This window comes from Robiginitalea sp., assembly GCF_982776155.1.
In genome coordinates this window covers 1-115343 of sequence record NZ_CEXZKX010000003.1, presented here as the reverse complement: position 1 = coordinate 115343, position 115343 = coordinate 1, and the positions used below count along the sequence as shown (strand labels likewise).

At 56.5% G+C, this 115343-nt stretch carries 83 protein-coding genes and 4 tRNA genes (1 of these 87 running past the window's edge); 34 read left to right on the top strand and 53 right to left on the bottom strand.

Translation table 11 applies throughout. From position 1 onward, the window contains the following. The 9 genes from sov to ruvB form a co-directional block, all read right to left on the bottom strand. A protein-coding gene (gene sov / locus AC3DKS_RS06255; protein WP_474731627.1) for a T9SS outer membrane translocon Sov/SprA crosses the window boundary here: on the bottom strand, nucleotides 1–7181 show its 5' portion. It extends 4 nt beyond the left edge of the window; the window shows 7181 of its 7185 coding nt (coding positions 1–7181); it begins with the start codon at nucleotides 7179–7181; its stop codon lies off the left edge, out of view. A 5-nt stretch (nucleotides 7182–7186) separates the two neighbouring features. Continuing rightward, on the bottom strand, nucleotides 7187–7768 hold the full coding sequence (ruvA, locus tag AC3DKS_RS06250; RefSeq protein ID WP_272607592.1) for a Holliday junction branch migration protein RuvA: 582 nt from the start codon (nucleotides 7766–7768) through the stop codon (nucleotides 7187–7189). 45 nt (nucleotides 7769–7813) lie between these two features. After that, nucleotides 7814–10108 (bottom strand): NADP-dependent malic enzyme, encoded by a 2295-nt coding sequence (locus AC3DKS_RS06245; protein ID WP_272607593.1) that lies wholly within the window; start codon nucleotides 10106–10108, stop codon nucleotides 7814–7816. Nucleotides 10109–10326: 218 nt separating this feature from the next. Next, nucleotides 10327–11655: an MFS transporter gene (locus AC3DKS_RS06240; RefSeq protein WP_272607594.1), complete on the bottom strand. Its 1329-nt coding sequence runs from the start codon at nucleotides 11653–11655 to the stop codon at nucleotides 10327–10329. Nucleotides 11656–11769: 114 nt separating this feature from the next. Then, on the bottom strand, nucleotides 11770–12726 hold the full coding sequence (queG, locus tag AC3DKS_RS06235; RefSeq protein ID WP_272607595.1) for a tRNA epoxyqueuosine(34) reductase QueG: 957 nt from the start codon (nucleotides 12724–12726) through the stop codon (nucleotides 11770–11772). A 48-nt stretch (nucleotides 12727–12774) separates the two neighbouring features. Continuing rightward, a complete protein-coding gene (locus AC3DKS_RS06230; protein ID WP_272607596.1) occupies nucleotides 12775–13374 on the bottom strand; it encodes a diheme cytochrome c-553 in 600 nt (199 codons plus the stop codon). Between the two features lie 40 nt (nucleotides 13375–13414). Continuing rightward, nucleotides 13415–13978, bottom strand: coding sequence for a hypothetical protein (locus AC3DKS_RS06225; protein WP_272607597.1), 564 nt, complete (start codon nucleotides 13976–13978; stop codon nucleotides 13415–13417). Between the two features lie 216 nt (nucleotides 13979–14194). After that, a complete protein-coding gene (locus tag AC3DKS_RS06220; RefSeq protein ID WP_420592519.1) occupies nucleotides 14195–17104 on the bottom strand; it encodes a hybrid sensor histidine kinase/response regulator transcription factor in 2910 nt (969 codons plus the stop codon). A gap of 86 nt (nucleotides 17105–17190) precedes the next feature. Then, nucleotides 17191–18213 (bottom strand): Holliday junction branch migration DNA helicase RuvB, encoded by a 1023-nt coding sequence (ruvB, locus tag AC3DKS_RS06215; RefSeq protein WP_272607600.1) that lies wholly within the window; start codon nucleotides 18211–18213, stop codon nucleotides 17191–17193. Nucleotides 18214–18435: 222 nt separating this feature from the next. Here ruvB and pckA point away from each other — a divergent pair, with 222 nt between their 5' ends. Together pckA and AC3DKS_RS06205 are read left to right on the top strand one after the other, a co-directional pair. Next, complete coding sequence (gene pckA, locus AC3DKS_RS06210) at nucleotides 18436–20016, top strand: phosphoenolpyruvate carboxykinase (ATP) (RefSeq protein ID WP_272607601.1); 1581 nt, start codon at nucleotides 18436–18438, stop codon at nucleotides 20014–20016. Between the two features lie 124 nt (nucleotides 20017–20140). Then, nucleotides 20141–22423, top strand: a complete 2283-nt coding sequence (locus AC3DKS_RS06205; protein ID WP_272607602.1) for an acyl-CoA dehydrogenase family protein — start codon at nucleotides 20141–20143, stop codon at nucleotides 22421–22423. Here AC3DKS_RS06205 and AC3DKS_RS06200 read toward each other — a convergent pair. The 9 genes from AC3DKS_RS06200 to AC3DKS_RS06160 form a co-directional block, all read right to left on the bottom strand. Further along, nucleotides 22405–23247: a GIN domain-containing protein gene (locus tag AC3DKS_RS06200; protein WP_272607603.1), complete on the bottom strand. Its 843-nt coding sequence runs from the start codon at nucleotides 23245–23247 to the stop codon at nucleotides 22405–22407. The two genes, AC3DKS_RS06205 and AC3DKS_RS06200, sit on opposite strands and share 19 nt — an antisense overlap. A gap of 172 nt (nucleotides 23248–23419) precedes the next feature. Next, nucleotides 23420–25246, bottom strand: coding sequence for a cytochrome c oxidase subunit I (locus tag AC3DKS_RS06195; RefSeq protein ID WP_041326864.1), 1827 nt, complete (start codon nucleotides 25244–25246; stop codon nucleotides 23420–23422). Nucleotides 25247–25283: 37 nt separating this feature from the next. Further along, entirely contained in the window at nucleotides 25284–26348 is a 1065-nt protein-coding gene (locus AC3DKS_RS06190; protein ID WP_041326865.1) for a cytochrome c oxidase subunit II, read from the bottom strand. A 30-nt stretch (nucleotides 26349–26378) separates the two neighbouring features. Continuing rightward, a complete protein-coding gene (locus AC3DKS_RS06185) occupies nucleotides 26379–27728 on the bottom strand; it encodes a quinol:cytochrome C oxidoreductase (protein WP_272607604.1) in 1350 nt (449 codons plus the stop codon). A 13-nt stretch (nucleotides 27729–27741) separates the two neighbouring features. After that, a complete protein-coding gene (locus tag AC3DKS_RS06180) occupies nucleotides 27742–28302 on the bottom strand; it encodes a c-type cytochrome (protein ID WP_012813663.1) in 561 nt (186 codons plus the stop codon). A gap of 9 nt (nucleotides 28303–28311) precedes the next feature. After that, the gene (locus AC3DKS_RS06175) at nucleotides 28312–28833 is read right to left on the bottom strand and encodes a DUF3341 domain-containing protein (RefSeq protein WP_012813664.1); all 522 of its coding nucleotides are present in this window, start codon (nucleotides 28831–28833) and stop codon (nucleotides 28312–28314) included. Between the two features lie 5 nt (nucleotides 28834–28838). Then, nucleotides 28839–30581, bottom strand: a complete 1743-nt coding sequence (gene nrfD, locus AC3DKS_RS06170; protein ID WP_012813665.1) for an NrfD/PsrC family molybdoenzyme membrane anchor subunit — start codon at nucleotides 30579–30581, stop codon at nucleotides 28839–28841. A 26-nt stretch (nucleotides 30582–30607) separates the two neighbouring features. Continuing rightward, complete coding sequence (locus AC3DKS_RS06165; RefSeq protein ID WP_272607605.1) at nucleotides 30608–33739, bottom strand: TAT-variant-translocated molybdopterin oxidoreductase; 3132 nt, start codon at nucleotides 33737–33739, stop codon at nucleotides 30608–30610. 33 nt (nucleotides 33740–33772) lie between these two features. Next, nucleotides 33773–35170: a cytochrome c3 family protein gene (locus AC3DKS_RS06160; protein WP_272607606.1), complete on the bottom strand. Its 1398-nt coding sequence runs from the start codon at nucleotides 35168–35170 to the stop codon at nucleotides 33773–33775. Nucleotides 35171–35492: 322 nt separating this feature from the next. Here AC3DKS_RS06160 and AC3DKS_RS06155 point away from each other — a divergent pair, with 322 nt between their 5' ends. Continuing rightward, nucleotides 35493–35861, top strand: a complete 369-nt coding sequence (locus tag AC3DKS_RS06155) for an SPOR domain-containing protein (RefSeq protein WP_012813668.1) — start codon at nucleotides 35493–35495, stop codon at nucleotides 35859–35861. A 371-nt stretch (nucleotides 35862–36232) separates the two neighbouring features. Here AC3DKS_RS06155 and infB read toward each other — a convergent pair whose 3' ends face one another. The 3 genes from infB to rimP are packed head-to-tail and all read right to left on the bottom strand — an operon-like array spanning nucleotide 36233 to nucleotide 40644. Continuing rightward, a complete protein-coding gene (infB, locus tag AC3DKS_RS06150; RefSeq protein WP_474731634.1) occupies nucleotides 36233–38881 on the bottom strand; it encodes a translation initiation factor IF-2 in 2649 nt (882 codons plus the stop codon). Between the two features lie 41 nt (nucleotides 38882–38922). Continuing rightward, a complete protein-coding gene (gene nusA / locus AC3DKS_RS06145) occupies nucleotides 38923–40155 on the bottom strand; it encodes a transcription termination factor NusA (RefSeq protein WP_012813670.1) in 1233 nt (410 codons plus the stop codon). A 15-nt stretch (nucleotides 40156–40170) separates the two neighbouring features. After that, a complete protein-coding gene (rimP, locus tag AC3DKS_RS06140; protein ID WP_272607608.1) occupies nucleotides 40171–40644 on the bottom strand; it encodes a ribosome assembly cofactor RimP in 474 nt (157 codons plus the stop codon). A 193-nt stretch (nucleotides 40645–40837) separates the two neighbouring features. Between rimP and AC3DKS_RS06135 the strand changes: the two genes are divergently transcribed. From AC3DKS_RS06135 to AC3DKS_RS06125, 3 genes are all read left to right on the top strand, one after another. Next, nucleotides 40838–42145: a cation:proton antiporter domain-containing protein gene (locus AC3DKS_RS06135; RefSeq protein ID WP_272607609.1), complete on the top strand. Its 1308-nt coding sequence runs from the start codon at nucleotides 40838–40840 to the stop codon at nucleotides 42143–42145. Nucleotides 42146–42230: 85 nt separating this feature from the next. After that, on the top strand, nucleotides 42231–42794 hold the full coding sequence (locus tag AC3DKS_RS06130) for a hypothetical protein (RefSeq protein WP_272607610.1): 564 nt from the start codon (nucleotides 42231–42233) through the stop codon (nucleotides 42792–42794). Nucleotides 42795–42811: 17 nt separating this feature from the next. After that, nucleotides 42812–43393, top strand: coding sequence for a VIT1/CCC1 transporter family protein (locus AC3DKS_RS06125; protein WP_272607611.1), 582 nt, complete (start codon nucleotides 42812–42814; stop codon nucleotides 43391–43393). Nucleotides 43394–43431: 38 nt separating this feature from the next. Here the strand turns inward: AC3DKS_RS06125 and AC3DKS_RS06120 are convergent. Then, nucleotides 43432–43503 (bottom strand) — tRNA-Gln (locus AC3DKS_RS06120). A gap of 172 nt (nucleotides 43504–43675) precedes the next feature. Here AC3DKS_RS06120 and AC3DKS_RS06115 point away from each other — a divergent pair. Next, a complete protein-coding gene (locus tag AC3DKS_RS06115) occupies nucleotides 43676–47026 on the top strand; it encodes a glycosyltransferase family 117 protein (protein WP_474731636.1) in 3351 nt (1116 codons plus the stop codon). Between the two features lie 254 nt (nucleotides 47027–47280). On the opposite strand, the gene AC3DKS_RS06110 is transcribed toward AC3DKS_RS06115, so the two are convergent. The 3 genes from AC3DKS_RS06110 to AC3DKS_RS06100 all read right to left on the bottom strand — a co-directional run bounded on the left by AC3DKS_RS06110 (nucleotide 47281) and on the right by AC3DKS_RS06100 (nucleotide 49678). Beyond that, the gene (locus AC3DKS_RS06110) at nucleotides 47281–47577 is read right to left on the bottom strand and encodes a thioredoxin family protein (RefSeq protein ID WP_012813676.1); all 297 of its coding nucleotides are present in this window, start codon (nucleotides 47575–47577) and stop codon (nucleotides 47281–47283) included. A gap of 91 nt (nucleotides 47578–47668) precedes the next feature. Then, nucleotides 47669–48898 carry a metallophosphoesterase gene (locus AC3DKS_RS06105; RefSeq protein WP_012813677.1) on the bottom strand — a complete coding sequence of 410 codons (1230 nt, stop codon included), beginning with the start codon at nucleotides 48896–48898 and terminating at the stop codon, nucleotides 47669–47671. Between the two features lie 39 nt (nucleotides 48899–48937). Further along, entirely contained in the window at nucleotides 48938–49678 is a 741-nt protein-coding gene (locus tag AC3DKS_RS06100) for a copper homeostasis protein CutC (RefSeq protein ID WP_420592521.1), read from the bottom strand. Between the two features lie 41 nt (nucleotides 49679–49719). Here AC3DKS_RS06100 and AC3DKS_RS06095 point away from each other — a divergent pair, with 41 nt between their 5' ends. Then, nucleotides 49720–50721 carry an isoaspartyl peptidase/L-asparaginase family protein gene (locus AC3DKS_RS06095; protein ID WP_012813679.1) on the top strand — a complete coding sequence of 334 codons (1002 nt, stop codon included), beginning with the start codon at nucleotides 49720–49722 and terminating at the stop codon, nucleotides 50719–50721. Between the two features lie 39 nt (nucleotides 50722–50760). Beyond that, a complete protein-coding gene (polA, locus tag AC3DKS_RS06090) occupies nucleotides 50761–53589 on the top strand; it encodes a DNA polymerase I (protein ID WP_272607613.1) in 2829 nt (942 codons plus the stop codon). Nucleotides 53590–53606: 17 nt separating this feature from the next. On the opposite strand, the gene AC3DKS_RS06085 is transcribed toward polA, so the two are convergent. From AC3DKS_RS06085 to AC3DKS_RS06075, 3 genes are all read right to left on the bottom strand, one after another. After that, on the bottom strand, nucleotides 53607–56051 hold the full coding sequence (locus AC3DKS_RS06085; protein ID WP_474732055.1) for a TonB-dependent receptor: 2445 nt from the start codon (nucleotides 56049–56051) through the stop codon (nucleotides 53607–53609). Beyond that, a complete protein-coding gene (locus AC3DKS_RS06080) occupies nucleotides 56048–57199 on the bottom strand; it encodes a DUF4249 domain-containing protein (protein ID WP_012813682.1) in 1152 nt (383 codons plus the stop codon). The genes AC3DKS_RS06085 and AC3DKS_RS06080 overlap by 4 nt, the downstream gene beginning before the upstream one ends. Before the next feature lie 101 nt (nucleotides 57200–57300). After that, the gene (locus AC3DKS_RS06075; RefSeq protein WP_474732052.1) at nucleotides 57301–59994 is read right to left on the bottom strand and encodes a DUF5916 domain-containing protein; all 2694 of its coding nucleotides are present in this window, start codon (nucleotides 59992–59994) and stop codon (nucleotides 57301–57303) included. Nucleotides 59995–60222: 228 nt separating this feature from the next. On the opposite strand from AC3DKS_RS06075, the gene rplM reads away from it, so the two are divergent. The 4 genes from rplM to tsf all read left to right on the top strand — a co-directional run bounded on the left by rplM (nucleotide 60223) and on the right by tsf (nucleotide 63442). Beyond that, the gene (rplM, locus tag AC3DKS_RS06070; RefSeq protein WP_012813684.1) at nucleotides 60223–60678 is read left to right on the top strand and encodes a 50S ribosomal protein L13; all 456 of its coding nucleotides are present in this window, start codon (nucleotides 60223–60225) and stop codon (nucleotides 60676–60678) included. After that, on the top strand, nucleotides 60678–61064 hold the full coding sequence (gene rpsI / locus AC3DKS_RS06065; protein WP_012813685.1) for a 30S ribosomal protein S9: 387 nt from the start codon (nucleotides 60678–60680) through the stop codon (nucleotides 61062–61064). The genes rplM and rpsI overlap by 1 nt, the downstream gene beginning before the upstream one ends. A gap of 230 nt (nucleotides 61065–61294) precedes the next feature. Continuing rightward, a complete protein-coding gene (gene rpsB, locus AC3DKS_RS06060; RefSeq protein WP_474732048.1) occupies nucleotides 61295–62545 on the top strand; it encodes a 30S ribosomal protein S2 in 1251 nt (416 codons plus the stop codon). Nucleotides 62546–62617: 72 nt separating this feature from the next. Continuing rightward, nucleotides 62618–63442, top strand: coding sequence for a translation elongation factor Ts (gene tsf / locus AC3DKS_RS06055; protein ID WP_012813687.1), 825 nt, complete (start codon nucleotides 62618–62620; stop codon nucleotides 63440–63442). A 114-nt stretch (nucleotides 63443–63556) separates the two neighbouring features. Here the strand turns inward: tsf and AC3DKS_RS06050 are convergent, their stop codons facing one another. Beyond that, a complete protein-coding gene (locus AC3DKS_RS06050) occupies nucleotides 63557–65425 on the bottom strand; it encodes a M61 family metallopeptidase (RefSeq protein WP_474732045.1) in 1869 nt (622 codons plus the stop codon). Nucleotides 65426–65571: 146 nt separating this feature from the next. Here AC3DKS_RS06050 and pyrH point away from each other — a divergent pair, with 146 nt between their 5' ends. Both pyrH and frr read left to right on the top strand, forming a co-directional pair. After that, complete coding sequence (gene pyrH, locus AC3DKS_RS06045) at nucleotides 65572–66279, top strand: UMP kinase (RefSeq protein WP_012813689.1); 708 nt, start codon at nucleotides 65572–65574, stop codon at nucleotides 66277–66279. A gap of 21 nt (nucleotides 66280–66300) precedes the next feature. Further along, nucleotides 66301–66855 (top strand): ribosome recycling factor, encoded by a 555-nt coding sequence (frr, locus tag AC3DKS_RS06040; protein ID WP_012813690.1) that lies wholly within the window; start codon nucleotides 66301–66303, stop codon nucleotides 66853–66855. A gap of 77 nt (nucleotides 66856–66932) precedes the next feature. Here the strand turns inward: frr and AC3DKS_RS06035 are convergent, their stop codons facing one another. Further along, nucleotides 66933–67055: a hypothetical protein gene (locus AC3DKS_RS06035; protein ID WP_262500401.1), complete on the bottom strand. Its 123-nt coding sequence runs from the start codon at nucleotides 67053–67055 to the stop codon at nucleotides 66933–66935. 100 nt (nucleotides 67056–67155) lie between these two features. Here AC3DKS_RS06035 and AC3DKS_RS06030 point away from each other — a divergent pair, with 100 nt between their 5' ends. The 4 genes from AC3DKS_RS06030 to AC3DKS_RS06015 all read left to right on the top strand — a co-directional run bounded on the left by AC3DKS_RS06030 (nucleotide 67156) and on the right by AC3DKS_RS06015 (nucleotide 73198). Then, nucleotides 67156–69555: an efflux RND transporter permease subunit gene (locus tag AC3DKS_RS06030; RefSeq protein WP_012813691.1), complete on the top strand. Its 2400-nt coding sequence runs from the start codon at nucleotides 67156–67158 to the stop codon at nucleotides 69553–69555. A gap of 96 nt (nucleotides 69556–69651) precedes the next feature. Then, the gene (gene asnS, locus AC3DKS_RS06025) at nucleotides 69652–71079 is read left to right on the top strand and encodes an asparagine--tRNA ligase (RefSeq protein ID WP_272607616.1); all 1428 of its coding nucleotides are present in this window, start codon (nucleotides 69652–69654) and stop codon (nucleotides 71077–71079) included. 56 nt (nucleotides 71080–71135) lie between these two features. Next, on the top strand, nucleotides 71136–72593 hold the full coding sequence (gene rpoN, locus AC3DKS_RS06020; RefSeq protein WP_012813693.1) for an RNA polymerase factor sigma-54: 1458 nt from the start codon (nucleotides 71136–71138) through the stop codon (nucleotides 72591–72593). Then, nucleotides 72593–73198: a hypothetical protein gene (locus tag AC3DKS_RS06015; RefSeq protein ID WP_272607617.1), complete on the top strand. Its 606-nt coding sequence runs from the start codon at nucleotides 72593–72595 to the stop codon at nucleotides 73196–73198. Before rpoN ends, AC3DKS_RS06015 begins: the two co-directional genes overlap by 1 nt. Here AC3DKS_RS06015 and AC3DKS_RS06010 read toward each other — a convergent pair. From AC3DKS_RS06010 to AC3DKS_RS05975, 8 genes are all read right to left on the bottom strand, one after another. Next, nucleotides 73195–73929, bottom strand: a complete 735-nt coding sequence (locus AC3DKS_RS06010) for a porin family protein (protein ID WP_148214253.1) — start codon at nucleotides 73927–73929, stop codon at nucleotides 73195–73197. The two genes, AC3DKS_RS06015 and AC3DKS_RS06010, sit on opposite strands and share 4 nt — an antisense overlap. Before the next feature lie 74 nt (nucleotides 73930–74003). Next, nucleotides 74004–74486 carry an ExbD/TolR family protein gene (locus tag AC3DKS_RS06005; protein ID WP_012813696.1) on the bottom strand — a complete coding sequence of 161 codons (483 nt, stop codon included), beginning with the start codon at nucleotides 74484–74486 and terminating at the stop codon, nucleotides 74004–74006. A 12-nt stretch (nucleotides 74487–74498) separates the two neighbouring features. Next, nucleotides 74499–75104, bottom strand: coding sequence for an ExbD/TolR family protein (locus AC3DKS_RS06000; RefSeq protein WP_041326868.1), 606 nt, complete (start codon nucleotides 75102–75104; stop codon nucleotides 74499–74501). Between the two features lie 11 nt (nucleotides 75105–75115). Continuing rightward, the gene (locus AC3DKS_RS05995) at nucleotides 75116–75559 is read right to left on the bottom strand and encodes a hypothetical protein (RefSeq protein WP_041326869.1); all 444 of its coding nucleotides are present in this window, start codon (nucleotides 75557–75559) and stop codon (nucleotides 75116–75118) included. A gap of 24 nt (nucleotides 75560–75583) precedes the next feature. Then, nucleotides 75584–76369, bottom strand: a complete 786-nt coding sequence (locus AC3DKS_RS05990) for a MotA/TolQ/ExbB proton channel family protein (RefSeq protein ID WP_041326870.1) — start codon at nucleotides 76367–76369, stop codon at nucleotides 75584–75586. 458 nt (nucleotides 76370–76827) lie between these two features. After that, nucleotides 76828–76915 (bottom strand) — tRNA-Ser (locus AC3DKS_RS05985). Nucleotides 76916–76980: 65 nt separating this feature from the next. Further along, the gene (locus tag AC3DKS_RS05980) at nucleotides 76981–78018 is read right to left on the bottom strand and encodes an asparaginase (protein ID WP_012813700.1); all 1038 of its coding nucleotides are present in this window, start codon (nucleotides 78016–78018) and stop codon (nucleotides 76981–76983) included. A gap of 12 nt (nucleotides 78019–78030) precedes the next feature. After that, nucleotides 78031–78798 (bottom strand): TatD family hydrolase, encoded by a 768-nt coding sequence (locus AC3DKS_RS05975; RefSeq protein ID WP_012813701.1) that lies wholly within the window; start codon nucleotides 78796–78798, stop codon nucleotides 78031–78033. Nucleotides 78799–78834: 36 nt separating this feature from the next. Here AC3DKS_RS05975 and AC3DKS_RS05970 point away from each other — a divergent pair, with 36 nt between their 5' ends. Continuing rightward, nucleotides 78835–79272 carry a retropepsin-like aspartic protease gene (locus AC3DKS_RS05970; protein WP_012813702.1) on the top strand — a complete coding sequence of 146 codons (438 nt, stop codon included), beginning with the start codon at nucleotides 78835–78837 and terminating at the stop codon, nucleotides 79270–79272. 83 nt (nucleotides 79273–79355) lie between these two features. On the opposite strand, the gene odhB is transcribed toward AC3DKS_RS05970, so the two are convergent. The 4 genes from odhB to AC3DKS_RS05950 all read right to left on the bottom strand — a co-directional run bounded on the left by odhB (nucleotide 79356) and on the right by AC3DKS_RS05950 (nucleotide 85905). Further along, nucleotides 79356–80648 (bottom strand): 2-oxoglutarate dehydrogenase complex dihydrolipoyllysine-residue succinyltransferase, encoded by a 1293-nt coding sequence (gene odhB, locus AC3DKS_RS05965; RefSeq protein WP_012813703.1) that lies wholly within the window; start codon nucleotides 80646–80648, stop codon nucleotides 79356–79358. A gap of 93 nt (nucleotides 80649–80741) precedes the next feature. Further along, nucleotides 80742–83564 (bottom strand): 2-oxoglutarate dehydrogenase E1 component, encoded by a 2823-nt coding sequence (locus AC3DKS_RS05960; RefSeq protein ID WP_012813704.1) that lies wholly within the window; start codon nucleotides 83562–83564, stop codon nucleotides 80742–80744. Nucleotides 83565–83672: 108 nt separating this feature from the next. Continuing rightward, entirely contained in the window at nucleotides 83673–84692 is a 1020-nt protein-coding gene (galE, locus tag AC3DKS_RS05955) for a UDP-glucose 4-epimerase GalE (RefSeq protein WP_474732032.1), read from the bottom strand. Between the two features lie 34 nt (nucleotides 84693–84726). Further along, on the bottom strand, nucleotides 84727–85905 hold the full coding sequence (locus AC3DKS_RS05950) for a DegT/DnrJ/EryC1/StrS family aminotransferase (protein ID WP_272607623.1): 1179 nt from the start codon (nucleotides 85903–85905) through the stop codon (nucleotides 84727–84729). A gap of 93 nt (nucleotides 85906–85998) precedes the next feature. Here AC3DKS_RS05950 and AC3DKS_RS05945 point away from each other — a divergent pair, with 93 nt between their 5' ends. The 6 genes from AC3DKS_RS05945 (at nucleotide 85999) to AC3DKS_RS05920 (ending at nucleotide 92583) form a co-directional block, all read left to right on the top strand. Then, nucleotides 85999–87300, top strand: coding sequence for a 3-deoxy-D-manno-octulosonic acid transferase (locus tag AC3DKS_RS05945; protein WP_272607624.1), 1302 nt, complete (start codon nucleotides 85999–86001; stop codon nucleotides 87298–87300). A gap of 12 nt (nucleotides 87301–87312) precedes the next feature. Further along, nucleotides 87313–87543: a hypothetical protein gene (locus tag AC3DKS_RS05940; RefSeq protein WP_272607625.1), complete on the top strand. Its 231-nt coding sequence runs from the start codon at nucleotides 87313–87315 to the stop codon at nucleotides 87541–87543. Nucleotides 87544–87687: 144 nt separating this feature from the next. Then, nucleotides 87688–89001 carry a sugar porter family MFS transporter gene (locus AC3DKS_RS05935; protein ID WP_012813709.1) on the top strand — a complete coding sequence of 438 codons (1314 nt, stop codon included), beginning with the start codon at nucleotides 87688–87690 and terminating at the stop codon, nucleotides 88999–89001. 443 nt (nucleotides 89002–89444) lie between these two features. Beyond that, the gene (locus AC3DKS_RS05930) at nucleotides 89445–91856 is read left to right on the top strand and encodes an Ig-like domain-containing protein (protein WP_272607626.1); all 2412 of its coding nucleotides are present in this window, start codon (nucleotides 89445–89447) and stop codon (nucleotides 91854–91856) included. 207 nt (nucleotides 91857–92063) lie between these two features. Then, nucleotides 92064–92192, top strand: a complete 129-nt coding sequence (locus AC3DKS_RS05925) for a hypothetical protein (RefSeq protein WP_262500402.1) — start codon at nucleotides 92064–92066, stop codon at nucleotides 92190–92192. A 223-nt stretch (nucleotides 92193–92415) separates the two neighbouring features. Further along, complete coding sequence (locus tag AC3DKS_RS05920; protein ID WP_012813712.1) at nucleotides 92416–92583, top strand: lmo0937 family membrane protein; 168 nt, start codon at nucleotides 92416–92418, stop codon at nucleotides 92581–92583. A 76-nt stretch (nucleotides 92584–92659) separates the two neighbouring features. On the opposite strand, the gene AC3DKS_RS05915 is transcribed toward AC3DKS_RS05920, so the two are convergent. Then, a tRNA-Leu gene (locus tag AC3DKS_RS05915) sits at nucleotides 92660–92741 on the bottom strand. A gap of 179 nt (nucleotides 92742–92920) precedes the next feature. On the opposite strand from AC3DKS_RS05915, the gene AC3DKS_RS05910 reads away from it, so the two are divergent. After that, nucleotides 92921–93757 carry a fumarylacetoacetate hydrolase family protein gene (locus AC3DKS_RS05910; protein ID WP_272607627.1) on the top strand — a complete coding sequence of 279 codons (837 nt, stop codon included), beginning with the start codon at nucleotides 92921–92923 and terminating at the stop codon, nucleotides 93755–93757. Between the two features lie 94 nt (nucleotides 93758–93851). On the opposite strand, the gene AC3DKS_RS05905 is transcribed toward AC3DKS_RS05910, so the two are convergent. From AC3DKS_RS05905 to uxaC, 6 genes are all read right to left on the bottom strand, one after another. Further along, nucleotides 93852–95180, bottom strand: coding sequence for a Gfo/Idh/MocA family protein (locus tag AC3DKS_RS05905; RefSeq protein ID WP_272607628.1), 1329 nt, complete (start codon nucleotides 95178–95180; stop codon nucleotides 93852–93854). A 6-nt stretch (nucleotides 95181–95186) separates the two neighbouring features. Beyond that, nucleotides 95187–96566, bottom strand: coding sequence for a 3-keto-disaccharide hydrolase (locus tag AC3DKS_RS05900; RefSeq protein WP_272607629.1), 1380 nt, complete (start codon nucleotides 96564–96566; stop codon nucleotides 95187–95189). Nucleotides 96567–96659: 93 nt separating this feature from the next. Further along, nucleotides 96660–97955: a TRAP transporter large permease gene (locus tag AC3DKS_RS05895; RefSeq protein ID WP_012813717.1), complete on the bottom strand. Its 1296-nt coding sequence runs from the start codon at nucleotides 97953–97955 to the stop codon at nucleotides 96660–96662. 3 nt (nucleotides 97956–97958) lie between these two features. After that, entirely contained in the window at nucleotides 97959–98420 is a 462-nt protein-coding gene (locus tag AC3DKS_RS05890; RefSeq protein WP_272607630.1) for a TRAP transporter small permease, read from the bottom strand. Next, nucleotides 98417–99421 carry a TRAP transporter substrate-binding protein gene (locus tag AC3DKS_RS05885; protein ID WP_012813719.1) on the bottom strand — a complete coding sequence of 335 codons (1005 nt, stop codon included), beginning with the start codon at nucleotides 99419–99421 and terminating at the stop codon, nucleotides 98417–98419. Before AC3DKS_RS05885 ends, AC3DKS_RS05890 begins: the two co-directional genes overlap by 4 nt. A gap of 19 nt (nucleotides 99422–99440) precedes the next feature. Further along, nucleotides 99441–100838: a glucuronate isomerase gene (gene uxaC / locus AC3DKS_RS05880; protein ID WP_272607631.1), complete on the bottom strand. Its 1398-nt coding sequence runs from the start codon at nucleotides 100836–100838 to the stop codon at nucleotides 99441–99443. Between the two features lie 233 nt (nucleotides 100839–101071). Between uxaC and AC3DKS_RS05875 the strand changes: the two genes are divergently transcribed. From AC3DKS_RS05875 to AC3DKS_RS05860, 4 genes are all read left to right on the top strand, one after another. Beyond that, nucleotides 101072–102280, top strand: a complete 1209-nt coding sequence (locus AC3DKS_RS05875; protein ID WP_272607632.1) for a Gfo/Idh/MocA family protein — start codon at nucleotides 101072–101074, stop codon at nucleotides 102278–102280. 25 nt (nucleotides 102281–102305) lie between these two features. Next, nucleotides 102306–103385 (top strand): bestrophin family protein, encoded by a 1080-nt coding sequence (locus AC3DKS_RS05870; RefSeq protein ID WP_272607633.1) that lies wholly within the window; start codon nucleotides 102306–102308, stop codon nucleotides 103383–103385. A gap of 136 nt (nucleotides 103386–103521) precedes the next feature. After that, nucleotides 103522–104247, top strand: coding sequence for an MBL fold metallo-hydrolase (locus tag AC3DKS_RS05865; RefSeq protein WP_012813723.1), 726 nt, complete (start codon nucleotides 103522–103524; stop codon nucleotides 104245–104247). A gap of 71 nt (nucleotides 104248–104318) precedes the next feature. Next, nucleotides 104319–105143 (top strand): helix-turn-helix domain-containing protein, encoded by an 825-nt coding sequence (locus AC3DKS_RS05860; RefSeq protein WP_012813724.1) that lies wholly within the window; start codon nucleotides 104319–104321, stop codon nucleotides 105141–105143. Nucleotides 105144–105293: 150 nt separating this feature from the next. Here the strand turns inward: AC3DKS_RS05860 and AC3DKS_RS05855 are convergent. The 4 genes from AC3DKS_RS05855 to AC3DKS_RS05840 all read right to left on the bottom strand — a co-directional run bounded on the left by AC3DKS_RS05855 (nucleotide 105294) and on the right by AC3DKS_RS05840 (nucleotide 111944). Then, nucleotides 105294–105375 (bottom strand) — tRNA-Leu (locus tag AC3DKS_RS05855). A 97-nt stretch (nucleotides 105376–105472) separates the two neighbouring features. Further along, nucleotides 105473–107158 (bottom strand): adenylate/guanylate cyclase domain-containing protein, encoded by a 1686-nt coding sequence (locus tag AC3DKS_RS05850; RefSeq protein WP_012813725.1) that lies wholly within the window; start codon nucleotides 107156–107158, stop codon nucleotides 105473–105475. 13 nt (nucleotides 107159–107171) lie between these two features. Then, nucleotides 107172–107549 carry a response regulator transcription factor gene (locus AC3DKS_RS05845; RefSeq protein WP_012813726.1) on the bottom strand — a complete coding sequence of 126 codons (378 nt, stop codon included), beginning with the start codon at nucleotides 107547–107549 and terminating at the stop codon, nucleotides 107172–107174. Between the two features lie 27 nt (nucleotides 107550–107576). Beyond that, nucleotides 107577–111944: an ATP-binding protein gene (locus tag AC3DKS_RS05840; RefSeq protein WP_012813727.1), complete on the bottom strand. Its 4368-nt coding sequence runs from the start codon at nucleotides 111942–111944 to the stop codon at nucleotides 107577–107579. A 137-nt stretch (nucleotides 111945–112081) separates the two neighbouring features. Between AC3DKS_RS05840 and AC3DKS_RS05835 the strand changes: the two genes are divergently transcribed. The 3 genes from AC3DKS_RS05835 to AC3DKS_RS05825 all read left to right on the top strand — a co-directional run. Continuing rightward, nucleotides 112082–113473 carry a dipeptidase gene (locus AC3DKS_RS05835; RefSeq protein WP_012813728.1) on the top strand — a complete coding sequence of 464 codons (1392 nt, stop codon included), beginning with the start codon at nucleotides 112082–112084 and terminating at the stop codon, nucleotides 113471–113473. Nucleotides 113474–113651: 178 nt separating this feature from the next. After that, nucleotides 113652–114017, top strand: coding sequence for a BlaI/MecI/CopY family transcriptional regulator (locus AC3DKS_RS05830; protein ID WP_012813729.1), 366 nt, complete (start codon nucleotides 113652–113654; stop codon nucleotides 114015–114017). A gap of 2 nt (nucleotides 114018–114019) precedes the next feature. Continuing rightward, nucleotides 114020–115343, top strand: a 1324-nt coding sequence (locus tag AC3DKS_RS05825; protein WP_474732023.1) for a M56 family metallopeptidase, incomplete at its 3' end; no start/stop codon positions are given.

Below are 115343 nucleotides of genomic sequence, written 5' to 3'. Positions count from 1 at the left end.
TTCCCGAAGTTGTAACGGAGGGTGAAGCCGGTGTTGATGGTGGTTTGGGGAAAGGCGGTGGACACGGCGAATTCGGAGAAGGAATAGTCGTAGAAAAACAGGGCGTTCAGGTTTTTGCTCAGCGCGTAGTCGGCGGTGAACTTGATGGAAACCAGGTTTTGCCCCGATGTGATCTGGTTGCTGTCCAGGTCCAGGTTCCGGATAATGGTGATGTTGTCCCGGAGGCTCAGGTCGGCTTTCAGGTTTAGATCGCCCTTGAGTCGCTGGCGTTCCCCCCCGATGCGGGTGACGAACTGCACGTCCTTGAACCGGTAGCCAAGGCCCAGGGTGTATTCCTTCCCGTTGATCTCGGTTAGCAGGTTGTTGTCGAAACTCAGGGACAGGGCACGGTCCATGCGCACCTCGGCCAGGACGCTGACGGAATTCTGCATTTCAAAATCCACCCGGACCAGCGGGTTAAACGCGTCGTTCAGCACCACATTGTTGATCAGGATCTCGGGCATCAAATCGCCGGTCTCCACCTCAAACGGGTTGGTCCCCGGGTCGTTGTCGTTTACCAGCTGGTAACGCTCCAGGTTGGTCTGGAACGAGTTGATCGTATAGGCCGAACGATAGCCGTGGCTCAGGGAGAACCGTTTGAATTGTTTCTGGAACCACTTGTTCTTCATCAGGCCCGTATATTTGATATTCCAGTTGGGGATTGGGATATCCCGGAACGTATCCAGGTTGACGCGTTCGGCGTCCTGGCCCGTATAGGCGGCAAAAAAGGCCGGCAGCAACACCTCCTGCTGGGTCTTTCCGTAGCGGATGGGGAAGCCGTCGTCATCCACCCCGATTTCTGCACCGTTCCGGTCCGACAGGAGGCGGTTGGCGATGGTCAGCCGGTTGTCCTTGAAGGCCTCGAAGGTCTCCGAGCTTTGTTCGTCGCTCCGGTTAAAGGCGGTGGCCAGCATCATGGTGGAAATGCTGAAACTGCCGTAGGTATTGGGCGCCTGGGGGATGTACTCCCCGTCGGTGACGTTGAAATTCTCCTGGAGCGTCTCGGAGTATTGGCGGTCGGCAATCAGGTCGATGGTGAGTTCGGGTACGGGCTGGGCCGTGGCCGTGATGTTCAATTGCTTGCTGGTCCGCTGGACGAACTGCTCGTTGAACTCATTGAAATTCGTCAACCACCCGTTTTGCGCGGCCAGTTGGCGCACATCTGCCTGGCTCCCGAAGACAAAGCCGACAGTGGGGCGCGTAGTGCCGATAAAGCCGACGCTCTGCGTATAGCCGGGCAGGACAGTCCCGTTGTTTTCGCTGTAGTTCACGTTGATCCGCTTGACCATCGTCAGCAGGTCGATGGCCGTGTTAAAGGCCTTCCCCGTCCGTTTGGGGGCAGCCGACTCCCCATCTTCGCGGGCATTACCGGCCTTGTCCGTACGCGGGGCGGCAATCCCGGTAGTGGGTTTCCCCGTGGATTTCTTCAGGCCGAGCTTGTCGTAGAGGCGCTGCATGCTGAGGGCGGCCGTAAGCGTATGGGTGTTCGCATTCTGTATCGTATTGATGGACGACAGGCTGAGCTGGTCTTCCGGGATGCCCGGATTCTGCGCCTTCGCCACGGCGAGGTTCAGGGCGTCCCCGCCCCGTTGCCAGTCGAAGTTGCTCGTATAGGTGTACTGGGCATTCACAAAGTCGAAAATCGGGATCTTGCTCAGCGGAATCTCGTAGTTCAGGGTCATCTGCTGGGCGTGGCGGTTCGGCTCGCCGATATCGAAGAAGCCGTCCCAGAGCGTGCGGTCTGCCAGGATGTTCGAAAAGGGGTTCCCCTCCTCCTCGTAATAGTTCCGCACAATGCTGTTGTTGGACCCGGTAAGCTGCACCCGCAGGGACTTGGTGAGCGCATAGTTCAGGTTGTACTGCCAGTTAAACCGGTAGTTCCGCTGTTGCAGCAGGGGCAGTTCCAGGGTTTCCACCCCGGGCTCCAGCACATCCCGGAAGCGCTGCTGGTTGAATTGGCGGTTGATGTCGGATTGCAGGGAGATGCTCGTGGGGAGCAGGTTGAAGTTGAGCTCCTTGAGCCATTGCCAGTAGCTGCCCCGGAAAAGCGAATCGTTTTTGGCGAAGGGCGCCACCGGGACCGGCTTAAAATTGTGGTTGTATACCACCCCGGCCTGGACGTTCTGGTCCCGGAGTTCGGCCACTTCAAAATCCCGGTGGTCGGTTTCGTTGTAGGAGTAGTTGAAGGTGAAGTTTTCGATGTCGAAGAAATTCGCCTCGGCCTCTTCCCCCCGGTTTTTACGGACACCGATAAAATTGATGCTCGTCCGCTTGGTATAATCTTCCGCCTGTTCCCGGATCTGTTCGGCATCCGCCGGGCTATCGGCCGCGGCAATCCGGTCCTCGAGTTTTAAGTCGTCGTACACCGGGTCGAATTCCGGGGTGATGAGCTGTTCGGATATCCCGTAATTAAACGGGATCTGCAGGTTCCATTTGGCCGGGAAGAGCTTCCCGATTTCCACGTTGGTCACCACGTCGTAGGAGATGGCGTCCTCCCGGGCCCGCTCGTTCGGCATCTGGTCGATGGCGCCAAAGCCGGAGGTGGAGGTATTCCCCGTAGCCGACACGTTGGCAAAATCGGCCATGTTCGCATCGACGGCTGCCACGGCCGCCCAGCCCCCGTTGTTGTCCAGGCCAGCCAGCCGGAGCTCGTTAAACCAGACCTCAGCGCGGAGCGGGATGTTGTCGATGTTCTTGACCCCTACCATCATGCTCCGGATGCTCCCCAGGGAGGGATTCCCCCGGATCCCGATCCGGGCCCGTCCGGGCTGGCGGGGGGCAAATTCGTCCACCTCCACGGCCACCCCGTCGATCACCTCGTAAAAGGTGATCTCCCCAAGTGTCTGGCTGGCAATACCTTCTGATTTTACCTTGTTCAGGTCGTCCAGGGCCACGTCGAGTTCATTGATGGCGGGCCAGACCTGCTCGGCCGTGGAAGCGCTGAAGTCCGTAAACTCCAGGGGCACCTCAATCTGGTAGAAGTTCTCCGAGAAGTCCGTCCCGATCCGCAGGAAACCCACCAGGGACTCCGTGTTGAGAAACGGGTCGGATTGGGCGATTTTTTCGGCGTGCAGGAACATCTTGATCCGCTGGTACTGCCGCATGTCCATGCTGACATTTTTAAAGACCCCGCGCGAATCTTCCGGCTCCAGGTTTTCCACCACCATGGACAGGGATTGCTCGTTCTGCCGGACAATCGTGTTGTTGTTGTTGAGTTGCTCCCGGACTACGCCTGGCGGCAATACGTAAGGAATCGGGATACGGGCCTCATTCTCCTCCACGTTAACGGTATTCACGTCCACGCTCGTCCCGTCGTCGGCCGGGTTGTCGTTATTGGTCTGCAGGGTTTTGGTGTAGTTCCGCCAGTCCCCGCGCACCAGGTCGAGGGTTGCGAAACGCAGTACCACCGGGTCGGTAAAACCGGTGACATACATCCGCATAAAACTGATGGAGCGGAAGTCCGTAATCCCCCCTACGGCATCCGTAAAGTCGCTCAGCGGGATCTTGTACTGGATCCAGCGGCGGTTCAGCTGGGTACCGTTGGGCAGGTTGGGGGTCACCCCTTCCTTAATATCCGTCACATACGGATCGTCCACCGTCACCCCGGGGCGGATCGGGATCCGGTATTCGTAGTAGCTGTTGACCGTGTTCATGGTCAGGTCCCGGTCCACATCCTCCACGTCGGGAAGCGTGGTATTCCCCCGGTTTGTATTGGTGACGGCCACCGGGGAATTCCCTTCCGTGTTGTTGAAGTCCAGGTAGCGTTCCAGCAGGCTGCCCTCCCGGTTGAGGTAGTACGTATAGTTGTCCAGGGCAGGATCCTCGGCAGGCCCGTTGTAGCCTTCCGCCGCCTCATCCGCATCTGCAAGGCCGTCGTACCCGATATCCTGCAGGCTCCGGTTTGTCTCATCGGCGTCAAAGGCGTAGACCAGCGCCTGGGTAGCCGGCACCCGGCCCCAGATTGTCTGGGTGGTGAGGTCGTTGGAGTTTACGCCCGGCAAGCCGTTTTCGTATTGCTTCCGTCCGTCCTCCAGGATGTCCTCGCTGATATTCCCCAGGTTGATCACGAGTTCCCCCGGGCCCGTTGCCTGTCCGTCCACATAGGGGTCCAGGACCCAGAATTGCACGAATTCCACGTTGGACTGCTCAAAATTTGTACTGGAGAGGGACCGCATGATGCCGCCCCATTTCTCCTGGGGGGATTCCGCTTCAAAATTGGGGTTTGCGTTGTACGGCCCTTTCAGGTTCGGGTAATACGCCAGGTCCAGCGTGTTCTGGACGGTTGTCTGCCCCTGGGCGATATCGATGCGCGGGAAGACCTCGTCGATAAAGATGCGCCGGGTGGCATTCAGGGAAATATCGTTGTCGCTGATCCCGGGCGGGCGCTGGTTTGTATAAAATATCGGGTCGATCGTATACCAGGCCAGTTTGGCGCGTTCATAGCCGGTTTCCAGGTCCTCTTCCCCTTCGTCCAAAAACTCCAGCGGAGTACTCGCCAGGCTCCAGCCCAGGGAGGCACGGATATCGATCAGCGCCTGGGCCCCTTCAAAATCATCCAGGTAACTCGTGGTTTCCCCCCGGAAATTCGCGTTGTCCGGTGCATTCGGCTTTAAAAATGCCACCTCTCCCCTCAGGGACAGGTTTGAGGCCACATCCGTATCGACATTGGGCAGCATGTTGGCCAGGCGCGTCAGGAAGGGGACTTCCGTCGAGAAATTCCCGTTCAGGCCAAAAATCGTATTGTTCACCGGCTCCACCCCAAAGTTTGCCTTCTGGGTGAGCGGGCGTTCGTTCAGGTTCAGCAACGTGGCCCCGAGCACAAAGTTTTCATTGAACTGGTGCTCTACGTTTACCCCGGTAAACCGCCGGGTCTGTTGCCCGAAAACCGCATTGTTCTCCACGGAGATGTTGATGGGCGTATTGGACGCCTGCAGGCTGGGGTCGAGGATCTGAACGGTCCCCGCCTGGTAGTTTACCGTATAATCGATGCCCTCCTGCAACTGCCGCCCCCCGGCCGTAACCCGAACAGACCCCCTGGGTACGTTGAATGCGCCGATGGGGATACCGTTCCCGGTCTCGGACTTGTAGCGCCCCTTGATCCGGAACCGGTTCTTCTCCGCATCCTGCAGGGAGGCCGCCTTGGTCTGGTTATACATATTGCGGAAGACATACTTCTGCTGATTCTGGTTGTACCCCTGGTCGTCATCCACATCGTAGGTGCCCCCTCCAAGCAGTTCAAACAGGTACTCCCCAAAGGGCTCTACCTTGGTAAAGATGATCTGCCCGTTCTGGGTATTTACGGTGATGCCGGGCACAAAGTCGAAAAACCCGTCGCCCCCGGGCTGCACGTCGTTGTACACATTGAGCCGGTCCAGGTTAAACACATCCAGCAATATCCGCTCCTCCAACGGCCTCGGCGTATCCGGCCACCCCACATCCGGGTTGACCGGGGTAATGTAGTTCCTGGGCGTCGGGTCGTTGTAGAGGATGTTCAGCTTAAAATCTTCCTCGCTCAACTGGAAGGCGCCCGTGGCGTAGATGTTCTTCATCATCAGGTCCCAGATGGGGTCGCTGACGTTGGTGATGTTGCTCTTGAGCAACTTCAGTACCAACGTGTTGTTGTTGATCTCCACCTGGGCCCCCGGGCTCACCGAGGTGGCATCCAGCCCGCCGTTGGCAAATTCCCCCACCTGGTAAATCTGGCCGTTGTAGGTATACTGGAAGGCCACAGCCAGCACCTCGTCGTTGCTGAGCCGCTGGTTCAGGGAGATATAGCCAAGTTGGGAATTAAACGCGTAATCCCGACCCTGGTCGAGTTTGCGGGCGTTCTCCAGGATGGCGTAATCGAATCCCTGGTTGACGGTATACCCGCCGGGGATTTGGAAGCCGTCGTCCACGGTTGCGATGTCGCGGATATCCGGGGTCAGCACGCCCCCGCTCCCAATCAGGGCCGGGTCGTAGTCGTTGGCGCCGTTGCGCGGCAGGTTCACCGGGGCCCCGCCCGAGTTGAAAAATCCACCAGGCGCCCCGCCGGCCTGGCCGATCCGGGTTTTTTCCGGCAGGCTTTCTCCCAGGTCCTGGATGGCCACCACATTCCGGACGTTGAGCGTCTGCTGGCTCCGGTTGGTTACCCAAACCTCCAGCCGGGTAATCTGTACCTGGCTATTGATATAGGGGTAATCGGCCAGGGCCTGGTCGTACTGGTCGCGGAAATACTGGGAGAGGAAGAAGTGGCGGTCTTCGTCGTAGTCCAGGGCCGTCAGTTCAAATTCGTTGATCGTCCCGCCCCCCTGGGCCACCACCGTATTGCTCTGGGAACGCTGTTCGGAGAATACGGCCGTCACGGTGGTTTTGCCGAACTGCAGCTGGGTCTTTACCCCAAAGAGGCTCTGGGCTCCTGAGATCAGCGAGCTGTTGAGCGGCATGTTAACGTTTCCGATCTCGATTTTTTGGATGATATCGTCTTCGGTGGGGGTATAATCGAGCTTGATGAGGTTCTGGAAGTCGAAGGTTGCCTCCGTGTCGTACTGGGCGGTAATCTGCAGGCGCTCCCCGATCTGCCCGAGCATACTCAGGGAGATTCGCTGGTCGAAGTCAAAGGCGAGGTTGGTCCGGTTGCGGGGCGAAAGGGCCGGGTTGTCGTTTTTCTGCCAGATGACGCCCAGGTCCATCGCCACGGAACCCTGCGGAATCACTTCGATGGTATTCCCCCCGAAAATGGTTTCGAAAAAGCTGTTGTTTACATAAAAATTCGGGAGCAGGTTTTTCCGGGCCTCTTCGCTCCCTTCCTTCCGTCCGCTGAAGGCGTCGATTTTATCTTTGAAATAGGATTTCATGCCCTCCCTGCGGACCAGTTCAAAATAGTCCTCCGGGGTCAGGATGATCGGGTAGGAAATGTCGTAATCCCCAACCGACTCCGTATAGATATAGCGGTCGAGTTTCGCATCATAGGTGTATTTGGAGACGATGCTGGGCGGGTTCTCCATGCGGAGCGACCCCAGTGCTACCCCCGTCTGCACCGAATCCGCCTCGGTTTCCCCGTCCTGGGCATGCGCCGGAAGGGCCGCGAAGACCAGTAGAAAAAGAAGGGAAAATAAAGAAAGACGGTACTTTGTGTAAAATGCCGATGCCCCTGTTTTCAAACTTTTTACAAATTTTTAAGCGTCTGTTTGATAATGCCCTCGACGCTTGCGGAAGGATCCTGGCGAAGTACCGTATCCACGGCCTTTTCGGACTGCTTTCGGGAATAGCCAAGAACCTCTAAAGCAGATAACGCTTCTTCTTTATTTGTATTGTCTGGTTTTAGGGAAACTTCATCGAGGTCGTAGATTTTCAAAATCTTGTCCCTCAGGTCCAGAATAACGCGCTGGGCAGTCTTGGCGCCGATCCCCTTGACAGCCTGTATGGCGGGCACATCGCCGGAGGCAATTGCCTCCCGGAGCTGGGCAGGGGTCATGGAGGACAACATGGTGCGGGCGGTGCTCGCGCCCACGCCGGAAACCGAAATCAGCAGGCGGAAAGCCTCGCGCTCCGCAACAGAGTAGAATCCAAAGAGCGTGTGGGCATCTTCCCGGACCTGCAAATGCGTATAGACCCGGAGTTGTTCCTCGTCCGGCAGGGCCGAAAAGGTATTCAGGGAAATATTGACAAAATAGCCCACCCCGGCACATTCAATTACCAGGTGGGTTGGGTGTTTTTCAATAAGGCGGCCGGTTAGGTGTTCTATCATGGGAATCGGTTGTCAGTACCGGAAATCTCTTCCGGCTGCAGGTGGTTATTTTTTCCTTTTGGCGCGCCGGCGCTTTTCGCGTTCCTGGGCGTCGATCACCGCCACAGCGGTCATGTTGACGATCTCCTCGACGCTGGCCCCCATCTGCAGGATGTGGACGGCGCGGCGAAGACCCAGCATGATGGGGCCAATCGTATCGGTGGCCTGCAATTCCTTGATGAGCTTGTAGGTGATGTTGGCCGATTCCAGGTTTGGGAAAACCAGGGTGTTCACGTTTTTCCCCGCCAGTTTGGAGAACGGGAACTGGCTCTGGCGGAGTTTCCGGTTCAGGGCAAAATCGGTCTGGATTTCCCCGTCTACCACCAGGTCGGGCTCCTGTTCGTGCAGGATGCGGATGGCCTCCCGCACCTTCACCGCCCGCGGGTGTTCGGAGGAACCGAAATTCGCATAGGACAGGAGGGCGATGTTCGGTTCAAAGTTGAATGCCCGGGCCAGGTTGGCCGTCATCCGGGTAATCTCCGCGAGTTCCTCGGCGGTCGGGTCGATATTCAGGGAGGTATCCGCCAGGAAAATCGGCCCCCGGGAAGTGATCATCACGTGCACCGTAGCCGCCCGGGACACTTCGCTTGCGCGCCCGATTACCTCAAAGATCGGCTTCACAACGGAGGAATAAGAACGCGAGTACCCTGAAATCATGCCGTCGGCATCCCCCTCCCGGACCATCATCGCGCCAAAGTAGTTTCGCTCCCGCATCTTACTCCGGGAGTTGTACAGGGTACTCCCTTTTCGCTGGCGCAATTCCCAGTAGCTCCGGGCATAGGCCTCCCGTTTTTCGAGGGAATCCTCTTCGAACTGGTCGATGATGGGAATTTCCGCATCGAATTCCAATTCTTCTTTCAGTTCCTCGATGACTTTTCGATTTCCAAGCAGGATGGGGTGGGCAATCCCTTCGTCATGGGCTATTTGCGCCGCTTTGAGCACATCCAGCTGGTCCGCCTCGGCAAAGACGATCTTCTTGGGCATCGATTTGGCCCGGCTCATCAACCAGCGGATCACCTTTTTGTCGTCCCCGGACCGCTGCAGGAGTTCCTCCCGGTAGCGGCCCCAGTCCGCAATGGGCGCCCGCGCCACCCCGCTTTCCATAGCTGCCCGTGCAACGGCCGGCGGCACCTCGGCAATCAGCCGCGGGTCGAAGGGTTTCGGGATGATGTACTCCCTCCCGAAAGTGAGGCGGGTTTCCCCGTAGGCGATATTGACCTGTTCCGGGACGGGTTGTTTGGCCAGGTCGGCCAGGGCTTTGACGGCGGCCATTTTCATTTCTTCGTTGATCTTGGTTGCCCGCACGTCCAGCGCCCCCCGGAAAATAAAGGGGAATCCGAGCACGTTGTTCACCTGATTCGGGTGGTCGGAGCGCCCGGTGGCCATGATGATGTCCTTCCGGGTTTTCATCGCCAGGTTATAGTCAATCTCGGGATTCGGGTTTGCCATCGCAAAGACGATGGCGTTTTTGTTCATCGTCTTCAGCATGGCCGGGGTCAGGATATCCGCGATAGACAACCCTATAAACACATCGGAATCCCGGACCGCCTCCTCCAGGGTATCGATCTTCCGGTCGGTTGCAAATTCTTTTTTCTCGGCGGAAAGCTCCGGGCGGTCGCTGCGGATGACCCCCTTGCTGTCGAGCATTACCATGTTCTCCCGGGAAGCCCCGAGCGAACGGTAGAGCCGGCTGCAGGAAATGGCTGCGGCCCCTGCCCCGCTGATAACGATCCGGACGTCCTCAATTTTCTTTTCGGCCAGGTCCAGCGCATTGAGCAGGGCAGCCGCCGAGATGATGGCCGTCCCGTGCTGGTCATCGTGCATCACCGGGATGTTCAGCTCCTCCTTGAGGCGTCGTTCGATTTCAAATGCCTCCGGCGCCTTGATGTCTTCCAGGTTGATCCCCCCGAAAGTCGGGGCCATGATCTTTACTGTTTCGACAAACTTGTCAACATCCTTGGTGTCCAGTTCAATATCTATCCCGTCGATGTCCGCAAAAATCTTGAACAAGAGGCTCTTGCCCTCCATCACCGGTTTGGAGGCCTCCGGGCCGATGTCCCCCAGGCCCAGGACCGCGGTCCCGTTGGAGATCACCGCAACGATATTCCCCTTGGCCGTGTATTTGTACACCTGCTCCACATCCTTATGGATCTCCAGGCAGGGTTCCGCAACCCCCGGGGAATAGGCCAGGGCCAGGTCGCGCTGGGTGGCATAGGGTTTCGTCGGGACGATCTTGATCTTGCCGGGGGTGGGCTTCGCGTGGTAAATCAGGGCCTCCCGGCGTTTTTTTTCCTTGCTCATAATAGCTGTGTTCTACCGCAAAGGTACGCGGGACTGGTCAATTTGGAAATTTGAAAATGGGTCAATTTGAAAAATTGCCGATTTGAAAAATCGAAAATCGCCCATGGGCCGCTTTTCCCTGCCGGAAACTGATGGGTTCTTGCGGAATACAGGGGTATTTTGGTTTTAGGGGGAAGAAGGGGTTCCCCCTGGGGGGCCGCGGGCAAATGACTTTTGGCCTAATCCCCCATAACCTCAGCCACCTCTGCCCTGGCCTTTGCCACGTTCAGTCGCAGGGCCAGCAACCCGGCTATAGCAAAAAAGGCCCCGGCAAACAACATCGCGTTGACGGAGTCCGATCCCAGGAAATTCGAGAAAATCGCCCCGAAAGACAGCGTCTCGATCCCCATCGGGATCACGATCATCATATTCAGGATTCCCATATAGACGCCCCGCCGATCCTGGGGTACGATCTTGGAGACCATACTGTAAGGGATTCCCATCATGGCCGCCCAGCCAATGCCGAAGAGGATCATCGGGAAGAGAACATTCACCGGGTCGTCGATAAACGGAATCCAGAACAATGCCACGGCCGTGCCGAAGAGGCTGAGCGCATAGACCTTTTTCCCTCCAAACCGCATGGTGAGGGGCACGAGGACCAGGGCTACCAGGGCGGTCACAATGTTGTAGGTGGTACTCATCTTGGCCGCCTGGGCCGCTGCCTGGGAAGTGTCAAAGCCCATCGTGGTCCGGAACAGGGGCGTGATAAACTGCCAGTAAACAAACAGGGCATACCATTGGAACAGGTAAACCCCGGCCAGCTTCCACATAAATTTGGGCATATCCCGGACAGCCTCGGCAATTTCCACAAAAGGCACTTTAAGGCGCTGCGCAAAAGGCAGGGCCTTGTGCCGGTTGATCTCGGCCAGCTCCTTGGCGTCCGGCGGGATTTCCGGGGTTTTCAGTACCGACCAGAGGATGGTGGCCAGCGAGAGGAAGGAGCCGATAAAAAACGAATAATAGAGCCACTTCGGAACGGACCCGGTAAGCTCCTCCCCTCCCCCGAACCAGTCCTGGAACAGGAAGATCGAAGCATTGGCCAGCAGGATGCCGGCTCCCACAAAAAGGCTTTGCATTTGGTAGCCCAGGCTCATCTGCTTATCCGGCAATTTATCGCCTACAAAGGCGCGATAAGGCTCCATAGCCATGTTGTTCCCCACATCGAGCAGCCAGAGCAAACCGACGGCAAACCAGAGGGCCGGGCTCAGCGGGAAGAGGAAGAGGCAGATACTGCCGATCAGCGCACCGATCAGGAAAAAGGGTTTCCTGCGGCCCCAGCGGGGCGACCAGGTTTTATCGGATATCGCCCCGATAATCGGCTGGACGATCAGGCCGGTCACCGGGCCCGCGATATTCAGGATGGGTAGCAATTCCTCCGAGGCCCCGAGAAATAGGAATATCGGGTTGATGGCGCTTTGCTGCAGGCCAAAGCTGTACTGGATGCCCAGGAAGCCGACATTCATATTGAATATCTGCCAGAAACTGAGCTGCGGTTTGGGTAGTGACATAAGGAGTTAGTTGGTTGGCTTCCGGTTATCGGCAATTGCGGAATCCGCATAAAATCGGACTTCAATATAGCAACTTAATGGTTTTACCTCTCTTAAAATGCGAATATTTGCACCTTATTCCCTTTCGAAATCGTTTTCGGAGGCCGTGTCCCCATCCGAAAGGAAGGCGATATTCCGTTTAAGGCCGGAAAACTTGGTCCGCTTAACCGCCGATTTCGGGAAGACCTGGCGAAATACTTCTTCGGTGAGTTCCTCCCAGTCCGCCCGGGTCATTTCCAACAATTCCGGATGGGCGTTAAACCGGGGTTCGCTATGGGGGGTGGCAAATCGGTTCCAGGGGCAGACGTCCTGGCAAATATCGCAGCCGAAAATCCAATCGGCCCACTGTCCGCTAGCCGAAGCCGGGATTTCCGATTTCAATTCAATGGTATAGTAGGATATACATTTGCTGCCATCCACCACATAGGGCTCCGTGATGGCCTGGGTGGGGCAGGCATCGATACAGGCCGTACAGGTCCCGCAGTGGTCGGTCACCGGGGCGTCCGGGGGCAATTCCAGGTCCAGGATCAATTCGGCTATAAAATAATAGGACCCCACTTCCTTGGTGAGCAGGTTGGAGTGTTTGCCCATCCAGCCCAGGCCGCTCCGCGCCGCCCAGGCCTTGTCCAATACGGGGGCCGAATCTACAAAAGCGCGTCCTTCCACCTCCCCGATTTCGGTGCGTATTACATGCAACAGTTCCCGGAGGCGATCCTTGATGACCCGGTGGTAATCCTCCCCGTACGCGTATTTGGAAACCCGGTAGGTGGATTCCGGTTGCTGCTCTTCCGGGTAGTAATTAAGCAGGAGAGAGACGACGGATTTGGCACCCGGGACCAACAGCGTCGGGTCGAGGCGCTTGTCGAAATGGTTTTCCATCCAGCCCATCTCCCCGTGCATCCCGGCCTTGAGCCAACGTTCCAGGCGCGGGGCCTCCTCCTCCAGGAAACCGGCCCTGGAGATGCCGCAAGACAAAAAGCCCAGGCGTTTGGCCTCGGCTTTTATCAGTTTGGCGTGTGCAGCTCCTCCCATCACATCCGGTTTACCCCGAAGGTAATCTGAATTAACGGGAAAAGAAAGTCAGGAACCCGCTGGCGGCTCATACCCGGGAACGACGTTCCGGACGGGCTTGAGGGATTTCAAATAGGTAAAGATCGCCTCCAGGTCTGCGTCCGAAAGCTTGCTGTAGGCCTCCACCGGCATGGGTGGCATGATCGGGCGACCTCCATCGAGACCCTTGAATTTGCCTTCGCGAACGGCCTTGCCGAATTGATCCAGCGTCCAGGTCCCGATCCCGGTGTCGTCCGGGGTCAGGTTGGCCGCATAGGTAGTCCCCCAGGGACCAACGGCTGCCGTCAGGTCGCCTTTGAACAACACCCATGGGCCTATCGGCACGCTTTCGGGTACAGGGGGCATCGCCTGGCTGGCGTCGTATCCCATCATGTATTTATCCATGTCGGGAACCGGCCCGCGTTCGGTCATCTTCTTGGGCGTGTGGCAATCTGCGCAACCGATGACCCCAACCAGGTATTCCCCCCGCGCCAGCCGGTCAGTTTCGGAGGATTCGGCCGGCGATTCTGCCGTTGCCATTGTCGTTTGAGTTGCCTGCTCCTTGCAGGAGCTCCCCATAAGGGCCGCCAGGAATAAGCCCGACAGGCAAAGGTGGATTTTGGTTTTCATTGCTTATATACAGTTCGTTACTTCCAGGGTGCGTTAAAAATCAATCCAGCGAAGGGTCGGAAACTGGGACATCCGGGTTGAAGGATGCAAAAACCCCATCCGGATTATCCATCACCACCCAGGCGTGCAGTGTCCAGGCTCCCCCGGCCACTTCCGGGTTGTAATGCCAGTGGTCCTCATCCCCAATAAATCCTTCAGGAGCCTCCGAGTCCGGGGCTGCCGGGATGGCGTATTCTATCCCAACGAGCTTTAGTTTACCCTGCTTGTTGGGGACATAGAGGAGTATCTCGGGGCGTTCCACCTCAAAAGTGCCGTCCATCAGGCCCACGTTGATATAGTGGAAGCCCATGTTCGGGACATAGGGGGACGGGTTGAACGGATAGGGGTCCGCATAGCCGTGTTTAACGGCCTGCTGAAAACTGTGGAAGCGCATGGCAGCTTTTCGGGCTTGTTTCAACTGGGAGTCCAGGGTCTCCACCTTGGTTTTGGCGCTTACTGCGCTCAGGGAGGCATCCTCCCCGGTTTCGGGCTTGCTGCAACCGCTGGCCAGCAGCAAAAACACCGCGGCTGCCAACAGGCCCGGCAGACTCGTTTGGCGGAGCATGGTTCGACATTTCAATAATCGTTCAGACGGATGTTGTACAGAAGTTTTCATAAAACATGGCTTTTAAGTTGTTATGTGCAATGCGCACAAGGTGAATACAGCCACAAGTTGTCCAATCCGTTCCGGGCCGGCCAAAAGAAATGTCGCAATTCCTGACAATTATGTTGCATGGGCCTGAAGCACCCCATTCTACCGGGGGTTTCAACGGTTGAATAGCTACTCAGTATCAGCGATGAACGCACTCGGCGTCATCCCATAACGTTCCCGAAAGCGCTTTGTGAAGTAAGATAGATTGGAAAACCCGACGGAATAGGCCACCTCGGAGACTGTCGCCGAACGGCTTTGCAGGAGCAGGCGCGCCTTTTCCAGGCGGACCTCATTGATTAGCTGGTTGGGTGACTTCCCCGTAAGCGCTTTGAGCTTCCGGTGCAATTGGGCCCGGCTAAAACCCACCTGCTGGGCCAGGAATTCCACGGAGAGCTCCGCACTGTCCAGGTGTGACTCTATGGCACTTCCCACCTTTTTCAGGAAGGCGTCGTCCAATGAAGGCAGGTCGAGTTCCCCCGAAAGCACGAGGGAGGAATGTTGCATTTTTTCCCAGAGTGCCTTTTGCCGACCCATCAGGTTCCGGATTCGGACAAGGAGTTCCCGTGCCTCAAAAGGCTTTGTGAGGTAAGCCTCGGCCCCCTGGAACAGACCTTCCATCTTGTTTTCCTGTCCGGCACGGGCAGTTAGCAGGATTATCGGAATATGACTGGTCTTTGTATTGGTCTTCAGGGCATGGCATAACTCATAACCGTCCTTGCGGGGCATCATCACATCGGATACCACCACGTCGGGTATGTGTTCTATCGCCATCCGCTCCCCCTGCAACCCGTCTTCTGCATAGAGCACCCGGTAATTTTCCTGTAGCACCTCCCCCACAAACTGGCGCAGGTCTGCATTGTCTTCCACAAGCAGGATACGGGGTAAGGAAGACGCGTTCTTTAACTGCTCCCCGGACTTCGGCTGACCAACATCTCTATTAATCGCGGGAAGGGGGCCGGCAGCAGGCAAATCGGGGGCGGCGTCTTGTTCCAGCCGGTTGGGTTTGGGGAAATCCTCCGGGCGAGTCGGCAGACAAACGCTGAAGGATGTACCCTTGCCCGGCGTGCTTTCCACGCTAAGCTCCCCGCCCTGGAGTTCCACGAGTTCCTTGCAGAGCGCCAGGCCTATCCCGGAGCCGTGCGCTTCATCTCCTTCCACCCGGTAGAACCTCTCAAAGATCTGCTCCAAATCCGCAGCGGGAATCCCTTTTCCGGTATCCGAGATTTCCAAGCGCAAACGTCCGGATTTAATACCGGAACTAAAGGAAACACTTCCCCCATCCGGGGTATACTTAAAGGCGTTTGACAGGAGGTTATAAATAATTTTTTCGAGTTTGTTCCGGTCGTACCAGATGGGGTCCGCCCCGACATCTTGTTCAGCATTCGCCGACCCGCCTACCCCGGCATCCCCCAGGTCCACCCGGAGGGCAATATTGCTGCGCTCAGCCAAACTCTCAAAAGCGAAGACCACGGATTTCAGAACTTGCTCAACATCGCCGTGGGTCAGCAGGATTTCTGCCTTGCCGCTTTCAATTCGCGACAACTCGAGCAACTCATCCACGAGGCCTTCCAAACGTTCCGTATTTCGCCTGACCATGTCCAGGTCGCGGGCGGGCAGGCGCACCTCGCTTCCGCCTTCCTTTCCTGAACGGTCCAGTGCTGCCTGAATCGGGCCGCGTATCAGGGTAAGCGGTGTTCGGAACTCATGACTGATATTGGTAAAAAATCGGCTCTTTAAGGCGTTCAGGTCGCTGATGCGCCTGACTTCGCTTTCGGAAACAGCCGCCCGCACCCGTTCTTCAGCCGCCTGTTTGGCAAGGGTCTGCCGTCGGTAGGCGATTCCAAGGGAATAGATCAGCAATTGGAGGAAAATGCCCGTCGCATAGGGATCCACCCCCAAAAACCGCAAATTGATCAGGCCCATAGACCAAAAGATACCCACCAGCAGCCCAAGCCCCCCTACCAGGGTACCGATCCCAAAATAGCGTGCAAAAGCATCTTGTTTGAGGATAAGGGCCAAAGCGAGGCCCAGGCTTCCCAGCGTGTAGATTAGCAAGAACTGATAGTGCCAGCCGACCGCCGTAAAATACGCCTGGGGATCAAAAACGATGACATAGGTCACCACCGTGATGATTTCCGCCAGGGTCAACAGGGCCAAACCCTTGATAAACCGGTCCAGGACAGGAAACTTCTGACGGGAGCCCACATAGGCACGGCCAAAGAACCAAAACGTGTAAAAAACACCGTTGGAAATGGCAATTTGGACTGGGAGCCGGAAGCGGGAGATATCCCCGATCAGCAGGCCTACGGTCATGGCCTGGGTGAGCGTACAAAATCCCAGCCAGAGAACAAACCACAGAATTACCCGCTCGCGCATGTACAGGAATTGGAGCAGGTGGTAGATAAAGATAATCAGTGCCGCCCCGAACATAAAGACGTTAAAACTTGTATTGAATTGGAATATCTGGTGGTAAAAGGGTTGTTCCGGGCTTCGGGCGGTCAGGTGGAAATACGGCGGATAGCCAATGCTGTTTCCCTCCACCCGGATCACCAGGGTCACCGGCACCCCGGAGGGAATCCCGTCGAGCCCCACACTGTTGAGCACCCAGTGGGGCGCCCGGTCGCGCACTGCCTTGGGGTACTCCACCCCGCTCCTCTTGTGAAAGAGCAACTCCCCTCGGGCATAGGCCCAGACATCCACCTTGCCATTGCTCTTGGTCCATGCGGGAGGCCCGATCATTTTATCCTCGAAATGCAGCCTCCAGCCCGGCAGGGAATCGGTGGCCAGCAGGGTAAGCTTCCCCCAGTAGGGCCAGCGTACATCCAGGTATTGCGGCAGTGCATCCCCTTGTTCTGCCCCCATCGGCGGGGCTTCCAGCAAGATTTCCGGCGACAGGACTTCTGTGGAATCCTTCCAGACAGATAAAACTCCATCCAGGGAATGGACCGGGTATTTGGGGTTCAATTCATAGGGCGCCTGGGCTTGTAACCCAAGGGCCCAGACCAGGAAAATGAGGAGGAAGAACCGATTGGTTGGCATGGTCTAATTTAGAACCCGGCGGGGTCCGGGTTTCAAAATACAAAAAATGACGGCTCATAGTATCCGTGAGCCGGGTGGATCCTGCCCTAAAAAAGTCCGGGTTGCCCCCCGCCTTTGATGCGGCCCAGGTGTTGATAGGCGAGTTCGGTGACCTCCCGGCCGCGGGGGGTGCGCATAATAAAGCCCTGCTGGATCAGGAAGGGTTCGTAGACCTCCTCGATGGTTTCGGCGTTTTCGGAGACCGCCGTGGCCAGGGTGGTAAGCCCTACGGGCCCTCCCTTGAACTTGTCGATGATGGTTGCGAGGATCTTGTTGTCCATCTCGTCCAGGCCGTAGGCATCCACGTGGAGCGCCTTCAGGCCAAAACGGGAGATCTCCATATCGATGTTCCCGTTCCCCTTGATCTGGGCAAAATCCCGGACGCGGCGAAGCAGCGCATTGCAGATCCGGGGGGTACCCCGGCTGCGGCCGGCAATCTCGATGGCGGCGTCCTCCGTGATGGGGACTTTCAGTATTTCCGCAGAGCGCTGCACAATGGTGGCCAGGAGCTCCGTGTTGTAGTATTCCAGCCGGCTGGAAATGCCAAAGCGCGCCCTCATGGGGGCCGTAAGCAGGCCCGAACGCGTGGTGGCGCCAACCAGCGTAAAGGGGTTCAGGTGTAATTGTACCGATCGGGCATTCGGCCCGGTCTCGATCATGATATCGATCTTGAAATCTTCCATGGCCGAATAGAGGTATTCCTCCACCACCGGGCTGAGCCGGTGGATCTCGTCGATGAACAGGACATCCCTGGGTTCCAGGTTGGTAAGCAACCCTGCCAGGTCGCCCGGCTTGTCCAAAACAGGCCCGGAGGTAACCTTCAGCCCCACCCCGAGTTCATTGGCCAGGATATGCGCCAGGGTAGTCTTCCCCAGCCCGGGCGGGCCGTGCAGCAGCGTGTGGTCCAGGGCTTCCTGCCGGAGGTTGGCCGCCTGAACAAACACCGTAAGGTTCTCGAGTACCTGGGACTGTCCCGTAAAATCGTCAAAGGAAACCGGCCGAAGCGCCCGTTCGATGTCGAGCTCCTCAGGGGATAGTCCGTCTGCCGTAGGGTCCAGATGTTCATTCATATCACAGACAAAGATAACAATACGGGCCACATACCCCGGTGGCCTAACGGCCCAATTCTTTTTATTTCGTTGATAATTATCATATTTTCTACTGGGAAGATTCTGCTACTTTGTAATGTGATATTCTTGCCGGCCCTGTCCGGCCCTTCCGGCGGCAGGCCGAATGCCACATCGGACCCCCTGGGGTAAACAAACAAGAAACCCTTTTAACACCTTTTAAACATGGCAGCATTCGACCTCTCCAAATACGGCATTACCGTCACAGACATCCACCGGAATACCTCAGTACCCGTCCTCTATGAAATTGGCCTTCGCAACGAACCCGGCACCGCAATTTCCGACGTGGGCGCCCTGCTGGTCTATTCCGGGGAAAAAACGGGCCGGAGCCCCAAAGACAAACGGATCGTCCGCCACCCGGAGTCGGAAAAGCACATCGATTGGGGGGATATCAACATCGGCCTGGACGAACACACCTATATGGTGAACCACGAACGGGCCATCGACTACCTGAATATCTGCAAGCGGCTTTTTGTGGTGGACGCCTTTGCCGGCTGGGACCCGGACTACCGGTTGAAAGTGCGCATCATCTGTACCCGGGCCTACCACGCCCTGTTTATGCAGAACATGCTGATCATGCCAACGGCCCAGGAGCTCGAGGATTTCGGGGAACCCGACTACGTAGTCTTTAACGGAGGCGGTTTCCCGGCGAATATCTATACCAGCGAAATGACCTCCAAGACATCCGTGGATGTACACCTGGAGCGGCGGGAAATCGTGATCCTGGGCACCCAGTATGCCGGGGAGATGAAAAAGGGCATCTTCGGCGTGATGAATTACCTGATGCCGCTTCGCGACGTACTCCCGATGCACTGCTCGGCCAATGTGGGCCACGACGGGGATGTGACCATCCTCTTCGGCTTGTCGGGTACCGGGAAAACCACCCTCAGCGCCGACCCGAAGCGAAAGCTCATCGGGGATGACGAGCACTGCTGGACAGATTCCGGCACCTTCAATATCGAAGGCGGTTGCTATGCAAAGGCCATTGACCTTTCCGAAGAAAGCGAACCGGATATTTTCAATGCCATCCGTTTTGGTACCGTCCTGGAAAATGTGGTCTACGATGAGAAAACGCGGAAGGTGGATTACACCGACACCTCCATTACCCAGAATACCCGGGCCTCCTACCCGATCGAGCATATCGAAAACGTACAGATCCCCTGTGTGGCCGGCCACCCCAAAAACATCATATTCCTCACCTGTGACGCCTTTGGGGTCCTCCCCCCGGTAAGCAAGCTCACCCCGGAGCAGGCCAGCTACCATTTTATCTCCGGGTATACGGCCAAGGTAGCCGGGACGGAAATGGGGGTCACCGAGCCCGAGGCCACCTTCAGTGCCTGCTTTGGTGCCGCATTCATGATGTGGCACCCGAACCGTTACGCGGAATTGCTGGCGGAGAAAATCAGGAAACACGAGGTCACCGCCTGGCTGGTAAATACCGGCTGGACCGGAGGGGCCTACGGGGAGGGTTCCCGGATTAAGCTCAAATACACCCGGGCGATGCTCGACGCCATCCACCATGGGGATTTCGAGCGCGTTTCCTTCAGGGAAGACCCGGCTTTTGGACTGCAGGTCCCGGAGTCCTGCCCGGATGTGCCCGCGGAAGTATTGCTGCCCAGGTCTACCTGGAAGGACCCGAAAGCCTACGACGCCACGATGTCCAAACTCGTTACACTTTTCCGGGAGAATTTTAAACGATTCGAATCGGGGGTTAACCCGGAAATCGTTGCGGCCGGCCCCCAATAAGTGCAAAATCGCATATCCGCTTGGGACCAGGCCTCCAGATGCAAGGGAAACCCCGCCTGCCAGCGGGGTTTTTTATTCGCTGATAGCGCTTGAAGGGAAACCCGGGAAATCGTAATTTACGGGAATGCAAACCTATTCGTATTCCCAGGGAATCTACCCCTACCTGCCCGTATTCTACGTAATCTGGTCGGACGACCTCCTTTCCGCCTCCGAAATAGCCGTTGTAAAAAAAGCCATCGCAGACGACCCCGGCCTGAGCCATGAAGAACGCAACCGGCTCCTGGGATGGCTGGTCCGGGAATCCCCCCCGGCAGAGGAGGAGTTCCGTCACTGGAACCACCTGATAGTCCGGAGCGGGGTCTCCTACCGGGAAGATGCCGACTACCCCCTGAGCGAATTTGCGGCAGCTTTTGCCGAATCGCAGGCGCCGGGGGGTTCGCCCCATCCCGTCCTGAGGGATATCGAGGTCAACCTGGGCATTCAGCCCAACCACTACCGACACCTTTTCGGGCAAAATGCCGTCCCGGTGGCAGTGGCCAGCGAATTCCGGGGGGAAGTTCTGGCGGAATTGAGCCTCCGCCCGCATTATCCGGACTACCTGACGTTCCGGGAATTCCTGGACGCCCCGGTTTTTGAGCCGCACCTGGTCCGGGATAAGGAAGCCCATCGGCAACGCGTGCTCCAACAGTTAAAACGCCTGGCTGCAGAGGGTTATGGCGCCCTGGCGTATCCCCCGGAGTACGGGGGGAAAAACGACATGCCCGCCTATGCCGCCCTTTTCGAAAACCTGATGTTTATCGACGGGAGCCTGTGCGTCAAATTCGGGGTGCAGTTCGGGCTGTTCGGCGGCAGCATCCAGAAACTGGGCACAAAACGGCACTGGGAGGCCTATCTGAAGGACGCTGGCACGGCCAAATTGCTGGGCTGCTTTGCCATGACCGAAACGCGTCACGGATCGAATGTGCGGGGAATCCGCACCACGGCCACTTATGTAAAGGAGTCCGATGAATTGGTCGTGCATACCCCGGGCCCTGACGACAACAAGGAGTATATCGGCAATGCGATGCACGCGCAGATGGCTACGGTGTTTGCCCAACTGATCGTGGACGGTATAAACCATGGCGTACACGCCGTGCTGGTACCCATGCGGGACGGGAGCGGCAAGCTGTTGCCCGGTATCCGGGTGGAAGACAACGGCTACAAAATGGGTCTTAACGGGGTGGATAACGGCAAGATCTGGTTCAACCAGGTACGCGTTCCCCGAGGAAACCTCCTGGACCGGTACGGCAGCATTACCGAATCGGGCAGCTACCACTCGGATATCAAAAATCCGAACAAGCGGTTTTTCACCATGCTGGGAACCCTGGTGGGCGGCAGGATTTGTGTGGCCCGGGGGGCCCTGGCCGGGGCGCGGTTTGGCCTGTCGATTGCGGTTCGCTACGCACTCAGGCGCCGGCAGTTCAACGACGCCGCCCGCGTACAGGAGGATCTGATCATGGATTACCCGAGCCACCAGGTGCGCCTATTGCCGGCGGTGGCCAGCAGTTATGTATACCAGGCTGCCCTGACCCGGTTGCTGAAATCCTATGACGGGGCGGACGGTACGGACACGCGTCAGCTGGAGGCCGGGGTTGCCGGCTTGAAGGCCCTGGTGACCGAGTTCGCGGACCGGACCCTGCAGGAGTGCCGGGAAGCCTGCGGCGGAAAAGGCTACCTCCTGGAAAACCGGATCGGCCAGTTGAAGAACGACGTGGACATTTTCACCACATTTGAGGGGGATAATACCGTCCTGCTGCAACTGGCGGCAAAAAGCCGGTTGACGGATTTCCGGGCGGAATTCAATTCGGACGATTTCTTCGGGGTCTTGCGGCTTCTCGGGACACAAATCGGAAAGCGCCTGTCCGCCATCAACCCGGCCTACACGAATAAAACGGATAGGGAACATCTCTATAACCCGGCCTTCCACCGACACGCCCTAACCTACCGCACGGACCGGTTAACCTATACGCTGGCCCTACGGATCCGCGATTATATCAAAAAGGGGGTCCCCGCCTACCAGGCCTTCCTGAAGGTACAGACGCATCTGCTGGCCCTGGGCCGGGCTTATGCCGCCCTGCTGGCTTTCGAATTATTCCTCGAACACGCAAACGAGCTTGGGGACGACCCGCATGCCGACCTGATCCGGAAACTCGGGACGCTCCACGCCCTGTCGGAGATCCAGGCGGATGCTGCCTGGTACCTGGAACAGGGGTACATCGGCAAAAGGAAGTCGAAGGCTATCCGCAGCCGGGTAGAACGATTATGTACCGAATTGCGACCCCACGCCCGGGCCCTGGTGGATGGATTTGGCATCCCGCCGACCCGCTTAAGTGAAGTCCCGATTGCCGATCAGTCGGGTTCCTTGTGAAGTTCGGCCCGGTCCGCAAACCGGCGCAAGGTCACCGCGGGTTCCCCATAGAGGTAAGTGCGGGACTGTCCGCTGGCATCCAGGATCAGGGAGGTCCCCGCATGGATGCGGGCCGTTGTCGCCCCGGAAAGGTTTGCTTCCAGGATACCCGCCACCAGTTTTCGGGCCGATAAACCGCTTTCGCCCGAGAGCCTCAACACCGCGTGGTCGCCGATACCCTCGAGTGTCAGGTCGGCATTGTCCCCGAGTTCAGCGGATATCGTATCACTATCCGTGTAGATAGTCGCATCCGAGCGTTCGGCCATCCGAACCACCAGGGATTCCGCCCCGATATTCAGGTCGGCCCTGCTGTTGCCCGCAAGCGTCACATCGCAGAGGGAAGCGCGCAGGCGCAACTCGGCCCCGGCCGCCCCTTCCGTACGGATGCTGAACAGGTCGGCATTAAACTCAGCCTCGCCGATGAGCTTGCCCGCAAGCACTTCCACCCCGGACAGCTCCCGGAAAAAAACGGTGATGTCCAGGGCCCGGCTCCCGGTAATATCGTAAAACGAAGAAATTACAAGCGTGCTGTCCTGCACCTGGAACTGCAAAACATCCACCAGGTTGTCGTCTACCCGCAACTCGTATCCGCCGGATCCCTGCTGCCGGATCCGGACCTCCAGGTCGTCCTCCAGGCGGAGATACTTAAAGGGCGGGAGGCTTTCGGTGATTTCCACCGGGTTGCGGTTTCCCTTGATCCTGGGTTTGCGCTGGGCCCAGGCGCCTGCACCGACCAACAAGGCCAGGACCAGGGCCAGTGCGCGTATTTTCTCTATTCGCTTCATATGGTTCTTTATTCGGACCTAAAGATAAACCAATTCCCGCTTCCCCCGATTCGGCTTGCCCCTCCCTGGCTGCGGCACATGGCCGCACCCCTATCCGGCCACCCGAGCCCTGCCGGCCAATAAAAAGGCCCGTCTTCCGACGGGCCTTCTAAATAATTTGTTGCAGAAATCGCTAATGCTGCAATTCCTCTTCTTCATCCTGGAGCGGGATGTGCTGGGGCACATAATCCTGTCCGGGCAGTATGTATTCCCCGTTCTCGTAGGTCTTGCTGTAATCGTACGGCCAGCGGTGCACCTCCGGGATGGCGCCCGGCCAGTTGCCGTGGATGTGCTCCTGGGGAGCCGTCCATTCCAGGGTTGTGGCCTGCCAGGGGTTTTGGGGTCCGCGCTTGCCGTAAAAGATGCTGCGGACAAAGTTGAAGGCAAAGACCAATTGTGCGGCCGCCGTAATAATGGCAAATACCGTCATCAGCACCTGGATGTCCACGAGTTCATCGAACATCGGGAAGGCGGTGTTTTCGTAATATCTCCGGGGTACGCCGGCCATCCCGACAAAGTGCATCGGGAAGAACACCCCATAGGAGCCTACTGCGGTGACCCAGAAGTGGACATAGCCCAGGTTCTTGTTCATCATCCGGCCCTGGAACATTTTCGGGAACCAGTGGTAGACCCCGGCAAAAAGTCCGTAAAGGGCCGAAATACCCATTACCAGGTGGAAGTGGGCCACCACGAAATACGTGTCGTGTACGTTGATGTCCAGGGTGCTGTCACCCAGGATAATCCCGGTGAGCCCCCCCGTGATAAACGTGGATACCATCCCGATTGAGAACAGCATGCCCGGGTTCAGTTGCAGGTTCCCCTTCCAGAGCGTGGTGATCCAGTTAAACGCCTTAACGGCCGAAGGGATCGCGATCAGGAGGGTGGTAAAGGTAAATACCGAGCCCAGGAACGGGTTCATCCCTGAGATAAACATGTGGTGCCCCCATACGATGGTGGACAAAAAGGCAATCGCCAGGATGGAGGCAATCATCGCCCGGTACCCGAAAATGGGCTTCCGCGCATTGACCGACATCACTTCGGAAACTATTCCCATCGCCGGGAGGATCACGATATATACTTCCGGGTGTCCCAGGAACCAGAACAGGTGTTCAAACAGAACCGGGGATCCGCCCTGGTAGTGCAAAACTTCGCCCTGAATAAAAATATCGGACAGAAAGAACGAGGTGCCGAAACTCCGGTCCATCAAAAGCAACAAGGCGGCAGACAGGAGCACCGGGAAAGAGATCACCCCGATGATGGCCGTGACGAAAAACGCCCAGATGGTTAGCGGCAGGCGCGTCATGGACATCCCCTTGGTCCGCAGGTTGATAACCGTTACAATATAGTTCAGGGATCCCAGCAGGGAGGAAGCGATAAATATCGCCATGGAGACCAGCCAGAGGGTCATTCCCATACCCGAACCCGGCTGGGCCATCGGCAGGGCACTCAATGGCGGGTAGATCGTCCAACCGGCGGCTGCCGGTCCGGCCTCCACAAACAGGGAAATCACCATGATTACACTCGAGAGGAAGAACATCCAGTACGACAGCATATTCAGGAACCCGGATGCCATATCCCGGGCGCCGATCTGCAGCGGGATCAGCAGGTTACTGAACGTACCGCTCAATCCGGCTGTCAATACAAAGAAGACCATGATGGTCCCGTGGATCGTAACAAGGGCCAGGTAGATGTCCGCATCCATAACGCCTTCCGGGGCCCACTTCCCCAACACAGCTTCAAACACCGGGAAGGATTCCCCGGGCCAGGCGAGCTGCATCCGGAAAAGCAGGGACATGGCAATACCGATAAAGCCCATGATCAGGCCGGTAATCAGGTATTGCTTGGAGATCATCTTGTGATCCTGGCTGAAAATATATTTGGTGACAAAAGTCTCTTTGTGGTGATGTCCGTGATCGTCGTGCGCGTGATCATCGGCGATCGCATGTGCGTGTGCTGACATAGTGCTTTTGTTTTATTCTTTTTCTTTTATAGCAATTTTATTCGGCGGCGGTAACGGTCTCCCCAAAAGTCGTCTGACTCTCTATCCACGCCTGGTAATCTTCCTCGCTCTCCACAATGATCTTCATCTGCATGTTGTAGTGCGACTTACCGCAGATCTTGTTGCAGAGCAAAATAAAATCAAATTCCCACGGATCCGAATTCGGCTCCCCTGCCGCTGCGCGTTCTGCCCGGATGGCATTGGTGCGTGCCACTTTTTCCATGACTTCCGGCTTCTGGCGCATCTCGGCGGTGGTGATCGTCGGGGTGAAGGAAAACTCGGTAATCATCCCGGGTACGCAGTTCATCTGGGCCCGGAAGTGGGGCATGTAGGCAGAGTGAAGTACGTCCTGGGAACGCATCTTGAAATTTACCTTCCGCCCAACGGGCAGATGCAATTCCTTCACAATAATGTCGTCGGCGGCATTCGGGTCGGACTCATCCAGCCCGAGCACGTTTGCCCGGTCGATATCGATCATCCGGACATTGGCATCCCCCAGCACATTATCCGCCCCCCCGTAACGAGCCGTCCAGTTAAATTGCTGGGCATAGAGCTCCACAATCAGCGGGTCGTCTTCCTCGTTGACGTCCATGATATTCGTCCAGGTATACAGGCCCCAGATAATCAGTCCGGCCAGGACAATCACCGGGATAATGGTCCAGATAAATTCCAGACGGTCATTGTCCGCGTAAAACAGCGCTTTTTTGCCCTCTTCGCCCCGGTATTTGAAGGCGAAGTAGTGCAGGAGCGCCTGGGTGATGAACTGGACGATAAAGATGATCACAAAGCTCCAGAGCATCAACTGGTCGTAATCCCCCCCGTGTTCGCTGGCGGCTTCCGGCAACAGGAACTTGCTGTATTTCCAGAAACAGAATATGGTGAGCAAATAGATGAACACCAAAAACCCGAACATCAGGTACCCGTTGTTCTTGTTGTCCTCGTCGCTGGCAACTTCCGAATTCGCTGTTTTAGCCTTGAGTTGGGAGAATTCAAAGATCTTGGTCATCTGCCAGATGGCGATAGCCACTAAAACCAAAACAGAGATCGTCAATAATGCTGTCATTGTAAACGGATATAATTCGCTAAATATCTTCTAATAATGAAATTGTCTGCTCTCTTCGATAAACGGGTTCCGCGTCGGTTGCAGCGGCGCCTTGGTCATTGCCCGGAATATCCAGAAAATAAACGCCCCTCCGAAGAACAGCACAGCCCCGATCTCCGGCACCCCGATATACCACTGGTCGCCAACCGTAGCGGGGGTGATCATCAGGTAGACGTCCAGGTAGTGCCCCAGCAGGACCACGATCCCGGTCATGACCACAAACCAATTGATGCGTTTGTAGTCGCTGTTCATCAATACCAGGAGCGGGAACAAAAAGTTCATCGCCACCATACCGAAGAACGGCAGTTTAAAATCTTCAATCCGCGTGACGAAGTAGGTCACCTCTTCCGGGATATCCGCATACCAGATCAGCATGAACTGGCCAAACCAGAGATAGGTCCAGAAAATACTGATGCCGAACATGAATTTACCCAAATCGTGGATGTGGCTGTCGTTGACATCCGGCAGGTACCCCCGGGACTTCAGGTAGATTGTTACCAGGGCAATGGTGGTAATTCCCGAGACAAACATGCTCGCGAAAACATACCATCCGAACAACGTGCTGAACCAGTGCGGGTCGACGCTCATAATCCAGTCCCAGGACATGATGGACTCAGTGACCAGGTAGAACACCAGGAAACCGGCAGACCAGCGGAAATTCTTGATAAAATTCGAGTTGTCATTGGCCTCGTCCTGCGCAAGCGACAGGCGGCGGGACACTTCGCGGTAGGCGATCCATCCCCCAAGGAACACGGCAGCGCGGATCAGGAAAAAGGTCGGGTTCAGGTAGCCGGCCTTTCCCTGCAGTAACTCATCGTGGGCAACCGTTTCGGCATCCATCCACACAAAGAGGTGGTTCATGTGGAGTACGGAAAGGACCAGGATCACAAAAATGGCAATCCCCCCGGGTACCAGGTAGGCGGTAATCCCCTCCATCACCCGGAACAACAAGGGCGACCAACCGGCCTGGGCTGCCCGCTGGACCGCGTAAAAGGCCAGGGTACCCAGCGCCAGCATAAAGAAAAAGAAAGCGGCGATATAGATGGCCGACCAGGGGCGGTTCTGCAACTGGTGGAGCAGATGCTCGTCGTGGTCGAGAGAGTGGTCCGCATCCTGGGCAGCTGCCCCGTGCTCGGTCGTACTGTCGTACGAGGTAGTTTCGTGAGTTTGCGCAGCAGCTTCATGGCCTCCGCCGTGACCGTCGTCGTGGGAAGCCGAGACCATGGCCTTGGCCTCCTCAACCGTTGAAGGGGCAGAGATAAACCCTATGGCCATGCCCATGAGCCCGAGGGCCATGAGTATGACGGATCCGATTTTCAATCTGTTCGAGAAAGTATACATCTGCAATGCTGCTTTATTGTGTTAAATCTTCCTTGAGTTTCATCACGTATTCGGAAACCTGCCACCGCTCTTTCTCATCCAGCTGCGTGGCATAAGACCCCATAGCGTTCTGGCCGTAATAGATCACGTGGTAGGTGGTCCCGACATTGATATTCCGTCCCGGGTCCGCATAGCTGGGAACCCCCAGGATTTTCTCGCGTTTTACCAGGTTCCCCTGCCCGTCGCCCTTGGGCCCGTGGCAAATGGCACAGTACAGCGCGTACAACGCCGCCCCCTCGGCCAGGTTCTCTTCCCGGTTCAGGGAATCCAACGGGCTGGTCAGCGCACGGGACAATTCCTTGCCTTCCGGGGTATTCTCCAGGCCGTAGGGTAAAGCGCCCCGGGCGATGGTGTTTTCTGCCGGGAGCAGGGCCATGGAACCCCCGGGGAGCCATTCCACCTCGTCGTAGGCTTCATAGCCAACCGGTTCGTACATATTGGGCATGTACTGGTAATTGGGCTCCCGCTTGTCCTGGCAGGAGGCCAGGATCAGGATGCCGGTGAATATCAGGGCGGTATAGAGCGTATTCTTCATTGCGCTGTTTTACTTTTCGACTCGGTTGATCTCTACGGCGCCGGTTTCCCGGAGCAGGTCGGTCAGGGCAGCCTCGTCGCCGTGCAATTCGATTTCCATGATAAAGTGGTCGTCCGTGCTGCGCGGATCCGGGTTTTCGGCCTTCTTGAATGGCCAGAGCCGGCTCCTGAGGTAGAAGGTGATCACCATCAGGTGGGCGGCGAAAAACACCGTCATCTCGAACATAACCGGTACAAACGCCGGCATGTTCTCAATATAGCTGAAGCTGGGCTTGCCCCCGATATCCTGGGGCCAGTCCTGGATCATGATGTAATTCATCATCACGATAGCGACTGTCAGCCCGAGGCAGCCGTACATAAACGAGGTAATGGCGATCCGCGTGGGCGCCAGGCCCATGGCCTTATCGAGGCCGTGCACGGGGAAGGGGCAATACACCTCCTCAATGTGGTGCCTGGCGGCCTTAACCTTCTTCACGGCGTGCATCAGCACGTCGTCGTCATCGTAGTATGCCTGTATAACCTTGGATGCCATTGCTGTTATTGTTTTTCATTTAAAAGTTTCGCCTGCCCGGCCCAGTCGTCGCGCTGGGCGCGTCCCGGGAAGGAACCGGTAATCGAATCCAGCAGGTCGTATTCCCGCTGGGTCATCCGGCTCACCTGGGCGAAGGTGTATATTCCGATCTGGTTCAGTTTTTCTTCCATCTGCGGTCCGATACCCTTGATCCGTTTCAAATTGTCCGGGGTTTGGGTAACCGGGTCGAAGGCTCCTACCGCATCCAGCAGGCTGCTCACCTGGGCAGGATCATCGCCCGCAGGGGGCGGAGTGGTTGCCTGTGCAGCCGGCGGAACCTGGTCGGCCGTACGGGGAACTGCTGTGCGGATCTCGTACAGCGGCTTCCCGGCATCCCGCAATTTCTTATAGCGCTCCCCGGAGGATTTCAAAATAGACTTCACCTCGGCCTGGGCGATAACCGGGAAGGTCCTCGCGTAGAGCAGGAACAGGACGAAGAAGAACCCGATGGTGCCGATGAAAATTCCAATATCCACAAAGGTCGGCGAGAACATCGTCCAGGAAGACGGCAGGTAGTCCCGGTGCAGGGAGGTTACGATGATCACGAAACGCTCAAACCACATCCCGATGTTCACCACAATTGAAATGATGAAGGAAACCAGGATACTCGTGCGGATTTTCTTGAACCACATTACCTGGGGAGAGACCACGTTACAGGTCATCATCAGGGTGTAGGCCCACCAGTAGGGCCCGGTGGCCCGGTTCAGGAATGCGTACTGCTCGTACTCCACGCCCGAATACCAGGCGATGAACAGCTCGGTGATATAGGCGCAGCCCACGATGGAACCGGTGATCATGATGATGATATTCATCAACTCGATGTGCTGTACGGTGATATACGCTTCCAGGTTGCAGACCTTCCGCATGATGATCAGCAGGGTCTGTACCATTGCGAAGCCGGAGAAAATGGCCCCCGCCACAAAGTAAGGCGGGAAGATGGTGGTATGCCATCCCGGGATTACCGAGGTGGCAAAGTCAAAGGATACGATGGTGTGTACGGAGAGTACCAGAGGCGTAGCCAGACCGGCCAGTACCAGGGATACCTCCTCAAAGCGCTGCCAGTCCTTGGCGCGCCCGCTCCAGCCGAAACTCACCAGGCTGTAGATCTTTTTCTGGAAGGGCTTTACGGCCCGGTCGCGGATCATCGCAAAATCCGGCAACAGTCCGGTCCACCAGAAGACCAGGGAAACGGACAGATAGGTGGAGATCGCAAACACATCCCAGAGCAAGGGCGAGTTGAAATTCACCCAGAGCGACCCAAACTGGTTCGGGATGGGCACCACCCAGTAGGCCAGCCAGGGACGGCCCATGTGAATGATCGGGAAGAGTCCCGCCTGGACCACGGAAAATATCGTCATCGCCTCCGCAGAGCGGTTAATGGCCATACGCCATTTCTGGCGGAAGAGCAGCAATACAGCCGAGATAAGCGTTCCGGCGTGGCCGATACCCACCCACCAGACAAAGTTGGTGATGTCCCAGGCCCAGTTTACCGTGCGGTTCAGGCCCCATGTACCGATACCGGTAGAAATCGTATAGATGATACACCCGATCCCCCACAGAAATGCAGCCAGCGCAATGGTAAATACAATCCACCACTGCTTGTTGGCCCTCCCCTCCACCGGGGCAGCGATATCCACGGAAACATCGTGGTATCCCTTATCACCCAGTACCAGGGGCTTGCGTATCGGTGCTTCGTAATGCGACGCCATAGAATCTTATTTACGTTTCTTAAATTTTATGCTTCGTTGGTATTACGGACTTTGACCTGGTAAAATACATTGGGCCGGGTTCCCACATGCTCGAGCAGGTGGTACATCCGGTCGTCGGCGGCCAGTTTGGACACTTCGCTTTCCGCGTCGTTGATGTCGCCAAAGACGATGGCCCCGCTGCTGCAGGCATTCGAACAGGCGGTCTGGAATTCCTCGTCGGTAACGGGGCGTCCCTCGCGCTTGGCGTCCAGGATGGATTTCTGGGTCATCTGGATACACCAGGAGCACTTCTCCATCACCCCGCGGGAACGCACGTTCACATCCGGGTTCAGGACCATCTTGCCCAGGTCGTTATTCATGTGGTAGTCGAATTCCTCGTTATCGCTGTAGAGGAACCAGTTGAAACGGCGCACCTTGTACGGACAGTTGTTCGCACAATACCGGGTTCCCACGCAGCGGTTGTACGCCATGTGGTTGTGACCCTGGCGGCTGTGCGCGGTAGCTGCAACCGGGCAGACAGTTTCGCAGGGAGCGTGGTTACAGTGCTGGCACATCACCGGCTGGAAGGCCACCTGCGGGTTGGCCGCCGGGTCTTCCATCTCCTCGAAACCGGCCTTGGATTCCATGGCGCCGGATAATTCGTCTTTCTTAATATTGTCTCCCTCAAAGGTGTCTTCCGATGAGTAATACCGGTCGATCCGCAGCCAGTGCATGTCGCGGGAGCGGCGGATTTCCTGCTTCCCTACCACCGGCACGTTGTTCTCGGCGTGGCAGGCAATGACGCAGGCCCCGCAGCCCGTACAGGCATTCAGGTCGATGGACATGTTGAAATGGTGTCCGACCGAGCGGTCGAAGTGGTCCCAGAGGTCGACGCTTGTGGCGGGCACCTCCTGGTGGTTCAGGGACACTTGCGGCACATGGTTCCAGTGGGATGGATCTTCCGTGTTAAAAATTTCCAGGGTCGTCTCCTTGATGATGTCGCCCCGGCCCATCAGCGTATTGTGCAGCTGGATACAGGCAAATTCGTGCATGCCAGCAGCTTTCTCAACAGCTACTTCCTGGACGGAATCCATATTCTCGTACAGGGCAAAAGCGTTCACCCCGGTCTGCATCTCCGATTTCATCCCCACCTGCCTGCCGTATCCGAAGGACAGCCCAAGGGTGCCGGGAGCCTGGCCAGGCTGGATGATGACAGGGACGTTTTGCAGGGTGGCGCCATTTACCGTGAGGTTCACATAACTGCCGTCGAGGCCGCCATTTGCGACGTGTTCGTTGACCAGTCCGAGGTCCGCGGCATCCGCCTTGGATACAGTGACGTAATTATCCCAGCTCACCCGGGTGATCGGGTCGGGGAATTCCTGCAGCCAGGGGTTACCCGCCTGCCGGCCGTCTCCCATCCCCACCTTGGAATACAAGACGAGGCTCATGCCCCCGCCTGTGGCGGCGGCCAGTCGCTGGAGCGAGGAGGCAATCGGTACGACGCTGCTGACTTCGCCTTCCGGGGAAGCAGCTTCGGTTTCTTTATCGGTAGCAATTGCAGCGGCTGTTTCCGGGTCGGCCATCCCCATACCTCCCGGTGCGTAGACGCCGTCGTGCAAGGCCTGGTTCCAATCGCCGCCGGCGAGGATTCCCTCCTCCCAGGTCTGGGCGATATAGTCGTGCCATGTCTGTTCTGACCCCATCCAAACCAGCAGGCTCTGCTGGAACTGGCGGGTGTCGAACAGCTCCCGGATCACGGGCTGCATCAGGCTGTAATGTCCTTTCTTGAACTGTGCATCCCCCCAGGATTCCAGGTAATGGTTCGCCGCTGCCGTAAAGGTGCAGAGCTCGGTGGTTTCATTCCAGTTGGTGGAGAAAGATACCGACAGGTCTACTTGCTGCATGGCTTCTGCAAACCCGGCGGATGCAGGGAGGGAATAGGCCGGGTTCACCCCGTCCATGATCAGGGCGCCCACACGGCCGGCCTGCATATCGGCAATCAGCTGACGTACGGCAGCCGAATTCCCCTGGCGCACATAGCGCGGGGCATCGGGCTCAAAAGCTTCGCTGCCGAGCATTTCGTTGATGGACAGGGCCACGGATTGTGCATCCACATCGTCCAGTCCCGTGAGGACTACGGCGCGGCGCCGGTTCTTTGCAATCTGGCTAACCGCCCGGTCCAGGGCCCGGACCGCCGCTTCGGGCAGGTCTCCGGAAACACTGGTGCCATTGAGCTTGGCATACAGGTGGGCCAGGGCAACCTTCTGCTGGGCCGGGGTCAGGGGCACGCGTTGGTCCGCATTCGCCCCGGTCAGGCTCATATTCGATTCAAACTGTACGTGCCGGGACATCTTCCCGTCCTTGGGAATCCGGCCTTTAGCATACCCGCCGTCGTAGCCTCCACCCTGCCAGTCACCCAGGAAATCGGCGCCGAAGGAGATAATCAGGTCGGCCTTGGACAGGTCGTAATCCGCCAGGGCGCGTTCCCCGTATTTCGCCTCAAAGGCATTCAGCGCAGCATCCGAGCTGACAGCGTCGTAGGTGACGTGAACCGTTTCCGGGTAGGCTTCGGCAAACTCGGCTACGAGCTTTTCCGTAGACGGGCTCGCATAGGTCTGGGTCAGCAGGGCAATCTGCCGGCCGCTACCCTGCAAACTTCCCAGTTTGGCGCGGACGGCTGCATCGAGGCCATCCCAGGCAACATCCCCTTCCGCACTCCGGGGGCCTTGCAGGCGCGTACTGTCGTAGAGGGAAAGGACGGAAGCCTGGATCCGGGCATTCGAACTGCCCAGTACAGCGGCTTCCTTGTTGTTTTCTATTTTGATCGGGCGACCCTCCCGGGTTTTCACCAGGATGCTGGCAAAATCGTACCCGTCGGCAATCGTCGTGGCATAGTAATTGGCGACACCCGGGATGATCCGCTCGGGTTGCATCACGTAAGGGATGGACTTATGCACCGGCCCCTCGCAGGCCGCCAGGGAAGCCGCCGCCGTGCTGAAGCCGACATATTTCAGGAAGTCCCGACGGGAAGTCTGGCTCCCCGCCAGCTGCTCCTTGTCGCCCAGGAACGCATCCTCCGGGAGTTTCTCCGGGAATTCGTTTTGTTTCAGCTTCTCAACAATGGAATTGTCCGGGGAAAGTTCCGCCTCGCTCTTCCAATATTTCTTGTTTGATGCCATATGCGATCTGTCTAAACTGATTTGATCCTTAAATTAATAGTGGCACTTGCCGCATTCCAGGCCGCCCATCTGGGCCGCTGTAACCTGTTCCACACCATACTTCCTGGCAAGCTCCTCGTGAATTTTCTCGTAGTAGTCGTTCCCCTCCATACGGACGTTGGTCTCCCGGTGGCAGTTGATGCACCACCCCATAGTGAGCGGGGCATCCTGGTACATGATTTCCATTTCCTCCACGGGGCCGTGGCAGGTCTGGCACTGGATCTGACCCACTTCCACGTGCTGGGAGTGGTTAAAGTAGACGAAGTCCGGCAGGTTATGGATGCGGACCCACTCCACAGGCTGACTCTCGCCCGTATAGCTCTGGGTTTCCTCGTCCCAACCCACGGCGGCGTACAATTTCTTGATTTCGCCCGTGTAGAATTCGTTGGTATACCCCTTGGCCAGGTCTTCCGCAGACGGCCCTTCCGGGTTGCCCGTGTACTCGTAAATAGACTTGTGACAGTTCATGCACACATTCAGGGAAGGAATTCCAGAGTGCTTCGATTTCCGGGCGGAAGAGTGGCAGTACTTACATTCAATACCGTTATCCCCGGCGTGGATCTTGTGCGAGTAGTGGATGGGTTGGATGGGCTGGTAGCCCTGGTCCACGCCCACCTGCATCATCCAGCCGTAGGCAAAATAGGCAGCGCCGAGCATCAGGAAGATGACCGTTACCAGGACCAGGAACTGGTTCTGTGCAAAGGCTTTCCAGATAGGCGTCCCTTTTTGCGCCTTCTCCTTCTCGAGGACCACGCCGCTGGCTTCCGCAATACGGCGCAGCGTCTTGTTGACCAAAACGAGCATCACCACGAGGATCCCGAATACGAGTAACAGCGCCCCCAGCACCAAATCGTTGGACAGGCCGGAACCGGATCCTCCCCCGGCAGCCTGGCCGGCCGCTGGCGCTGCAGCTGTGGCAGGGGCGGGAGGCGGCGCCTCGGTGTATGCCAGGATATCCGCAATATCCTGATCGCTCAGGGTCGGGAAGGCCGTCATGGCCGCCTGGTTGTATTCCGCGTAAATTTCGTTGGCGTAGGCATCGCCGGAAGCAATCTTCCCGGCACTGTTCCGGATCCAGGAGTAGATCCACTCGCAGTCCAGGCCTTCCTCCTCGGTGAGGCGAACGGCGACGTTTGCCAGGGCCGGCCCCGTCATACGGCGGTCCAGGGCGTGGCACGCTGCGCAGTTCTGGTTAAACAATTGTTTTCCGTTGGCAGCATCCCCGGGGCCGCAGGGCCCTTCCTCCCCACCGGCTGCAGCCGAAGCCTCGGCTGCCGGCTCTTGGGCCGCCGCATCATCCTGGGCGGAAAGTGTAGGTGAAAAGAGCAGAGAAACTACTAAACAAAAACCAAAAATAGCAGGAAACGGATGGCGGTTCGGAACCTTTTTCATGTGTCGCTGTTCAATATTTTTTGAAGCCCGGTGAACACAGTCACCAAACTTGGCACGCTTTTGGCATTTATGTTCGCAATGGCCGTGGTTGCTGGCCTTGTGGTAGGAATCGGCTGGTTGAAAAACTCAAAAAATACTGCCAATTCAGACCGTTAAAATTGCGCCCAAATTGTCAGCAAAAATACGACATAGACTTTATTTTGGAAATCTTAAAGGTTTTATAATTTCTAATTTATAAAGGTTCTAAATAATGTATTTCAGTAGCTTAAAAAGCCGTAAAAAAGGTACCTTTAGCCTCACTAAAAGTCACACTTTCACCACTATGAGAAACCGGTTCGCCCCCCTGTTGATCCTCCTGATGTCAACTGCCGGGCTCTTTGCCCAAAGCGGCCGGGTCACTATCGAACAGGACCCGGAAATAGGCAGGTTGCTCGAAATCTACACCAAAAGCAACAGCGAGACGGATTTCTACACCATCCAAGTGGGTTTCGGCTCCTATTCCCTGGCCGAGGAACTCAAGGACGAAGTGGAGCAGGAATTTCCCCAGTGGACAGCCAAGATCGTATTTGATTCCCCCACCTACCGGGTGCAAGTGGGTCGATTCCGGGAGCGGCTTGAAGCCGAGCGCGAATTCCGGGAAGTCCGCAAGAAGTTTCCCGGGGCCCTGCTGCTAAGGCCTGGAGATCGGTAATTGATTTGAAGATTTGCCGATTTGAAAATTTGAAGATGAACAGGGGATAGGCGATTTCAAGCTGAGATTTGTTCTGCGCGCACACAAATATGTGATGATGAAGCCGGCGGTATAAAAATTAAGCTACTCCAAAATCCAGGAAATCGAACCCCCAGAAATAAAAAACCGGGGCCCTATGAGGACTCCCGGGTTCTTTTTTATTCGTTCGTTTACAAGCTAGCCCGGCGCACGCAGGCTCATCAATTTCCAGGCTATCTTCGAGATACCCGACACTGGAAATCCCAGTTATTTAACTCACCGAAATCGAGACGTTGCCTGGTTTTCAATTTGCTTAATCTTCAAATCGGCAAATCTTCAAATCTTCAAATTACCTACAGCGTCTTCTTCACCGCCACTTCCTGGAAGGCTTCCACGACATCGCCTTCCTTGATGTCGTTGTAGTTCTTGATCTGCAGGCCGCAGTCGTACCCTTTGGATACTTCCTTCACATCGTCCTTGAACCGCTTCAGGGAAGCGAGTTCGCCGGTGAAGATCACCACGCCGTCGCGGATCAGGCGGATATTCGAATTCCGGAACACCTTGCCGCTGGTAACCATACACCCGGCAATCGTCCCGATCTTGGAGATCTTGAACGTCTCGCGGATTTCGGCCGTACCGGTAACCTCCTCCTTGATCTCGGGGGAGAGCATCCCCTCCATGGCATCCTTGACGTCGTTGATGGCGTCGTAGATGATGGAGTACATCCGGATGTCGATTTCCTCCTTGTCGGCAACCTCCCGCGCGTTCCCCATGGGCCGTACGTTAAAGCCGATGATAATTGCGTCGGAAGCGGAGGCGAGCAGCACGTCCGATTCGGTAATCGCGCCCACGCCCTTGTGGATGATGTTGACCTGGATCTCGTCCGTAGACAATTTCTGGAAAGAATCCGACAGGGCTTCCACCGATCCGTCCACATCCCCTTTGAGGATGATGTTGAGTTCCTGGAAATCTCCGAGTGCAATCCGGCGCCCGATCTCGTCCAGGGTAATGTGCCGCTGGGTGCGCACGTTTTGTTCGCGCAGCAACTGGGAACGCTTGGAGGCAATCTGCTTCGCCTCGCGCTCGTCTTCCAGCACGTTGAATTTATCGCCGGCCTGGGGGGCGCCGTCCAGACCCAGAATGGATATGGGCGTTGAGGGGCCCGCGGACTTCACGTTCTTGCCGCGTTCGTCCTGCATCGCCTTCACCTTCCCGCTGCAGGTTCCCGCCAGGACATAGTCCCCGATGTGCAGGGTCCCGGCAGTCACCAGGACTGTGGAAACATAGCCGCGGCCCTTGTCCAGGAAGGCTTCCACCACGGTACCCGAAGCGAGTTTGTCCGGGTTGGCCTGAAGTTCGAGGAGTTCTGCCTCGAGCAATACTTTTTCCAGGAGCTCCTTAACCCCTTCCCCGGTCTTTGCCGAGATGTCGTGCGACTGGATCTTACCGCCCCAGTCTTCCACGAGCAGGTTCATGTTCGCCAGCCCTTCCTTGATCTTGTCCGGGTTGGCCGTGGGCTTGTCCACCTTGTTGATCGCAAAGACGATGGGTACCCCGGCGGCCTGAGCGTGGCTGATGGCTTCCTTGGTTTGCGGCATGATGTCGTCATCCGCAGCGATTACGATAATCGCGATGTCGGTTACCTGCGCACCCCGCGCCCGCATGGCCGTAAAGGCCTCGTGACCCGGCGTATCCAGGAAGGCAATTTTCTGCCCGTTCTCCAGGCTCACCCCGTAGGCCCCGATGTGCTGGGTAATCCCGCCACTCTCGCCGGCAATCACATTCTCCTCCCGGATATAGTCCAGCAGGGACGTCTTCCCGTGGTCCACGTGCCCCATAACGGTAACGATGGGTGCCCGCGGCTGCAGGTCTTCCGGTGCATCCTCCTCTTCTTCGATCGATTCTTCGATCTCGGCGGTTACGAATTCCACTTCATAGCCGAATTCCTCGGCCACGATGGTCAGGGTTTCCGCATCGAGCCGCTGGTTCATGGTCACCATGATGCCCAGAGACATACAGGCGGAAATAATATCCGTGGTGGAGACATCCATCATGGTAGCCACCTCGCCAACGGTGACGAATTCGGTTACCTTGAGGGTTTTGCTCTCCAGTTCCTGGGCCTCCAGGTCCTTCTCGGTCTGCTGGCGGTGCTGATCCCGCTTGTCGCGGCGGTATTTTGCGCCTTTTCCTTTTTTGGATTTCCCCTGCAGTTTCTCCAGGGTTTCCCGCACTTGCTTTTGCACTTCCTCCTCGGTAGGCTCTACCTTGTTGGCTGCAAAGCGCTGCTTCCGGCCACCCGCTTTCCCGCGGGCCCCGGAATCCGTTTTGCTGGTAATCCTCCGGCGGCGGCGTTTGCGGTCGCCGTCGTCCTTCTTCTCTTTCTTTTTCTTCTCGAACTGGGTCAGGTCGATCTTGTCCTTGATCTTGGGGCCCGAAAGCTTCTTGTACTCGGTCTCCATGACCTCGGGCTTTTCGGCAGCGGGTTTTTCAGCCGCCGGCTTTTCGGTAGCCGGGGTTTCAGCCACAGGCGCCTCGGCGGGTTTTTCAACCTCCTTGGGCGTCTCCTCAGCCGGCTTTTCCACCGGCTTCTCAGCGGCGGGCTCCTCTTTTTCAGTGGGCGCCCCCTGCTTTTTGGTCGCTTCCAGGTCGATTTTCCCCACCTGGGTGGGGCCGGCCAGATCGGCCTTGGCCCTGACGACTTCCGTCCGCGACTGGCGCTTTTCCCGCGCCAACCGCTTCTCTTCCTGTTCCTGTTCCAGTTGTTGACGAAGCGCTTCCTTCTCCTTCCGCTTCTCCTCCCCTACTTCCTTGGAGGCAACCTTTTTGCTCTTGTCCGAGCGGAACTCATCCAGCAAAACCTGGTATACTTCGCCGGAAATTTTGGTCGTAGGCCGGGCCTCTACCTCATGCCCCTGAGAGGCCAGGTAGTCCACCGCCCTGTCCAGCGATATATTGAGTTCTCTAAGGACTTTGTTAAGCCTTATGGTTGCGTTTTCTGCCATAGAAATCCTTCGTTCTTACAATAAAAGTGCTAATATATAGCTTAATCTTCAAATTCTTCTTTGAGGATCCGGATCACATCTAAAATGGTTTCCTCCTCCAGATCGGTGCGTTTTACCAGGTCTTCGACGTCCTGTTCGAGCACGGCACGGGCCGTGTCCAGGCCGATTTTACGCAGCTCCATGATAATCCACTCCTCAATCTCGTCGCGGAACTCGGTGAGCTCCACATCCTCTTCAACGCCCTCGCGGTACACGTCAATCTCATAACCGGTCAGCTGGCCGGCCAGGCGGATGTTGTGGCCCCCGCGGCCGATGGCCTTGGAGACTTCCTCCGGCTTCAGGTAAACCTGGGCCGTCATATTTTCATCGTTCAGTTTCACCTGGGTGACGCGGGCCGGGCTCAGGGACCGGGTGACCATCAGCTGCGGGTTATTCGTCCAGTTGATCACGTCGATGTTCTCGTTGCCCAACTCGCGGACAATCCCGTGGATACGGGAACCCTTCATTCCCACGCAAGCCCCAACCGGGTCAATCCGGTCGTCGTAGGAATCCACCGCCACCTTGGCCTTCTCGCCCGGGATCCGGACCGCCTTCTTGATGGTGATGAGCCCGTCGAAAACTTCGGGGATTTCCTGGTGGAAAAGCTGCTCGAGGAATTTAGGCGAGGTGCGCGACATGATGATCAACGGCTTGTTGCCCTTGAGCTCCACGCTTTCGATGATCCCGCGGACGTTGTCGCCCTTGCGGAAAAAATCGGAAGGGATCTGCTTTTCCTTGGGCATGATCAGTTCGTTGCCCTCATCGTCCAGCAGGATGATTGCCTTGTGGCGGATATGGTGTACCTCCGCGGTGTAAATTTCGCCTTCCAGGTCCTTGAACTGCTTGTAAATGGTGGTGTTGTCGTGTTCGTGGATCTTGGCGATCAGGTTCTGCCGCAGGGCCAGGATGGAGCGACGCCCCAGGTCGATGAGCTTCACTTCTTCCGACACGTCTTCCCCTACCTCAAAATCGGGCTCGATCTTGCGGGCTTCCGACAGGGAGATCTCCTCGTTGGGCTCTTCTACCTCCCCGTCCGGGACCACTACGCGGTTCCGCCAGATTTCGAGGTCCCCCTTATCGGGGTTGATGATGATGTCAAAATTGTCATCGGAGCCAAACTTGCGCTTCAAAGCCGCCCGGAATACCTCCTCCAGGATAGCCATAAGCGTTACCCGGTCAATGAACTTGTCGTCCTTGAACTCGGAGAATGATTCGATCAATGCGAGATTTTCCATTTTTTCAATCTGCCGTTAAAATTTTAAAACAACTTTTGCCTGTTCAATTTCGGAATGCGGAATGATTTCCTCCTTCCGAACGGTATGTTTCCCCTTGCCAACCGGCTTGGGCTCCCGCGCTTTCCAGCTCAGGGTGATGTCCTTCTCATCCGCTGCCGTCAGGGTGCCCTGCACTTCCTTCCCGGCCCGGCGCACGGCCAGCTTGCGGCCAATGTGCTTCCGGAACTGCCGGGGCATCAGCAAAGGCGCAGTAGCCCCGGCAGAACCGACTTCCAGTGAAAAATTGAATTCGTCTCTGTCCAGGGAGTGCTCCACGGCCCGGCTGATGTCCATACAATCCTGCAGGCTGATGCCTTCATCCCCGTCCAGGGTGATCTGGATGGACTGGTCCGGGTTTACTTTCAGTTCGATCAAGAACAATTCCGGCCGGGCCGCGAGGGCCTCTTCCAGCAGTTCGCTCACGCGCTTTTGCAGTCGATTGCCTTCCATGGTGCCGTCCTTCATTTACTTACTGGCAACAAAAGAGGGGACCGCTAGTCCCCTCATTGAATAACCATTTATTCTATAAGTGGTGCAAATATATGACTTTTTCTCTGATATACTAAAATGTTCCCACCTAAGTTTTAAGTATATAGGGCCGCCGAAATCCGGTATCTTTACCCTGCCAACCCATCCGAAGTCCATGGAACTTTTCACCTCCTACAACCTGATCATCGCCGCATCGGTCGTCCTGATCCTCTCCTTCTGGTTCAATGGCCTCGCCAGGCGCACGAGCATTCCCTCCGTCCTGATGCTCATCGTACTCGGGGTGGTGATACAATACAGCCTGCAGCTTTTCGGCGCCTCCCTGCCGGACCTCTTCGGGGCCCTTGAAGTACTCGGGATCGTCGGCCTCATTATGATTGTACTGGAAGCCGCCCTGGAACTCGAACTCCGGCGGGACAAGGTGTGGCCCATCCTCAAGGCCCTGTTTATCGCCCTGACGGGCCTGCTGGCCTCCACATGGGTGGCCGCCCTGATCCTCGAAGCCCTGGTGCCCGGCATGGACACCTCCTCGGCCTGGTTGTACGCCACCCCCCTGTCCATCCTCTCCAGCGCCATCATCATCCCAAGCGTCGGGGGCCTCTCGCCGGACAAGAAGGAATTCCACATATATGAAAGCACATTTTCGGACATCGCGGGGATCATCCTGTTCTATTTCCTGGCCGGTCAGCTGAACCCGGCCGAGGCGGTGGGGCCGGCGGGTTTCGCAGGGACCATCGTGCTCACCGTGGTGATCGCCCTGGCGGCCAGCTACGGGATTATCCTGATCTTCCAGGGGATTAAGAGCCAGGCAAAACAATTCCTGCTCATCGCCGTATTGCTCCTGCTCTACGCCATTGGCAAGAAGCTCCACCTGAGTTCGCTGATTATTATCCTGGTCTTCGGCCTGGTTATCGCCAATATGAAGTTGTTTTTCGCCGGTCCCCTGCGTAAACACCTCAACGAGGAGCGCGCCCGGCAAATCTACCACGAGCTGCACATCATCACCCTGGAGACCGCCTTTGTGGTGCGAACCTTCTTTTTTGTGGTCTTCGGGCTGACCATTGTGCTGTCTTCCCTGCTCAGTATCCGCGTTTTACTAATCAGCCTCCTGATCCTGGCGTCCATCTACGCCATCCGTTTTATACTGTTGCGGCCGTTCTTCGGCCGGGATTTCACCCCCCAGTTGTTTATCGCGCCCCGCGGCCTGATCACCGTACTCCTTTTCTACGCCATCCCGGCGGAGGCACAGGTGGCCGGCTTTGACCCCGGCATCCTGTTATTTATTATCATTGGCACCAGCCTGGTGATGACCTGGGCGATGATCCGGGATAAGAAGAAACCCGCCACGCTCCTGGACGAAATCGACGAGGAATACGACCTGCTGGACGAGGCGTATGATTCAGAACAGGCCTACGATGCAGAACGGGCCCACGATGCAGAACAAAGGGAGGAATCCGGCCGGTAGGACGATCCGCCGCCACTTGCCATATGGATTTTGACTGCCGCTACTTGGCGGAATGACCTGCTTGTGCGTACATTTGCAGCAACTTATGACGCCAACCCGACTTTTTTTCGCCTTGCTGGCCCTCCTATGCCTGCCCCTCCCGGGTCTGGCGCAGCCGTCCGTATCCGCGGGGACGACCCCCGGTGTTGTCGCGGTTAAGACGGAGGAAACCGGGGATCTAACCAAGGTGGAAATCCCTGAACACATTGCGGCAATTGCGGATTCCCTGGCTGTTGTGAATGAAATTCACGGGAGTTACGTAGGGTTTTCGGGGGAAACCACCCGCCAATATGAAAATTTCATCCGGCTCTCCCAGCTGGCCTGCCCGGATGAACTCCTGTTGCTCACCTCCCATAAGAACGCCGTGGTGCGGGCGTACGCATTCTGGGCCCTGGCCCGGCAGCAGTACGAGGAGCTCGAACAGGTACTGCTGGAGCACGCGCGGGACGAAGCCCTGGTACGCGAAGTGCAGGGCGGGATGGTTACCCAGGTCCCGCTGATCGATTTTATGCAATGGGTGGTGGACCCGGAACTGCTGGATACAGAATCCAAAAAACTGGATACGGATGTCTTCCGGCAAGTCAGTGAAATCCGGTTTTCGGACCGATGACTCCGAGAAACCGCCGTATGGAACCCTCCTTTCTCAAAAAATACGAAGCCTACCTCAGCGAATTTGTCTATGGCGGCATGGACGGGTGTGTAACGACCTTTGCCGTGGTTGCCGGTTCGGTAGGTGCCAGCCTGGACAGCGCCGTGATCATTATCCTGGGCTTTGCCAACCTGATCGCAGACGGGTTTGCCATGTCGGTAGGCGCCTACCTCTCGCATAATACGGCGCGGGATAACCGGCTGAAACTCCGCGGGGCCCAAAAATCCGGGGCCGATGCGGTCCCGGAGGCATCTTTGGAGCCCGCTTCCGGGAAATCGGCCATCCGGATCGGGGCCGTAACTTTTGGCTCCTTTCTGGCAATCGGCCTGGTGCCGCTGCTCGTGTATGTAGTGGATTACCTGTACCCGCTGGAGGTGAACCAATTCCTGGTGGCTTGTATCCTGACCGGTTTCGGCTTCCTTTTTATCGGCCTGCTCAAGGCCTATGTGAACCGTACCCCGATGCTACGGGCCGTGGTGGAGGTCCTGGCCCTGGGCGCTGCTGCCGCAGTGGTGGCTTACTACGTGGGGGACTTACTGGAGCGGGTGATATCCGGTTGAAAATAAAAAACCCCGGGGGTATCCCGGGGTTTTGAGCGTTGGCCTACTAGGACTCGAACCTAGAATGACTGAACCAAAATCAGTAGTGTTGCCAATTACACCATAGGCCAGTGCCATAAGAGGCTGCAAATTTAAAACAAACTTTGTTTACGCCAAACAAATTTTTCCATAAATAGCGATTCCGAACAGGGGTCCCGACGCTGTTAAAGCTTTACCAAAAATACCCGGGGAAGTGGGGGTTATTTACTAAATTCGCCCCAACCCTTTTAAAAGGAACGCTTCATGTTTGCCAAAAACTTCGATAAGTGGGACACCCTCCTCGGGTGGTTTGTTTTTTTAGTAGCTCTTGTAATCTACGGAATTACCACAGAACCCACGGGGAGCTTCTGGGATGCAGGGGAGTACATTTCCACCTCGGCAAAACTGCAGGTGGCCCACCCGCCGGGGGCCCCATTTATGCAGATGATGGGGGCGTTTTTTGCCATGTTCGCCCCGGGGCCCGAAAACGTGGCATTTCTGGTAAACATGATGTCCGGGGTTTCCTCCGCATTTGCCCTGCTGTTTATGTTCTGGACCATCACGAACCTGGGGCGCAAACTCACAGGTTGGAACCAATCGGCTACGGATGCGAAAGGGATGGCCATTCTCGGGGCCGCCCTGGTGGGCTGCCTGTCGCTGGCCTTTTCGGATAGTTTCTGGTTCAATGCGGTGGAAACCGAGGTATACGCCATGGCGAGCCTGGTCATGTCCCTGCTGTTCTGGTTGGGCCTGAAGTGGACGGACAATATGGACAACCCGAGGGGCAACCGCTACCTGGTACTGATCGCCTTTGTAACGGGGCTTACTTTCGGGATACAGTTTATGGGGTTTCTGGCCATCCCCTCCATCGGCCTGCTCTATTTCTTCAAACGCATTGGCGATGCCATCACCCCCTGGAAGTTTATCCTGGCCAACGTGGCCGTGGTAGCCGTGCTGATGCTCGTCTACAAATTCTCGCTCACCTACGTTTTGGTGCTCTTTGGATGGAGCGAGGTGTTCTTTATCAACGAGGTGGGCCTGCCCTTTAACTCGGGGACGATCATCATGGGGCTGCTTTTTGCAGGCGCCTTTTACTACGGGCTGCGCTACACGCGGAAAAACAATTATATCAAGGCGAATACGGTGGTGCTCTGCGGCCTGTTTATGTTTATCGGCTTTTCCTCCTGGCTCATGCTGCCCATCCGCGCCAATGCCAACGTGGTGATCAACGAGAACAACCCGGCAGACGCCCGGGCGCTGCTGGCCTATTACAACCGGGAACAATACCCGGGGGTGGACAGCCCCATCTACGGCACCTATTATTCGGACCGCTTTGCCCCGGCCGGGGAAAACCGGGATGACGAACCCAAATACGAACAGAACCACGAACTCGGCAAGTACGAGATCGTCAACTATTACAAGGAAGCCCTGCCCGGGCCAAACCCGGAACACGTGGGCCTGCTCCCCCGGATGTGGAGCGACCAGCACGCGGAGAACTACATGCGGTACTTCGGCCCCCTGGAGTTCAGCCTTACCGAAAACAACGCCGAATTGCGGCAGGCGGCCAACCAGCTCCGACAGGGCCTGGCCTCCGGAGAAATCGACGAAGGGCAGTACATCGGGTTCCTCAGCAGGTTCGGGGACTACCTCAAGGTGCATCCGCCCAGTTTCGGCCAGAACCTGGACTATATGGTGCGCTTCCAGTTCGGCTATATGTACTGGCGCTATTTCATGTGGAATTTTGTCGGGAAACAGGACGACAAGCAGGGCCGCTACAATGGCAATGGCGAATGGCTGAGCGGGATCGGGTTTATCGACGCGCTCCGGCTGGGCAGCCAGGAGAACCTGCCACAGGACAAACTGGACAACAAGGGTCGGAATACCTACTACTTCCTCCCGCTGCTGCTCGGGATCATCGGCCTGGTATTCCAGCTTTCGCGCAATCCGAGGCAATTCTGGGTACTCCTGGTCTTCTTCCTTTTTACCGGCATCGCGATACAGTTCTATACGAACCCCTACATTTTCCAACCCCGGGAGCGGGATTATTCGCTGGTGGGGTCGTTTTACGTTTTTGCCATCTGGATCGGGCTGGGCGTACTGGCCCTGTTTGAAGAATTCAAGCGCTGGGTGAAACCGAAAATCTGGGCGCCGGCCGTTACCGCCATCTGCCTGCTGGCCGTACCGCTGTTGATGGCGGCCCAAAACTGGGACGACCACGACCGCTCCGGCCGCTACACCGCCAAATCCACGGCCATGGCCTACCTGGACAGTTGCCAGGAAGATGCGGGGGCCATGCTCTTCACCATCGGGGACAACGATACCTTCCCGCTGTGGTATGTGCAGGAAATCGAAAAGTACCGCACGGACGTCCGCATTATTTGTACAAGCCTGTTTGCCACGGACTGGTACGTGGACCAGATGAAGCGAAAGGCCTACGAAAGCGACCCGATCCCCTCCCAGCTCACGCACAACCTCTACCGCTACGGGAACCGGGATGTGATCTACCACCAGCAGCTTACGGAAAACCGGTGGGACATTAAGGATTTCATGAACTGGATTGCCAGCGACCGGCCGGAAACCAAACTGCGCTCCTACCTGCAGCGCATCGGCGCGGATACTTCGGAATACCCCGAAAGCACCCTGGAAACCGTCTTCTACCCCACCAATAAAATCCGGGTGCCCGTAAACAAGGAAAACGTCCTGGCTTCGGGCCTGGTCAAGGAAAAGGACTCCGCGCTGATCGTGGACTACATCGACATCGACCTGCCGGGAGTACTGCCCAAAAACCGGATATTGATGCTCGACATCCTCGCCAACAACGATTGGAAACGGCCGATTTATTTCTCTGGCGGCAGCTTTGACCAGGCGGAATACCTGTGGATGAAGGAATACCTGCAACTCGACGGGCTCGCCTATAAACTGGTGCCGATCCGGACCGGGAACCGCAACAGTTTTGAGCTGGGGCGCATCGATACGGACCTGATGTACGACGTGGCCATGAACTGGTACTGGGGGAATTCCGGCAGCGATGACATCTATCACGATGTACAGACGCGTTCCCAGGGGCTCTCTTTCCGGTCCAACCTGGCCCGGCTTATGGAGGAGCTGATCGCAGAGAACAAGATTGACAAAGCCCGCGACATCATCGACCTGGCCATGACCCACCTGCCGGTGGAACACTTTGAATTCTACACCTTTGTGGAGCCCTTCGTGGACGGGTATTACAAGGTGGGAGATACCGAGAAAGCCCGGGAGCTATACTACCAGCTAAAAGGCATTTACGTAGATCGCATCGACTATTACGCCGGGATCCCCCTGGACGAACAATACGAACGGGCAGAGGAAATCCTCTCGGACCTGGAGGCCTACAAGCGCCTGAACAATATCCTGATCGACAACAACGACCGGGAACTGGCCGAAAAGGAAACGCTTATTTTCAATGAGCAGATTGACCGGATTGCCTTTATGAACCGGGATAACCTGCTGGACCAGCTGCCCCCTGCCGACCCCGGTGAGATGGCCGACCCGGACCTGATAGACACGATGCCGGTTTCGGATACGACTATGGAAGACAATGTCCGCACGGAAGTACCGGCGGATAGTATTTCTAATTGATTTGAGGATTTGAGGATTTGAGGATTTGAAAATTTGGTTGAGGTAGTTCAATCCAGCCGAAGACATGCTATCCGAAACGCTTAAGACATACTACTTCATGTCATTAAACCTTTATGTCGGGAGTATGGGAGCTAGTCAATCTTCAAATCGACAAAACCTCATCTTGAAAGATTGCCCATCTTCAAATCGGCAAATTCTCCTATTGAAAGATTCCCAATCTTCAAATTGGCAAATCTTCAAATTTTCAAATCAAACTAAACGTATTCGTTGAGAATACCAATCAGCGTATTCGCATCCTGTTCGCCGCTTTGGCGCCAGACCATTTCCCCCTTTTTGTAGATCATCAGGGTGGGCAGGCCTTTGATGCGAAGTGCCTGGGAAAGTTCCTTGTTCTTGTCGACATCTATCTTGATGACTTTACCCTTGTCGCCCAGGGCGGCGGCCACGTCCCTCAAAACGGGGTGCATGGCGGTGGATTGCTCGTTCCATTCCGCGTAGAAATCCAGCAGTACCGGATGATTCTGATCGATGAGTTCACCGAATTTTGACATACAGATGGCATTGGGTTACCGCTCAAAAGTAAGAAATTTTGCCAAATGGGAATTGAAAGTGCCTGTTATTGAAGGGCGCAGGCCGTTAAATTCAAGTTAAACCGGTTTTTTTCAGCGTTATCACCGTAATCTCCGGCCAGATGCCCACCCGGCCCGGATACCCGAGGAAACCGAACCCCCTGTTCACATTGATGAACTGCCCAAGCTCTTCGTAAATGCCCGCCCAGTAGCGGTAGCGCCATTTCACCGGGCTCCATTTAACCAGGCCGGGAATCTCAATACCGAATTGCATGCCGTGGGTGTGGCCGCTCAGGGTCAGGTGGAAGTGCATCGGGTCGTGGATGACCTTGTCTTCCCAGTGGGAAGGGTCGTGGCTGAGCAAAATCTTGAAATCGTTTTCCCTTATACCCTGCGTGGCCTGCCGCAAATCGCCGGCTTTCTTGAACCCCCCGCGACCCCAGTTTTCCACGCCTACCAGGGCGATCCGGTCATCCCCCCGCTGCAGGTAACGGTGCTCGTTCAGCAGCAGGTCGAAGCCCATCTCCCGCTGCAGCGCCTTCAGGTCTTCCAGATTTTGGGCCTTGAGTTCCTCCGACTCCCATTCCACGTAATCCCCGTAATCGTGGTTCCCGAGGATGGAATATACCCCGTCGGGTGCTCGGAGCCGGGAAAACAGATCCTTCCAGGGATCCATTTCGGACGCTTTGTTATTCACCAGATCGCCCGTAAAGAATATCACATCGCTTTCCTGCTGGTTAATGAGGTCCACCCCGTAGGATATCCGGGGCCAGTTGTCGAAGCTGCCGCTGTGCACGTCGGAAATCTGCGTAATCCGGTAGCCGTGGAAAGCCAGCGGGAGGTCTTTGAATTCCAACTCGTACTTCAGCACCTTGAAGTTGTACTTCCCCCGATACATCCCGTAGAGCAGCGCCCCGAAAGGCAGGGAGGCCACCCCCAGTGCCAGCAGGCTCAAAAAGCGCCTCCGCCCCGGCAGGCTGAACTCGCCCTTCCCTCCCAGGACCTTGTGATAGCCCGCCACCAACACCCGGAAAATATCCTCTGAAAAGAGGAATATCATCGTGATCAGGTTAAAGGTCAGGACGGCCAGCAGGAAACCAAAGGCGTAGCTTTTTGGCCGGCTAAGCACCCGGCCCTCGGCCTCGCCCCAGGTAAACTGGTAGACAAAATTCCCGAGGACCAGAAGGGTGATGGCGATGTAGAGGTAATGGATCCAGGGCAGGCGTGTCCCCGAACGGAGGGCCTGCAAAGTATAGAGGCAAATCAGGAGATAAACAAGGATAAAAAGCAGCCAGCGGATCATTCGTTGCGTTTTTCAAATATACCGTTTTTTGGGCGGCTCCTAGCCCCCGTCGGCTATCGCTTTCAGGCTGTCCACGACCGCTTTCACCACCTCCGGGTCGGAGACCAGCGGCTTCGTTTCCCGAAGCAGTCCCGGGGCATTCATGGGCGGGCCCGGATAGGTTTCTCTCGCCGGACCCTTGCGGATGCCGGATAGGTGGACCGCCTCAAATCCCTTGCCGGCGAAGAGGCGGATATTCCCCGGGTGGATGCCGCCACCGGGCATCATCCGGATACGGCGCGCGCGTTTTTGAAGGGATTCGAGAAGCGGGAGGCCTTCCGGAGCCGAAAGGGCCTGGCCGCTGCTCAGGATGGTCTGTACGCCGAGCTCCTCCAGGGCTTCCAGGGCCGCATGGGGATCCGTGCTCCGGTCGAAGGCGCGGTGGAAGGTAAACCGGGCGTTCCCGGTTGCTCCGAGGAGTTCCCGGGTCCGGGCCACATCTACCCGCCCGTCCGGCTGCAGGCAACCGCTGACAATTCCCTCAAACCCCATCCCCACGCAATGGCGTATATCGCTTAACATGGCGCGGAACTCCGCGTGGGAATAATTAAAATCCCCGCTGCGGGGGCGGATCAGGACGTGGACGGGAATGGAAACCGCCTGCCGGACCTCCTCGAGGAGCCCTCGTGACGGGGTGATGCCGCCCACGGCCAACTCGCTGCAAAACTCCACCCGGTCGGCCCCTGCATCCTGGGCGGCACGGGCCGATTCCACCGAATTGGCGCAAACCTCAACAAGCATAAATACGTATCTTTAGGATCCTAAAATAACCGCTTCAAACCATGCACAGAAGAAAATTCCTAAAAAATTCCTCCCTGGGGTCAGCCGGCCTCATCGGCGCTGCGACCCTGGCGGGATGCCGGGATCATCCGGCCTCCCACGGAGAAGCCAACCTGGCAGGGACCCCTCCTGCACCGGGCCCTGTTGCCCTCTGCACCTGGGATTTCGGGAACGCCACGGAAAAAGCCTGGTCCGTGCTGAACGCGGGGGGCAATGCCCTGGATGCATCCGAAGCAGGCGTCCGGGTGGAGGAGGCCAATGCAGGGAACCAGACGGTGGGGCTGGGCGGGCGGCCGGATCGGGACGGTTTCGTGACCCTGGATGCGTGCATCATGGATGCCAACGGAAATTGCGGCTCGGTAATGGGCCTGGAAGGCTACGTCCACCCGGTATCCGTGGCCCGGAAAGTGATGGAGGAAACCCCCCACGTCATCCTGATCGGGGAAGGTGCGGCCCAGTTTGCCCGGGACCAGGGTTTCGAAAAGCGGGAGTTGCTCACGGAAGCTTCCCGCAGCGATTGGGAGGAGTGGAAAGAGACCGCGGAATATCAACCCATTATCAATATCGAGAACCACGACACCATCGGCATGCTCTGCATGGACTGGGCCGGGGATATTTGCGGCGCCTGTACCACCAGCGGCCTGGCCTTTAAAATGCGGGGGCGCGTCGGGGATTCCCCGGTCATCGGCGCCGGGCTGTACGTGGACAATGAGGTGGGCGGGGCCACCGCCACCGGCCTGGGCGAGGAGGTAATCCGGACTGTGGGGAGTTTTTTGATCGTCGAACTGATGCGCCAGGGAATGTCCCCCCAGCAGGCCTGCGAGGAAGGCGTTCGCCGCATCATGGCAAAGAACCGGGGACGCACCGATTTCCAAATCGGGTTTATCGCCCTGAACAAACAGGGGCAAACCGGCGCGTATTGCATTCACCCCGGCTTCAGTTACCGGCTTTACAACGGGGAAGGACACCGGAACATCCCGAGCGAAACCTACCTGAAATCCTGAGAATCTTAGTAGTTTTAAACCACCATAAAACCGCCATCCATGTCTGAGAAAAAACGCCTGTTCCTGCTCGATGCCTATGCTTTGATCTTCAGGGGGTACTACGCGCTGATCAAGAATCCCCGCATCAATTCCAAGGGCATGGATACCTCGGCGATCATGGGGTTCATGAATTCGCTTTTCGACGTGATCCGCCGCGAACAACCCGACCACCTGGCCGTATGTTTTGACAAGGACGGCAGTGCGGAGCGCACCGAACTCTTCCCGGAATACAAGGCAAACCGGGACGAAACCCCGGATGCCATACGGGTAGCCGTCCCCTGGATCCAGGATATTCTCAAGGCCATGCACATCCCCTGCATTGAACGCAGCGGCCTGGAAGCGGACGACATCATCGGCACCCTGGCCCGCCAGGCCGAGGCGCAGGGATACCAGGTCTATATGGTCACCCCGGATAAGGATTTCGGGCAACTGGTGACCGAAAACACCTTTATGTACCGCCCGGCGCGCATGGGGAACGGAATTGAGATCTGGGGCATTCCCGAGGTCCAGAAACGCTTTGGGGTGGAGCGTCCCGAACAGGTGATCGACTATTTGGGGATGATGGGGGATGCCAGCGACAACATCCCGGGGTTCCCGGGGGTCGGCGACAAGACCGCCAAGAAATTCATCGACCAGTTCGGATCCCTGGAAGGCCTGCTTGAAAACACGGAACAGCTCAAGGGGAAGATGAAAGAGCGGATCATCGAAAACGCGGAGCTCGGCAAACTCTCCAAGAAACTGGCCACCATTTGCGTGGATTGCGACGTCACCTTTGACGAAAAAGACTTTGAACTGAGTATGCCGGACAGCCAGAAAGTACAGGAGCTGTTTGAAGAACTGGAATTTCGCAGGCTCCGGGACCAATTCCTCAAACTCTTTTCAGGGGAGACCGAGAGCGGCCCGGCCGTTGGCACCACGGAAACGGCAAAAAAACAAAACCGCGAAGCGGGCAGCGGGCAGTTTTCCCTCTTTGAGGCGGACGCCAAGGGGGAGCAGGTGGAAGCCTATTCGGGCCGTAAGACCATCAAAGATGTATCCCACCTCTACCAGGCCGTGGGAGACGGCATGGAGCGGAAATTATTCCTGAAAAGCCTCATGGCGCAAAACCGCGTTTGTTTTGACACAGAGACCACCTCCCTGGACCCGCTTGAGGCGGAGCTCGTGGGGATTGCCTTTAGCTGGGAGGCCCATAAAGGATTTTACCTGCCCGTACCGGAAGGCCGGGAAGCCGCTGGGGAAGTCCTCGAAGAACTCCGGCCGTTCTTTGAGTCGGACACCATTGAAAAAGTGGGGCAGAACCTCAAGTACGACATCAAGGTGCTCAGCACCTATGGAATTCCGGTACGGGGGCCGCTATTCGACACGATGCTGGCGCATTACCTGATCAACCCGGATATGCGGCACAACATGGACGTGCTGGCCGAAACCTACCTGAATTACACCCCGGTCCCCATCAGCGACCTGATCGGCAAAAAAGGCAAGAACCAACTGAGCATGCGGGACGTCCCCCTGGAGGACCAGACCGAGTACGCCGTGGAGGATGCGGATATCACGCTCCAGCTCGCCCAGCTCTTTGGGCCGGAACTCCGGGAGGCCCAGACCGAAGAACTTTTCAAGGAAATCGAAATCCCGTTGTTGCGGGTGCTGGCCGACATGGAGCTCGAGGGCATCAACCTGGATACGGGTTTTCTGGAGAAACTCTCCGGGGAGCTCGAAAAGGATATCGAAGGCCTGGTGGGAAAGATCTACGAAGCAGCCGGGGAAGAATTCAACATCGGGTCGCCCAAACAACTCGGGGAAATCCTCTTCGATAAAATGAAGCTGGTGGACAAACCCAAGAAAACGCGGACCGGGCAATACTCCACCGCGGAAGACGTGCTTTCCGGCCTGGCCAAGGAGCACGAAATTGTACAGATGGTCCTGGACTACCGGGGCCTGACCAAACTCAAGAGCACCTATGTGGATGCCCTGCCACAGCAGGTGGCGCCGTCCACCGGCCGGGTGCATACAGACTACATGCAGACCGTGGCGGCTACCGGCCGGCTGAGCAGCAACAACCCGAACCTGCAGAATATCCCGATCCGCACCGAACGGGGCCGGCAAATCCGGAAAGCTTTTATCCCGCGCAGCCCGGAGTACCAATTACTGGCCGCAGATTACTCCCAGATCGAACTCCGGATCATCGCGGCCCTGAGCGAGGAGGACACGATGATTGAATCCTTCAAACGGGGCGAAGACATCCACGCAGCGACCGCCGCCCAGGTATTCCAGGTCCCCCTGGAAGAGGTGACCCGGGAGCAGCGGTCGAACGCCAAAACGGTTAATTTCGGGATCATCTACGGGGTGTCAGCCTTTGGGCTGAGCAACCAGACGAACCTCAGCCGCACCGAGGCCAAGGAATTGATCGACACGTATTACAAAACGTACCCGAAACTTCGGAACTATATCAGCGACCAGATCGATTTTGCCCGGGAGCACGGCTACGTACAGACCGTCCTGGGCCGCCGTCGCTACCTCAAGGACATCAATGGCAGCAACGCCGTGGTTCGGGGTGCTGCCGAGCGGAACGCCGTCAACGCCCCGATTCAGGGAAGCGCGGCCGACATTATCAAGATTGCGATGATCCGGATCTACCAAAAGCTGCGGGAAGGCAACTTCAAAACCCGGATGCTCCTGCAGGTCCACGACGAACTGGTCTTTGACTGCTACCGGGAAGAAGCCGATACGGTGAGCGCCCTGATCAAATCGGAGATGGAGAGCGCCTATGAACTCGCCGTCCCCCTGGTAGTGGATATGGGCTTCGGGGAAACCTGGCTGGAAGCGCATTAGGCGCGTGTCCCCCTATTTTAATCGAAGGAAAAATTGTAGGTAATCGCAAAGAGCGGGCTGTTCAGCACGGATAGTTCGTAGGCACCCAGCGGGCTTTCCAGGAAGATATCGCCGAATTCGCCCCCCTGGCGCTGGGAGTAGAACAGGTTAAAGGGGTTCCGCCGGCCGTACACGTTGTAAATGGTAAAGGTCCAGTCCCCCACCCAGCGGCGGTCCAGTTTTTTACCGTACCGGACCGTCCAGGAGAAATCCAGGCGGTGGTAGGGCCTCAGGCGGGCATTGTTCCGGTCCAGGAAAATCGGGATATCGATATCCTGGTATCTGAAGACGCTGTTCGGGGCTGAATAGGGCCGCCCGGACTGCAATGTAAAATTGAAACTCCAGGTGTTGTACAGGTCGCCCTCAAAGTTAACCGTGCTGTTGAATACATGGGGGCGGTCAAATTCCGAGGGGTACCAATCGTTGTCGTTGATCCGTTCGCGGAGCCCCGTGCCGTTACTGCGCAGGAAGCTCCTGGCGTAGGTATAGTTAAACCAGCCGTTGACCTTCCCCTCGGGTTTGCGGAAGCTGAGTTCCACCCCATAGGCTTTCCCGTCGGCCTGGATCACTTCCCGCTGCAGGTAGGGCTCCAGGAAAAAATCCGCGCCTGCCTTGTAGGTCAGGTTATTCCGGGACGCGCGGTAGTATCCCTCCAGGGAAATTTCCATCTCGTTGTCCGCGAGCCCCTGATAGATCCCCAGTCCGAAGGCATCGCTCTGTTGCGGGCCGATGAGCGGGTCGGAGGTCTTCCATCGGGAGGTGGGAAGCGGGGTGGTGGTATTGTACAGGTTTTGCAGGTACTGATTCAGCCGGGCGTAACTGGCCTTGACGGAGGTGAACTCCCCCAGGGAGTAATTCAGGCCCAGACGGGGTTCCAACCCATTGTATGTCTTGACTCCTGCCCCGTCCTCGAAGAATGTGGTGGCGATCAGGTTTCCTGTATCCGGGTCGAAGGCGGGCTGGGTAAACGGGCCCACCAATACAAAATGGTTGAGTCGCAACCCGGCGGAAAGCGACAGGTTTTCCAGGGGGGACCAGTTCAGGTTGGCGTAGGCCCCGAACTCATAGCTGTGCTCGGATTGCAGTTCCACCGGGTTGATGCTGTTGCCGGAACCCGGGTCCAGGCTGCCGGGTGCTATCCGGTACCGGGCTGCCTGCAAACCGGCATACCAGTCCAGTCCCTCGCCTACAAAGCGCTGGTATTCCGAGTTCAGGCTCAAATAGCGGATAGAGGAATTATACCGTATCTCATTGTCGCTTTCGGCTTCGGGGAAAATGTTTTCCGGCTGGTAATCCGAGGCTACCAGGATGTTGCGCAAGGTAGAGGAATCATCCAATACATGGGTCCATGCCAGGGTGCCGTTCAGGGTCCGGAACTTATACTGGTTGTTTGCGGCATTGATGTCCTGAATACGGGTAATCAGGTCCAGCTGGTAAAAATCCCAGGAATAAAACCCGGTCAGGGCCACCTGGTCGTTTTCCCCGGCCAGCCAGAGCAGTTTCATCGTGGCGTCGTGGAAGCGGGCCCGCGTGTTCTCCAGCCTTTCCGAAAATAAAGGCAGCAGAAAGTCCGTAAAACCGGCCCGCCCCCCGAGGGACAAATTCAGCTTGTCTTTGATCAGGGGGGTCTCAATGGCCAAACGCGAGGATACGAGGCCCACCCCCCCATTCAGCTTAAACTTCGATGGAAACGGATTGCGCGTCTTTACATCCAGGACGGAACTCGTCCGTCCGCCAAACCGCGCGGGAATGTTCGCCCGGTACAGGTCTACCTGGGAGATTACCTCCGGCGTGAATACGGAAAACAACCCGAACAGGTGGGTCGGGTTAAATACCGGGGCGTAGTCGTAGAGGATCAGGTTCTGGTCCAGGGACCCTCCGCGAACCGACAACCCGTTGCTGATTTCCCCGGCATTATTGACCCCCGGCAGGAGCGTCATGCCCCGCAACACGTCGAATTCCCCGGCGGCCATGGGAATCTTTTTGATTTCCTGCATCTCGAGTTCCAGGGCCCCCATCTGGGGCGATTCCAGGTTCTCGGCAATCCGTCGGGCCCGCAAAACCACTTCGGACAGCTCCTCGGCTTGCTCCTGCATCCGCACTACCAGGTCCACGGATTCGCGAAGGTCCACCTGCCGCTGTACCCCCTGGAAACCCAGGTAGAAGAATTCCACTGAATAACTCCCCTGTGGAAGGACCCTGGAATAGCGCCCGTCCCGGTCGGTTATCCCCCCGCAGCGGCATTCCCGGATGGCTACCTGTACCCCTTCCAGCGGGGCGTTTCCCGCCGCATCCAGCACCTGAACGGAGATGGTGGCTTCCCGCTGCTGGGCATTTACAGGCGCAAGGCAGAAGAGGAGCAGGAGAATGCACCCAAGGTGGCCCCTGAATTGGCTGCAGGTATGTCCGGCTGGCTTGTTCATTCCGGCCATCCTTCGGGTTCGACTGCCGTGCGGTAGGGTCCAGAAAGACAGGGGGCGCTGGAGGTAACGGGCGGGGGCACCGACCCGTATTCCTCGGCTTGTCCTACGATCCGATCTTCCAGTTGGGCTTCTTCCAGGCCAATCCGTTCGATAAAAACGTCCCGGGACACCTGGGCGGCTGCGGTAAACCGCCCCAGGACATACTCGTCCGGGTTGTCAGGGTTGTACAGGTTGCCCAGGAGGGCCGCTGGTAGCGGGGCGTTGAAGCCTGAGTTGTTGTCCACCAGGTCCTTCAGCGTCTTGTAATACCGGTAGGCATCCCGGCCCAGGGTATATTGCTGCAGTTTAACGAGGACGTTGCGCTTTTGGTACAGGAGGATATCGGCCACCGGCAGGCCCGTGGTGGTGGTCCCGTCGGAGAATTCATCCGAGTACACCTCCACCCGGTCGTTGTAGCGGATCTGCCAGCAGGCATCCTCGCAACTGTAGGTGTAGTATTCCTTCAGGGGCGGGCCCGGGCGATCCGGGTCCGGGGTAAAACACTCGCCGTCCCGGTAGACGGAATAATTGTAACAGATGTGGCAGTACACCAATTGCTCATAACTGCGGAACTGCCAGAAATAATAGTTTTCCTCCCCCGCAGGATCTGAAAAAGTTACCGAAAGCCGATGCCCGGGCACCTCCCGGTCGTAGTCTTCCGCAAATACGAGCTGCGGGTCGTAGGATACCGATACCTCCCGGATGGGCACAGGCGCTACAGGGCTCTCGGCTGTGGAAAAGTAACGGCGTCCGTCTGCCAGTTCAACCCGGAGTTGCCACTGCTCGCCGATTCGCACTGCAAAATCAGCCGGCGGCAGGTACCGGTCCCCGGATTCGAACAACACTACTTCACGGCCGTCCGGACTGCGGATAAACCGCACATCGGCCCCCTCCAGGAATTCATTCGTCTGCCGGCCAAAAGATTCCCCGGATTCAAAAACCTGGACATAGGAGGCGCCGGGGTCATTAGATGCAAAGGCATCGATATAGACAAGCCCCTCCCGGTAGCTGAATTCCGGGTCCACGGGATCCGTACATCCGGCCAGGCTCCAAAGCAGCAGGAAAATAACAGGGATTCCGCCGAGAATTCGCGGAAACAGGGTTGGCATTCAGTTAGGTTTGTTTGGACTAAAAATAAGGCTTAATGCATCTGCGGGATATGCGCCAAAAGTTAAAAAGAGTTAAATGTGTTGTTTTAACACGAAATGAATTACAGCGCAAACCGGTAAGTGGCCTTGAGCAGCAGGATATTGCGCGGTTGCGTTTCCCCGAAGATATTCGATTCCAGACTGCCCAGCAGGGCTGCGGCCGGGTCCCCGGAAGCGGTCAGGTCCTGGGACCAGACCAGGAACAATTCGGACCCGGGTACGTACTCCCACCGAAGTACCAGGTTGGACCGGAACTGTATAAAGGAAAAATCCGGGTCCCCGAAGGTGAAATCCACCCTCCCGTCCTGCGCCCGGTCTACGGAATACACCCCCTCCTCAAAGGTGATCTGCCCAGGGCCAAAGGGGGTAATCCGCTCGGCTATCTGCGGGGCCAGCGGGTTTGAAATATGTTTGAATTCCGAATAGCGGCCCCGGGATATAAAGGGTTGCCCCCAATACTGCAGGGTGAGGTTCGGGTTGATTGTATAATTGACCCGCAGCGACATGGACAGCGTGCGCTGCTCGATTGTGCCATTCAGGTATACCGGCTCTCCCCCGCTGACCAGGTTGTCGATATACTGGAGTTTGTCGTTGTTCAGCTCAAAGCCCGGGTAAGCGGAAATCCGCAGGGCGTTGAATGGCTGATAGGTAAACCCGCCTTCCACATAATAGTAATCCCGGGACCCGTCCAGGGCCTGCGAGCCGTTCTGGAAAATGTTAAACCGGAGCTTCTTCCTGCTGTCCGTATTGATACCATTCCAGAAACTGATGCTGGCGGATTGCCGGAGGCGCGGCCCGCCCCTCAGGGCGAAATTGTCGTATTGGAGTGGCCGGAAGGTGAGCCCGAGGTTCGTGAACCAGTTGCCCGCCCAATTCTGCCAACTGTTTGTGTTGAAAGCCACCAGGTTGTGGTTCCCCGCAAAATCCCAGGCGCTCCAGTGGTTGTAGTTAATCCCCACCCGCCGGAAGGTTTTATCCGGTTTCAGGGTTTGGTAGCCCACCCAGGTATAATGGCGGATGTCGTCCGCCTGCCGCTGAAAGCCGATATCGTTGAGTTCCAGTTCCGGGGAACGCCAGGTGGCCCCGCTCTCAAAACGCCAATGCCCGTTGCCCACCTTGCCCAACTGCAGGTTGCCCCCAGTTCCCGTCAGGGAAGTCCTGGCCGGGTCTACATCCACATGGTCCGCCCCCACGCGCTGGAACAAATGCGCAATGGATTCCTGCGTCCTGAGAATGGCGGCCTCGCTGCCGCTGACGTGGCTCCACACCAGACTGCCCCCCAGGTACCAGTCGCGGTTGTTCCACTGGTGCTTAAAATCCACCCCACCCGTATAGGCCGCCTCGTGCAACCATTCCAGGGTTTCCGGCAGGGCTTCCCGGTTGGTGGCCGTGACGATGGTGCCCACGTAGGTGTCCCCTTCGTTGAAATCCTTCTGGACCCGCCCCACCAGGTAATTGGTGAGGGGTTCCACTACCTCGCGCCGACGCTGCCCCGCATTGTCGATTACTGCAGACCGCCGCGCCGTCAGGCTCTCGAGCAGGCCCACAGACCAGCCGTCGCGTGTCTTGCCGCTGAATTTTGCCGCGCCGAGGATGGGCGTGGTGGCCGGCTGGTCCACGAATTCCCCGTCGGCCGTCTCGGGAAACCCCTGGGGGCTCCGTCCAATCCGGCGGGAATAGAACACATTGTCCGAGCCAAAGGTGTTGCCCGCCTGGGACGGGGACACCGGATAGTCAAAGATGTTTTTGTTCTCGATAAAAAACGGGCGCTGTTCGCGGAAAAAAATCTGGAAACCGTCCAGCGCAATAGCCGACGGATCGGCTTCCACCTGGCCAAAGTCCGGGTTGATGGTCAAGTCCAGGGTCAGGTCGTTGGTTATTCCAATCTTGGCATCCAGCCCCCCGGTAAGACCGGTTTCGCTCCCGTCTTCAAAGGGGTTGCCCGCCTGGGGATCAAACGTCTCGCTCCTGGCCACCGTGTAGGGTTGGATCTCCAACTGGTTTTGCGACTCGATATTCCTCAACCCCGTGAGCAGGCCGAATTCGCTGGTAAATCCCGGGGTGTCCACGGGGAGGCGCTGCCAGACAGACCGCTCTTCATCCCGGAAAAACCGGCGCATCACCTGCAGCCCCCATACCTGTTCCGGGGCCTCGCTGAACTTTAACTGACTCATGGGGATGCGCATCTCGGCGGTCCAGCCCGCTGCATCCGTCCGGGTCTTCACATACCAGATGGGGTTCCAGGTATCGTCTTCATTGTTTCCGTTGTTGGAGCCAAAAACATCCCCCTTGACCCCGGCTGCCGAAACGATAAATCCGAAACTGGTCCGCTTGTCGTGGTAACTGTCGATAAAGATCCCCACCCAGTCCCCGTCAAACCCGTCCCTCCGGGAGAGGCGTTTGACGATTTTATCCGGTTCGGTGTCAAAGGCCCGGATACCCACATAGAGGTTTTTGGCGTCGTAGAGGATTTTAAATTGGGTCTGCTGGGCCGGGGGCGTATTCTCGTCGGGACGCTGTTCGATAAAATCCCCGGCCCATTCCACCTGGTTCCATACCGTTTCGTCCAGAGTGCCGTCGATGACCGGGACGCTCTCCGCTCCGATTGCCGCCGTAATATAGTTGCGCCTGGGCACCTCATCGGCCGTAACGGCGCTGGCAGGGGGTTCGGGTTCCGGGATTTCGGCGGTATCCTGCCCCCGTGAAAGGGCGATAACCCCCAGCGTGCAGAGGAGGGCCGTGGAGAATCTGGTCATGGCTGTCAGTTGATTGATGTCTGAATAAAAGACCGGGGAAAACGACAACTGTTACAGGATTTAACCGTTATTTGCGTTCTTTTAACACATCGATCCGGCGCAGCCTGAAAAAGTTGCAGGGAGACAAAAAAATATTGCCGGACAGGCATTTGTAATTCAACTTATTAATCGTACATTTGCAGCCCGTTATTCGGGATTGAAGTGTTTAATGCATAAAAGAAATAAGTAGTGGATACATTAAGCTACAAAACCAAATCCGCCAATAAAAGCACCGTTCAGAAGGAGTGGTTGCTGGTGGATGCCGAGGGGCAGACCCTGGGAAGGCTCGCCTCCAAGGTGGCAAAAATCCTGAGGGGAAAGTACAAGCCGGACTTCACGCCCCACGTAGACTGCGGCGACAATGTCGTGGTGATCAACGCCGAAAAAGTTTCCCTTTCCGGAAATAAATGGGATGCCAAGGAATATATCCGTTATACGGGATATCCGGGCGGTCAGCGCGTACAGACTGCGCGCACGCTTCACGAGAAAAACCCGACTGCACTGGTCGAGAAAGCCGTTAAAGGCATGCTCCCGAAAAACCGGCTCGGCGCGGACCTGTTCCGCAACCTGCGGGTCTACGCCGGCGAGCAGCACGACCAGGAAGCCCAAAAACCCAGAGCAATCAATCTTAACGACCTTAGATAATGGAGGTGATTCATAAAATCGGCAGGAGGAAAACAGCCGTGGCACGGGTATATGTTTCCCAGGGCAATGGCTCCATCACTGTGAACAAAAAAGACCTGGCGGAATACTTCCCGACGGCAACACTTCAATACAAGGTGAAACAACCTTTCACCCTGACGGAAAACGAGAACAACTACGATGTAAGCGTCAACGTATTTGGCGGGGGCATCACCGGGCAGGCGGAAGCCGTGCGCCTGGCGCTTTCCCGCGCTTTGTGCGAGATTGACGAGGAACACCGGGCCACCCTGAAGCCGGAAGGCCTCCTGACCCGGGATCCGAGAATGGTGGAACGCAAGAAGTACGGTCAGAAAAAAGCCCGGAAGAAGTTCCAGTTCTCCAAACGTTAATATCCTGTATCCCCTGCCGCGCGCAGGGGGTACCCTTTATATATTTTCAATAACCCAAGTTCCTTGAAACGATCTCTTCGGAGAGACTAGTTACCCCCTGAACCGGAAATCCCGGGACAGGGACCCATTTAGTTTAGCATCTAAATGGCGGAGGCATGTGCCGGCCCCCCAGGGTCGGGACCACCACTCGGCCATTGCTCATTCAAAGAACGTAAACTAAGTTTTCAAAAATGGCTGTAAAAGCTGAAGTAAAAGACCTGTTAGAGGCTGGGGTGCATTTTGGCCACCTCACACGCAAGTGGAATCCCAACATGGCTCCCTATATCTACATGGAGCGCAACGGGATACACGTTATCAACCTGTACAAGACCGTCGCCAAGCTGGACGAAGCTGGCGAAGCCCTCAAAAAAATCGCCGCTTCCGGGCGCAAAATCCTTTTTGTCGCCACCAAGAAGCAGGCCAAGGACATCGTTGCCCAGAAGGTAGCCGAGGTGAATATGCCGTATATCACCGAGCGCTGGCCGGGCGGGATGCTGACAAACTTCGTCACCATCCGCAGGGCGGTGAAGAAGATGGCTTCCATCGACCGGATGAAAAAAGACGGAACCTTCAATACACTTTCCAAAAAAGAGCGCCTGCAGGTAGACCGGCTCCGCGCCAAGTTGGAAAAGAACCTCGGTTCCATCGCGGACATGACGCGCCTGCCCGGCGCCCTCTTCGTGGTGGACACCATGCGGGAGCACATCGCCGTGAAAGAGGCCCAGAAACTCAACATCCCCATCTTTGCCATGGTGGATACCAACTCGGACCCGCGCCCGATCGATTTTGTGATCCCGGCCAATGACGACGCCTCCAAATCCATCGAGGTGATCATGAGCCAGGTAACCCAATTCGTCGCCGACGGGCTTGCCGAGCGCAAATCCGAAAAATCCGCCGAGAAAGAAGGCAGGGATGCCGATACGGACGTGGTTGAAAAAGCCCCGGCTGTTGCCAAGACCGACAAGGCTCCGGCTCCGGCAAAGCAGACCAAGGAAATTGAGTCCGAACCGGTGGTAGAGCAGGAAAAGCCGGCTGAAAAACAGGTGAAGGCCGAGAATGCAGCCGAGCCCGAAACCGTAAAATCCGACTCCCCGGTTGAACAGCCGAAAGCTGCTGAAAAGGAGCAGAAAGAGGAGGAAAAAGCCCCGGCAAAGAAAGAAGCAGCCGCTGAAAAAGCAACCGATAGCAAAGCCGAGGACCTGACGAAAATCGAAGGTATCGGGCCGAAGGCTGCCGAAGCCCTGACCAAAGCGGGGGTAAGCACCTATTCCGCCCTGGCCGGGACCAAGCCGGATGCCATCAAGGAAATCCTTACGGAAGCAAGTTCGCGCATGGCGCACCTGGATCCGGAAAGCTGGCCGAAACAAGCCAAATTGGCCGCTGACGGCAAGTGGGAAGAACTTGCCGAGTGGCAGGAAAAAGCGAAAGGCGGGGTAGAGTAAAACCGCTTTAAGCCAGGAATATTTTATTTAACACAACGGGGGGATACCGTCCCCCTCAAATTCATAAAGAACATGGTTAAGATTACCGCCTCTGAGGTAAACAAATTGAGAAAATCTACCGGTGCAGGCATGATGGACTGTAAAAATGCGTTGGTGGAAGCCGAGGGAGACTTCGACAAAGCCATCGAAATCCTCCGTAAAAAAGGTCAGAAGGTGGCTGCCAAGCGCGCAGACCGCGATTCGTCCGAAGGAGCTGCCATCGCCAGGGTCAATGATTCAAACACCGAAGGTGTGATCGTTTCCCTGAACTGCGAGACCGACTTTGTGGCCAAAAACGATACGTTTGTATCCCTGGCGCAGAAGTTGGCCGAAATTGCCCTGGGACATGCCAGCAAAGAAGAGCTGCTGGCCGCAGATTTCGAAGGGATCAGCGTACAGGAAAAACTCATTGAGCAAACCGGCGTTATCGGCGAAAAAATTGAGATCGGCGACTTCCGCCGCCTCAGCGCTCCGTTTGTCGGGTCGTATATCCACGCGGGGAACAAGATTGCCACGCTTGTGGGCTTGTCTGCCGAAGTAGACGGCGCCTCCGAGGTAGCTAAAGACGTGGCCATGCAGGCTGCGGCTATGAACCCGGTTGCCCTGGACGAAAGCGGGGTGGACCAGGAGACCATCGACAAGGAAATCGAGATTGCCAAGGACCAACTCCGGGAGGAGGGCAAGCCGGAGGCGATGCTCGACAATATTGCCAAAGGCAAGCTCAAGCGTTTTTTCAAGGATAATACGCTGGTGAACCAGGCCTTTATCAAAGACGGTAAGATCAGTGTTGCCGAATATGTAAAATCGGCCGACAAGGACCTGAAGGTCACCGGTTTTGAGCGCGTTGCCCTTGGGTAAACCGCGCTGTATCCACAGTAAAAAAGCCTCCCCTGCCCGGGGAGGCTTTTTTTATGCCTCGTCGCAAATTCCGTCGGCCGGTACAAGCCGCGGATGATTCGGGCACCTTCTTCCCTACCCCTTCAACCAGGCCTCCCTGAGACGCACAGCCTCAGCCGGCGCTTCCGAGTCGGGCAGGATCAGCAGTTCGGTAACCGTCGGGTTGCCCACCGTCCCTTCAAGGACGATTTCCTCCCCGTCCCGTTCCACCACCATGCGCACCTCGGTTTCCGGGCCCCAGCCAAAGCTTTGGCCAATGAGCATCCGCATGGCATTGAGGGTCACCTCCGTGCCATTGATGCTTTTCAGGACGTCTCCCCCCTGAGCGCCCAGGCCGGTGAAAAACGTATTCAGCGGAATGTCGCTGCGAAGGAAGATGTAGTCCGTATTGTCCGGGTCTACATCGATAAAGGGCATCTGGGATTGCATATCCTTGAGGAAAATCCCGCTTTCAACCTCCTGCTCCCCAAAATCCAGGCCCACCTTATCCAGGTAGGCCGCGTAATTTATCGGCGTGTTCCCGATGACGTGCGCCTGGAAAAAATCCCGGACCTCCGGGTAGGTCATCTCTACAATTTCATCAAAGAGGGCTTCGTCCCGGAACGGGGTATCCTCGTCGTATTTGGCCGAGAGTTCCTTCATCAGCGACAGGACGCCGTACGTGCCCCCGCTCAGCTCCCGCAGCCGGATATCCAGGGCCATATTGATCAGCGCCCCTTTTTCATACACGTTGGCGTACTCCGCCTCGTAGGGCTCCTCCAGGACATTCCGGCTCATCTCCGTAAACGACAGCGAATCGTTGTAATTGGAGGCATTCCGGATTTTGGTAACCATCCGGCTGTAAAAGTCCTCCTCGGAAATCAATTCCTGCCGGACCTGGAACAGGTTGGCAAAATATTCGGTAGTCCCCTCGTACATCCACAGGTGGCGGGACATTTTGGGGGCGTTGTAGTCAAAGTACTGGATTTCCTCCGAGTGGACATTCAGGGGGGTGACGATATGGAAAAATTCATGGGAAACCACATCGACCATCGCCTCCTCCAGCTGCGCGGCGGGGAGCTGCTCCGGGAGGACCACCACGGTGGATGTGTGGTGCTCCAGGGCCCCGAAGCCCCGGGCATCGTTGTCCAGGGTGGAGAGGTACAGCAGGATGTTGTATTCCCGGGTGCCGTCGATGTCGCCCAGAAAGGCTTTTTGCGCCTGCATCATCCGCTCCATGGCGGGTTGAATGGCCGCAGCCGAATAGGCACCATTCGGGGAATGTACACTGATGTTCACCGTGATATCCCCTACCTGGAAGGTAGCCGGCGGCTCCCCGCTGAGTTGAATCGGGTTGTCGATGACCTCGAAATAGCGGGAGGCGCTATAGGTAAACGTGCCGTCAGGCCCGGGACTCCCGCTCAGGGATGTGGCCGGATACAGCCCCTCCGGGATGCGCAGCTCCAGGGTGTACGGCTGCTCCCTGAGGCCCTCGAAGTAGCCGACAAACCCGTGCAGGTTCAACATATAGTGTTCCCCGGCCAGGATATTCGTCCCTGCGGGGGAAAACGGGGCGGGGTCCCCGGTGGCCTCCGAATCGTACGAATCGTTGACATAATACGTAATCCGGTCGAGTTCCCGGGCGCCGGAGATGGACCAGGTGTTGTCGTCCTCGCGGACTACTGGCATCGGATTGCCCTTATAGTCAAAGGCCGCAAGGCCTTCCACATAGCGTCCGTAATTATCTTCGCTGTAGGTACCCGGCACAGTTTTGGGGATGTAAAATTTCACTTCACCAGCGATAAACGCCCCGGGGTCCAGGGCAACCAGTACCCGGTCATCGCGTACATCCACCAGGTCCAGGCTGGCCTTAATGGGGGTTTCCCCCGCCGTCGGGAGGTTTCTGGTAGCGCTGCAGCCCACCAGGAGGAGGGATAGCATCAGGTGGTAAAACCGAATTTTCATAGTGTATATTGGATTTTCGCAAGGATATAGAAATTAATCGTGATTCCCCCTGGTTTTTAGATTAATTTGGCACTTTAACGGGGCCTCAGGGCCCGGACGGGCTAATAATTTTTGATTATTTTTGTTCGCAAACCAAGCCACACCCCATGCAGTACAAACGAATCCTTTTAAAACTCAGCGGAGAGGCCCTGATGGGCGACCGGTCTTATGGCATCGACCCCGGCAGACTGGCCTTGTACGCAGAGGAAATCCGGGCAGTTGTCGAAAAAGGCGTGGAGGTTGCCATTGTTATTGGCGGGGGAAATATCTTCCGGGGGGTGGCCGGCGCGAGTAACGGCATGGACCGCGTCCAGGGCGACCACATGGGGATGCTCGCCACCATCATCAACGGCCTGGCACTGCAGTCCGCCCTGGAGGACAAAGGGCTGGACACTCGGTTGCAGTCTGCCATCAAGATCAATGAAGTGGCCGAACCCTTTATCCGCCGCCGCGCCATGCGGCACCTGGAGAAGGGTCGGGTGGTCATATTCGGAGGGGGCACGGGCAACCCGTACTTTACCACAGATTCGGCAGCTGTGCTCCGCGCCATCGAAATCGAGGCAGACGTGATCCTGAAGGGGACCCGGGTGGACGGTATCTACACCAGCGACCCGGAAAAGGACAAGTCCGCCACCAAATTCGACAGCATCAGCTTTAAGGATGTCCTGAGCCGCGGCCTGAAGGTCATGGATACCACAGCCTTCACCCTGAGTCAGGAAAATGAACTGCCGATCGTCGTATTTGACATGAACAAACAAGGAAACCTGATGAAAATTGTTTCCGGCGAGAATATCGGAACCGTTGTTAACCTTTAATGGATATATCCAGTTAATACCATGAACGAAGACATTCAATTTATCCTGGACAGCGCAAAGGAGAACATGGATAATGCAATCTCCCACCTGGAAAAAGAGCTCGTGAAAATCCGGGCCGGCAGAGCCAGCCCGTCCATGCTTTCCTCCGTGATGGTGGATTACTACGGGAGCCAGACGCCCCTGAACCAGATGTCCAACGTAAACACCCCGGACGCCCGGACAATTTCCGTACAGCCCTGGGAAAAGGCCATGATCCCGAATATCGAGACGGCCATCACCAATGCCAACCTGGGGTTCAACCCGATGAACAACGGGGAAATGGTCATCATCAATGTCCCCCCGCTGACCGAGGAGCGCCGCAAGCAGCTCGTCAAGCAGGCCAAGGCAGAAGCGGAAGAGGCGAAAGTCAGTATCCGCGCCGCCCGCCAGGACGCAAACAAGGAGATTAAGGCGCTGGACATTTCCGAGGATCTCGAACAGAATGCCGAGATCGACATCCAGGAACTCACCGACACATACACCGAGCGCGTGGACGGCATCCTGGAGCACAAGGAAGCCGAAATCATGAAGGTGTAGCGGGACTTCTGTGCCGAAAGGGACCCCTGCGTCCCGGCCACACACAGCACCAACCCCCTTTTTGACAGGGGGTTTTTTTACGCCCCGTCCGCCCGGTACCAGATCAGGGCAGCCGCTATGAGCGCCAGCGTGCAAAGCACAATCAGCAACCGGTAGGCGCGACGGGCGCGACGCCGGTATCTGCGATGTTTTTCATCCATGGCGCGGGTTCTTGTTGCAAGCTACTAAACTTTTGGCCGGGAGGCTTTTAATTTGGTTTCGCTGCCGAATGTTTTCTACCTTTGCGGCCGACTCCTGGGAATGGCATTCAAACTCACACAAGGCTTCTGGGCCCGTACAGCCCGCATCATCCTGCGCAACCGCATCCTGATCCTGGTTGGGATTGCCCTGGTGACCGTCCTGCTGGCCACCCAGTGGAAAAACATGCAGTTCTCCAACACAGAGGCCAACCTGCTCCCGGACGACCACCCGGCTACACTGGAGTACGGCGCCTTTCTGGAACAATTCGGGGAGGAGGGAAACACGATTGTACTGGCCGTTAAGGATTCCCGCCTGTTTGAACCGGAGGCGTTTAACCGCTGGAATATTTTCAACGAACAGCTGGAGGCGTTCCCGGAGATCGATTTTGTCCTTTCCACGGACAACCTGCAACGCCTGGTCAAAGACAATGAGGCCCAGGAATTCCGCCTGGAACCCTGGCTCGCCGACAGTGTCCGTACCACCGGGCAACTCGACAGCCTTACCGACGAGCTATTCAACCGCATGCCGTTCTACGAAAAACTCCTCTATAACAAAGAGGGGCGGACCATCCAGTCCGTGGTCTACCTGGACCAGGACCTGGTCAATACAAAGGTCCGCAAGGATTTTGTGCTGAACGACCTGCGCAACCTGGTGGCGGAGTTTGAACAGGATACCGGGATGAATGTCCGCGTCTCGGGGATGCCCTATATCCGGACGATGAACTCCCAGAATATCATCGACGAAATCGGCAAGTTTATCTTTGCCGCCCTAGCGGTGACCTCGTTGATTTTCTTTTTCTTCTTCCGATCCATCCGCGCCACGCTGATTTCGATCTGCGTGGTTATTTTCGGGGTGATGTGGGCCTTTGGGACCCTGGGCCTGCTCCAGTACGAAATCACCGTGCTGACAGCCCTGATCCCGCCGGTGATCATCGTAATCGGCATCCCCAATTGCATCTTCCTGATCAACAAATACCAACAGGAAGTAAAAAAACACGGAAACCAGGCGCTTTCCCTCCAGCGGGTGATCTCCAAAATCGGCAATGCCACGCTGATGACCAATGTCACCACAGCCTCCGGTTTTGCCACCTTTATCATCACGGACAGCCGGTTGCTCTCGGAATTCGGCATCGTCGCCTCCATCAACATCCTGGGCATTTTTGTGCTTTCCCTGCTGATTATCCCGATCCTCTACAGCTTTATGCCGCTGCCCAAGACAAAACACCTGAAGCACCTCAACAAACGGTGGATCGACGCCTTTGTAAACTGGATGGAGCGGATCGTGCGGCACCAGCGCATTACCGTTTACATCGTGGCTATCTGCACGCTAGTGGCCAGCATCATCGGGATCTACCAGATCCGCATCTCGGGCAGCCCCATAGAGGACATGCCCAAGAAGGCCGAATTTTTCCAGGATATCCGCTTTTTTGAAGCCGAATTCGACGGGATCATGCCCGTGGAAATCGTGGTCGATTCCCGCCGGCGCAACGGCATCCTGAAACCGGCCACCCTGCGCCGGATGGACCAACTCGGGGAGGTGATCCGCGACATTCCGGAGCTTTCCCGTCCCATTTCCGTGGTGGACCTGGTTAAGTATTCCAAGCAGGCCTACTACAACGGCATCCCCAAATACTACCAGCTGCCGACGTCCCAGGAGAACAATTTTATCCTGGATATCGCCAGGAAATCCAAAGATAACGGTAACCTGCTCCAGAGCTTTGTGGATTCCACCGGGCAGGTGGCCCGGATCACCACCTTTATGCAGGACATGAAAACCGACCGCATGGAGGAAATTGAACAGGAACTCCGGGAGGAGGCCGCCAAGATTTTCCCGGAGGAGCGGTACGATGTCTCCCTCACGGGCAAGGCCCTGCTCTTCCTGAAAGGCACAAAATTCCTCGTGCGGAACCTGGTCCTCTCCCTGGCCCTGGCCATCGGCTTGATCTCCCTGCTCATGGCCTACCTCTTCCGGTCGTTCCGGATGATCGTCATCTCCCTGATCCCGAACCTACTCCCCCTGGTGATAACCGCAGGGGTGATGGGCTTTCTGGGCGTCCCGATCAAGCCTTCCACCATCCTGGTTTTCAGCATTGCCTTCGGGATTTCCGTAGACGACACAATCCACTTCCTGGCCAAATACCGGCAGGAACTCATCAGCAACCACTGGCGCATCCGCAAGTCCGTCTATGCTGCTCTGCGCGAAACGGGAGTGAGCATGTTCTACACCTCCATCGTCCTGTTTTTCGGGTTTTCCGTGTTCACCATTTCAAACTTCGGGGGCACGGTGGCCCTGGGGGCCCTGGTTTCGGCCACCCTGCTCTTTGCCATGCTCGCCAACCTGATCCTGTTGCCGTCCCTGCTGCTCTCCCTGGAACGGAACATCGCCAACAAGCAGGTACTCAAAAAGCCGCAGATCGACATCCTCCCCGGGGGGACGGGCTCCGGCCAGGACCGGGATTAGCCAGGGGCACAGCCCCGGAACCACCTATTTTTACGGGCACAGTTTGCATCAATACCGTATCTTTGACGCTGTTTAACCGACAGACAAAAAGGAAATATGACGCGTATACGATCCATCCTCAGCGAAGCCCCGTTGCTCAGTGAAGTCAGCGTATCCGGCTGGGTCCGAACCTTTCGTTCCAACCGCTTCATCGCCCTGAACGACGGGTCGACGCTGCAGAACCTGCAATGTGTCGTGGATTTTGAAAATTTTGACGAGGCAACACTCCGCCGGATCAACACCGGGGCAGCCCTGACCGTTCGGGGAACGCTCGTGGAAAGCCAGGGCCGCGGCCAAAAGGTGGAGGTACAGGTAAGCCAGCTGGAAATCCACGGGGATGCCGACCCGGAAAGCTATCCGATTCAGCCCAAGAAACACTCCATGGAATTTCTCCGGGAGCAGGCCCACCTGCGAATCCGCACCAATACGTTCGCCGCGGTGATGCGGGTGCGTTCCGCCCTGGCCTTTGGCGTACACGAGTATTTCACCAGGAACGGGTTCTACTATTTTCACGCCCCGATCATCACCGGATCCGATGCGGAAGGGGCCGGGGAGATGTTCCGGGTGAGCACCCTCGATCCGCTGACACCCCCCAGGGACGAGTCCGGCAATGTGGATTTCGGGGAAGACTTTTTCGGAAAGGAAACAAACCTGACGGTTTCGGGTCAATTGGAAGCCGAGGCGTACGCCATGGCCCTGGGCAAGGTCTATACCTTCGGCCCCACCTTCCGGGCGGAAAACTCCAATACCTCCCGCCACCTGGCCGAGTTCTGGATGATCGAACCCGAGATGGCCTTTTACGACCTGGATGCGAACATGGACCTGGCGGAGGATTTCATCCAGGAGGTTATCCGCTATGTCCTGAAGCATTGCGAGGAAGACCTGGCCTTTCTGGATAAACGCCTGGAGGATGAAGAAAAGCGGAAACCGCAGGCCGAACGCTCGGGCATGGGGCTGATTGAAAAACTGCGCTTTGTCACGGACCAGCCGTTTAAGCGGGTTACCTATACGGAGGCTATCGAAATCCTGCGAAACAGCAAGCCCAACAAGAAAAAGAAATTCCAGTACCCCATAGACGCCTGGGGCGCCGATTTACAAAGCGAGCACGAGCGCTACCTGGTGGAAAAACACTTCCAGTGCCCGGTGATTTTGTTTAACTACCCGGCAGAAATCAAGGCCTTCTACATGCGGCTGAACGACGATGGGAAAACCGTCCGGGCCATGGACATCCTGTTTCCGGGGATCGGGGAAATCGTCGGGGGTTCCCAGCGGGAAGAACGCCTGGATGTCCTGCAGGAAAAGATGCAGCAACTGGGCATAGACGAAAAAGAACTCTGGTGGTACCTGGACCTGCGTCGCTTCGGGACGGCCGTCCACAGCGGCTTTGGCCTGGGCTTTGAACGCCTGGTGCAATTTGCGACCGGCATGGGGAACATCCGGGACGTAATCCCCTTCCCCCGAACGCCACAGAACGCAGAATTCTGATCGCTTTTGCGTAATTTTAAATCAAACCCTGAAGACTCCGGACTACTTCCAATCCCATGCTGAAACAACACCTGCAATTAAAACTGTCACAGAAGCTGTCGCCCCAGCAGATCCAGCTGATGAAGCTGATCCAGCTGCCGACACTCGCTTTTGAACAGCGGCTTAAGCAGGAAATGGAGGAAAATCCGGCCCTGGAAAGCGGGAAGGAAGACACGGGCACCCTGGAGGACGAATACGCCGACACCTTTGACGAATCCGAGGACAGCGAACGGATCGAGGCGGAAGACATCAACATCGACGACTACCTGGGCGACGACGAAATACCCGATTACCGTACCCGGGCCAACAACTACAGCGAAGACGACTCGGACCGGCAGGTGCCCTATGCAGCGGGCATATCCTTTACACAGCACCTGCTCAACCAGCTCAATACGGAGTACCTGGATGACCAGGAATGGACCATCGCGGAATTCCTGGTGGGCAGCGTGGATGAAAGCGGTTACATCCGGCGCCCCGTGGCCGACATCATGGACGACCTGGCATTTACGCAGAACGTTTACACCGACGAGGCCACCATTGAAAAAGTGCTCCAAAAGGTACAGCAGCTCGACCCGCCCGGGGTGGGCGCCCGTTCCCTGGAGGAATGCCTGTTGCTGCAACTGGAGCGGAAGGAGCCCTCCCCTGCCGTGGAGATGGCCATTGAGATCCTCCGGAAATCCTTTGACCACTTCAGCAAGAAACACTATAAAAAGCTCCTCCAAAAACACGATATCGGGGAGGAGGCGCTTCGGGAAGCCATAGGGGAAATCGAGAAACTCAACCCGAAACCCGGCGGATCCTATTCGGGCGGCACCAAAATCGTGGAACACGTAGTACCGGATTTTACCATCCGGATAGTGGACGGGGAACTCGAGTTGAGCCTCAACGGCAGGAACGCCCCCGAGCTGCATGTTTCAAGGGAATACAGCAATATGCTGGCCGGGTATAAAAATGCCAGGGACAAATCGAAACAGCAGAAGGACGCCGTGATGTTCATAAAGCAGAAACTCGATGCGGCCAAGTGGTTTATCGACGCTATCAAACAGCGGCAGCAAACCCTGTATGTGACCATGAATGCCATCATGGAATACCAGCGGGAATATTTTATGACGGGCGATGAGCGCAACCTGAAACCGATGATCCTGAAAGATATCGCCGACCAGATTGGGATGGACGTGTCGACGGTATCCCGGGTGGCCAACAGCAAATACGTGGACACGCCATACGGGACCCGGCTCATCAAGGAGTACTTTTCGGAGTCCATCAAGAACGAACAGGGGGAAGATGTCTCTACCAAGGAGATCAAAAAGATCCTGGAAACCGTGGTGGGTGAGGAAAACAAACGGAAACCGCTCACGGACGACAAGCTCGCAAAAATCCTCAAGGAGAAAGGCTACCCGATTGCCCGACGGACCATCGCCAAGTATCGCGAACAACTGGGCATCCCGGTGGCGAGACTCCGAAAAGAAATATAATGCGCTTCTTCAGCCAGCTCGTCAGCTACCTGTTCCACCCGCTGCTGATCCCGCTCTATGGCACGGTCCTGTATTTCCGAATCACCCCCAAATTCAGCCCGCTGGAGATGCAAAGCGGCAACGTCCTGCCGGTCTTCATCCTCACGGTAATCATCCCGGTAATCAGCATGCTCATCCTGCGTAACCTGGGCATGATGCAAACCTCCCGCCTCTTGCGGCCCCAGGAACGCATCTATCCGCTGCTGATTTTTCTGGTCCTGCTCCTGATGGTTTTGTTCCGGGTGATCCCGAACAACTACGCGGCGGAACTGTACTTCTATTTCCTCGGGATGATCATCGCCACGGTTGCCTCCCTGCTGCTGGCCCTGGCAGGCAAACCGGTAAGCCTCCACATGGCGGGCGTCGGCACGTTGCTGATGTACCTGATTTCCCTGAGCATCCATTTTGAAAAAAACATCGTCCTGGCTATCAGCGCCTGTACGCTCTGTACGGGTCTGGTCGGGACTGCCCGCCTCTACCTGCAGGTTCACGGACGCGCCTCCGTCCTCACAGGCTGGCTGATTGGCCTGGTATCCCAGCTGATCCTGGTCCGTTTCTGGTTCTAAAGGATGTAAAAGATCAACCCGATCCGCAGGGGCACCATGTCCAGGTCGGCGCCGTCAGGCCCGGGGACATCGCTTTCAAACAGGTTGTTCAGGCCGTAGTACACGTGGAAGTTTATCGTATTGTAACCGATATTCAGCGTCAGGCCGTAGCGGAAATTGTCTGTATCCGTGTTGTAAAAACTGTCTTTAAATTCCGAGGTGACAAATTTGGACCTGGATCCGACCACATACCCCAGTTTGAATCCGGTATAGATGCGCCAGAAACTGTAATCCGTTGCCGTGGAATTCCGCCATCGGAACTGCACGGGCAATTCCACCAGGTGGGTCTCGATTTTATTCCGCTTGTAGGAGTCCTCCTCGTCCAGGATGATGTACTGGAAATCCTCGCCATTCTGAATGGCCCTGAGGTTGCTGTAATAGGAGTTCACGCCATATCCCAATCCGATTCCCAGGGCCAGGGTACGCTTCGGGTTGATGGGAAGGTCCTTGATAAACCCCATATAGATCCCGTAGGATATCAGGTTATTCTGGGAGACTCCTTCCGGCTGGTTCAGGAGCAGGTTAAAGGAGAACCCGACGTAGAACTGGTCTTCCAGGTATTCCGAATCGATGAGGGGCGCCCCGGTATCCAGGGAGTCCTTCGGAAGATCCGTGCCCGTGGGATTGCCTTCCTGACCGATAACAGGGACCAGGCAAAATAGCAGGATGAAAGTGGCGATTCGGGCTTTCATATGTACAACATAAAAAAAACGCTTCAAAGACTGAAGCGTTTTTTACATCTAAATTGGTTTTGAAAAAATGACTCCTACTGGATATTCCGGAAGGCATCCCCTTCGTAGGTCGTATAATTGACCTTCAGGGCATTAACCTTGCGCAGTTCCTGTTTGATATCCGATATCAGGCCCATATTGGCCTCCTTGTCTACCTTGAGTGCCGTGGTCAGCACATTCTGGATATCCTGGGGCTTCTTGGCCCGTTCCTGCAGGATGTAATCCCCGACTTCGGATACACTGGCAAACTTGTCATTCAACTGGATTTTGGGCTCGGTACCAAAGGTCTTCTGGTACTGGGTAGTGGGTTTCCCCACATAAATGTAAATTACCCGGTCCTTCTTTTCCAGCTTCTTGGTTTCACTCGCATTGGGCAACGTATTGTCCACCATCAGCGTATTGTCCTTCATGGTGGTAACCGTCATGAAGAAGAACAGCAGCATGAAAACAATATCCGGCAGCGATGCCGTGGATACCGCCGGGATGTCGCCGTCTTTTTTCTTATTAAACTTAGCCATGTCTCGTCTTTTTTAATTTGAAGTTGTCTCGGCCTCCGAAAGTTTCTGAGGGAAGAGTTCCTGCACACGCAACACCTTTTCCTTCAGTTCTTCCCGGACATCCTCGTCGGTTTCGGGATTGAGATACTCCGCTTCCATATCCGTAAAATCCCGGCCGTACAACCTCTGTGCCTCCCGGTTCCTGAGCTCGTTATAGGCACCTACCAGTTCGTTCTGAACCGTAATATATGTGCCGTAACGGGTCTCCCGGTCGTTCTTGAGCGAAATAATCGCCTTGCCCGGGTTATCCGATGATGCCTCATCCCCGGCGCCTTTGCAGTAATTGCAGGTTCCGTCTCCGCCATTGTCCAGAAAGGCCATGGCTTTTTCTCTCAGGTCCTGCAACTCCGTAAGCTCCTCTTCGACGAGCAACTGACCGTTCTTGTTGATATTCACCGTGAAGATGTTCTTCTGTTTAATCACCACATCCTCTTCCGGCGGCTCGATGGGCGGCAACATACGGTCCAGCCCCGCGTCGGTTTCAATGGTGGTGGTTACAAGGAAAAAGATCAACAGCAGGAAGGCGATATCCGCCATGGACCCTGCATTTACTTCCGGTGGTGCTCCTCTTCTAGGCATATTCCTTGGATTTACTTATTCGACATTTTCTTGATCCCTCCCCACAGCATGGAAGCTACGGCGATAATCACCAGGATGAAGAACATATTGAGGCCTGCGCCGATATTCTTCACGGTACTCTCGGTGGTTGTCACGCCTCTTCCCGCCATTTCCTCAACGGTGCCGTCTGCCCCGTCCGACAGGACATAGGCGATGGCGACTACCAGCAGGAAGCCGACGATGACAAACAACGTCTTTTTCAGGCTCGCCGGGTTGGAGAACAGGTTTTTAAGTGCGAACAACAGGCTGGAGACCACTGCGATTCCCAACAGGATGTACATGATGATAAACATCCCGTTCATGGCACCGCTGTCAATCGCCTCGGAAGCCGGCATTTCGCTTTCGGGAAGCATAAACCACAGAATGGCTGCAATCGCTCCCAGAACTATCAATAATATTTTTACAATCTTATGCATGTTCTATGGTATTAGGCGTCCGACTTACTTCTTGTGATCAACCAGCATATCGATCAGGATGATCGATGAATCTTCCATATCATTGACGATGCTGTCGATCTTGGCAATGATGTAGTTGTAGAAGATCTGAAGGATGATCGCAGTAATCAGACCGAATACCGTCGTCAACAGGGCTACCTGGATATCCCCGGCAATCAGGGAAGCACTCAGGTTACCTACTGCGCTAATTTTCTGGAAGGCCTGGATCATACCGATTACCGTTCCCATGAACCCAAGCATCGGGGCAATGGCGATAAAGAGTGAAAGCCAGGATACGTTTTTCTCGAGTTGTCCCATCTGAACCCCGCCGTAGGCAACTACCGCCTTCTCGGCAGATTCAATACTCTCACCGGCCCGGTCGAGACCCTGATAGTAGATGGAGGCAACGGGGCCCTTGGTGTTGCGGCAAACTTCCTTGGCCGCTTCAACACCGCCGGAAGCCAGCGCATCTTCTACCTGTTGCTTCAGCTTGGTCGTGTTCGTGCTGGCCATATTGAGGTATATGATCCGCTCGATGGCTACCGCCAGTCCGAGAATCAGACAGAGCAGTACGATGCCCATGAATCCGGCACCCCCCTGGATGAATTGTTCTTTAAGAACCTGGGTAAATCCTCTGTCGTCGGCAGCAGCTGCATCGTCCTGTAGCATAACAGTCGCTGTAGTCAGGGTTGAAGACAGGTTTGAAAGGATTGCTGGCGCTTTAGCGCTTACCGTATTTGTTCCGAGGACAAATAGCCCAGCCAGAGCCAGGAATGAGAATAATTTTTTCATTTTTTCAAACTTAAATTTAGATTAGTTATTAGGGTTAAAGATAACAAAAAATTGGAATTAAAAAACTAAAATCAGGGGCTCCAGGCCCCGGAATCCTTAAAAAACCCGAGGGTTTTCAGCATATATTCAGCCTGGTTCAGAAAATCCTTGTGAATCTTTCAAAACCGCCTCCGGGATTAGCTGCGCTGATCCCTCAACCTCTTTCAGTGTGCCGGACAAGCATGGGAATCTCCGTTCGGCTGCGCCGACCGGTTTCCCCCCTTCATCATTTCAATCCGCCTCCGGGATTAGCTGCGCTGATCCCTCAACCTCTATCAGTGTGCCGGACAAGCATGGGAATCTCCGTTCGGCTGCGCCGACCGGTATGCTCTCAAAACCGCGACTTTCAAAAGCGGGCTTTTGACGGCGCTTGTTTTGAGAGCATCACCGCCGCGGTGCGGCGGTGATTCCCTTTTGTGCAGAGAGGAAGGGATTCGAACCCTCGATGCACTTTTGGTGCATACACACTTTCCAGGCGTGCGCCTTCGACCACTCGGCCACCTCTCTAAAATACCCGAAAAACGGGGTGCCCAATAAACAAAAAATTTAGGATTATATGAAATTTTGCCCGGTTAATTTTGGGACATCTCACCCCGTAGCGGGGATTCAAATATGGTTTTGAAGGACTTAGGGGAAACCGACGAACCGAGCAGGTACATGAGCTTGGCCAGGGCGGCTTCCGACGTAATGTCCCGTCCGTCGATCAGCGGTATATCCAGCAGGCCCGAACTGGTTTCGTAACGCCCCATCAAAACGGAGCCCCCGCTGCACTGGGTTACGTTTACGATGTGCAATCCCCGGCCGGCCGCTTCCCTCAGGGCATCCAGGAGCCAGGGGGCCGACGGGGCATTCCCGGCCCCGAACGTTTCCAGTACCACCCCTTTCAAACCGGGGGCACCGAGCTGGTGGCGCAGCCAGTCCGGGTGCATCCCGGGGAAGAGCCGCACCACCCCTACCTGGTTCACGAGGTCCGTGCGCACCTTGAGGGCGCTTTTTCTGGGGGTGCGCCAAAGCGCTTCCTTCCGGACCTTCAGGTGGACGCCGGACACTGCCAGGGGCGGGTAGTTCGGGGAATCAAAGGCTTCGAAGTGCTCTGTATTGACCTTGGTCGTCCGGTTGCCGCGGAACAATTTGTACTCAAAATACAGGCAGACCTCGCGGACCAGGGGCTCGCCCCCTTCCGACAGGGCGGCAATCTGAATGGAGGTAATCAGGTTTTCCTTCGCATCGGTGCGCAGGTCGCCGATGGGAAGCTGGGATCCCGTCAGGATAACGGGCTTGGCGAGGTTCTCGAGCATGAAGCTCAGGGCCGAAGCCGTGTAGCTCATCGTATCGCTGCCGTGTAAAACGACGAAGCCGTCGTACCGGTCGTAATGCTCCCCGATCAGGGTGGCGAGTTGTTGCCAGTGCGGCAGATCCATGTTTGAGGAGTCGATCGGGTTGGCAAAGGCCACCGTATCGATCCGGCAATCGAGCTGGTGCAGCTCGGGTATCTGTTGGAGCAGGTTGTTGAAGTCGAAGGCGCGGAGGGATCCCGACCCGTAGTCGCGGACCATTCCGATGGTTCCCCCCGTGTAGATGAGCAAGATGCCGGTGCCGTTTCTGGCCATAAGACGTACTTTTTAAACGCCAAAGACCTCCCGGGAAGTCTCCGTCGTGATTTCTGCGATGCGCGCTTCGGGAATCCCGTAGATTTCCGACAGGCGGGAAACCACGAATTTCAGGTAGGCGGGTTCATTGCGTTTACCCCGGTGGGGCGTCGGCGCCAGGTAGGGCGAATCGGTTTCCAGCACCAGCGATTCCAGGGGGAGCTCGTCCAGGAACTGGTCGATCTTCCCGTTCTTAAAGGTAGCCACCCCGCCAATCCCGAGCTTCATCCCGTAGGCCAGGGCGAGCCGGGCCTGTTCCAGCGTTCCGGTAAAGCAGTGGAAGATGCCGCGCAGGTCCGGCCCCTGGCATTCGGCGAGGATTTCAAAAATTTCGTCAAAGGCTTCCCGGCAATGGATAACAATTGGCAGCCCCCGGGATTTTGCCATCCGGATCTGCCGGCGAAAGGCTTCCTGCTGGGCTTCGAGCCGGGTTTGGTCCCAGTACAGGTCAATCCCGATCTCCCCGACGGCCACGTAGCCCCCGCGGTCCAGTTCGCGTTCGACATGCCGGAGTTCTGCCTCAAAATCCTCCTTCACGTGGGTGGGGTGCAGACCGCACATGAGGAAAACCTCATCCGGGTAAGCTTCCCGCAAATCCCGCATCCGCTCCGTATAGGCGGAGTCGATGGCGGGGATAAAAAACCGCTCCACGCCTTCGGCCCGGGCACGGGCCATCATCCGGGCCCGGTCCTCGTCAAAAGCTTCCACGTATAAATGGGCGTGTGTATCTGTCAGGGTCACGGCGCAAAAATAGGATTATCTTTATCAAAAAATCTCATGGGCACCCTTAAAAAGTTCCTGCTGGACCGCGGCTTCAGCGCAATGCCCCTGGAACGCACCCGCACCGACCACCTGGCGCTCTCCGGTTCCCTGAACGGGGTGACCGGCCGTTTTATCCTGGATACCGGGGCCTCCAATACCTGCGTGGGGCTCGACCGGACGGAGCGCTTCCGCCTGCTTACCGAAATCTCCGAGATCCGGGCCGCAGGGGCAGGAGCAGTAGATATGGAGACCCTGGTTTCCGATGGGAACACCCTGGCGCTGGAAGGTTGGGAACGCCCGGACATGCAGGTTGTCCTCTTTGACCTCAGCCATGTGAACCAGGCCCTGGAAAGCCAGGACGAACCCCCCGTGGACGGCATCCTCGGGGCGGATATCCTGCACGGCGGCAAGGCAGTCATCGACTACGATTCCTGCAACCTCTATCTCAAATAAAAACCCCGGCCGGGGCCGGGGCATCGCAATAATTAATCCGTTTTTGTTTCCGGTATCCGAGAATACCGATGCCGGGGTACCGGCTAGAGCTCCAACGCTTTTTTCAGGTCCCCGTCCATGAGGTGTTCCACCGGGTTCTCGATCGCCTCCTTAATAGCCACGAGGAATCCGACAGATTCCTTCCCGTCGATAATCCGGTGGTCGTAGGAAAGCGCCACGTACATTACCGGCGCGATGGCGATGGCGCCGTCGCGGACGATGGCCCGTTCGACGATGTTGTGCATCCCCAGGATACCGCTCTGGGGCGGGTTGATGATCGGGGTGGAGAGCATCGAACCGAAGACGCCGCCGTTGGAGATTGTAAAGGTACCCCCGGTCATTTCGTCAACGGTGATCTGTCCGTCGCGGGCCCGGAGCGCCAATCGCTTGACCTCTTCTTCGATGCCGCGGAAACTCAGGTTTTCCGCATTGCGGATCACCGGCACCATCAAGCCTTTCGGTCCGGACACGGCGATGCTGATATCGCAGTAATCGTAGGTAATCATTTCCTTGCCGTCGATCATGGAATTCACCGCCGGGAACTGTTGGAGCGCCCGGATCACGGCTTTGGTGAAGAACGACATAAAGCCGAGTCCCACCCCGTGCTTCTCCTTAAAAGCTTCCTTGTGTTCCGCACGGATATCGAATACCGCAGACATGTCCACCTCGTTGAAGGTCGTCAGCATGGCTGTTTCGTTTTTGGCGGATACCAGGCGTTCGGCCACCTTGCGCCGCAACATGGAAAGTTTGCTCCGGGACTCCCCGCGGGATCCACCTCCGGGGCTGCCCATGGAAGGCACGGCTTTAACGGCGTCGTCCTTGGTAATGCGGCCGTCTTTTCCAGAGCCCTTCACGGATGCCGGGTCGATGCCTTTTTCATCGAGGATCTTCTTCGCTGCAGGCGATGCAACCCCGGAAGCATAGGTTTCCTTGGCCTGCCTGGGTTGCGGGGCCTTTGATCCCCCGGCCTGGCCTGCCTGTTCTTTTTGCTTGTCGAGTTCCTTTTCGGCGTTTCCGCCAGAGCCTTCATCCCCCTTGCCCACGGAATCCGTTCCGGCGCTGCCTTCCTGGTCTTTGCCCCCGGAAGCGTCCGGCTTTTCCGCATCCGTATCGATCAGGCAAACGACTTCGCCAACGGCCACGGCATCCCCTTCTTCGGCTTTCAAGGTGATCACCCCGCTTTCCTCGGCGGGCAACTCCAGGGTGGCCTTGTCGGAGTCCACCTCGGCAATGGCCTGGTCCTTTTCGACGTAGTCCCCGTCCGAAACGAGCCATTGGGCAATTTCCACTTCCGTGATGGATTCGCCCGGAGAAGGTACTTTCATTTCTAGAATCATGCGATTTCCTCTTTTTGTATTTTTTCAGTTGCTGTGTGAAACAAAATCTTACTGTTTCCTATCCCAATGGTATTTTGCCGGCGGCCGCCCGGGTCATTCTTCGTCCGTTGCCACATCCGCAGGAACCGGCCGGCTCATATTGTCTTTTTTCGGATCGAAAACATAATCGATTACCTGCTGGTGCCGCATCTTGGAGCGCGCCGGGCTGCCCGCTGCCGGGGAAGCGTAAAAGCGCCGCGAAGCCACGCGGAAACGCGAGGCATCCGGGAAGTGCATCATCAGGTGGCTCCAGGCACCCATGTTCCTGGGTTCCTCCTGTGCCCAAACCAGGTCTTCCGCATGGGAATATTTCTCGATAAGCTCCTCCATCTGCACCACCGGCAGCGGGAACAATTGTTCCAGGCGGACCAGGGCCACATCCTCCCTGCCCAGTTCCTCCCGGGCTGCGAGCAGGTCGTAATAAAATTTCCCCGTACAGAATACCAGGGATTTGACCTTTTTAACCGATGCCCCGGCATCGTCGATCACTTCCTGGAACCGGCCTTCCGCAAGTTCCTCTACCGTGGAGACGCATTTTGCATGCCGGAGCAGGCTCTTCGGGGTGAAAACCACCAGCGGTTTGCGGAAGTTGACCAGCATCTGGCGCCGGAGCAGGTGAAACAGGTTGGCCGGGGTACTGACATCAGCCACATACATATTGTCCCGGGCGCACAATTGCAGGTAGCGCTCCATCCGGGCCGAAGAGTGTTCCGCACCCTGGCCTTCATAGCCGTGGGGCAGGAAAAGCACCAGGCCGTTCTGCAACTTCCATTTGTCTTCCGCTGCCGAGAGATACTGGTCGATCATGATCTGGGCGCCGTTGCTGAAATCCCCGAACTGGGCTTCCCATATGGTGAGCGTGTTCGGGCTCGCCATGGCGTACCCGTATTCGAATCCAACCACCCCGTACTCGGAAAGCAGGGAATTGTAGATCTGGAAATCGCCCTGTTCCTCCGAGATATGGTTCAGCAGCAAGACCTCTTCCTCGCTTTCTTCCACCTTCATCACCGCGTGGCGGTGGGAGAATGTCCCCCGCTCCACGTCCTGCCCGGAAATCCGCACGTCGAATCCCTCCTGCAGGAGCGTGCCATAGGCGAGCAACTCCCCCATGGCCCAATCCAGGCGGTTGGTTTCAAAGAACATCTTGTGGCGCTCCTTGACGAGCTTGTCTACCTTGCGCAGGAATTTTTTGTCTTCCGGGAGTTGGGTAATCACCCGGGCAACCGCTTCCAGCTTGTCCTTCGGGACCCCTGTTTCCACCGGCTCCATCATTTCCCATTCCCGGACATTTTCAAACCCGTCCCATTCGTCGGCCATAAAGGCGGTAATCCGCGTTTTATCTTCCTTCTTGCTGTCCCGGAGTTCTTCCTCCAGCTTCGCTTTGTAGTCCTCTTCCAGCTTTTTGACAAAGTCCGCATCGATAACGCCTTCGGACATCAGCCGTTCCGCATAAATATCCCGGGGGTTTTGGTGCTTGGCGATGGCCTTGTAGAGCTTGGGCTGCGTAAACCGCGGCTCATCCCCTTCGTTGTGGCCGTATTTGCGGTAACCCAACAGGTCCAGGAATACATCCCGCCTGAATTTCATCCGGTATTCCAGGGCAAAGAGGGCAGCGTGCACAACGGCTTCCGCATCGTCCGCATTGATGTGGAGTACCGGGCTCAGGGTCACCTTCCCCACGTCCGTGCAGTACGTGGAGGTACGCCCGTCCAGATAATTCGTGGTAAAGCCGATCTGGTTATTGACCACAATGTGGATCGTACCGGCCGTGCCGTACCCGTCCAGGCCGGCCATCTGTACCACCTCGTAGGCAATGCCCTGGCCGGCGATGGCGGCGTCCCCGTGGACCACGATTGGCAGGACCTTGGAAAAATCCTCGGGGAAGTGCCGGTCCTGTTTGGCCCGGGTAATCCCTTCAACCACCGCCCCAACCGTTTCCAGGTGGGAGGGGTTGGGCGCAATGTTCATATTGATGCTATCCCCGGAATTCGTCTTCCGCATGGAGGTCCACCCCAGGTGGTATTTCACGTCCCCGTCAAAAATTTCCTGTTCGTAGTCCTTGCCTTCGAATTCGCTGAAGATATCGGTTGCGGGTTTCCCGAAAATATTTGTGAGTACATTCAGGCGGCCCCGGTGGGCCATTCCCATGACAAACTGTTGGACGCCCAGTTCGGCTGCCCGCTCCACGATGGCGTCCACCGCCGGGATCAGCGATTCATTCCCTTCCAGGGAAAAACGTTTCTGGCCGACGTATTTTGTGTGGAGGAAGCCTTCAAAGGAAACCGCCTCATTGAGTTTGCGGAGGATGTATTTTTTTCGTTCCGGGCTGAAATTCGGGTGGTTGTCATTGACGTTGAGCCACTGCTGGATCCACTCTACCCGCTCCGGGCTGCGGATATACATGTATTCCACGCCGATGGCGTCGCAGTAGATCCGCGTGAGGTGGTCGATGATCTCCCGCAGCGTGCTCGGGCCGATCCCAATGATATCCCCCGCGCTGAACACCTTCTCCAGGTCGGATTCCTCCAATCCGAAATTTTCGATTTCCAGGGAAGGCGTATAGGTGCGCCGCTCCCTTACCGGGTTCGTTTGGGTAAACAGGTGCCCGCGGCTGCGGTACCCGTCGATGAGCCGCACCACCTGGAATTCTTTTTTGAGCGAGAGCGGCATGGCCGCTTCATCCCCTCCGGCCGTGCGCACCACCCCGGCCTCCGCATCGATGCCGATTTCCTCCAGGGCGCTTTCCATCCCGAAATCAAATCCCTGGAAAAATGCGCGCCAACTGGGCTCAACACTGTCCGGGTGGGTGAGGTACCGATCGTATAGGTCTGAAAAAAAAGCGGTATGAGCCGCGTTTAAGAAGGAATATCTATCCATCTGAAATAATCTATGCCTCCGGCAAAATAATTTATCAAAAATACAATAATTCGCACCGAATGTCAGGAACGGGGGCCAGTTTTTGCATTACGGCATCCGACCCACCCCCTAGAGCTTCCGCACTTTTTTCTCCCAGGTCCATGCGGATGCCATGGCATCGTCCAGGGAGGACTCCGCTTTCCAGCCCAATTCGTTATTGGCGCGGGTGGTGTCCGCATAGGCTTCAACCACATCCCCGCTGCGGCGTCCCACCACCCTGAAATTCAGTTTTTCGCCCGAGACCCGCTCAAAACTCCGGATGACCTCCATCACGGAACTCCCCGTACCCGTCCCGATGTTGAACACCTCGTAATTGGACTGGTTCTGCTGCCCGAAAAGCCGCTCCAGGGCTACCACATGGGCACGGGCCAGGTCCACCACATGGATATAATCGCGGATGCAGGTGCCGTCAGGCGTGGGGTAATCGTCCCCAAAAACCGACAATTCCTCCCGCAGTCCCGCCGCCGTCTGGGTAATGAACGGCACCAGATTGGCAGGTACCCCCAGGGGCAACTCCCCGATAGCCGCACTGGGGTGCGCCCCGATCGGATTGAAGTAGCGGAGGGAAATCGCCCGGAGTTCCGGGTGTACCCGGCAGGTGTCCCGGATGATTTCCTCCCCCATTTGTTTCGTATTCCCGTAGGGCGATTCGGCGGGTTTCACCGGCGCATCTTCGGTAATGGGCATTTGGTCGGCCTGCCCGTAAACCGTGCAGGAAGAACTGAAGATAAAGGAACTCCCCCCCCTGGCCACCAGCTGTTGCAGCAGGTAAACCAGCGTGCCGATGTTGTTCTCGTAATAGAGCAGGGGCTTCTCGACGCTTTCCCCCACGGCCTTGGAGGCCGCGAAATGGATGACGCCGCCGAGGTCCGTATGGCGTGCAAAAAAATCGTTGACCGCAGCCTTTTCCCGGAGGTCCATTCGTTCAAATTCCGGCCGCTGCCCGGTGATTTCAAAGATCCCGTCCAGGACATCTTCCGAAGCGTTGGAACAGTTGTCGATAATCACTACCTGATGGCCTGCCTGCTGCAATTCCACCACCGTGTGGGAACCGATAAAGCCCAGCCCCCCGGTTACGAGTACTTTCATGAATTAAGCGTTTTTAAATGTTTGCATGGACCTGTTAAATCAACCCGCTGCTGGGTTCGGCCTGTTCGATAAATTCGAGGACGGTCCGGCAGATATACGCCAACTGTTCCTCATCCAGCTCCGTATGCATTGGCAGGGAAATCACCTCTTCCGACAGTTGGTTGGTGACCGCAAAATCCGACTCCTTGTAACGCGCATCCGCATAGGCCTTCTGCCGGTGCAGGGGTACCGGGTAATAGATGCCGTGCGGGATACCCGCCTCGGTGAGCCGCTTGGCCAGCGCATCGCGCTTGCCGCCTCCAATGCGCAAGGTGTATTGGTGGAACACGTGACAGTCGCAGGTATCGCATATGCCCTCACAGGACCTGACGGTAGTTGGCACGGTGATTCCTTCCTGGTCTTTGAAGGAGGCGTTGTAATACCGGGCCGCCGCGCGGCGTTTTTCGCAATACCGGTCCAGGTGCGGGAGCTTGGCGCGAAGTACGGCAGCCTGCAGGGAATCCAGGCGGGAATTCACCCCGACCACGTCGTGGTAATACCTTTGGTACATCCCGTGATTGACGATTCCCCGGATCCGGTGCGCAAGCGCATCGTCATCCGTAAAGAGGGCTCCCCCGTCTCCGTAGGCGCCCAGGTTTTTTGAAGGGAAGAAGGAGGTGGCTCCCACATGTCCGATGGCCCCTGCCTTCTGCAGGCGACCGTCGCTGAACAGGTAGTTGGCGCCGATGGCCTGGGCGTTGTCTTCTATGAGGAACAGATCGTGTTCGCGGGCAATCTCCAGCAGTGTCTCCATATCCGCACATTGCCCGAAAAGATGCACCGGGACGATGGCCCGGGTCTTGGGCGTAATGGCTTTGCGGACCGCTTCCGTATCGATGTTGAAGGTGTCCGGCTCCACATCCACCAAAACAGGGGTCAGGCCAAGCAGGGCGATGACCTCAACGGTGGCGGCGAAGGTGAAATCCGCAGTGATCACTTCGTCCCCGGGTTTCAGCCCGAGGCCCATCATCGCAATTTGCAGGGCATCCGTCCCGTTGGCGCAGGGAATCACGTGTTTAACCCCAAGGTAGGCTTCCAGGTCTTCCTGAAATGCTTTTACCTCGGGCCCGTTGATAAAGGCAGCGGATTCCAGGATGCTGTCAAAAGACTTCCTGACTTCTTCGCGTATATCCGCATACTGGCCCACGAGGTCGACCATTTGAATTTTTCGCATAGGTGTGCGTTGTCATCGCAAACTTACAAAATTCGGACCCCTCGGACAATGGAATTCCAAAAGAACCGTAATTTAGCCCAAAACCCGCTGCCGTTGTATTTCCTGTATGACTTGGCTGTTCGCCTGGCCTCGGTCTTTCTCCATATCCCGGCCGTATTCTCGCCCAAAATCCGGAGTTTCCTCAGGGGGCGCCGGGGGGTGATGGGTTACCTTGAATCCTTCCGGGAACCCGGCCGGCCGCTGATCTGGATGCACACGGCTTCCCTGGGGGAATTCGAGCAGGGACTGCCGGTCCTGGAGCGGCTCATGGTCGCCTATCCCGGCCATCAGTTCCTGGTGACCTTCTTCTCCCCTTCCGGATATGAGGTGAAAAAAGGGAAGGTGCCCGGGGCGGGCACCTGCTACCTCCCCCTGGATACGCGGCAAAACGTCCGGGAATTCCTGGATGGCGCCCGGCCGGATATCGCCCTCTTCGTAAAGTACGAGGTCTGGCCCAACTTCTTTGCCGGCCTTCGGAGCCGGGATATCCCGCTCGTTTTGTTCTCTGCCCGGTTCCGGGAGCGTCAGGTATTCTTTCAATGGTATGGCGGATTGATGCGGCGGGCCCTCCAGGGGGTGCGGCAATTTTACGTCCAGGATCCGTTGTCTTCATCCCTGCTAAATGATATCGGGATCCACCGGATTGCCGTCTGCGGGGACACGCGCCTGGACCGGGTCATGGAAATCCGGAGCCGCGACAACCGCCTGGACTTTATGGAGGCATTCGTCAAAGGGCGGAATTGCCTGGTTGCCGGCAGCACCTGGCCGGAGGACGAAAAAGCCATCCTTCCTTTTGTCCGGGCCCGGGCCGGGGCCACCTGCTGCGCGGTGATTGCCCCGCACAAAACGGATTCGAAAACCGTGGGTGAACTGATGAAGCGACTGGGCAGTGGGGCGGTAACCTACAGCGAGTGGTCCAAACGTCTGGAGGAGGCCGGGGGATTAGCCTCTGGCAAGTCCGGGGACACCCCCCGGGAACCCGGTCTCCCCGCCGGTGAAAACATCCTGGTGATCGACACCATTGGCCTATTGACCCGGATCTACAGCTATGCAGACCTGGCCTATGTGGGGGGCGGATTTGCCACCGGCCTGCACAACACGCTCGAACCGGCCGTCTTTGGCATTCCCGTCCTGATCGGGCCGCGCTATGCCGGGTTCCGGGAGGCGGAGGCACTGGTGGAAGCCGGAGGCATCCTCCCGGTGGCCGGGCCCCTGGAGTTTGAAGAAACCGCCGGGAAACTCCTGGACAACGCCACCTACCGCAGGCAAATCGGCGCGATCAACCGGGACTACATCGATAAAAATGCGGGCGCCAGCATCCAAATCCTTGCCGGGATCCGTAAATTGATTGGATAACCCCTTATCTCCATGTTTCGAATTGCTGCACGCCTGGCCCTGGCCGGCCTCTTGCTGATATTCCTGGGCTGCTTCCCCGACCTGCGCGAGAAGTCCCGCCGTGCGGACGAGGAAAACGCCGCCCCTGCGGCTCCGGATACGGCCGGGTTGCGCAACCGGCAAAAAGAACGGGATACACCCGGGCCGCCCCGAAAGGCCAAGGACACCCTCCGGCCTCGTATGGCTCTTGTTTCCGGCCGTTAACACCAAGGGGGAAATTTTCACGCTGAACGGGACTGCCAGGCAGCGGCTGGAGTGGGGAATGAACCTGCACGGCGCTGAGCCTTCACGCGCTTTAACCGCAATTTTTCTGTAGTTTTACCGGTATTGACCAAACAAATATCGGCGATGGATTCCAAAATCTTTAAAATATCCCTGATTGCGGCCCTGGCCGGTTTCCTCTTCGGCTTCGACACGGTGGTGATCAGCGGGGCGGAGAAGAAATTGCAGCTGCTCTGGGAAACTTCGGATGCCTATCACGGCACGGTAGTAATCGGGATGGCCCTATTCGGAACCGTGATCGGGGCGATCTTCGGCGGTTTCCCCACCAACCGGTTTGGCCGGAAGCGCACGCTCATCTGGATCGGGGTGCTGTATTCTGTATCCGCCATCGGATCGGCCCTTTCCAACGACCCGGTTACCTTCGGGATATTTCGTTTCCTGGGCGGGATCGGCATCGGGGCGTCTACCGTGGCAGCCCCCACCTATATCTCGGAAATTGCACCGGCAGACCAACGGGGCCGGCTGGTGGGCATGTACCAGTTCAATATCGTATTCGGCATCCTGGTGGCCTACTTTTCGAATTACCTGTTAAACGGCATAGGCGACAACGACTGGCGGTGGATGGTGGGCGTGGAGGCCTTTCCGGCCCTTATCTACACCGCATTTGCCTTTGGCATCCCAAAAAGCCCGCGTTGGCTGGTCACCCAACACCGTGAAGAGGAAGCTGCAGGCATACTGGAAAAGCTCGGCCTGAAGTTATCGGTGGGCGACATCGTCAGGGACCTGGAAGCGAATGTACAGGCAGGGGCCGAAACGATATTTATGAAAAAATACCGCTTCCCGCTGCTGCTGGCATTCCTCATTGCCTTTTTCAACCAGTTTTCCGGGATCAATGCATTTCTGTACTACGCCCCCAGGATCTTTGAGCTGGCAGGCCTTGAAGAGAGTACGGCCCTGCTCAGCAGTATTGGCATCGGGGTGACCAACCTGGTTTTTACGCTTTTGGGCATTTACCTTATCGACCGGCTGGGCAGGCGGACGCTCATGTACTACGGATCCTTCGGCTATATCGTCTCCCTGGCTTTGGTGGCGGCTGCCTTCTTCTTTAACTGGACCGGGATGGCCGTCCCCATTTTCCTCTTTGTATTCATCGCCTCCCACGCCATCGGTCAGGGGGCGGTGATCTGGGTATTTATCTCGGAAGTCTTCCCGAACCACCTGAGGGGCTCGGGCCAATCCTTTGGCTGTTCGGTCCACTGGGTCCTCGCATGGCTCATCCCTTCTTCGGTACCCTTCCTGATGTCGTGGATCGGGCCCGCCCCGGTATTCGGATTTTTTGCCTTTATGATGGTCCTGCAATTGTTATTCGTCCATTTCATGATGCCGGAGACCAAAGGAATCTCCCTGGAGGAACTCAGCAAACGCCTTCTGCGCAAATAAGGCCTGTTGCCGGAAAATCGCCTGCTGCTGGAATAGCCCGCATGCCATCGGCTGCCGCCGAGTGGGTGCCGGGTTCTTGATGATTTCCCAAAGAAATGCCGGGTTCCGCCGAATGAAATACCGGGTTCCGGACCTGTCTGTTGCGGGAAATTTCGCCGGGAAATATGGGAAACCGACCCTATGGGCGTGCTGGCATGTACCGAATGTTAACAAATTGTGACTCAATCCATTATTTTTCAACAGCGTATTGTTTTTGGCGAAAAAAATCCCTTTTTTTGTGCCCCATAGACAAATGGTATCCTTTTGTCGATGAAATACAGGTGATACTTTCCCCCATTCACCGCTTTAACGAACCATTCATGTAACCCCACCATGCACGAACGTTTCGCCATAGCGATCCTATACCTTCTTATTAACCCCACAAACACATCAATTTCATGAGCGTGAAAACTACCCTAATGCTCTTTTTGGGCATTTTACTATCGTACAACATGTCGGCCCAATGCAGCGGCGCCACATTTGAAGAAGAAAACGGCATCGCCGTAATCCAGGCAGAAAACGTGAATCTCACGGGTGCCTGGCGACAGCAGTCCGGCAATGGTTCCACGGGCAATGGCTATATCACCTGGACCGGGTCCCAATCGTTTCAAACACCCGGGACCGGTACCATTCAATATACCGTCAGAATCAACAATCCCGGAACCTACCGGTTTAAATGGAGAAGTCGTGTCGGCGAAGGAAACAGCAGCACCGAACACAACGATACCTGGCTGCGGATCCAGAACGTCAATGATTTTTACGGCCTGCGCGGCAATAGCCGGGTTTATCCCCGGGGATCCGGAAAATCACCTGCGCCGGAAGGTGCCAGTTCCAATAACTGGTTCAAGATTTATATGAACAATCTGGGCTGGGACTGGAGAACCGTGACCAGCGATTTCGATGCCCATGATGTCTATTTTCAGGTGAACAGTCCGCGAGTAATTACCATCCAGCTGTCCGCAAGGTCCCGGAACCACTTTATCGACCGGATGGTCGTCTATAAAGAGAATCAATATTCGGAGGCGGCTTCTGAAAGCCTCTCCCGTGCCCAGACCATCTGCGACGGCAGCAGCAACCCACCCCCACCCCCACCACCCGATGGAGGCGGAGATGACAACAACGCGCCGACGGTCAACATCACCAACCCCGATAACGGTGAGAGTTTCGCAGCAGGTAGCAGCGTAACCGTTCAGCTGAATGCCAACGATTCGGACGGCAGCATTGCCCAACACCAGATCTTCCTAAATGGAAACCTGGTGGACACGGACGGTGCAAATTACACGCCCTATACGATCCAGAATCTCGCCAGCGGGAATTATACCATCCGGGCGCTCGTTACCGATAACGACGGGGCCACAGATGATGCCACAGTAAGTATTTCCGTGGGTAGCGCACCCCCACCCTCCGGTGGAGGTGGCGATGATGGCGGCGACGAAGACCCGCCTGCTTCAGACGGCGCCATCGAAAGTCTGACCCTGGTAAATACGGCGAACAACGCCAATATTGCCAACATCACCAACGGCCTGACGCTGGACAAGTCCAACCTGCCGGCCAACCTGAGTATCCGGGCTAATACGAGTTCGGCCTCCATAGGCAACATCAATTTCACCCTGTCCGGCCCGATCAATCAGTCTAAAACGGAAGGGGACGACCCATACTACCTATTCGGGGATATCGGGGTGGACCCGATAGGCCGGAATTTTCCTCCGGGAACGTATAGCATCACGGCCCAGGCCGTGAACGGCAACACGCTGAGCTACAACTTTACAATTACCGACAATGGCGATGGCGATGGCGGTGGCGACAACCCTCCCCCGCCACCACCTTCCGGAGACAGCGGCGTGGTTCGCCTGGTATTGGTCAATGCAGCCAACAACACGGAAATTGGCGTGCTCACCCCGGGCATCGAGCTCAATGCGGACGACCTGCCCAACAGCCTGAGTATCCGGGCAGACACCGACCCGGTAGACGTGGGCAATGTCCTCTTTGATCTGTCGGGCCCTATCAGCAACACTCAGAATGAAGGCCTCGCCCCGTACTATGTATTCGGCGATATCGGGGTGGACCCGGTTGGCCGGTCCTTTCCCAACGGGAATTATACTGTTACGGCGAACCCGTCTACCGGGCAAACCCTGAGCCTGTCGTTCTCGATTGTTTCAGGTGGGGGCAGTACGCCGCCCCCTGCGGACGACGATGTCACGTTTACCCTAATCGATGCCAATTCGAACCAGGTGGTCCGGAACCTGACCTCCGGGACAAATATCAGCAGTCCTTTTGACCGGAATATCCGGGTGACGACTACGGCGTCAGGGGTGGAAAGCGTTTTGATGGTCCTGAATGGGGCGCAAAATCGCACCCAGACTGAGAATCTGGCCCCCTATGCCCTCTTTGGGGATAACGGAGGCAATTACAACGCAAATGACTTCCCGAATGGCAGTTATACGCTGACGGCAACATTCTATGCAGGCCCGAACGCAAGCGGCAGCGTGATAGCACGCGAAACGCTCTCATTCACAACCTCGGGCAACAACACCAGCGGGAAAACGAGCGGAGTATTGACCAAAACCATCGCCTACCCGAATCCCGTACAGGGGCGCGAGGTAAACCTGAAGTTTCCGATCCCCAAAAACAACCCATTGGAATACCGGCTGATTTCGTCCGGCTTCCAGGTGCTGGGTACGGGTACCATGGATGCCCAGGGCAGCGATGAGACCAATGTGTCCATCCAGTCGCTCGAACAGGCGCCGTCCGGAATCTACTACCTGATCATTACCGACGGTGTCATTACCGAGTCGGTCAAGATCATCAAAGAGTGACGGGCTAGTTGCCAGCTCATATAAAACCCCCGGTTTCCCGGGGGTTTTTTATTTCCAACGGTTACGGCCGCACTATCTGAAGGAGCCGGCCCGCTCCGTGTCCCAAATACACTTCCACGGGGATTATCGGATGTTTGTCGATTTCAGCCGGGGCCGAAGCTGCTATTGCCCTGTAATTTAGTATCTTGTTGGAAACACTTTATGATTATGGAAGATCAAATATCTGTGGGGACACGATTCCTGAACGGCTTCCTGACCGTGATGGTGGTGCTGCTCGTACTGGTACTCGGTGCAGTAATCATCTCCCTTATCCTGGCAGCCTTCGGAGTTTTCTGACATCTCCGGACCAATACCCTGATTGTAGAAACCTGTGGAGCGTTAAACGTTTCCGGCCATCCCCCAGTGTAACATCCGGGGGTTTTTTTTTGGTTTTTTCTGATAAATCATCAGGTTGCCAGCACGTTGCCCGGATGGTTTGTGCCCATATTTTTTGCACATGCGAACACGATTGTTTAACAAATAGGCGACATTACAAGGGTAATCATCAAAAGCAACCTCTATGAAATCTATTCTCTGGCTCGTAGCCGTTATCTGTATTATCGCATGGCTCCTCGGCCTGCTCGGAATCATCCCCGGACTGGGGACCAGCAGCCTGATCCACGTATTGCTCGTAATTGCAGTGATTGTAATCCTTTACAATATTATCTCAGGACGTAAAGCACTATGACCGGGGGAAGCACCAAACGCGAGATCAAGTAGCCCTGAAACCAAAAAACCCCTCTGTCCGGAGGGGTTCTTTTTTGTACAGGTGAGAGGACTCGAACCTCCAAGCCTTGCGGCACTAGTACCTGAAACTAGCGTGTCTACCAATTCCACCACACCTGCATCCCGGGTAAGTCCTTTTCAGGACCCGGTCCGATTTCACTTAAATCGGGTGGCAAATGTACTGTTTTTTGAAAATGTGAACAAAGAAATTTTTCTTTTCCCGGGGTAACCCGGTATTTTTTTTCAACCTGCCCAATCCTGCACGTCACAAAACAGATATCGCGTATATTTATTCACATATGAAAATCTACAACACCACCGCCGGACCCGTTGCCGATGAGAACGGTTCATTTTTTCTGTTAGACGCCGCCTGGGACGCCCTGGCTTCCCATACGGCTCCCCGGCAGAAGGCAGCCGAACTCCTGAGGAGCGCAACGCCTGCAGACAATCCGCTCGGATCCCCCCAAACGCTTTTGCCCCCGATAGGCCGGCAGGAGGTCTGGGCATCCGGGGTAACCTACTACCGGAGCCGGAGCGCCCGGATGGAGGAATCCCGGGACGCGGGGGGCGGCTCATTCTACGACCGGGTCTACGAGGCAGACCGGCCCGAATTGTTTTTCAAGGCGGCTCCCTATCGCGTGACTGGCGACGGAGGGGCCGTGCGGATCCGCAAGGATTCCGGGTGGGACGTCCCGGAGCCCGAACTCACGCTGCTCCTGAACCCGATGGGTGCCATTACCGGCTACACCATCGGAAATGACATGAGTTCCCGCAGCATCGAAGGGGAAAACCCGCTTTACCTGCCCCAGGCCAAGTCCTATGACGGATCCACAGCCCTTGGGCCCTGCCTCTACCTGCCGGAGTCCCCCCTCCCCGGGGATACGGAAATAAGGATTGTCATCTTGCGCAACGGGTCGGAGGCCTTTGCGGGGCAGGTGGAGATTTCGCAGATTAAGCGGTCGTTTGAGGAACTGGCCACCTGGCTGTACCGCGAAATGTCCTTTCCCTATGGGTGCTTTTTGATGACGGGTACGGGAATTGTCCCCCCGAATGACTTCTCGCTGAAGCCCGGAGACGAAATCCGTATTACCATCCCGCCCATCGGGACGCTGAGCAACACGGTGGCAGGCAACTGAACCCGGCTCCCCGGGGAACCGCCAGGGAATTCGCGGCCGGGGTTGCCCGGGATCGCCCTGAGGCAGGAGGCAGCCCGCAGTACAGCTCCGGCTACTACACCTTCAATTCCCAGCCTTTCTCGTAGGAACGGCCCCAGGACTGCATCGCTTTTTCGCTGTTGAACACCTTCCCGGTTGCAGGATCTACCGTCAGGTCGTGGCCGGCATCCTGGGCCATGTTCCCCAGGTGGCACAGCATGGTGGATTTACTCGCATCGTCTATGGGTGCGGCCAGGACATCGCCCTTGCGGATGGCGTCGAAGAAGTTGGCCACATGGGCCACATCCAGGCTTCCGATCCCCTGGGTGTCCGTGGTGGCGCTGAGTTCGGGCTCAAACTCAAACTGTACCGGGTTCCCGCCCAGGTCGTACCGCTTGTAGTAATTCCGGCTGAGCTCAATGGTGCCCTTGTCCCCGTAAATGGTAATCCCACGGCCGGGTCGCTCGGGTTTCATCATTCCCCGGCTGTGACCCGTCCAGGTGATGAATTTACCCCCCGCAAACTCAAAAGTGGCCTGCTGGTTATCCGGGAACTCCCAGTCGTCGTCATAGGTGAATTTTCCGCCGAACGAGCTGACCCGTTGCGGCAGGTCTACCCCGAGTGCCCAGCGGCAAATGTCGATTTCGTGCGTGCCGTTGTTGTGGATCTCCCCCGTACCCCAACGACGGAACCAATGCCAGTTGTACGGGTGTACGTTGTCCCGGTAGGCCGTTCGCGGGGCAGGCCCCTGCCAGAGCTCCCAATCCAGGGTATCCGGAACGGGAATTTCCCTGCCGGTTCCGATAGACCCCCGGTTGTTCGAATAATAGGCTTCCCCTTTGTAGACATTCCCGATAACGCCCTTTCGGATATCGTCGATTGCCTGGATGGAGGTTTTGGCCGAACGTTGCTGGTTGCCCATCTGAACGACCTTGCCGTATTTCTTTTGCGCGGCCACCAGCATCTCGTTTTCCGCCGGGTTGTGGCTGCAGGGTTTTTCCACATAGACGTGCTTGCCTGCCTGCAGGGCCATGATCGCCATGGGGGCGTGCCAGTGTTCGGGGGTGGCGATAAAGACTGCGTCCACCTCCGGGTCGTCCAGGATGCGACGGAAGTCCTTTTCCACCTGGGGTACGGATCCAAGCCGTTTCTCGCACCAGGCGTTGTGTTCCTCCAGGATGCTGTCATCCACATCGCAATTGTATTTCAGGATGGCATCCGGGTAGGCGTTGATGGCCAGCACATGCGCCTTGCCCCGGCTACGGATGCCGATACAGGCGCACACCACTTTTTCATTCGCCCCCAGGATTCCCGACAGGCCGGCCTGGGGGAACAGGGATGCATGCAGGCCAAGGGCTGCGGCCGATGCGGAGGTTGTACGTATAAAATCTCTTCGAGTTGCCATGGATTCTCAGTTTAGTGTTTTGATCTTGATGTTCCGGAAACTTACCCGGTTGCCGTGGTCCTGCAGCAGGATATGCCCGCGCCCGGCTTCCCCGAAGCCCGGCCAGATTTTGTATTTGCTTTCCGATACCAGCTGGCGGTAGGCGTCGCTGCCTCGCTCGTATTCCAGCACTTTCACCCCGTTGAGCCAGTGTTCCACATGCCCGTCCCGCGAGAGGATCCGCGCCGTATTCCACTGCCCGATCGGGTTGACGGGCTTGGCGGGGTCCGCCCGGATCAGGTCGTACAGGGAGGCCATGGTCCGGCTACCCTCGTGGTTGCCCAGTTTGGCATCCGGGTGGCGCTCGTCGTCCAGGATCTGGTATTCCAGGCCGATGGCCGAGCCTTCCCCTTTGTTCAATTCGGTGTCCACATAGTATTTGATGCCGCTATTGGCACCTTCGGTAATCCGGAAATCCACGCGGAGGTCAAAATCCCCGTACAGCGAATCGGTGACGATATCGCCCCCTGCCTCGGATTCGCCTCCGCCGGATGCCAGAACGGTCAACACCCCGTCTTCGATTTCCCAGCCGTAATCCGGGAAGTCTTTAAGACGGGCCCCGTGCCAACCTTCCGTCGATTCCCCGTCCCAGAGGAGCTGCCAGCCATCCTCCTTTTCGGCCTGCGTCAGGTTGTTTTTGGTGACCACCGGTTCCAGGGGCGTATCCCGGGAATAAGCACGTGCCAGGCTGTCCGTCAGAATCCGGATATCCCTCCAGATAATTTCCGTCCCGGCCTGTGCGTCGTCCCCGATGCTGTGAACCTGCAGGGCGATAAAGCCTTCTGAGGTTTTGTCGTCTATCAGGTGGGCAGCGGGCACCCCGTTAATCCAGGTCTTCAGCGTATCGCCGATCGCTTCGATCCGGTAGTGGTTCCAGTCGCCCTGCCGGAATGCCGCCTGGGCGTCCGGGTTGTCGGTAACCGGGACGAGCCAGCCGCGGCGCGCCTCATCGTAAATCCCTGCGCTCCAGCCCCGGTCGGAAGGGTCGATTTCAATCTGATACCCGTGGACCCGCCCGTCCATATAATAGTCGTGGCTGTTGCTGCGTACCTGTATCCCGGAATTCATCGTGGAGTCCACCAGGTATTCCAGTTCCAGGATGAAGTCTTCGTACAGCTGCTCGGTGGCCATGAAGGAATTCGGCGTGTCGTGGACGGTGGTTCCCACGATGGCCCCGTCCCGTACGGCGTACTCGGCCTCCCCCCCGAGCTGGGTCCAGCCGGAGAGATCTTCCCCGTTAAAGAGTTCCTGCCAGGGGGTATCGTCTTCGGGTCCGCCCGCGCAGGCCGCCAGCAAAAGGAGTGCCGATAACACGGCTGCCGGATGCGTCATTCTGATGCGATTCATTGGTTGCATTGATTTTGGTTGTTTATATTCTTCTAATTGATCAATCCTTTTGGGTCGGCCGTTTTTTATCCCGGCAACATCTGCCTGCGCGGCCTACAGGTCAAAAAGCGATGGCAGCCACAGGCTGAGTTCCGGGATATATGTCACCAGGAACAGGGCGATGATCATGGCCACAAACAACGGCAGCAGGGGTCGGACCACTTTTTCGATACTGGTTTTGGCAATCCCTACGCCCACAAACAACACGGATCCCACCGGGGGCGTGCACAGCCCGATACACAGGTTCAGGATCATGATGATTCCGAAATGCACCGGGTCGATCCCCAATTTGGTCACCACCGGTAAAAAGATAGGGGTAAATATCAAAACCGCCGGGGTCATATCCATAAAGATGCCCACCAGCAAGAGGATCAGGTTAATCAGGATCAGGATGGCCACCTTATTGTCGGTAATGCCTAGCAGCCCTTCGCTGATTTCCTGGGGGATGTGTTCATAGGAAAGCGCCCAGGACATGCTCATGGACGCGCCGATAAGCAGCATGACAATAGCCGTGGTTGCCGAGGCGTCCAGGGCGATACGGGGCAGGTTGTCCAGGGTGATTTCCCGATACACCAGGCCCAAAACCAGACTGTACAGGACGGCAATGGCGGAGGCTTCGGTAGCCGTAAAAATCCCGGCCACAATCCCCCCGATTACCACCACCAGCAGCAAGAGGCTTGGCACGGCATCCAGGAATGTCCGGAAAACCTGCCCGACGCTGCTGCGCTCCCCGGTCCGGTATCCCTTTTTCCGCGCCCAGGCCCAGGCGACGACCATCAGGAAAAAACCCGTCAGGATGCCCGGGATATAGCCGGCAAGGAAGAGGGCGGCAATGGATGCGCCCCCGCTGGCCAGGGAATAGACAATCAGGATATTACTGGGCGGGATCACCAGGCCGGTGGTAGCCGAGGTGATATTCACGGCCGCTCCGAACTCCCTGTCGTACCCCTGCTTTTCCATTTCCGGCCCGAGCATGGTTCCCATGGCTGAAGCGGAGGCCAGGGCCGAACCCGCAATGGCCCCCATGAGCATGGCGGAAATAATATTTATAAGTGCCAGCCCCCCTGGCAAGGCCCCCACCAGGGTTTTGGCAAAGTCGATCAGCCGGCGGGCAATGCCGCCCCGGTTCATGAGTTCCCCGGATAGGACAAAAAACGGAATGGCCAGCAGCGCAAAACTGTCCAGCCCGGCCGCTATTCGCTGGGAAACGGTCGTTAGGGCCGGCAGCATCGGGATACTCACCAGGAGCGTGAGCGTGGCGGAAACGACGATGCTCCAGGCCACGGGCGTTCCGATGGCCAGCAGGCAGATAAAACTCAGGATGAGGACAAGCAGCGGGATATATTCCATGGTTCAGTGCCTTAACAGGTCGTGGGATTTATAGTAGATAACGATCAGGCCGCTGAGCGGGATCACCAGGTAGACGTATGCCAGCGGCAGGCGGAGGGCCGGGGAGTATTGTTCCAGGACATAGGTGACAAAGACCAGCCGGCCACCCCCGATAACCAGCCCGAAAAAACAAAAGAGCAGGATAATCCAGTTCACCGCCTGCCGCAGCCGGCGTTGCGTCCCGGGTTTCGCCCGGCGGGGGAGGATGTCGATGGCTACGTGCCCGTTCTTCCCGGCCACATAGGCGGCGCCGAGCACCCCGAGCCAGATCATCAGGTAGCGGGCAAGCTCATCGGTAAACGAGCTGGGCGTTCCCAATACGTACCGGCTGAAGACCTGCCAGAGCACGTTCAGCACCATGGCCGTCATGATAAGTATCAGGGCGGAGGCGAGTAACCGGTCCAGGCGTTGGCGAAAGGTCTTCATTGCTGAAATTCTTTGATTTGACGGATGAGCCGGCCCAGGGTGGTATCGGCCTCGTAAAGCCGGTAAGCCTCCCGGGACCCTTCGGCAAAGGGCCGTTTGTCCGGACGGGATATTTCAACCCCGGCCGCCGCGACCTTTTCGAGGGCTTCCGCCTCTGCCAGGGCCCACAATTCGCGCTGGTAGGCAATGGAGTTATCCGCTGCTTCCCGGATCCAGGCCTTTTCCTGCTCGTTCAGTTGGTCCCAGAACCGGGTACCCGCAATCAGTACGTCCGGAGAGAAGGTGTGCTCATCCAGGGAATAGTACTTACAGACCTCGTAGTGCCTGGCCAGGTAGAAACTCGGGGGGTTGTTTTCGGCGGCATCTACCACCCCCTGCTGCAGGGCCGTGTAGAGTTCCCCCCAGGAAATCGGGGTTGGGGCACCCCCCATGCTGCGGATCATGTTGATGGCCGTAACGCTTTCCATCACCCGGACTTTTTTGCCCACCAGGTCATCCGGATGGGTAATTGGCTGGTCCATGGCGTAAAAACTCCGGAAACCGGCATCGTAAAACCCAAGGCCCTTCAGCCAGAATTCCAGGCCGTCGTCCAGGAGTTCCTGCCCTATTGGGCCGTCCAGGATCTCGAAGGCCGCCTCCCGGTCGCGAAACAGGTAGGGCAGCCCGAGGATCCGGGTTTTGGGCGCAAAGTTCTCCAGGGTGGCCGCCGATACCTTGGTCATGTCCAGGGTGCCGATCTGCAGCAGTTCCAGGATTTCCCGCTCGCTACCCAGTTGCTGGTTCGGGAAGATTTCCATCCGCAGACGCCCCCCCGACAGCCGCTCGAGGTCCTCCCCCATCCGCACCATGGCCAGGTGGACGGAGTGCGTGACATCCAGGCCGTGGGCCAGGTGGATGGTCCGCCCGGGGGGTCCCTGCCGGCAGCCGGCCAACACGAGGCAGAGGCCGGCCCCAATCAGGAAGGCTCGAATGGTTTTCAGGGATGTGCGTTTACGGTTCACTGGGGCGGATGCATTTGTTTTAAAAATCAAAATACGCCTTGGCATTGAAGTAGCAGATGTCGCGGACGATTTTTCCCAGAAAGTCGGTGTCGTCCGGTAAACGGCCCCGTTCGATATCCGCCCCCAGCAGGTTGCAAAGCAGCCTGCGGAAATACTCGTGCCTGGGGAAGGAAAGCAGGCTGCGGGAATCCGTCAGCATCCCCACAAAACAACTGAGCAGGCCCATGTTCGACAGGGCATCCAGCTGCCGCTCCATCCCCTGGAGCTGGTCGTTGTACCACCAGCCGGAACCGAACTGGATCTTCCCCCGGATACTGCCGTCGTTGAAATTGCCCGCCATGGTGGCGAAAACCTCGTTCCAGGAGGGGTTCAGGTTGTAAAGGATGGTCTTTGCCAACTGGTCCGACCGGTCCAGGTGGTCCAGAAAGCCCGCCAGGCCGCGGGCCTGGGGGAAGTCCCCGATGGAGTCGAAACCCGTATCCGGGCCCAGGGTCTCCCGCATACGCGTGTTGGTATCCCTCAGGGCGCCCAGGTGGAACTGCTGCACCCAGCCGCGGCTGTGGTATTGCCGGCACAGGTGGCTCAGGGTCGCAAATTCGAAATAACGCATCTCCTGCGGCTCTGGGACACGCCCGGCCTGGACATCCCGGAAAAGTTTCTCGATGTCGCAGTAGGGGGTGGCGAAAAAAGCGAGTTGTCCCAAACCGTGATCGGCAATCCGGCAACCCTGTTTGTGAAAATACGCCAGGCGCGCGTCCAGGGCCTGCAACAAATCGGCGTAATTGCGGATGCTCATCCCGGCGGCCGTCTCGAGCCGGTCCAGGTAGCGGCTGTACGCCTTCGGGTCGCCGATGGAATAGGCGGCATCCGGCCGGAAGGCCGGCAGCAGTCGCGGGCCGGTTTTAAGGGATTGCGCCTGACGGTGAAACTCCAGGGAATCGACCGGGTCGTCCGTGGTGCAGACCACTTCTACCCGCATCCTGCCCAGCAGACCCCGGGCACTATGCGAAGGTTGCCGCAGCTGGAGGGATGTCTGCTCGTAGATGTCCCGTGCGTTTCGCTCGTCCAGCAGGTCGGTAATCCCAAAATATCGCTGGAGCTCCAGGTGGGTCCAGTGGTACAAGGGGTTTCGTACGGTTTGCGGGACCGCCCAGGCCCATTTCATAAACTTCTCCTCGTCCGGGGCGTCCCCCGTGATATATTCCTCCCCGATCCCCAGGGTGCGCATGGCGCGCCATTTGTAGTGGTCGCCCGAGAGCCAGGCCTGGGTACTATTTTCGAAATTATGGTCCGTGGCAATTTGCCGGGGGGAAAGGTGGTTGTGGTAGTCGATGATCGGCAGGTCTGCGGCGTAGTCAAAATACAGCGTACGGGCCTGGGGGGATTCCAATAAGAAGTCTTCCCGGATAAAGGTCATGGTTGTTTGTTCAGTTTGGCAGGGGGGCCACCGGCCATTCGGCAACTCAGTCACCCGGCTGCATAGCCACGTGTACTTCAGACACGTTTTACTAAAATAGGAAAAGTCGGGGAGGAAGCAACGGGGGTCCGCCGAAAATTCCGTGTCGCTGGCGGCCGGCCACCCCGTAACGGGATATCGGGCTGGCTTTGGGGTGATTTCCCTACATTTAGATACACAAACCACCACCCAACATGCGAATTTCCCGATTTCCGAAGCCTATGGGCCGGTTGCCGAAAAGAAACATCGGCCGGCAACTACTGGCCACCGTCCTTTTCCTTTTGGCGAGCGGTTATGCCCTGGCCCAGCCGGAAGTTGCAGAAAGCCGCAATCCGCTATCCGCGAATGCGCCGATGCGCGTGGGGGTGGCCAGCCTGACCCACGGGCATGTGAACTGGGTATTTTCAAGCGCTGCCCGGGGGGATATCGAAATTGCCGGAATCGCCGAGCCCAACCGGGAAGTGGCCCGGAAATATTGCGAGCAGTACGGCTACCCCACCGATCGCGTCTACGAGAGCCTCGAGGCCATGCTCGATGCGGAGAACCCCGAGGCGGTTTCCGCCTTCGGCACGATTTACGACCACCTGGACATCGTAAAGGCCTGCGCGCCCCGCGGCATACACGTCATGGTGGAAAAACCCCTGGCGGTGAACCTGGAGCACGCAAGGGAAATGGCGGCCCTGGCCCGGGAAAACAATATCCATCTCCTGACCAATTACGAAACCACCTGGTACGCCAGCAACCACGAGGCGTATCGCAGGGCGGTCGGCGACTCGGCCATCGGGGCCATCCGGAAGATCCGGGTCCGGGACGGGCACCGGGGACCGAAGAAAATCGGGGTGCCGCCGGAATTCCTCGCCTGGCTGACAGACCCGGAGCTCAACGGAGGGGGCGCCCTGACCGATTTTGGCTGCTACGGGGCCAACCTGATCACCTGGCTGATGAACGGGCAGCGGCCCGAAAGCGTCACCGCCATCACCCGGCAATTGCAGCCGGAAAACAACCCGGAAGTGGAGGACGAGGCCATCGTGCTCCTGGAATACCCCGGTGCCGCGGGCATTATCGAAGCCTCCTGGAACTGGCCCATCGGGCGCAAGGACCTGGTGATCCACGGGTTAACCGGGTCGGTGTTTGCGGATAACCGCCACGATTTCCGGGTGCGGATAGCGGAGGGCTATGACGGGTTCCGGGAAGAATCCCTCCGCCTGGAAGAGCGGCCCGCCCCCCTGAACGACCCCTTCCTGTATTTCACCGCCGTCGTGCGGGGCAACATCCATCCCGACCCGATGGCCCTCTCCTCCCTGGAGAACAACCTGATCGTCATGGAAATCCTCGATGCGGCGCGCCGGAGCGCGGAGGCGGGAAAAACCGTTAAACTCCGAACCCGTTCAACCCAAGACTGATAACCGACCTCATCCAACCTGAATCATGTATACAAGACGCAATTATCCACTGCCGATATTCCTGAGATGGACCCGGCGCTATATTATCTTTTTTATAATCATTGCCGTCATCCCGGTCCTGCCCTACCATTTACTGGGGTGGAAATGGCTGCACCTCCCCTGGCTTCCCATCGGGCTGGTGGGTACGGCCCTTGCCTTTATCATCGGGTTTAAAAACAATGCTTCCTATGGCCGGCTCTGGGAAGCGCGAAAAATCTGGGGCGGCATTGTGAACACCTCCCGCTCCTTTACCGCGATGATCAATGACTTTATCACCAACCAATTCGCCGACACCCCGAAAAGCCCCAAAGATTTGCAAGCCATACGGGTTGCCATGGTCCTGCGCCATGTGGCGTGGATGACTTCCCTCCGGCACGCGCTTCGCGTAAAAAAAACCTGGGAAGTCACTACATACAACAAGATTGACCAGAAATATATGGAGCGTATGGAAATCCGCGAGTACACCTATTCCCTGGAAGATGAATTGGAGGGGTATCTTTCCGACGAAGAAAAACGCTATGTGCTCAGTTTGAAGAACAAGCAGTCTGCCTGTCTGAACCTGCAGTCCAAACACCTGGCCGATTTACGGCAAAAAGGGCTGATTGAAGACTTCCGGCATATGGAAATGCAGGGCATGCTCACGGAGCTCTTCACCCTTCAGGGCCAGGCCGAGCGGATCAAAAACTTCCCCTACCCCCGGCAATTTGCCACACTCAATTTATATTTTGTCTGGTTGTTTATCCTCCTGTTACCCTTTGCCCTGATGAGCGAATTCGACCAAATTGGCCAGTCCCTGCTGGAAACCGGGGACCAGAATCCGGTATTTCGGTTTATTGCCCTGAACTTTGTTTGGTTGTCCGTGCCGTTCAGCGTGGTAATTTCCTGGATATTCCTTTCCATGGAGCGCATTGGCGATGTCTCGGAAAACCCGTTCGAAGGGAATCCGAACGACGTGCCCATCACCACCATGTCCCGGGGCATTGAAATCGATATCCGGCAGATGGTGGGCGATGACCCGGAAGCCATCCCCGGGCCCATCCCCGAGGAGTGGGATTCGCAGATGTGATTGTTATTCCTTTCTCGAGGTTTTTCGTCTTGTCAACCAAAAGGCGGGTAGCATTTTGGATAGTCGTGTCGGTTTTTTACAATTAATTATCTGTATGCATATGTACCTTGGGGTGAATTCCTAACAACCGTGCATTATGAAAATTACAGAAATTGCCCCGGATGTATTCCGCATCTCCATCTATATCCCGGAAATGAATTTGCAATTCAATCATTTTCTTATTCGGGACGAACAACCCATGCTCTATCATGCGGGGATGAAACAACTCTTTCCGGTTTTACGAGAGGCAGTAAGCTCATTAATCAACCCGGCCGATATTAAGTGGATTGGCTTCAGTCACTTTGAAGTCGATGAATGCGGAGCCCTTAATGAGTGGTTGCAAATTGCCCCCCATGCACAACCTGTTTGCAGTGAAGTCGGTGCACTGGTAAACATGGGGGATTTTTCAATCCGGCCGGCCCACGCTATGGCTCAGGATGCCATTCTTTCAACAGGCAAGTACCGGTATCGGTTTATCCGCACCCCACATTTGCCACACGGCTGGGATGCCGGGGTTTTATTTGAAGAAACCAATAAAACCCTGCTTTGCTCCGATCTGCTGCATCAGAACGGGGACGTGAAAGAATTAACAGATTCAGACATCCTGGACCTCCATAGTCAATCCTTGCTCGAATTTGAAAATGGTCCGCTAATGGGCTATACCCCTTACACAAAACGGACCGGCTCCATCCTCAACCAGCTGGCAGACCTGCGGCCAACGACACTGGCGACCATGCATGGTTCTTCGTTTAACGGAGATTGCAGACAGACCTTACTCGATTTAGACCAGGTACTGCGGGAAGTCTGGGAAAATATTGCCTGAAAGGACAAAAACGCCCATCAAAGCTTGTCTTGGCTTTTCAGGATTAATAAATTACAGGAATCCCATCCATTATGCACACTATCCAGGAATTCCAGCCTGCCAATCAGTTGGCCCCGTATATTGCCTGCTATTTTACTGGTGAAATGAATAGCCAGGCCTTACCCGAAAGCAGCCTTACCGTAATCCCCAACGGATGTCTGGAATTGATTGTCCACCTGGAGGAAACATATTGCCGCCTGCCTGGGTCGCGGGGCCTTACCGCCACCCCGGACTATATGTTGATCGGGATGTTTTGCCAACCTTACCAGGTTCATTTCAGCCAGAGCGTCACGGTATTTGCCATTCGCTTCAAGCCGGAAGCTCTTTCCATAATCCTTAAGCTAGGAGGCCCGGATATTTTGGAATCCTACGCCGATATAGAACAAATCCTGGACCCCGGATTCCGGGATCTCTGTCACCGGCTTCGGGAGCTGGACACCACTGCTGAGAGGATTGCAATAACTGAAAAACACCTCTTTGCCCTTTTATCGAAGCAGCCGGAAACTTCGAATTATTTTACCAAAGCGACCCAGATATTGCGTCAATCGGCCACCGGCGATCTGAAGGATGTGAGTGCTGAACTCAATATCAGTCAGCGTCAACTCGAACGAAAATTCAAGGAAGTAATGGGCATCTCACCAAAGAAATACCTCAGGCTCCTGAGAATTGGTAAAGTGATGAACGCCATGCAATCTCGCAGTGATTTAAATCTTACAAATGTGGCCTACCACTGCGGGTATTTTGATCAGGCACATTTTACAAAGGATTTTAAGCTGATCACCGGCAGGACCCCAACCGGTTTTCTGCACGACCAGGATGCATATATGTATTTACCCGAAAGCCGGGAATTAAGGTAGGTGCCTATTTGGGTAGTCCCGGGCTATCACGTTCCGGCTAAATTGAGGGCTAATATTAGCAGTACAGTATTCATATGTCCGGATTCCTGATGAACCCAGGTGAATCCAAAATAAAAAAGCCGGCCCCCGAAGAAGCCGGCATCTCCCGTGTGCAGGCGGAGAGACTCGAACTCACACACCTTGCGGCACTAGATCCTAAATCTAGCGTGTCTACCAATTCCACCACGCCTGCAATTCCCTGCCCAAAGGGCAAAAGGTCTGCAAATATAAATCAAATTTCGAATTGCCCGGACAACTTCAGGGCATCTTTGGCTCGGGTAGCCCTTGCCTCACTTGGTAGTCATCGTTTCCACGCCCTTCCAATCGTCCCCGAGGTCCTGGGTGATCAGGTGGGCGGAACGATTCAGGAATAGTTTAGCCGGCAGGTCGTTTTCATGCATCTTGAAGATTCTCTGAAAGGTGACAGCGGCCATGGCAAAATCGCGGTTGAAATAATGGTCCATGGCCTCATCAAAGGTCGGCAGGTGCTGGATCTTGTGGGCCCGTAAATCCTCTGCGTCCCCGTCAATGCATTCATAGAGGTCAATGGGTTTGTTCTTTCCCTTGAGCTGGACCTGGCCGAGATAGCGAAAATCAAAGGCCCCGGGATCGGTGAGGTTTTCCCGGCATTCCTCCGTGAGCAGGATGGAGGCCCCATAGTGCTTTGAAAGCCCCTCAATACGGGCGGCCGTGTTTACCGTGTCCGAGATGATGGCCGCATCCAGGCGCTCACTGTCGCCGGTGATGCCCATAATCAGTTTGCCGTTCTGCATCCCAACCCCCACCTGGACAGGCAGCCGCTTTTTTGCGGCCCGTTCCGCGTTGTATTCGCGCAACAGCTCCTGCATCTGTACCGAGGCATTCAGCGCGCCCTGGGCGCCTTCCGGGAAAAGGGCCATAAACCCGTCGCCGAGGTATTGCATGATAAAGCCCCCGTTTCTGCGGATGATTGGCCCCATCCGGTTGTTAAACCCATTGACGAACAAAAAGTTGTCCCTTGGGCTGATGGATTCCGACAGGGTCGTAAAACCGCGGATATCGGCAAATACGACCGTAACCTCCCGCTCTACGAGGTCGCCGAGCTCCACCTCGGTAATCCGCACTTTTCCCAGGGATTTGATGAACTCCGAGGGGACGAATTTCTGGCTGGCATCGTGGACTTTTCGGATGGCTTCTTCCCGTTCCTTGACTTCCGCAAGCCCCTTCTGGTACAGGTGGGCGCTTTCGATCGCCGTGGCCGACTGCAGCGTAATGGTGGTGAGCAGCTTGAGTTCCGCGGCCGTGTATTCCACGGCATCCTCATGGCCGAGGATCACCATGCCGAGTGTGCGGTGCTTGACCTTGAGCGGGGCGTACATCACCGCCTTCAGGTGGCTCAGGGCCGGATTGGCCGCCACGCGCGAACCCGGGACAATGGCCGACGTCCCCCGACGGATCAACTCCTTGAGAAGTGCTTCCTGGTTCTTGACAAAGGAGCTCCTTTTCGGGTTATCCCCAAAATCCGCCACTTCAATGACCCGGTCCTGCTCGGGGTCATACATCAAAAACAGGCCGTGGGTGGTGTCGATGATCTGGGCCGCCTCCTGCAGGGTAACTTGTGCAATCGATTCCGCATCGATCTTTTCCGAGATCATTTCGCTGAGGCCGTAGATCATGTTTATCTCCCGATACAGCCCGAGGACTTCCTTCCCGATTTTTTTCTTTTCCCATTCTTTGAGAAAAAGGACTTTCAGGGTTTCCATAACCGGCTGTGCATTCTCATCCGCGGAATAGAAGGTCCCGAGAGGTTCCCCGTCGTTCTCCATGGGAATCGCCCGGGAGGCATCGTCCCGCTTTCCCCAAAGCACCTGTCCCTGCGGATCCTCAAAGCAGAAGGTAACACCGAGTTTCTCACAGAGCCCCTCCAGGAGGTTCCGGATGGTGGCGTCCCGTTTGAGGACCTGGCGAAGCGCCTTTTGGGAGGTGGAGAGTTTCATGGTGCGCTGCGGTTTATTTCATCAGGATTTCCTCAGCAATCTCAAACATCTCGTCCGGGTCGAATGGTTTGGTCATGTACTTGTCCGCACCCATATCCAGGCCTTTTTGCCGGTCTACTTCCTGGCCCTTGGCCGTGAGTAAAATGATATAGGTATCGGTGAGCTTTAGTTCTTTTTTGACGCGCTGGCAGACCTCCATCCCGTTCATCTTCGGCATCATCACATCCAGGAAGACCAGGTCGGGTTTCTCCTTCTGGATAATGCTGAGGGCAGCCTCTCCGTTGTCCGCAAACAGCAGCTGGACACCTTCGTCCTCCAGGTCTTCCAGGGTTTGTTCAATCAGCATCCGTATATGGGCTTCGTCGTCGACAATCAATAATTTTTTATTCATATGCGCAGTGGGTTTTTAATTCCGGGGTTACTGGTACACGAAAAACATCACGTTTTCCATCCCCGCTTTCAGTTTCAGTTCTTTCAGGCTTTTTTCGTCCCCGTTCCGGATGGATTTCAGCATGATGATGTCCGGCTTGACTTCGAATGCCATGTCCATGAGGCTGTCCGGATTGGCTTCCATCACCTTATACCCCCGGGCCGAAAGCATATCGCTCAGGGATTTGACGGTAGAAGTGTCCTCGTCAACCACCAGGACCCGTTTATGGGACACCCCCTGTTCCAGGAGTTCATCCACCTCGTGGAACAGCTTCTCCGTATCGATGGGTTTGGTCAGGTAGCGGTCCACTCCAATTCGCAGCCCGCGCTCCTTGTCCTGGACAATAGACAGGATGATAATCGGAATATCCATGGTTGCCGGGTCGTTTTTGAGCACGGCAGCTACGTCGAACCCGTTGATCTCGGGCATCATCACATCCAGGATAATCAGGTCGGGCTTGCTGATTCGCACCATGTCCAGGGCGGCCTTGCCGTTGGCGGCTTCCTTAACCTGGTACCCCGCATCGGAAAGCTCCTGCCGGAGCAGTGAACGGATCGGGGTATCGTCGTCTACCACCAGGATGGTGGCGGATTCCTGGGACTTCACCTGGGAGGAGTGCTTGATTTGCTTCTTGAGGCTCTTGAGGATCCGCTCCAGCTGGATGGGCTGGTCGCTGCCCTCCCCCATCATCGGGATGGAGAAAAAGAAGGTGCTGCCCACGCCGGGTTCGCTCTTCATCCAGATGATCCCGCCGTGGTGTTCGATGATTTCCCGGCAGATGGGCAGGCCCAGACCGGTGCCCTGGGGCTTGTCGGTGAGGGTGTCTCCCGCCTGGCGGAATCGTTCGAATATCTTGTGCTTGTCCTCTTCCGCTATGCCGATCCCTGTGTCCTGGACCTCGACGATCAGCTGGTTCTCCTCCCGGTAGGCATCGATGGTCACCGAGCCTTTTTTGGTGAATTTTACGGCGTTCGAAAGCAGGTTGATCACTACCTGTATGAGTTTGTCCTCATCCCCGTTGATAAGCGGCAGGTCGTCCGGCACGTTCTTTTTAAGTTGCAGTTTCTTCTCCTCAAAGAGGGAGGAAGTGGCAGATACAGCCCGGCCGATCACGTCCTGGAGGAAGATGGGTTTCATGTTCCAGTCCATCCGCCCGGATTCGATCTTGGCCAAATCCAGTACGTCGTTGATCAGCGTAGTCAGGCGCTCCCCTTCGGAAACCACCACATCGAGGTTTTCGCTCACCTGTTTCATGGTACGCTTGATCTTCTGGTCGTCTACCGTAACGGCCGGGAAGATTTTCTCGGTCAACCGCTTGCGGATGATCTTTGCAAAGCCCAGGACCGATGTCAGGGGCGTCCGCAGCTCGTGGCTCACGGTGGAGAGGAAGGCGCTTTTGGCCTCGTTGGCATCTTCCGCCCGGGCCTTGGCTTCCCTGGCCTGTTCATACAGGTCCGCATTGTGCAGGGCCACGCCCACGTTGATGGCGATGGTGGTTAGCAATTTTTTGTCCTCCTGGGTAAAGCGGCTCGCCTGCTTGGTGCTCTGCACGCTCAATACCCCGATGATCTTGTCCTCTACCGGGATCGGCACCCCCAGGTAGGAGATGGCCTGTTTCCCGGTCTGTTTGATCCCGTGTTTGTTGTATTCCGCCATGATATCCGTATCCCGGTTGATCAGCAACGGCTCCCCGCTCTGGATGATCCGGGAGGTGAGGCCTTCCCCGAGTTGCATGGGCGGCATCTCGTCCCCGTCCTGGTATACAAAATTGATTACGTTGGTCTCCTCGTCCAGGATGGCCAGGTAGGTGATGTCCGAATTGAACACGTCCTTCATCTTTTTCCCGACCAACTGGATGAGCGCGTTGAGTTCCAGCTTGTCGTTCAGGGCCTGGGAAACCGAATTTACAGTGGCCAGTTCATTGAGGCGTTGCTGCACTTCCCGGGTGCGCTCCTCCACCCGGTCTTCCAGCACTTTCTGCTGGTTTAGCAGGATGCCGGTACGGGCCTTGACCGCCATCCAGATAATTGCCAGGAACCCGATCAGGTAGAGCGCATAGGCCCACCAGGAACGGTACCAGGGGTAGTCGATGCTAAAGGGAACGGAGGCTTCTTCGGAAATATCCCCGTATACGTTTTGCGCCCGCACTTTGAAAGTATAACTGCCCGGGGGCAGGTTGATATATTCCCGACTGGTCTGGGCCGTCCAGTCGGACCAGTCGTCGTCCAGGCCCGTCAGCCAGGTACTGTATTTCATATCCTTTTGTCCGATAAACAGGGGCGCGGCATACCCGAAGGTCATCGAATTGTTTTCATAGTCGATCTCCAGGTCCCCGGGGTAGGCGATATTGCCGGCGTATAGCAGGGAATCCCCTGACATTGTGATGCTCCGGACGTTTACCTGGAATTCAGGGATGCTCGGCTTATCCAATTGTCCCTGGTAGCGGATCACGCCGCCAGGCCCGGAAAACCAGACTACCCAGTTGCCTTCGGCATCGGGTTCTTCGGGGTAAATTGTAAAAATGCGATTATTCTTGAGTTCCCGGAATGTATCGGTGTTTACCGAAATTTTCCCATCCGCCTTTTTTTCGGCAATCATGATGCCCGCCCCGCTATTAAACCAGTGTTTTCCATCTTCACTGGTGAAACCCTGCGAACCCGGCCGGTCCCAATCGATATACTCCTCAAAAAAGAATTCCTTCTCCTCGAAACGGTCCGTGGATGCATTGTACCCAAAGGTTGCTTCAACCTCCCCGGAGAAAATCACTTTTTCGTCGAAGATTTCGTAGAGCCCCAGGCCGGAATCCGGCAGGCCCTGCTCCGGTCCATAGTAAATCAATTCAGAGTTGTCCAGGTTCATTGCCCCGTTTGATATATCCGGGATGACCTTCAGCACTTCCCCGTCGGAAGTCGTATCCAGCCAGAGGGAACCATCCGGCTCCTCGATGATATTCCCCGTTCCCGCTATGAATTTGGTGGTGGTAGATTCCTCTTCAAGTTGCCGGGTGGTTTCATTGTAGAAAAAAGTTTTCAATCCCGTATTATAGGTTACAAAAATGCGGTTGGGGTCAAAAGTACTTTGCCATAAATACTGAGCCCTGAAATCGTAATTCTGATCGCGTCGAACGTCCCTGAACTTCGTTCCGATGATTTCAATAAGCCCCATCCCATTGGTTGCGACATACAAGCGGTCCCGAAATGTTAAAAAATTGCCCCCCTGCCCGTAGGTCCCCTCAATGGGGCGGACCGTCATGTCCGATTCGTCAAGGTATAAGATTCCCCCGTTGCTGCTCATGTACAGGACACCCTGATGCCGGACAACCTCAAAAACCGTGGTATTGATCCCCATATTGGAATCCAGGGTGGTAAAACTACTGTTCAGGTTCACGTTGGAGATCCCATTGAAGAGCGGAAGCCAGAGTACCCCCCGGGAATCCAGGTACAGGTTTAGTACACTTCCCTCCTGGAGTCCGGTTTCCGATGTGTATTTTTGGAGAAGCTCACCCTCGTGACTAAGGAGATAGGCACCGACATTGTTGGAGTTGATGACGAAACGGCCGTCGTCCAGGGCCAGGCCGGGCAAATAGATTTCCCCATCCATGATGTCGTCAATCTCTGTTTTAAACGGCGTAAAATCCTTCCCGTCATACAGAAAAAACCCCTGGGTCCGCGTCCCGAGGAGGATGCGCTCATCGTCGTATTTGAGAATGGAATAGATGCGCTCCCCGGCAAACTTTTCCCCGTTGGGTAGCAATTCAAATTCGTCCTGGTCATTCAACACGGAGAGTCCGACGTCCCAAATGCGAATGTAGTAGGTGTCATCCACAATCGCACTCACGTGCAGCCTGTGCTCAGACACCAGAACCTTCATCCGGGTGCCATCCCAAATAAATACCTTGTATTCTGTCCAGAAATAAATCCGGCCCTTGAAAGAATCCACAAACCAAACATCTTCGAAGGCCTGATGCTCTTCCGGGAGCTGTTTCACCATGGAAACATACTCGTAGGTACCATTTTCGGTAGCGCTGATATAACCCAGGGAACCAGTGCCGCCCACATAAATAGTACCGTCTTCGCCCTTGGCCAGACTGCGACAGCCGGATTCCGTTTCAATACCTTTCCAATTTACCCCGTCGTATTGCAGGAGCTGGAATTGGTTGGCAAAATACATATTGCCCTGGTCGTCCTCGAGGGCCCACCAGTTAATCGGGGCCCCCTGATAGTCCTGGTAGTTGTAATTGTTGATCATGGGCCGCCCGATCTGTTCCTGGGCGGTAAGGGAATGGCTACAAAAAAGAGATAGGACGGCCAGGCACATCCAGGAGATGGTGCGGGCCGAATGCAGTGGTTTGCGCATGATGGTCGGTTATAAAAGCAGGTTACTCAGGGGGAAGGCCTTAGAAAAATACGAAAAAGTCCGGTATGACGGTCATTTTCCGCAAGCATTTAAGAAACTTCTTTTTCGTAAGTTTGGTTTTAGACAAATTGTAACCCATGCCCTCACCAGGTTCGTATATAGCCGCGCACAAGGAACGCTTTGTGCAGGAACTCCTCCAACTACTCCGACTCCCCTCCATCAGCGCCGACCCGGCATTTTCCCAGGATGTCCTGGAAACTGCAGGTGCCGTAGCCCAGGCATTGATACATGCCGGATGTGACAACGTGGAGGTCTGCGATACCGAGGGATATCCCATCGTTTACGGGGAGAAAATCCTGGACCCGGAGTTGCCCACGGTACTGGTATACGGCCACTACGACGTTCAACCGCCGGACCCGGTAGACCTGTGGGACTCGCCTCCCTTTGAACCGGTGATCCGCGAGACGGAACTCCATCCGGAAGGTGCCATTTACGCCCGCGGGGCCTCTGACGACAAAGGCCAGTTTTACATGCACGTGAAGGCTCTGGAGTACATGATCCGGGAAAATAAGCTCCCCTGCAACGTCAAGTTTATGGTCGAAGGGGAAGAAGAAGTGGGGAGCGTAAGCCTCGAGGAGTTCCTGAAGGCCAACCGGGATAGGCTCTCCAACGACATCATCCTGATTTCGGATACGGGGATGATTGCCCGGGACATCCCATCCATTACCACCGGTCTGAGGGGGCTGTCCTATGTTGAAGTGGAAGTGACGGGGCCCAACCGGGACCTGCATTCCGGCCTCTACGGCGGGGCGGTAGCCAACCCGATCAATGTACTGGCAAAAATGATCGCCTCCCTCCACGATGAAAACAACCGGATCACCATCCCGGGGTTCTACGACAAGGTTGTGGAACTCAGCCGGGAGGAACGCGAGCTGATGGCCGAGGCGCCCTTTGACCTGGAGGCGTATAAAAAAGCCCTGGACATCGATGCGGTGCACGGGGAAGCCGGGTACGTAACCAACGAACGCAACGCCATCCGGCCCACCCTGGACGTCAATGGGATTTGGGGCGGGTATACCGGGGAAGGCGCCAAGACGGTCATTCCCTCCAAGGCATATGCAAAGATCTCCATGCGTTTAGTCCCCAACCAGGACTGGCGGGAAATCATGGATGTATTCACCGCGCATTTTGAGAAAATCGCCCCCCCCGGGGTCCGGGTATCCGTCAAGCCCCATCACGGCGGGCAGGCGTATGTGACACCCATCGATCATATTGGTTACCAGGCCGCCAGCAAAGCTTACGAGGAAACGTTTGGGAAAACACCGGTTCCCCAACGCGGTGGCGGAAGTATCCCCATAGTCACCCTGTTTGAGCAGGAACTGGAAAGCAAGATCATCCTGATGGGATTTGGCCTGGATAGCGATGCCATCCACTCCCCCAACGAACACTTCGGAATCTGGAATTACCTGAAAGGCATCGAAACCATCCCGTATTTCTACCGGTACTTTACGGAAATGTCGCGGGGTTAGAACGGTATCCCCCAAGGCAGGATACTGCCCGGGGATGGGAACCGCACGGGTAAACAGCTACGAGAATTTTTATCCTTTCAATATTATTTGTTCCGGCAGGGGCGGCCCGGGAAAAACATAAACTACATTTGTAGAATTAAAATTATTGTTCTATGTTTGTAGAACAAAATTATCTGCCATGAAACTGTCCCGTACCGAAGAAGCCCTGATGAACCTGCTCTGGGAACAAAAGCAGGCCTTCCTGAAAGACCTGGTAGATGCCTATCCGGATCCCAAACCGGCCCCCACAACGGTGGCCACCCTACTTAAGCGGATGGCGGAAAAAGGATATGTGGCATACAGGACCCATGGCCGCTCCCGGGAGTATTACCCAACGGTGAGCAAGAAAGCCTACTTTGCCGGCCACTTTAACAAGCTCATCGCCAATTTTTTCAACGACAGTACCGCCCAGTTTGCCTCGTTCTTTACCCGGGAGGCCGACCTGAGCCGGGAACAGCTCGAGGAGCTGAAATCCCTCATTGAGGAAGAAATCAAAAAGAAGTAGCCATGGTCACCTACCTGCTGAAAAGTACGGCCTGCCTCCTGGTGTTTTACCTGTTCTACCATTTTGTGCTGGAACGGCAGACCAATCACAGCTTCAAACGCTATTACCTCCTGGCCAGCCTGGTGGCAGGCCTGGTGATCCCGGTCATTCCCATGGTCCGGACCGTTGCCCTGCTCTCGCCTACATTCGTTAACTGGGTGGCAGATGCCGGGGGAACAGAAAATCTTTCGGGGCCTGGCGCGTGGGAGGCAACCGCGCCTGCAATCGGCTGGATGGGTTACCTCCTTGGCGGGTCCCTATTCGGCGTGGCGTTTGTCCGTAACCTCATCCGCCTGGTGCGAAAAACCCGCAAGAACCCAAGACTTTCAGGCCCGGACCACACCAAAGTCCTCCTGAGCCGTAACGAACCGCCACACACCTTTTTCCGGTACCTTTTCCTGTTTGGCCCCGCCTATGAGCGCGGGGAAATCCCGGAAGGGATACTGGCCCATGAGGCAGCGCATATCCGCCAGCGGCACAGCCTGGACCTGTTGTTTATGGAGCTGGCCTGCCTGGTCTTCTGGTTCCATCCGGTCATCTGGCTTTACCGCCGCGCCGTACGCCTGAACCACGAGTTCCTGGCAGACCGGGAAGTCCTCCGCTCCGGGCATTCCCGAAAAGATTACCAGCGCCTGTTGCTGGTCATCACCCAATCATCGAATCAGCCGGCATGCACCCATGCCTTTCATTATTCATCCATCAAAAAACGAATCATCGTCATGAAAAATTCCACTTCACACAGCCGTAAATGGCTCACCTGCCTGGTCCTGCTACCGCTCAGCGCCCTGTTGTTCTTCAGCTTCAGCGACCGGAAAACCGAATACCTGCCTGCCGGGGACATCCTGGAAATTCCCCCGCCCGACACCGCCTTCCCGGAATTGCGGGGTGACGTCCCTGCGGAGTTGCCGGGCGTCTCTGCCCTTTCCGGCGAACCGCGCAGTATTCAGCAAGGGGCCACCCGGGCCGAAATGCGGGAGTACGAACGGCTCGCCCGTAAATACAACGAAATGCTCCGGGGGGACGACATCCATATTATCGGGGATGAAGTGTCCCTGATGAAACAGATCTATGCCAAAATGAGCGACAAACAACGGGCGGATACCGAACCCTTTCCGGAGCTTCCCCCGCCCCCTCCGGCCCCGGACCCGCATCCGGTACCGGCGCCCCATAGCGCCAGGAGCCCGCAACCTGCACAACAAGCACATCCCCCGCAACCGGCCCAGCCAGCAAAACCCCGAAACGGAGAGCAACAGGAAATACGGGAAGTCCCGCCTCCCCCTCCTGCAC

Excerpts from the sequence above, each read along its gene's own strand:
- AC3DKS_RS06155 (WP_012813668.1), top strand. The coding sequence starts at position 35,493 with ATGAGAAACCGGTTCGCCCCCCTGTTGATCCTCCTGATGTCAACTGCC.
- AC3DKS_RS06030 (WP_012813691.1), top strand. The coding sequence starts at position 67,156 with ATGGCATTCAAACTCACACAAGGCTTCTGGGCCCGTACAGCCCGCATC.
- nrfD (WP_012813665.1), bottom strand. The coding sequence starts at position 30,581 with ATGGCGTCGCATTACGAAGCACCGATACGCAAGCCCCTGGTACTGGGT.
- AC3DKS_RS06195 (WP_041326864.1), bottom strand. The coding sequence starts at position 25,246 with ATGTCAGCACACGCACATGCGATCGCCGATGATCACGCGCACGACGAT.
- polA (WP_272607613.1), top strand. The coding sequence starts at position 50,761 with ATGTCTGAGAAAAAACGCCTGTTCCTGCTCGATGCCTATGCTTTGATC.
- AC3DKS_RS05950 (WP_272607623.1), bottom strand. The coding sequence starts at position 85,905 with ATGCGAAAAATTCAAATGGTCGACCTCGTGGGCCAGTATGCGGATATA.
- AC3DKS_RS05900 (WP_272607629.1), bottom strand. The coding sequence starts at position 96,566 with ATGAATCGCATCAGAATGACGCATCCGGCAGCCGTGTTATCGGCACTC.
- AC3DKS_RS05910 (WP_272607627.1), top strand. The coding sequence starts at position 92,921 with ATGAAAATCTACAACACCACCGCCGGACCCGTTGCCGATGAGAACGGT.
- AC3DKS_RS06230 (WP_272607596.1), bottom strand. The coding sequence starts at position 13,374 with ATGAAAACCAAAATCCACCTTTGCCTGTCGGGCTTATTCCTGGCGGCC.
- AC3DKS_RS05875 (WP_272607632.1), top strand. The coding sequence starts at position 101,072 with ATGCGAATTTCCCGATTTCCGAAGCCTATGGGCCGGTTGCCGAAAAGA.
- AC3DKS_RS06125 (WP_272607611.1), top strand. The coding sequence starts at position 42,812 with ATGGAACCCTCCTTTCTCAAAAAATACGAAGCCTACCTCAGCGAATTT.
- AC3DKS_RS06135 (WP_272607609.1), top strand. The coding sequence starts at position 40,838 with ATGGAACTTTTCACCTCCTACAACCTGATCATCGCCGCATCGGTCGTC.
- pyrH (WP_012813689.1), top strand. The coding sequence starts at position 65,572 with ATGCAGTACAAACGAATCCTTTTAAAACTCAGCGGAGAGGCCCTGATG.
- AC3DKS_RS06200 (WP_272607603.1), bottom strand. The coding sequence starts at position 23,247 with ATGAAGCGAATAGAGAAAATACGCGCACTGGCCCTGGTCCTGGCCTTG.
- AC3DKS_RS05845 (WP_012813726.1), bottom strand. The coding sequence starts at position 107,549 with ATGAATAAAAAATTATTGATTGTCGACGACGAAGCCCATATACGGATG.
- AC3DKS_RS06100 (WP_420592521.1), bottom strand. The coding sequence starts at position 49,678 with ATGCTTGTTGAGGTTTGCGCCAATTCGGTGGAATCGGCCCGTGCCGCC.
- AC3DKS_RS05935 (WP_012813709.1), top strand. The coding sequence starts at position 87,688 with ATGGATTCCAAAATCTTTAAAATATCCCTGATTGCGGCCCTGGCCGGT.
- AC3DKS_RS06165 (WP_272607605.1), bottom strand. The coding sequence starts at position 33,739 with ATGGCATCAAACAAGAAATATTGGAAGAGCGAGGCGGAACTTTCCCCG.
- AC3DKS_RS05920 (WP_012813712.1), top strand. The coding sequence starts at position 92,416 with ATGAAATCTATTCTCTGGCTCGTAGCCGTTATCTGTATTATCGCATGG.
- AC3DKS_RS06225 (WP_272607597.1), bottom strand. The coding sequence starts at position 13,978 with ATGCTCCGCCAAACGAGTCTGCCGGGCCTGTTGGCAGCCGCGGTGTTT.
- AC3DKS_RS06245 (WP_272607593.1), bottom strand. The coding sequence starts at position 10,108 with ATGAGCAAGGAAAAAAAACGCCGGGAGGCCCTGATTTACCACGCGAAG.
- AC3DKS_RS05905 (WP_272607628.1), bottom strand. The coding sequence starts at position 95,180 with ATGGCAACTCGAAGAGATTTTATACGTACAACCTCCGCATCGGCCGCA.
- ruvA (WP_272607592.1), bottom strand. The coding sequence starts at position 7,768 with ATGATAGAACACCTAACCGGCCGCCTTATTGAAAAACACCCAACCCAC.
- AC3DKS_RS06010 (WP_148214253.1), bottom strand. The coding sequence starts at position 73,929 with ATGAAAGCCCGAATCGCCACTTTCATCCTGCTATTTTGCCTGGTCCCT.
- AC3DKS_RS05960 (WP_012813704.1), bottom strand. The coding sequence starts at position 83,564 with ATGGATAGATATTCCTTCTTAAACGCGGCTCATACCGCTTTTTTTTCA.
- nusA (WP_012813670.1), bottom strand. The coding sequence starts at position 40,155 with ATGGAAAATCTCGCATTGATCGAATCATTCTCCGAGTTCAAGGACGAC.
- tsf (WP_012813687.1), top strand. The coding sequence starts at position 62,618 with ATGGTTAAGATTACCGCCTCTGAGGTAAACAAATTGAGAAAATCTACC.
- AC3DKS_RS06015 (WP_272607617.1), top strand. The coding sequence starts at position 72,593 with ATGCGCTTCTTCAGCCAGCTCGTCAGCTACCTGTTCCACCCGCTGCTG.
- AC3DKS_RS06005 (WP_012813696.1), bottom strand. The coding sequence starts at position 74,486 with ATGGCTAAGTTTAATAAGAAAAAAGACGGCGACATCCCGGCGGTATCC.
- AC3DKS_RS06075 (WP_474732052.1), bottom strand. The coding sequence starts at position 59,994 with ATGACCAGATTCTCCACGGCCCTCCTCTGCACGCTGGGGGTTATCGCC.
- AC3DKS_RS05990 (WP_041326870.1), bottom strand. The coding sequence starts at position 76,369 with ATGAAAAAATTATTCTCATTCCTGGCTCTGGCTGGGCTATTTGTCCTC.
- odhB (WP_012813703.1), bottom strand. The coding sequence starts at position 80,648 with ATGATTCTAGAAATGAAAGTACCTTCTCCGGGCGAATCCATCACGGAA.
- AC3DKS_RS05865 (WP_012813723.1), top strand. The coding sequence starts at position 103,522 with ATGAAAATTACAGAAATTGCCCCGGATGTATTCCGCATCTCCATCTAT.
- AC3DKS_RS05890 (WP_272607630.1), bottom strand. The coding sequence starts at position 98,420 with ATGAAGACCTTTCGCCAACGCCTGGACCGGTTACTCGCCTCCGCCCTG.
- AC3DKS_RS06190 (WP_041326865.1), bottom strand. The coding sequence starts at position 26,348 with ATGACAGCATTATTGACGATCTCTGTTTTGGTTTTAGTGGCTATCGCC.
- AC3DKS_RS06000 (WP_041326868.1), bottom strand. The coding sequence starts at position 75,104 with ATGCCTAGAAGAGGAGCACCACCGGAAGTAAATGCAGGGTCCATGGCG.
- AC3DKS_RS06240 (WP_272607594.1), bottom strand. The coding sequence starts at position 11,655 with ATGTCACTACCCAAACCGCAGCTCAGTTTCTGGCAGATATTCAATATG.
- rpsI (WP_012813685.1), top strand. The coding sequence starts at position 60,678 with ATGGAGGTGATTCATAAAATCGGCAGGAGGAAAACAGCCGTGGCACGG.
- AC3DKS_RS05940 (WP_272607625.1), top strand. The coding sequence starts at position 87,313 with ATGTTTCGAATTGCTGCACGCCTGGCCCTGGCCGGCCTCTTGCTGATA.
- galE (WP_474732032.1), bottom strand. The coding sequence starts at position 84,692 with ATGAAAGTACTCGTAACCGGGGGGCTGGGCTTTATCGGTTCCCACACG.
- AC3DKS_RS05860 (WP_012813724.1), top strand. The coding sequence starts at position 104,319 with ATGCACACTATCCAGGAATTCCAGCCTGCCAATCAGTTGGCCCCGTAT.
- AC3DKS_RS06185 (WP_272607604.1), bottom strand. The coding sequence starts at position 27,728 with ATGTATACTTTCTCGAACAGATTGAAAATCGGATCCGTCATACTCATG.
- AC3DKS_RS05850 (WP_012813725.1), bottom strand. The coding sequence starts at position 107,158 with ATGAAACTCTCCACCTCCCAAAAGGCGCTTCGCCAGGTCCTCAAACGG.
- AC3DKS_RS06220 (WP_420592519.1), bottom strand. The coding sequence starts at position 17,104 with ATGCCAACCAATCGGTTCTTCCTCCTCATTTTCCTGGTCTGGGCCCTT.
- AC3DKS_RS05840 (WP_012813727.1), bottom strand. The coding sequence starts at position 111,944 with ATGCGCAAACCACTGCATTCGGCCCGCACCATCTCCTGGATGTGCCTG.
- frr (WP_012813690.1), top strand. The coding sequence starts at position 66,301 with ATGAACGAAGACATTCAATTTATCCTGGACAGCGCAAAGGAGAACATG.
- AC3DKS_RS05835 (WP_012813728.1), top strand. The coding sequence starts at position 112,082 with ATGCCCTCACCAGGTTCGTATATAGCCGCGCACAAGGAACGCTTTGTG.
- uxaC (WP_272607631.1), bottom strand. The coding sequence starts at position 100,838 with ATGACCTTTATCCGGGAAGACTTCTTATTGGAATCCCCCCAGGCCCGT.
- AC3DKS_RS05980 (WP_012813700.1), bottom strand. The coding sequence starts at position 78,018 with ATGGCCAGAAACGGCACCGGCATCTTGCTCATCTACACGGGGGGAACC.
- AC3DKS_RS06160 (WP_272607606.1), bottom strand. The coding sequence starts at position 35,170 with ATGAAAAAGGTTCCGAACCGCCATCCGTTTCCTGCTATTTTTGGTTTT.
- AC3DKS_RS06105 (WP_012813677.1), bottom strand. The coding sequence starts at position 48,898 with ATGATCCGCTGGCTGCTTTTTATCCTTGTTTATCTCCTGATTTGCCTC.
- pckA (WP_272607601.1), top strand. The coding sequence starts at position 18,436 with ATGGCAGCATTCGACCTCTCCAAATACGGCATTACCGTCACAGACATC.
- AC3DKS_RS06175 (WP_012813664.1), bottom strand. The coding sequence starts at position 28,833 with ATGGCATCCAAGGTTATACAGGCATACTACGATGACGACGACGTGCTG.
- AC3DKS_RS05995 (WP_041326869.1), bottom strand. The coding sequence starts at position 75,559 with ATGCATAAGATTGTAAAAATATTATTGATAGTTCTGGGAGCGATTGCA.
- AC3DKS_RS05870 (WP_272607633.1), top strand. The coding sequence starts at position 102,306 with ATGTATACAAGACGCAATTATCCACTGCCGATATTCCTGAGATGGACC.
- rpsB (WP_474732048.1), top strand. The coding sequence starts at position 61,295 with ATGGCTGTAAAAGCTGAAGTAAAAGACCTGTTAGAGGCTGGGGTGCAT.
- AC3DKS_RS05830 (WP_012813729.1), top strand. The coding sequence starts at position 113,652 with ATGAAACTGTCCCGTACCGAAGAAGCCCTGATGAACCTGCTCTGGGAA.
- AC3DKS_RS06110 (WP_012813676.1), bottom strand. The coding sequence starts at position 47,577 with ATGTCAAAATTCGGTGAACTCATCGATCAGAATCATCCGGTACTGCTG.
- AC3DKS_RS06115 (WP_474731636.1), top strand. The coding sequence starts at position 43,676 with ATGTTTGCCAAAAACTTCGATAAGTGGGACACCCTCCTCGGGTGGTTT.
- AC3DKS_RS06035 (WP_262500401.1), bottom strand. The coding sequence starts at position 67,055 with ATGGATGAAAAACATCGCAGATACCGGCGTCGCGCCCGTCGCGCCTAC.
- AC3DKS_RS05895 (WP_012813717.1), bottom strand. The coding sequence starts at position 97,955 with ATGGAATATATCCCGCTGCTTGTCCTCATCCTGAGTTTTATCTGCCTG.
- queG (WP_272607595.1), bottom strand. The coding sequence starts at position 12,726 with ATGGGAGGAGCTGCACACGCCAAACTGATAAAAGCCGAGGCCAAACGC.
- AC3DKS_RS05925 (WP_262500402.1), top strand. The coding sequence starts at position 92,064 with ATGGAAGATCAAATATCTGTGGGGACACGATTCCTGAACGGCTTCCTG.
- AC3DKS_RS06080 (WP_012813682.1), bottom strand. The coding sequence starts at position 57,199 with ATGCCAACCCTGTTTCCGCGAATTCTCGGCGGAATCCCTGTTATTTTC.
- AC3DKS_RS06130 (WP_272607610.1), top strand. The coding sequence starts at position 42,231 with ATGACGCCAACCCGACTTTTTTTCGCCTTGCTGGCCCTCCTATGCCTG.
- AC3DKS_RS06095 (WP_012813679.1), top strand. The coding sequence starts at position 49,720 with ATGCACAGAAGAAAATTCCTAAAAAATTCCTCCCTGGGGTCAGCCGGC.
- AC3DKS_RS06085 (WP_474732055.1), bottom strand. The coding sequence starts at position 56,051 with ATGAACAAGCCAGCCGGACATACCTGCAGCCAATTCAGGGGCCACCTT.
- ruvB (WP_272607600.1), bottom strand. The coding sequence starts at position 18,213 with ATGAATGAACATCTGGACCCTACGGCAGACGGACTATCCCCTGAGGAG.
- AC3DKS_RS06050 (WP_474732045.1), bottom strand. The coding sequence starts at position 65,425 with ATGAAAATTCGGTTTTACCACCTGATGCTATCCCTCCTCCTGGTGGGC.
- infB (WP_474731634.1), bottom strand. The coding sequence starts at position 38,881 with ATGGCAGAAAACGCAACCATAAGGCTTAACAAAGTCCTTAGAGAACTC.
- rimP (WP_272607608.1), bottom strand. The coding sequence starts at position 40,644 with ATGGAAGGCAATCGACTGCAAAAGCGCGTGAGCGAACTGCTGGAAGAG.
- rpoN (WP_012813693.1), top strand. The coding sequence starts at position 71,136 with ATGCTGAAACAACACCTGCAATTAAAACTGTCACAGAAGCTGTCGCCC.
- AC3DKS_RS06205 (WP_272607602.1), top strand. The coding sequence starts at position 20,141 with ATGCAAACCTATTCGTATTCCCAGGGAATCTACCCCTACCTGCCCGTA.
- AC3DKS_RS05970 (WP_012813702.1), top strand. The coding sequence starts at position 78,835 with ATGGGCACCCTTAAAAAGTTCCTGCTGGACCGCGGCTTCAGCGCAATG.
- asnS (WP_272607616.1), top strand. The coding sequence starts at position 69,652 with ATGACGCGTATACGATCCATCCTCAGCGAAGCCCCGTTGCTCAGTGAA.
- AC3DKS_RS06180 (WP_012813663.1), bottom strand. The coding sequence starts at position 28,302 with ATGAAGAATACGCTCTATACCGCCCTGATATTCACCGGCATCCTGATC.